The organism is Streptomyces sp. NPDC024632, assembly GCF_055559175.1.
Genome location: NZ_JBVHLD010000019.1, coordinates 75705 through 190051, shown reverse-complemented (window position 1 = coordinate 190051; position 114347 = coordinate 75705). Strand labels below are relative to the sequence as shown.

93 protein-coding genes and 5 pseudogenes (1 of these 98 only partly in view) are annotated in these 114347 nt (G+C 70.2%); 47 read left to right on the top strand and 51 right to left on the bottom strand.

Annotation, left to right across the window (positions count from 1 at the left end; genetic code table 11):
- From ACZ37P_RS32000 to ACZ37P_RS31985, 4 genes and pseudogenes are all read right to left on the bottom strand, one after another.
- Positions 1–803 (bottom strand): annotated as a pseudogene (locus ACZ37P_RS32000) (IS5 family transposase) (it extends 7 nt beyond the left edge of the window).
- Between the two features lie 663 nt (positions 804–1466).
- Positions 1467–1751 (bottom strand): annotated as a pseudogene (locus tag ACZ37P_RS31995) (transposase); the annotation flags it as partial.
- Between the two features lie 146 nt (positions 1752–1897).
- Positions 1898–2197, bottom strand: coding sequence for a transposase (locus ACZ37P_RS31990; RefSeq protein WP_467349860.1), 300 nt, complete (start codon positions 2195–2197; stop codon positions 1898–1900).
- A gap of 186 nt (positions 2198–2383) precedes the next feature.
- A complete protein-coding gene (locus ACZ37P_RS31985) occupies positions 2384–3274 on the bottom strand; it encodes a helix-turn-helix domain-containing protein (RefSeq protein WP_467349843.1) in 891 nt (296 codons plus the stop codon).
- A gap of 285 nt (positions 3275–3559) precedes the next feature.
- On the opposite strand from ACZ37P_RS31985, the gene ACZ37P_RS31980 reads away from it, so the two are divergent.
- From ACZ37P_RS31980 to ACZ37P_RS31955, 6 genes and pseudogenes are all read left to right on the top strand, one after another.
- Positions 3560–4210 (top strand): hypothetical protein, encoded by a 651-nt coding sequence (locus ACZ37P_RS31980; RefSeq protein WP_467349841.1) that lies wholly within the window; start codon positions 3560–3562, stop codon positions 4208–4210.
- 500 nt (positions 4211–4710) lie between these two features.
- The gene (locus ACZ37P_RS31975; RefSeq protein ID WP_401720314.1) at positions 4711–5004 is read left to right on the top strand and encodes a VOC family protein; all 294 of its coding nucleotides are present in this window, start codon (positions 4711–4713) and stop codon (positions 5002–5004) included.
- Between the two features lie 1709 nt (positions 5005–6713).
- Positions 6714–8567, top strand: a complete 1854-nt coding sequence (locus ACZ37P_RS31970; protein WP_467349839.1) for an SGNH/GDSL hydrolase family protein — start codon at positions 6714–6716, stop codon at positions 8565–8567.
- Positions 8568–8600: 33 nt separating this feature from the next.
- Positions 8601–8857, top strand: a pseudogene (locus tag ACZ37P_RS31965) (winged helix-turn-helix domain-containing protein); the annotation flags it as partial.
- Between the two features lie 143 nt (positions 8858–9000).
- Positions 9001–9207 (top strand): annotated as a pseudogene (locus ACZ37P_RS31960) (transposase); the annotation flags it as partial.
- 146 nt (positions 9208–9353) lie between these two features.
- Positions 9354–9971: pseudogene (locus tag ACZ37P_RS31955) on the top strand (IS701 family transposase); the annotation flags it as partial.
- Positions 9972–10143: 172 nt separating this feature from the next.
- On the opposite strand, the gene ACZ37P_RS31950 reads toward ACZ37P_RS31955, so the two are convergent.
- The 4 genes from ACZ37P_RS31950 to ACZ37P_RS31935 form a co-directional block, all read right to left on the bottom strand.
- Positions 10144–10656 (bottom strand): DUF4760 domain-containing protein, encoded by a 513-nt coding sequence (locus tag ACZ37P_RS31950; RefSeq protein WP_467349837.1) that lies wholly within the window; start codon positions 10654–10656, stop codon positions 10144–10146.
- Positions 10657–10942: 286 nt separating this feature from the next.
- A complete protein-coding gene (locus ACZ37P_RS31945) occupies positions 10943–11215 on the bottom strand; it encodes a hypothetical protein (RefSeq protein WP_467349835.1) in 273 nt (90 codons plus the stop codon).
- 21 nt (positions 11216–11236) lie between these two features.
- Positions 11237–11677, bottom strand: a complete 441-nt coding sequence (locus ACZ37P_RS31940; protein WP_467349833.1) for a toxin glutamine deamidase domain-containing protein — start codon at positions 11675–11677, stop codon at positions 11237–11239.
- A gap of 642 nt (positions 11678–12319) precedes the next feature.
- Complete coding sequence (locus ACZ37P_RS31935; RefSeq protein WP_266608394.1) at positions 12320–12709, bottom strand: MerR family transcriptional regulator; 390 nt, start codon at positions 12707–12709, stop codon at positions 12320–12322.
- 80 nt (positions 12710–12789) lie between these two features.
- Between ACZ37P_RS31935 and ACZ37P_RS31930 the strand changes: the two genes are divergently transcribed.
- Both ACZ37P_RS31930 and ACZ37P_RS31925 read left to right on the top strand, forming a co-directional pair.
- Positions 12790–13980 carry an MFS transporter gene (locus tag ACZ37P_RS31930; RefSeq protein WP_467349832.1) on the top strand — a complete coding sequence of 397 codons (1191 nt, stop codon included), beginning with the start codon at positions 12790–12792 and terminating at the stop codon, positions 13978–13980.
- A gap of 108 nt (positions 13981–14088) precedes the next feature.
- Positions 14089–14289 (top strand): hypothetical protein, encoded by a 201-nt coding sequence (locus tag ACZ37P_RS31925; protein ID WP_467349831.1) that lies wholly within the window; start codon positions 14089–14091, stop codon positions 14287–14289.
- A gap of 89 nt (positions 14290–14378) precedes the next feature.
- On the opposite strand, the gene ACZ37P_RS31920 is transcribed toward ACZ37P_RS31925, so the two are convergent.
- From ACZ37P_RS31920 to ACZ37P_RS31905, 4 genes are all read right to left on the bottom strand, one after another.
- Positions 14379–14732 (bottom strand): STAS domain-containing protein, encoded by a 354-nt coding sequence (locus ACZ37P_RS31920; RefSeq protein ID WP_467349829.1) that lies wholly within the window; start codon positions 14730–14732, stop codon positions 14379–14381.
- Positions 14729–16033, bottom strand: coding sequence for a PP2C family protein-serine/threonine phosphatase (locus ACZ37P_RS31915; RefSeq protein WP_467349828.1), 1305 nt, complete (start codon positions 16031–16033; stop codon positions 14729–14731). The genes ACZ37P_RS31920 and ACZ37P_RS31915 overlap by 4 nt, the downstream gene beginning before the upstream one ends.
- Complete coding sequence (locus ACZ37P_RS31910) at positions 16033–16836, bottom strand: alpha/beta fold hydrolase (protein WP_467349826.1); 804 nt, start codon at positions 16834–16836, stop codon at positions 16033–16035. The genes ACZ37P_RS31915 and ACZ37P_RS31910 overlap by 1 nt, the downstream gene beginning before the upstream one ends.
- A gap of 277 nt (positions 16837–17113) precedes the next feature.
- Positions 17114–17806 (bottom strand): PRC-barrel domain-containing protein, encoded by a 693-nt coding sequence (locus tag ACZ37P_RS31905; RefSeq protein ID WP_467349824.1) that lies wholly within the window; start codon positions 17804–17806, stop codon positions 17114–17116.
- A 594-nt stretch (positions 17807–18400) separates the two neighbouring features.
- Between ACZ37P_RS31905 and ACZ37P_RS31900 the strand changes: the two genes are divergently transcribed.
- Positions 18401–18886 carry a hypothetical protein gene (locus tag ACZ37P_RS31900; protein WP_401720278.1) on the top strand — a complete coding sequence of 162 codons (486 nt, stop codon included), beginning with the start codon at positions 18401–18403 and terminating at the stop codon, positions 18884–18886.
- A 398-nt stretch (positions 18887–19284) separates the two neighbouring features.
- On the opposite strand, the gene ACZ37P_RS31895 is transcribed toward ACZ37P_RS31900, so the two are convergent.
- Complete coding sequence (locus ACZ37P_RS31895; RefSeq protein ID WP_467349822.1) at positions 19285–19818, bottom strand: universal stress protein; 534 nt, start codon at positions 19816–19818, stop codon at positions 19285–19287.
- 337 nt (positions 19819–20155) lie between these two features.
- On the opposite strand from ACZ37P_RS31895, the gene ACZ37P_RS31890 reads away from it, so the two are divergent.
- From ACZ37P_RS31890 to ACZ37P_RS31865, 6 genes are all read left to right on the top strand, one after another.
- Positions 20156–21013, top strand: coding sequence for a slipin family protein (locus ACZ37P_RS31890; protein WP_391047955.1), 858 nt, complete (start codon positions 20156–20158; stop codon positions 21011–21013).
- A gap of 94 nt (positions 21014–21107) precedes the next feature.
- Positions 21108–22595, top strand: a complete 1488-nt coding sequence (locus ACZ37P_RS31885) for an APC family permease (RefSeq protein WP_467349820.1) — start codon at positions 21108–21110, stop codon at positions 22593–22595.
- A complete protein-coding gene (locus ACZ37P_RS31880; RefSeq protein ID WP_467349818.1) occupies positions 22592–23911 on the top strand; it encodes an arginine deiminase in 1320 nt (439 codons plus the stop codon). The genes ACZ37P_RS31885 and ACZ37P_RS31880 overlap by 4 nt, the downstream gene beginning before the upstream one ends.
- A gap of 55 nt (positions 23912–23966) precedes the next feature.
- Positions 23967–24989 (top strand): ornithine carbamoyltransferase, encoded by a 1023-nt coding sequence (gene argF, locus ACZ37P_RS31875; RefSeq protein ID WP_467349816.1) that lies wholly within the window; start codon positions 23967–23969, stop codon positions 24987–24989.
- A 1-nt stretch (position 24990) separates the two neighbouring features.
- On the top strand, positions 24991–25959 hold the full coding sequence (locus ACZ37P_RS31870; protein ID WP_355335123.1) for a carbamate kinase: 969 nt from the start codon (positions 24991–24993) through the stop codon (positions 25957–25959).
- Between the two features lie 151 nt (positions 25960–26110).
- Positions 26111–26599 carry a universal stress protein gene (locus ACZ37P_RS31865; RefSeq protein ID WP_467349815.1) on the top strand — a complete coding sequence of 163 codons (489 nt, stop codon included), beginning with the start codon at positions 26111–26113 and terminating at the stop codon, positions 26597–26599.
- Between the two features lie 131 nt (positions 26600–26730).
- On the opposite strand, the gene ACZ37P_RS31860 is transcribed toward ACZ37P_RS31865, so the two are convergent.
- On the bottom strand, positions 26731–27237 hold the full coding sequence (locus tag ACZ37P_RS31860; RefSeq protein WP_467349813.1) for an RHS repeat-associated core domain-containing protein: 507 nt from the start codon (positions 27235–27237) through the stop codon (positions 26731–26733).
- 416 nt (positions 27238–27653) lie between these two features.
- Here ACZ37P_RS31860 and ACZ37P_RS31855 point away from each other — a divergent pair, with 416 nt between their 5' ends.
- The 4 genes from ACZ37P_RS31855 (at position 27654) to uvrA (ending at position 33728) form a co-directional block, all read left to right on the top strand.
- Positions 27654–28355, top strand: coding sequence for a hypothetical protein (locus tag ACZ37P_RS31855; RefSeq protein ID WP_467349811.1), 702 nt, complete (start codon positions 27654–27656; stop codon positions 28353–28355).
- Positions 28336–28860, top strand: coding sequence for a hypothetical protein (locus tag ACZ37P_RS31850; protein WP_467349810.1), 525 nt, complete (start codon positions 28336–28338; stop codon positions 28858–28860). The genes ACZ37P_RS31855 and ACZ37P_RS31850 overlap by 20 nt, the downstream gene beginning before the upstream one ends.
- A 675-nt stretch (positions 28861–29535) precedes the next feature.
- Positions 29536–31050, top strand: coding sequence for an endo-1,4-beta-xylanase (locus tag ACZ37P_RS31845; protein ID WP_401307627.1), 1515 nt, complete (start codon positions 29536–29538; stop codon positions 31048–31050).
- Between the two features lie 209 nt (positions 31051–31259).
- A complete protein-coding gene (uvrA, locus tag ACZ37P_RS31840; protein WP_467349809.1) occupies positions 31260–33728 on the top strand; it encodes an excinuclease ABC subunit UvrA in 2469 nt (822 codons plus the stop codon).
- A 30-nt stretch (positions 33729–33758) separates the two neighbouring features.
- Here the strand turns inward: uvrA and ACZ37P_RS31835 are convergent, their stop codons facing one another.
- Positions 33759–35057: an amidohydrolase gene (locus ACZ37P_RS31835; protein ID WP_467349807.1), complete on the bottom strand. Its 1299-nt coding sequence runs from the start codon at positions 35055–35057 to the stop codon at positions 33759–33761.
- 422 nt (positions 35058–35479) lie between these two features.
- Between ACZ37P_RS31835 and ACZ37P_RS31830 the strand changes: the two genes are divergently transcribed.
- Positions 35480–36433, top strand: coding sequence for a DUF5996 family protein (locus tag ACZ37P_RS31830; protein ID WP_467349806.1), 954 nt, complete (start codon positions 35480–35482; stop codon positions 36431–36433).
- 71 nt (positions 36434–36504) lie between these two features.
- Here ACZ37P_RS31830 and ACZ37P_RS31825 read toward each other — a convergent pair whose 3' ends face one another.
- Both ACZ37P_RS31825 and ACZ37P_RS31820 read right to left on the bottom strand, forming a co-directional pair.
- Positions 36505–37137 carry an NADPH-dependent F420 reductase gene (locus ACZ37P_RS31825; protein ID WP_402713213.1) on the bottom strand — a complete coding sequence of 211 codons (633 nt, stop codon included), beginning with the start codon at positions 37135–37137 and terminating at the stop codon, positions 36505–36507.
- A gap of 347 nt (positions 37138–37484) precedes the next feature.
- Positions 37485–37613 (bottom strand): LPFR motif small protein, encoded by a 129-nt coding sequence (locus ACZ37P_RS31820; protein WP_355335140.1) that lies wholly within the window; start codon positions 37611–37613, stop codon positions 37485–37487.
- A gap of 227 nt (positions 37614–37840) precedes the next feature.
- Here ACZ37P_RS31820 and ACZ37P_RS31815 point away from each other — a divergent pair, with 227 nt between their 5' ends.
- The 7 genes from ACZ37P_RS31815 to ACZ37P_RS31785 all read left to right on the top strand — a co-directional run bounded on the left by ACZ37P_RS31815 (position 37841) and on the right by ACZ37P_RS31785 (position 43122).
- The gene (locus ACZ37P_RS31815; RefSeq protein ID WP_467349803.1) at positions 37841–38908 is read left to right on the top strand and encodes an acyl-CoA dehydrogenase; all 1068 of its coding nucleotides are present in this window, start codon (positions 37841–37843) and stop codon (positions 38906–38908) included.
- Positions 38905–39675 (top strand): PIG-L deacetylase family protein, encoded by a 771-nt coding sequence (locus tag ACZ37P_RS31810; protein ID WP_467349802.1) that lies wholly within the window; start codon positions 38905–38907, stop codon positions 39673–39675. Before ACZ37P_RS31815 ends, ACZ37P_RS31810 begins: the two co-directional genes overlap by 4 nt.
- A 44-nt stretch (positions 39676–39719) precedes the next feature.
- Entirely contained in the window at positions 39720–40307 is a 588-nt protein-coding gene (locus ACZ37P_RS31805; protein ID WP_402713410.1) for a class I SAM-dependent methyltransferase, read from the top strand.
- Positions 40304–41026: a glycosyltransferase family 2 protein gene (locus ACZ37P_RS31800; protein WP_467349801.1), complete on the top strand. Its 723-nt coding sequence runs from the start codon at positions 40304–40306 to the stop codon at positions 41024–41026. The genes ACZ37P_RS31805 and ACZ37P_RS31800 overlap by 4 nt, the downstream gene beginning before the upstream one ends.
- Before the next feature lie 264 nt (positions 41027–41290).
- A complete protein-coding gene (locus ACZ37P_RS31795) occupies positions 41291–41815 on the top strand; it encodes a hypothetical protein (RefSeq protein WP_467349799.1) in 525 nt (174 codons plus the stop codon).
- A 238-nt stretch (positions 41816–42053) separates the two neighbouring features.
- Positions 42054–42788, top strand: coding sequence for an amino acid kinase family protein (locus ACZ37P_RS31790; protein WP_467349797.1), 735 nt, complete (start codon positions 42054–42056; stop codon positions 42786–42788).
- Positions 42789–42969: 181 nt separating this feature from the next.
- Positions 42970–43122: a hypothetical protein gene (locus ACZ37P_RS31785; RefSeq protein WP_402713218.1), complete on the top strand. Its 153-nt coding sequence runs from the start codon at positions 42970–42972 to the stop codon at positions 43120–43122.
- Positions 43123–43218: 96 nt separating this feature from the next.
- On the opposite strand, the gene ACZ37P_RS31780 is transcribed toward ACZ37P_RS31785, so the two are convergent.
- Positions 43219–43590 (bottom strand): winged helix-turn-helix transcriptional regulator, encoded by a 372-nt coding sequence (locus tag ACZ37P_RS31780; protein WP_355335155.1) that lies wholly within the window; start codon positions 43588–43590, stop codon positions 43219–43221.
- A gap of 83 nt (positions 43591–43673) precedes the next feature.
- On the opposite strand from ACZ37P_RS31780, the gene ACZ37P_RS31775 reads away from it, so the two are divergent.
- Positions 43674–44582 (top strand): NAD(P)-dependent oxidoreductase, encoded by a 909-nt coding sequence (locus tag ACZ37P_RS31775; RefSeq protein ID WP_391162743.1) that lies wholly within the window; start codon positions 43674–43676, stop codon positions 44580–44582.
- A 40-nt stretch (positions 44583–44622) separates the two neighbouring features.
- On the opposite strand, the gene ACZ37P_RS31770 is transcribed toward ACZ37P_RS31775, so the two are convergent.
- The 8 genes from ACZ37P_RS31770 to ACZ37P_RS31735 form a co-directional block, all read right to left on the bottom strand.
- The gene (locus tag ACZ37P_RS31770; RefSeq protein WP_467349794.1) at positions 44623–45216 is read right to left on the bottom strand and encodes a hypothetical protein; all 594 of its coding nucleotides are present in this window, start codon (positions 45214–45216) and stop codon (positions 44623–44625) included.
- A gap of 221 nt (positions 45217–45437) precedes the next feature.
- Entirely contained in the window at positions 45438–46337 is a 900-nt protein-coding gene (locus ACZ37P_RS31765; protein WP_355335160.1) for a dihydrodipicolinate synthase family protein, read from the bottom strand.
- Between the two features lie 28 nt (positions 46338–46365).
- Positions 46366–47985, bottom strand: coding sequence for an N-acyl-D-amino-acid deacylase family protein (locus ACZ37P_RS31760; RefSeq protein ID WP_467349792.1), 1620 nt, complete (start codon positions 47983–47985; stop codon positions 46366–46368).
- Positions 47978–49237 carry an NAD(P)/FAD-dependent oxidoreductase gene (locus ACZ37P_RS31755; RefSeq protein WP_467349790.1) on the bottom strand — a complete coding sequence of 420 codons (1260 nt, stop codon included), beginning with the start codon at positions 49235–49237 and terminating at the stop codon, positions 47978–47980. Before ACZ37P_RS31755 ends, ACZ37P_RS31760 begins: the two co-directional genes overlap by 8 nt.
- 209 nt (positions 49238–49446) lie before the next feature.
- Positions 49447–51297, bottom strand: coding sequence for an ABC transporter ATP-binding protein (locus ACZ37P_RS31750; protein WP_355335167.1), 1851 nt, complete (start codon positions 51295–51297; stop codon positions 49447–49449).
- 35 nt (positions 51298–51332) lie between these two features.
- Positions 51333–52199, bottom strand: a complete 867-nt coding sequence (locus ACZ37P_RS31745) for an ABC transporter permease (protein WP_355335169.1) — start codon at positions 52197–52199, stop codon at positions 51333–51335.
- The gene (locus ACZ37P_RS31740; protein WP_391048013.1) at positions 52196–53209 is read right to left on the bottom strand and encodes an ABC transporter permease; all 1014 of its coding nucleotides are present in this window, start codon (positions 53207–53209) and stop codon (positions 52196–52198) included. The genes ACZ37P_RS31745 and ACZ37P_RS31740 overlap by 4 nt, the downstream gene beginning before the upstream one ends.
- An 18-nt stretch (positions 53210–53227) precedes the next feature.
- The gene (locus tag ACZ37P_RS31735) at positions 53228–54775 is read right to left on the bottom strand and encodes an ABC transporter substrate-binding protein (RefSeq protein WP_467349787.1); all 1548 of its coding nucleotides are present in this window, start codon (positions 54773–54775) and stop codon (positions 53228–53230) included.
- 320 nt (positions 54776–55095) lie between these two features.
- On the opposite strand from ACZ37P_RS31735, the gene ACZ37P_RS31730 reads away from it, so the two are divergent.
- A complete protein-coding gene (locus ACZ37P_RS31730; RefSeq protein WP_467349785.1) occupies positions 55096–56736 on the top strand; it encodes a PucR family transcriptional regulator in 1641 nt (546 codons plus the stop codon).
- Positions 56737–56745: 9 nt separating this feature from the next.
- Here ACZ37P_RS31730 and ACZ37P_RS31725 read toward each other — a convergent pair whose 3' ends face one another.
- The 6 genes from ACZ37P_RS31725 to ACZ37P_RS31700 all read right to left on the bottom strand — a co-directional run bounded on the left by ACZ37P_RS31725 (position 56746) and on the right by ACZ37P_RS31700 (position 64352).
- On the bottom strand, positions 56746–57588 hold the full coding sequence (locus ACZ37P_RS31725) for a M55 family metallopeptidase (RefSeq protein ID WP_355335179.1): 843 nt from the start codon (positions 57586–57588) through the stop codon (positions 56746–56748).
- Between the two features lie 75 nt (positions 57589–57663).
- Positions 57664–58767, bottom strand: a complete 1104-nt coding sequence (locus tag ACZ37P_RS31720; RefSeq protein WP_355335181.1) for a P1 family peptidase — start codon at positions 58765–58767, stop codon at positions 57664–57666.
- On the bottom strand, positions 58751–60442 hold the full coding sequence (locus ACZ37P_RS31715) for a CocE/NonD family hydrolase (protein WP_467349783.1): 1692 nt from the start codon (positions 60440–60442) through the stop codon (positions 58751–58753). Before ACZ37P_RS31715 ends, ACZ37P_RS31720 begins: the two co-directional genes overlap by 17 nt.
- Positions 60439–62115, bottom strand: a complete 1677-nt coding sequence (locus ACZ37P_RS31710; RefSeq protein WP_467349781.1) for a CocE/NonD family hydrolase — start codon at positions 62113–62115, stop codon at positions 60439–60441. The genes ACZ37P_RS31715 and ACZ37P_RS31710 overlap by 4 nt, the downstream gene beginning before the upstream one ends.
- Positions 62115–63134, bottom strand: coding sequence for a 1-aminocyclopropane-1-carboxylate deaminase (locus ACZ37P_RS31705; RefSeq protein ID WP_467349780.1), 1020 nt, complete (start codon positions 63132–63134; stop codon positions 62115–62117). Before ACZ37P_RS31705 ends, ACZ37P_RS31710 begins: the two co-directional genes overlap by 1 nt.
- Positions 63135–63299: 165 nt before the next feature.
- Positions 63300–64352 (bottom strand): alanine racemase, encoded by a 1053-nt coding sequence (locus tag ACZ37P_RS31700; protein ID WP_467349778.1) that lies wholly within the window; start codon positions 64350–64352, stop codon positions 63300–63302.
- Between the two features lie 118 nt (positions 64353–64470).
- Between ACZ37P_RS31700 and ACZ37P_RS31695 the strand changes: the two genes are divergently transcribed.
- The 4 genes from ACZ37P_RS31695 (at position 64471) to ACZ37P_RS31680 (ending at position 69873) form a co-directional block, all read left to right on the top strand.
- Positions 64471–65862 (top strand): serine hydrolase domain-containing protein, encoded by a 1392-nt coding sequence (locus ACZ37P_RS31695; RefSeq protein WP_467349776.1) that lies wholly within the window; start codon positions 64471–64473, stop codon positions 65860–65862.
- A gap of 190 nt (positions 65863–66052) precedes the next feature.
- Positions 66053–68371: a transketolase-like TK C-terminal-containing protein gene (locus ACZ37P_RS31690; protein ID WP_467349774.1), complete on the top strand. Its 2319-nt coding sequence runs from the start codon at positions 66053–66055 to the stop codon at positions 68369–68371.
- Between the two features lie 155 nt (positions 68372–68526).
- Entirely contained in the window at positions 68527–69060 is a 534-nt protein-coding gene (locus ACZ37P_RS31685) for a DUF2231 domain-containing protein (RefSeq protein WP_391162770.1), read from the top strand.
- A gap of 225 nt (positions 69061–69285) precedes the next feature.
- Entirely contained in the window at positions 69286–69873 is a 588-nt protein-coding gene (locus tag ACZ37P_RS31680; protein ID WP_467349771.1) for a COG4315 family predicted lipoprotein, read from the top strand.
- A 25-nt stretch (positions 69874–69898) separates the two neighbouring features.
- On the opposite strand, the gene ACZ37P_RS31675 is transcribed toward ACZ37P_RS31680, so the two are convergent.
- From ACZ37P_RS31675 to ACZ37P_RS31665, 3 genes are all read right to left on the bottom strand, one after another.
- Positions 69899–70576 (bottom strand): HAD-IA family hydrolase, encoded by a 678-nt coding sequence (locus ACZ37P_RS31675; RefSeq protein WP_467349770.1) that lies wholly within the window; start codon positions 70574–70576, stop codon positions 69899–69901.
- Between the two features lie 10 nt (positions 70577–70586).
- Entirely contained in the window at positions 70587–71636 is a 1050-nt protein-coding gene (locus ACZ37P_RS31670) for an NAD(P)-dependent oxidoreductase (RefSeq protein ID WP_355335206.1), read from the bottom strand.
- A 93-nt stretch (positions 71637–71729) separates the two neighbouring features.
- Positions 71730–72533 carry a helix-turn-helix transcriptional regulator gene (locus ACZ37P_RS31665; protein ID WP_467349768.1) on the bottom strand — a complete coding sequence of 268 codons (804 nt, stop codon included), beginning with the start codon at positions 72531–72533 and terminating at the stop codon, positions 71730–71732.
- Positions 72534–72910: 377 nt separating this feature from the next.
- Between ACZ37P_RS31665 and ACZ37P_RS31660 the strand changes: the two genes are divergently transcribed.
- The 5 genes from ACZ37P_RS31660 to ACZ37P_RS31640 all read left to right on the top strand — a co-directional run bounded on the left by ACZ37P_RS31660 (position 72911) and on the right by ACZ37P_RS31640 (position 76832).
- On the top strand, positions 72911–73240 hold the full coding sequence (locus tag ACZ37P_RS31660) for a carboxymuconolactone decarboxylase family protein (protein ID WP_467349766.1): 330 nt from the start codon (positions 72911–72913) through the stop codon (positions 73238–73240).
- Positions 73241–73426: 186 nt separating this feature from the next.
- Positions 73427–73897: a (R)-mandelonitrile lyase gene (locus ACZ37P_RS31655; protein WP_467349765.1), complete on the top strand. Its 471-nt coding sequence runs from the start codon at positions 73427–73429 to the stop codon at positions 73895–73897.
- Positions 73894–74661, top strand: coding sequence for a glucose 1-dehydrogenase (locus tag ACZ37P_RS31650; protein WP_467349763.1), 768 nt, complete (start codon positions 73894–73896; stop codon positions 74659–74661). The genes ACZ37P_RS31655 and ACZ37P_RS31650 overlap by 4 nt, the downstream gene beginning before the upstream one ends.
- Before the next feature lie 67 nt (positions 74662–74728).
- Positions 74729–75820: an aldo/keto reductase gene (locus tag ACZ37P_RS31645; protein WP_467349761.1), complete on the top strand. Its 1092-nt coding sequence runs from the start codon at positions 74729–74731 to the stop codon at positions 75818–75820.
- A 40-nt stretch (positions 75821–75860) separates the two neighbouring features.
- Positions 75861–76832, top strand: coding sequence for an aldo/keto reductase (locus tag ACZ37P_RS31640; RefSeq protein WP_467349759.1), 972 nt, complete (start codon positions 75861–75863; stop codon positions 76830–76832).
- An 80-nt stretch (positions 76833–76912) separates the two neighbouring features.
- On the opposite strand, the gene ACZ37P_RS31635 is transcribed toward ACZ37P_RS31640, so the two are convergent.
- Both ACZ37P_RS31635 and ACZ37P_RS31630 read right to left on the bottom strand, forming a co-directional pair.
- Positions 76913–77275 carry a hypothetical protein gene (locus tag ACZ37P_RS31635; protein WP_391048055.1) on the bottom strand — a complete coding sequence of 121 codons (363 nt, stop codon included), beginning with the start codon at positions 77273–77275 and terminating at the stop codon, positions 76913–76915.
- 153 nt (positions 77276–77428) lie between these two features.
- Positions 77429–78085 carry a TetR/AcrR family transcriptional regulator gene (locus tag ACZ37P_RS31630; protein ID WP_467349757.1) on the bottom strand — a complete coding sequence of 219 codons (657 nt, stop codon included), beginning with the start codon at positions 78083–78085 and terminating at the stop codon, positions 77429–77431.
- Between the two features lie 97 nt (positions 78086–78182).
- Here ACZ37P_RS31630 and ACZ37P_RS31625 point away from each other — a divergent pair, with 97 nt between their 5' ends.
- Together ACZ37P_RS31625 and ACZ37P_RS31620 are read left to right on the top strand one after the other, a co-directional pair.
- On the top strand, positions 78183–78833 hold the full coding sequence (locus tag ACZ37P_RS31625; RefSeq protein ID WP_391048058.1) for a CatB-related O-acetyltransferase: 651 nt from the start codon (positions 78183–78185) through the stop codon (positions 78831–78833).
- A 281-nt stretch (positions 78834–79114) separates the two neighbouring features.
- Positions 79115–80248, top strand: a complete 1134-nt coding sequence (locus ACZ37P_RS31620; protein WP_467349755.1) for a phosphatase PAP2 family protein — start codon at positions 79115–79117, stop codon at positions 80246–80248.
- A gap of 96 nt (positions 80249–80344) precedes the next feature.
- On the opposite strand, the gene ACZ37P_RS31615 is transcribed toward ACZ37P_RS31620, so the two are convergent.
- The gene (locus ACZ37P_RS31615) at positions 80345–81589 is read right to left on the bottom strand and encodes an MFS transporter (RefSeq protein ID WP_467349753.1); all 1245 of its coding nucleotides are present in this window, start codon (positions 81587–81589) and stop codon (positions 80345–80347) included.
- A gap of 53 nt (positions 81590–81642) precedes the next feature.
- On the opposite strand from ACZ37P_RS31615, the gene ACZ37P_RS31610 reads away from it, so the two are divergent.
- Entirely contained in the window at positions 81643–82467 is an 825-nt protein-coding gene (locus tag ACZ37P_RS31610; protein ID WP_467349751.1) for an AraC family transcriptional regulator, read from the top strand.
- Here ACZ37P_RS31610 and ACZ37P_RS31605 read toward each other — a convergent pair.
- The 3 genes from ACZ37P_RS31605 to ACZ37P_RS31595 all read right to left on the bottom strand — a co-directional run bounded on the left by ACZ37P_RS31605 (position 82420) and on the right by ACZ37P_RS31595 (position 85802).
- On the bottom strand, positions 82420–83949 hold the full coding sequence (locus ACZ37P_RS31605; RefSeq protein ID WP_355335236.1) for a GDSL-type esterase/lipase family protein: 1530 nt from the start codon (positions 83947–83949) through the stop codon (positions 82420–82422). The genes ACZ37P_RS31610 and ACZ37P_RS31605 overlap by 48 nt on opposite strands.
- Positions 83950–84088: 139 nt before the next feature.
- Positions 84089–85234, bottom strand: a complete 1146-nt coding sequence (locus ACZ37P_RS31600) for a permease (protein ID WP_467349749.1) — start codon at positions 85232–85234, stop codon at positions 84089–84091.
- Positions 85134–85802: an STAS domain-containing protein gene (locus tag ACZ37P_RS31595; RefSeq protein WP_467349748.1), complete on the bottom strand. Its 669-nt coding sequence runs from the start codon at positions 85800–85802 to the stop codon at positions 85134–85136. Before ACZ37P_RS31595 ends, ACZ37P_RS31600 begins: the two co-directional genes overlap by 101 nt.
- A 130-nt stretch (positions 85803–85932) precedes the next feature.
- Between ACZ37P_RS31595 and ACZ37P_RS31590 the strand changes: the two genes are divergently transcribed.
- Together ACZ37P_RS31590 and htpX are read left to right on the top strand one after the other, a co-directional pair.
- The gene (locus ACZ37P_RS31590; RefSeq protein WP_467349746.1) at positions 85933–86325 is read left to right on the top strand and encodes a helix-turn-helix transcriptional regulator; all 393 of its coding nucleotides are present in this window, start codon (positions 85933–85935) and stop codon (positions 86323–86325) included.
- Positions 86326–86492: 167 nt separating this feature from the next.
- On the top strand, positions 86493–87395 hold the full coding sequence (gene htpX, locus ACZ37P_RS31585) for a zinc metalloprotease HtpX (protein WP_391048225.1): 903 nt from the start codon (positions 86493–86495) through the stop codon (positions 87393–87395).
- Positions 87396–87572: 177 nt separating this feature from the next.
- On the opposite strand, the gene ACZ37P_RS31580 is transcribed toward htpX, so the two are convergent.
- The 6 genes from ACZ37P_RS31580 to ACZ37P_RS31555 all read right to left on the bottom strand — a co-directional run bounded on the left by ACZ37P_RS31580 (position 87573) and on the right by ACZ37P_RS31555 (position 99719).
- The gene (locus ACZ37P_RS31580) at positions 87573–93383 is read right to left on the bottom strand and encodes a family 78 glycoside hydrolase catalytic domain (protein WP_467349744.1); all 5811 of its coding nucleotides are present in this window, start codon (positions 93381–93383) and stop codon (positions 87573–87575) included.
- 262 nt (positions 93384–93645) lie between these two features.
- A complete protein-coding gene (locus ACZ37P_RS31575; protein WP_467349742.1) occupies positions 93646–95013 on the bottom strand; it encodes a sulfatase family protein in 1368 nt (455 codons plus the stop codon).
- On the bottom strand, positions 95010–96500 hold the full coding sequence (locus ACZ37P_RS31570) for a sulfatase family protein (RefSeq protein WP_401720143.1): 1491 nt from the start codon (positions 96498–96500) through the stop codon (positions 95010–95012). The genes ACZ37P_RS31575 and ACZ37P_RS31570 overlap by 4 nt, the downstream gene beginning before the upstream one ends.
- Positions 96497–97384: a carbohydrate ABC transporter permease gene (locus tag ACZ37P_RS31565; protein WP_401854606.1), complete on the bottom strand. Its 888-nt coding sequence runs from the start codon at positions 97382–97384 to the stop codon at positions 96497–96499. The genes ACZ37P_RS31570 and ACZ37P_RS31565 overlap by 4 nt, the downstream gene beginning before the upstream one ends.
- Positions 97385–97398: 14 nt before the next feature.
- A complete protein-coding gene (locus ACZ37P_RS31560; protein ID WP_401307757.1) occupies positions 97399–98406 on the bottom strand; it encodes a carbohydrate ABC transporter permease in 1008 nt (335 codons plus the stop codon).
- Entirely contained in the window at positions 98403–99719 is a 1317-nt protein-coding gene (locus ACZ37P_RS31555; RefSeq protein ID WP_401720134.1) for an ABC transporter substrate-binding protein, read from the bottom strand. Before ACZ37P_RS31555 ends, ACZ37P_RS31560 begins: the two co-directional genes overlap by 4 nt.
- 246 nt (positions 99720–99965) lie before the next feature.
- On the opposite strand from ACZ37P_RS31555, the gene ACZ37P_RS31550 reads away from it, so the two are divergent.
- The gene (locus ACZ37P_RS31550; RefSeq protein ID WP_391162798.1) at positions 99966–101141 is read left to right on the top strand and encodes a GntR family transcriptional regulator; all 1176 of its coding nucleotides are present in this window, start codon (positions 99966–99968) and stop codon (positions 101139–101141) included.
- Positions 101142–101162: 21 nt separating this feature from the next.
- Positions 101163–102152 carry a Gfo/Idh/MocA family protein gene (locus tag ACZ37P_RS31545; protein ID WP_355335262.1) on the top strand — a complete coding sequence of 330 codons (990 nt, stop codon included), beginning with the start codon at positions 101163–101165 and terminating at the stop codon, positions 102150–102152.
- Positions 102153–102238: 86 nt separating this feature from the next.
- Here ACZ37P_RS31545 and ACZ37P_RS31540 read toward each other — a convergent pair whose 3' ends face one another.
- From ACZ37P_RS31540 to ACZ37P_RS31530, 3 genes are all read right to left on the bottom strand, one after another.
- Positions 102239–105457, bottom strand: a complete 3219-nt coding sequence (locus ACZ37P_RS31540; protein WP_467349737.1) for a chondroitinase family polysaccharide lyase — start codon at positions 105455–105457, stop codon at positions 102239–102241.
- An 82-nt stretch (positions 105458–105539) separates the two neighbouring features.
- On the bottom strand, positions 105540–107021 hold the full coding sequence (locus ACZ37P_RS31535) for a sulfatase-like hydrolase/transferase (RefSeq protein ID WP_467349735.1): 1482 nt from the start codon (positions 107019–107021) through the stop codon (positions 105540–105542).
- Positions 107022–107134: 113 nt separating this feature from the next.
- Entirely contained in the window at positions 107135–108607 is a 1473-nt protein-coding gene (locus tag ACZ37P_RS31530) for a sulfatase-like hydrolase/transferase (protein WP_467349733.1), read from the bottom strand.
- Between the two features lie 248 nt (positions 108608–108855).
- Between ACZ37P_RS31530 and ACZ37P_RS31525 the strand changes: the two genes are divergently transcribed.
- Together ACZ37P_RS31525 and ACZ37P_RS31520 are read left to right on the top strand one after the other, a co-directional pair.
- On the top strand, positions 108856–110235 hold the full coding sequence (locus ACZ37P_RS31525) for an ROK family transcriptional regulator (protein WP_467349731.1): 1380 nt from the start codon (positions 108856–108858) through the stop codon (positions 110233–110235).
- Positions 110232–111221, top strand: a complete 990-nt coding sequence (locus tag ACZ37P_RS31520) for a formylglycine-generating enzyme family protein (protein WP_467349729.1) — start codon at positions 110232–110234, stop codon at positions 111219–111221. Before ACZ37P_RS31525 ends, ACZ37P_RS31520 begins: the two co-directional genes overlap by 4 nt.
- A gap of 180 nt (positions 111222–111401) precedes the next feature.
- Here ACZ37P_RS31520 and ACZ37P_RS31515 read toward each other — a convergent pair whose 3' ends face one another.
- The gene (locus tag ACZ37P_RS31515) at positions 111402–113948 is read right to left on the bottom strand and encodes a collagenase (RefSeq protein WP_467349858.1); all 2547 of its coding nucleotides are present in this window, start codon (positions 113946–113948) and stop codon (positions 111402–111404) included.
- Positions 113949–114347: the final 399 nt, after the last annotated feature.

Genomic DNA, 114347 nt, shown 5'->3' with positions numbered 1-114347 from the left:
GATGCGTTGTTGAGGCGTCGCCAGCAGATGAGTGCGCAGGCGAGTGAGACGAAGGCGTTGTGGAGGTCGAGGCGTCGTTCCCGGCGGACGGCAGGTCGCTTGAACTGGTGGAGTTGGGCGAAGGTCTGCTCGACTACGTGGCGGAGCCTGCCGAGGCCGATGATGTCCCGTGATCCCTTGCGGGAGATGACCGGCAGGATCCGGCGCTGGCGCAGTTGTCGCCGGTTGGGGTTACTGTCGTAGCCCTTGTCCCCGAGCAGGGGCGTCGCGGCGTTTGCGGGGGTGCCCGACTCGGCCGGCGACGGGCGGGATCCCGTCGACCAGGTCGAGGGTCTGGGTGACGTCGTTGACGTTGGCGGCGGTGGTGATCACGTGGAACGGAATGCCGCCGCCGTCACTGATCAGGTGGTGTTTGCTGCCGGTCGTGCGGCGGTCGACCGGCGAGGGGCCTGTCGCCTCGCCCCCATTTCCGCGCGTACGTGGGAGGCGTCCACACAGGCGCGTGTCAAGTCGATCAGGCCGACCGTGTTCAACTCGGCCAGGAGTGTGCGGTGCAGGTCCTCGAAGACTCCGGCCGCCTGCCAGCGACCCAGGCGCCGCCAGGAGGTCTGCCCGGAGCCGAAGCCGAGCTCCAGCGGCAACTGCTGCCAGGTGATGCCGGTGTACAGCACGAATAGGATGCCCTGCAGGCAGCGCCGATTATCCACAGGCCGCGGGCCCGGCGACAGGTTCGGCCATGCCGGAAGCAGCGGCTCGATCCGAGCCCACAACCCGTCATCCACGATCCACGGCTTCTTGCTCACGCCATCACGAACGGACGAATCCGTCGACAAGGCTGGCGAGGTGACGAAGTACCTCAACGAACCCACTGAGGCTGATAGGAATATTCGCGGTGAAATTAACCGGGTTGCGAATTCGCCAGCGCTTGAATCGGTCACAGGTTCGCAGTTCCAGGAGAGGCCATACAAGCCCGTGCTCCGGACTAGCGGCCCGAGCCTGAGAACATCGGGCATGCTGAGTACGCTAGGTGGCATTACCGATAGCCTCCTCATAGTCGACGTCGTTGTACAGTACCTGAGGGACGGGATGATCTATTGTGAGATTTCTGGTGGGGACTGCGGGCCTCCCCCTGTGGCGTAGCCCCCAAAACATCGATGATGCAGCGAGGTGACTGTGCCCGTGTCTAAAAAAGTATCTTCCGATGCGGAGTACGTGCGCGCAGCTCTGCTCCACTGGCTGCCCGAGTGCCTTCCCTTGGTTGAGGAGCTGGAGGCCGCTGAGGTCGAGTCGGCGCGCGACCTAGGTCTAGTTCCGCACGAAATAGGGATTTATTCGCTGCTGTCCGAGGCGTTTGTCTGGCCTGTGCTCGTCCCTGCGCTAGAGAGGCAGCTACCAGGTGACCCCGTGGTGGTGAGATGTGCTCGCCTCCTTGAAGAGCTCGTTACTTCCCCCAGTTCGGAGGTTCGTCAAGCAGTGAAGATTCGAGTAATCGAAATCCTTGCCGGATCAGGCCTTCCAATGGAAGAAATCAAGAAGAGTATCGGACCTGTAACCGCCGGTCTGGTAGCCGCTAGTAGGAATTGAGTGACGTTCGCGATTCCTGCTGAAAAGCCTGGCCGAGGGATCTTCCGCATCACGCGCGCAATGCGCTTGTGGTTGACGTACTCGCCCGCCTTCGGGAACTCGGCGGTGATCCTGGGGACGCCGTGGGTGCCGTCCGATTCGCGGTGCACTTCCCGTATCCGGGCGGCGAGGTGAGCGTCTGCCGCTTGCCGGGCTGCCCGGGCACTGGCTGTTGCGTGCTAGCAGTAGAAGTTGGAGCGGGCGATGCCGAGGATGGCGCACAGCCGCTTGACGCCGTAGCGGCGCTGGTGGTCGGCGACGAACTGGAAGCGGCTCACCAGCGCGTCTCCCCGGCGAAATACTTGGCCGCCTTCCGCAGGATCTCCCATTCCTCTTCCAGTTCGTGGACCTTCTTACGCAGGGCGGTGTTCTCCGTTTCCAACGGCGTCGGCGGTTCCGCGGGTGCCGCTGCCCGGCGTCCCCGTGGCCGGCTGACTCCGGCCGCCCGGGCCCAGTTCCGCAACGTCGCCGGGTTGATCCCCGAATCAGCGGCAAGCTGCCTGATCGCTGCCTCGGGCCGCGACTCGTACAGCGTGGCCGCGTCCGCCTTGAACTGCGGCGGATAGCTCTTCATGACCACGAGATGTCCGTCCTCAGGTCCTCAGGATCCGGTGTCTCGTGTGTCCAAGATCAGGGGTCACGGCCCGTACGCGCTTGCCCCGTCACCCCGGCGCAGACCAGCGACCTCTGCCTGCGCGGGGGCACCTGGGCGTCCGCGGGGCCGGTCGGCCACGCCGCGATCCGTTGGCCTACCGGCGTCTCAGCGACGGGGGGTGAGGCATACCGTGCCGCTCAGGTGGATCCTGGCCTGGTCGACGTAGCCCGAGAGTTCGCGTCCGACGACGGAGCCGTAGTAGCGGTGGGCGTAGTGGCTGTGCGGCTGTTCCGGGGCCAGGTCGAAGTAGTCGCCGCGGTGGATGCCGTCGCCCACCGGGGCGCCGTGGGCGTCGAGGACGTCGCCGTCGCTGGTGACGACGTACTGCCGGGTGGCGCGGCAGGGGAAGTCGCCCGGCTGGGACCGCCCCGGCGTGCGGCCGGGACCGGACGGGACGGCGCCGTTCCGGTGTCCGGCGGGGTGGAACGCGACGGCCGCGTAGCCGAGCGCCGCGATCACGACCGCGGTCACTGAGGCGGTGAGCAGGACCCGCCGCTGCCGTGACCGCGGCGCAGGGGTGGCTCCGGGCGGCGCCGGCTGTGCGGTCGGCCCGGCGGCAGGGGTCGCGGGCCCGTTGGCTGACGCCGGGCGCGGGTCAGGTGTGGCGGGCACCCCCGGGGGAGCCTCGGCCGGGGGCGTCGGCGGGACTTCGGCCGGCCCGCGGGGCGCGGCTGCTCCCGGCACTCCCGGCGGGGTGGCGGCCGGGGGGACGAGCGGGCCGGCGTCGGCGTTCTCGCCGGTGTCCGCGGACATCCCCAGGGCCTGGCGAGCGGCACGCCAGGCGGGTAATCGGGCCTCGGCACCGTCCCCGAGGGCGGTGATGATCGCCTCGGCCACCGGCCACGGCGGGACGCGCGTGCCGTTAGTCGCCTCGTTGCAGTAGGTGCTGCTGTAGCCCGCCCTGGCGGCGAGCTGGCGCACGCTCAGCCCGGATCGTCGCACGAGTGCCGCCATCAGGTCGTGCCATGCCGCGACCGGGTCCGGTGCCTGTGTCATCCCGTTCCTCGTCCCCTCGAAAGCTCTGCCCGCGTCAGGTGTCCGCCCGTGTCCGCCGGTGTCCGCGGACGTCCGCGGACACGGAGAGCTGGGCGGACACCCCCCTGGACACCTAGACCTGTCAGTGGCGCCGCTGTCCGGCGGACGCCCGGCCGCCCCGGCCCCCGGGCTCGTAGCCTGTCCGGCCCGGAACCCCGGCCGGACGCCCCGGCTCGCACCGGCGCGACGACATGACGACACCTCGACGACACGACGACACGACGACACGACATCAGGAGATCCCCCATGCGTCTGTGGAAGCCTTTCGCACTCGCCGCCGCCACAGTAGCGGCGTCCGCCTCCGTCCTGGCGGCCCCCGCCTTCGCCGCCAACGGGCAGGGCGACAAGTACACCCACTCCACCACTCTTTCGCAGCCGAGTTGCTTCATCCATGCCAACTACCCCAAGGCCGGCGTCGCTGACTGGGGATGGACGAAGCCGCAGCGCTCACCGAAGGGCGGCTCCTACCACGTGGGAGTCCGGTACACCTACCGCGGCTACGCGCTGGTGAAGGACTACGGAGCTGCCGGGGAGCCCAGTTGGGGCTTCGTCGCCACATCCTGCCTGACGGATCCGCACGCCTACGACACGCACCACCGCCAGCTCCCCGACCGTCGTGCCGTGGGCGGCAGCGGGGCGGTCAAGTCGGTGGCGATGAGCGCCCCGCACGCCGGCAAGTCCAAGCGGGGGCTCGTCCACGTGGGCACCGGGCAGGTCGGCACCCTGCGCGACGCCGGGAAGTCCTTCGCCATCGGCAACGTCCGGGCGGGCGATGCCTTCTACCTCACCACCGAGCACTGCGGTAAGCACGACACCCGTGTCTGGATCCTGGGTTACGCCCCCGCGTCCGGTCGCTGGGGCTTCGTCCAGGCCGCCCACCTGCCGGCCTGCCACTGACCTGGAGCGCGGGCCGAGGGCTCGTCCTGAGCGCCTGTCCCGGGGCCGGTCACGGCTTCAGGACGACCTTCGTCCATCCCCGGTCGCGGTCGTCGAAGTGCCGCAGGTTTCGCGGCGGTCATTCTTATCGTTCTGGGTGTCAGCGCGGCGATAAAAGGCAACGGGGCGCTGGCCGTCATCCCCCTCGTCTTCGGTATAGGCATGATCGGGGCTATAGCGTGGATCAGCCACCGCGCCTCCGCCGCTGGCAATAAATGAGTCATCGCATCCCTGATCCCACACAGGCATTCGGTCAGCTCAGCCTCGTTTCAACGCCGGAGCCCGGTGCCGGACAGGCGGTTGCCGTAGTGTTCCTCGCCTCGTTGGCAGTCGTCGTCGGGTACTACATCATCATCCGACGTCGGAAATAGCCCGTACCGTGCGGGCCGCCACCAACACCCGGAACGCTCACGCTTCCCCGATTACCGGGCGTTCCGTCGCCCGGGCCACATGATGGGTGGATGCAGATCACTCCGCGCGCCTTCGCCCATATCCGCCTCACGGTCACCGGCGTCGACCGCTCCCGCGCCTTCTACGAGGACCTCTTCGGACTGCCCGTGGCCTTCGAGCTGCCCGCGGACGCGGACGACAAGACGCGCGAGGAACTGTCGTTCCTCTACGGCGGCGTCAGCTGCCGACTCGGTGACTCCCTGCTCGGGCTGCGCCCGGTCGCCTCGGACCGCTTCAGCGAGGACCGGGTGGGCCTGGACCACGCGGCAGCGAAACAGGCCCACAGAGCCCCGCCGCGCTGCTGACGCAACTGGGCGAGGCCGTCGTGGCCAAGGACGCCGTGAACCTCAGTGAATGGGTCACCGAGCAACTGCCCACAACGCTGCGGCCCGCGTCCTGGGCTGCATCCTCCACCTCGCCGACGCCGCCTACGACGCCCGCCGGTGGTGGCAGTACGCCGCCGGTGAGGACCGCGCAGCCTCCCACTGCCTGTACCTGTCACCTGCCACGCGGCGAACCCACAGCCGCGTCATGGCTCGGCCAGTACAAGCCGCATCCCGGCCCGGCACCCCGAATCGAGCGGGCGGTATCCCGCACGGCGGGCAAACTGCTCGCCGAAGACGCCGGCCTGCCCGTGCCCAGCCTCTACTTCGCCGACCAGTTCATCTCACTGCTCGCCGCAGTCGGCGAAACCCGCCCCGGGACCCCGACCGCCTCTATGCCCTCCGCGCGCCGGCACCCAGGCGCCCACCTGGATTCCACACTGGAATCGGAGGGAATCGAGACCCGGGCGTTACCCGGTGGCGTGGACGGCCGGGGCTGCGAGACGGTACGCCGTCAGCTTCACAGTTGGTCGTCGCGCTCTGCTCGTTCGGCGGGCAGACTCGTGCGGCCACCGCCGCACGGTCGGGGTGTCACACGTAGACGAGTTCTTACAACGGCTAACACAATGAGGTGGATCGGTTTTGGTGGCCGGGTCCGGCTTATGAGTTGAGCGTTGGGCTGGTCGTTGGTGCCTCGCCGTGGATTGTGTCGGATGAGCTGTAGGAGCGGATCGAGCCGCTGCTGCCGAGGAGGGAGCGGCGGTTCTGGTTTCCGGGACGTCGGCCGGTATCTGACCGGGAGGCGCTGTCATCCGGCTCCAGTCCCTGCCAACACGAAGGAGCACCGACGAAATGGCGTGTGCGGGGTGACGGAATGAGGCCGCGTTCTCAGAGTGGGGTTGCTGCGCCGAGGTGGGTCCTTCGCTTGGCCAGCGGCCGGGGGGAGTCGGCGGATAGCGTGTTCAGTCCGCGCGAGGGGTGAGGGGGGCGTGTGCTGGTGGGGAACGAACAGTTAGGTGTTGTACTGGTCCACGGAATCGCAACACGCAGCCGTCTCACTCAATCAAGTCCACACAGGTCAACTCCATGCGATCAACTTAGTTCGGTTAGACGGGTCATCCACGGTGACAGCGGGCCCGGGGAATTTCGAAGCGGGATCCGTCCGGGCCCGGGGCCTGTGACGGCGCAGAGGGCACCGGAGAGTCGGTGGGGCGGACGCGCCTGCTGACAGGCAGGTGCTTGTCGGTGCGTATCGGAGGAGATGCCAAATGAGCGTCTGACAGGCAATAGCGGCGAACAGGGCTCATAAGGACACATCGGCCGCTAACATCGCCTGATTCCGCTTGGCCCGGGTGATCCGCCCGGCGGTCCGCGGAGTGAGCTGAGGGGTGGGACTTATGCCGGGGACACGACGTGCGCTGGTCGCAGCGGTGACAGGAATGCTATTAGCGGCGGGGCTCATGGCACCCGCGGCACGTGCCGAACTCCCGCAGGACATGCCGCAGCCGTCGGCTGCGGCATGGCAGCAGCCCGTTGAGAGTTCAGGGCTGCTCCATACGGACTTGCAGGGGAACTCCAGCGTCCAGGGATGCACGGGCAACGACAGCACAGGGCCGATAGTGCAGCGGTTCACTGCCGGTGGGTCTCCGCTTCCCGGCGCGCCCGCAGGAGCGCTGGCGTCTTGTGTCAGCATGGTGAGCGCCGGTGGTCTGACGGTAGGCATCCGCCCACGCCCGCACGGCAACGGCACCGATCCTTCGGTCGTGGCGGCGTACCAGGGCGCGGCGTTGAAGTGGACCCGCCCCATCAGCGTGACGTGCGGCCAGTCTCCTGTCGCTATCGGATACGGACAGCTCGTCCCGGGCGCGGACGGCAACATCTACGGCGCCGGCACCGCGTACACCAACTGCGGCCGGCAGGCCGTGATCTTCGGCATATCCGCGACGACCGGGGCATTGCTGTTCGCCAACCGGTCCGCGGACGCTTCCGGCATCGTCGGGGCCTACCGGCGGGGCCTGGTAGTGGAGAACTACGCCGGAGACGGCGTGCGGTACATCGACTACCACGGCAACGACATCGGCCGCGTTCGCGTGGTGTCCGCCGCTGCCGAGATGCCGCAGCGGCTCGCTGTGAACCCCGACGGCTACGTGTTCGCGTACCTCACCAACCGCAGCGGGCCCACCTCCAAACCCGACTGCTGGCGGTACGACCCGGTCAACCGCCTCGATGTGTTCAACATCAGTGGCCGCACCGGCCGTTACACCCTGCCATACTGCGCCGACCCACTCATCAACGCTTGGACCGCTGCCTCGTGGGGGGTGCCGGTCCTGCTGACTGTCACTCAGGCTGGAAGCAGCACCGACCGCCTGATCGCTGTCGATCCCAGGGGCCATCTGCTGTTCACCCGTACCGTCCCCGAAAGAGACGACGCCCGCGACCGCGCCTACGCACCGGTCGCCGTCCAAGCCGACAGCCGCGGCCACATCGTGCTGCTGCGCAATGTCACCTATAACGCGTACACCTCCACCAGCTTTCAGGTAGACACCTACAGCCACACCACCGGCGCGCCGGTGGACTCCTTCGACACCTCCGCGCTCGACTCCGGCGCAGGCGGAAACAGCAGCCAGTACGCCCTAGCCGAAGGCCGTCTCTACGTCGAACAAGTCCAGTGCACCGCCCCGGACGGGCTATGTGGCACTTGGCAGACCGTGCTGGTGTCCATGCCGCGCCCGGGGCTGGGGATGGACGAACCTCGCGCCACGCTCCTGAAATCCAGTGCGGCGCTTCCGGCGCCGGTCTCGACTGTCGCGCTGGGCGACTCCTACTCCTCTGGCGAGGGCAATCCGCCGTTCGACGCCGCTTCCCACGCCTGCGATCGTAGCCCGCAGGCGTGGCCCCGGCTGCTGGCGGTAGACGACGCGGCCGTGCATCTCGTAGCGCACCTGGCGTGTTCAGGGGCGGAAATCTCGGCGCTCAGCTCGACGTTCAAGGGGGAACCCGCACAGGTGACCACCCGTCTGCGTTCCCTTCGGCCCGCACCGAGCCTGGTCACGCTCACTATCGGTGGAAACGATGTCGGCTTCTCCCGCATCCTGACCCACTGCTTCCTCAGCGACTGCGTCCTGGATCGCACCCTCGCCCACGCGAGGGGCTACATCAGCCAGACGCTCCCGGGGAAGCTGCTGAGCGCCTATCAGCTGGTCAAAACGACAGCTCCGCATGCCCGGGTAGTCGTGGTCGGCTATCCGCGGTTGTTCCCCGCGCAGCAGTCGGCCACCATGCGGTGCGGCTGGCTCACACCTTCTGAGCGCTCCAATCTCAACGACCTGGCCGCGCAGATGGATGCCGCCACCCGGGCCGCGGCCGCCCGCGCTCACGTTACCTACGTCTCGGTCCTGAACAGCTTCGACGGTCACGAACTGTGCAGCGCCTCACCATGGGTCTACGACATCGGCCGGAACGGCGGCGACAACCGCGGCCACCCCCTACCCGCCGGACAACGCGCCATCGAATCCGCAGTACGGCGGGTGATCGACGCCGTCTGACCACCGCCAGGCCACACCGCCGGTGAGTGTCGCGAGGCTGGAGTGGCCTTGAAGGGTTCGCCCGGCCGTCCTCGCCTCAGTGACGCGCAGATCGCCCGGCTGGAGCAAGAGTTGCAGCGCGGTCCGCTAGTCCACGGATGGGCGGACCAGCGGTGGACGCCGACGCGGGTGAAGACGCTGATCGGGCCGCTGTGCCACGTCTCCTACACCGTTGAAGGCACCTGGTGGTTACTGAGACGGCACAGCTGGTCCTGGCGCAGCCAGCCCGGTGGGTGTTCGAGCGGAACGATGCGCCGAACGTCGGAGACGCCGACCTTGGCCTCATTACGCGTCTCGTAGTCCTCGGCCGCCGCCAGCCCGTAGGCCACGCCGGGCTCCCGGCGCCGCGGGAAGCTTCGTGCGTCACCGCTGCGGCGCTCGTGCTGTCGGTCGCCGTGGCACTCGGCACGGCACCGGACTGGGCACCTACCGCTGGGTCGTCGAGCGAACCTTCGCCTGGCTCCACGGTTTCAAACGACTCCGCATCCACTGGGAACGACGAGCTGACATCCTCGAGGCCATCCTCAAACTCGCCTGCTGCTTGATCACCCTGCGACAGGTCAACTCATTGTGTTGGCCGTTGTTAGTACTCCAGTCGTAGATCGTGACCTTGCTGGTCGGGGCTGGTGCGGAGATGGCTGCGGCCCCCGTTGATCACCGTGAGTTGTGTGGACAAACGAAAATCAGGCGGTGGCCGCGGGGCACAGCGGAGTGCCTGCCCGGTGGCGGGCGATGTTCGACCAGCTGATGAGTCGCGTGACGGGCCGGTTCGCTCGGGTCGAACCCCGACGTCGCGCAACCGCGTTGGTGCTCGGCCTACTCTCGGACCTGCCGAGGAAGAACTGCTGGACGCTGGCCGAGCACGCCGGCGACGCAGCCCCAGACGGCATGCAGCACCTGCTCCACCGTGCGAAATGGGACGCCGACGCAGCCCCTGACGACGTGCGCGCCTACGTGATCGAGCACCTCGCCGACGACCAGGCGGTGCTCGTGGTCGACGAGACGGGCGACCTGAAGAAGGGCACGGCGACCGTCGGCGTCCAGCGCCTGTACACCGGCACGGCCGGCCACATCGAGAACGTCCAGGTCACCGTCTATCTCGCTTACTACGCCGCCCGCGGACACGCCGCCATCGACCGAGCCCTGTACGTGCCATGCTCGTGGACTGAGAACCCGGATCGCTGCCGGAGCGCGGGCATCCCTGACGATCTGGCCTTCGCCTCCAAGCCCCAACTCGCTGCCCCCATGGTTGAGCGGGCCCTGGACGCGGGAGCTTCCGCTCGCTGGGTCGCGGGCGACGAAGTCTACGGCGATAACCCGCACCTGCAGACAGTCCTTGAACACCGTCGGACCGGCTACGTTCTCCTGCCGAACCCTTCGCTCACCCACGCCGTGCTGTCCGCGCTCACCCGACTCGATCCTGGCACGGGCGTCGACCAACTGGCGTTCGCTGCCCGGCTCGCGGCCGCCGATCCGGAGGCCGCCCCAGTTCCGTGACGGATGCTGTGCTGGGTGGGGCGGGCGATGACGCTGGGTGTCACCGGCTCCGAGGTGGGCGTGAACGCAGGCCCAAGGCGGCGTAGACCAGGGTGTTCGGTGTAGCAGCGGTGCGGGATGCGAGGTCCTCGAAGTAGATCCAGAAGTGGTTGTCGTGGACGTGTCTCTGTTGGTAGACGTATGGAGCCAGGGCGTCCCACATGCGGACGATTCCCGTACCGAAGGAGCCGACAACCATTTCCTGATCGATTATGCCGTGGGCGACGAGCCTGCCGAGGTCGTCGAAGAACATCCCTATCTTCAATGCATGGGGGCGAGCTTCGTCGGGAAGTTCGGTAACGCCGCAGTCGACGGAGTGCCGGGCTAGATCGTTCAAGACATACTTCTCATCTTCGAGGTAGGTGGACTCCGGGCCGTGGACCAACTTGAAGGCTTCGAGGATCACCGGCAGGTGGTTCCCTCCGTTGCTGAGGCGGTTCTGCCGCAGGGCCAGCAGCAATGCCAGAGAGGCGATCACTATGGTGGCGAGGTTCAGGACTATGGTCACGTCCACGGACTCTATGGAAAAGTGGCCTCGGGGCCCAGGGGCAGGGTCGCTTCGTGCCAGGGTGACCGTGGTGCCCTTGAGAACGATCAGTCGCGTTCGGCTTCGCGGGAGGCCGGTTGCCCGCTGCGGCGGGAGGACCGGCGGGTGATGCGCGGGACAAGTCTCAGCCATCAACTTGTGGGCAACCGCCAACGGCGCGAGCGCCTCGACAGCCACAGCCGTGGCGCAGTACCGCTACGACTCCGTCGGGCGGCAGGGCCGTCCGGCCAAGCAAGGCGAACTCATCGCCGTATCATTCGCTGTCCTGAGCCTCTGGGCGTGCCAGTACTTCCTGGATGGTCATGTATCGGCACACTCCAGTAGAGAGATCTACCAGGACCGGTAGATTTCCCAGCAGCCGCTCCCTTTTGCGGCCTTCGTCCAAAAAGGCTCGGGAGTTGTAGGGAATGACTGCGTGCCCGTCTTCGACGTAGGCGTGCTCCGGCTCAAGCCTCATCGTCTCCGGGTCCCGGCCTGCACCGGCCTGCACCAACAAAGCAGAGGCCGCGCCCAGCACTTCAATCATTGACAGCTCGTCAGTTCATCCTCATGAGTTAGCACTCCCCCAGCCTACCGGCTGGGCCTTTCCTAACTGGTAGTCGAGGAAGACGATATTACCGTCCACGTTGACCACATTGAAGACGTGACCAATTCTGGATCCCGTGCCTCTGGTAACAGCAATGAGAACGCGACCACCTGGGCCCCAGAGGAGTACGTCCTTCATGACGCCACTCAAGCGCGCCCCCAAATCCAAGAGGCCGACGGTCGTCAGCAGGGCCGATCCTCTCCTACCGCCCTTGGCCCCGCCAAGAACAGTTACGGCGATCTGCTGAACCAGTTGGTCTGCGGCGGCGTACTCGTCGGCGAGTTGGTCACAGCTTTGCTGACAGAGCATTTGGGGCAGTGCGGTAGAGGCCAGGTCATATTCCCCCTGAGCCACAGCGGAGAAGTCCACAATCTCGCCGCGGAGTTCGCCAGGCTCAGCCACAGCCGATCGCCTGGGACGCTCACTTCTACGGCACTCCCGGAGACCCGAAGTCCGGCGAGGCCACTGCGTCATCGAGCGGACCCGCGGAGGCGCAAAGCGCCGTTTACGAACCGATACGGCCGGTACCAAGAATATCGGGCCTGCCCGCGGTTGGCCGCGCTGCACAGGCACAAAGCCCCTTCGTAGCCGACGCGCTGGTCTGCGCCTATTGGGCGGTATGGCGTATCAGCCCATACGACCACCCCGGCCCCCGCGGACGGACGGCGTTCTCCGCTATCAGAATGGGGTTGCTGGGCCGGCATGGAGCATGGGCCCGCAGCCGAGACAGACGTCCGCGTGGACCCCGACGACCCGGCGGCTCCTGGACAGTTCGCACGGCCTCGGCTGTTCGACGGTGACCGCGACGCCACACGGCCATTTCTGCCTCGCACCTGTCCGACGGTGCGCTTCCACGGGCAGGACCGCGGTGGCAACCGGGCGCCGCGAGGACAAGTAGAGGTGCGGGCACTGCTCGGCATCTGGCGGGAGTCCGTCACCAAGATCCGGGCCATATGCGGGCCAACTCCGTAACCCTTTCGACAGGCCGGGCGCCACCTTGGGGACCTCAGCGCCGTCGGGGTACGGCGGTGAGAGGCGATTCGTTCACACGTCGAGTGAAGCAAGTGCCCTGCGAGTGACGTCGGCCGGGGCCGCAGCGATGACGTTGTTGAGCGCGTCCATGGAAGCCTGAAGGTCGCTGATGGCCTGAGCGATGCGGTCGCGTTCCTGGTGGAGGTCGGCGAGCAGGTCCGAGCAGGTGGGGACGAGACGGTCGCCGGTATCCCGCAGGCACGGCAGGACCGCGGTGATCGTGGAGGTGCCCAAGCCGGCGGCCAGCAGGCTGCGGATGCGGCGGACCACGGCGACGTCCTCCTCGACGTATTCCCGGTAGCCGCTGGGGCGACGCTGCGGATGGAGCAGACCCTGCTCCTCGTAGTAGCGCAACAAGTACACGGCCACGTCGGTACGCCGGGACAACTCACCGATACGCACAGGGACCTCCTGACAGTCGCGCGGACATTGTCCGTTCAGGCTTGACTCTCATACCCATGTGAGACTTTAGCGTCTGCGGCATGAAGGTGAACAAGGGTTTCGCGACGCTCGCCGCACTGTGCGTAAGCGTCTTCGTCGTGGGTACCTCGGAGTACCTGATCGCCGGGTTGCTGCCCCAGGTCGGCGAGGATCTGGACGTCTCCGTGGGAACCGCCGGACAGGCAGTGACCGCATACGCGCTCGGAGTCGTGGTCGGAGGGCCGCTCATGGCCCTGCTGACCTCGCGTCTGCCGCGCAAGGGCCTCGCCATCGGGCTGATGCTGCTGTTCGCGGCGGGCAGTGCGATGAGCGCGGTGGCGCCGTCGTTCGGCCTGCTCCTGGTGGGCCGCGTGGTGTCCTCGCTGAGTCACGCCGCTTTCCTGGCGCTGGCGCTGGTGACGGCGGTTCGGGTGGTCCCGGCCGAGAAGACGGGCTCGGCCATCGCCACCGTGGCCTCCGGCTTCACCGTGGCCACGCTCCTCGGAGTGCCCCTGGGGGCACTGCTCGGGCAAAGCGCCGGATGGCGGGCTCCATTCGCCGCGCTGACCGTTCTGTCCCTGGTGGGCACCGTGCTCCTGGCCGCCGTACTGCCCCGTCAGGAAGCACCGTCCACGCGGTTGCGTGACGAGATGCGCGTGGTGACCCGTCGGCCGGTCATGCTCGCCATCGCCACCACCGCGGTGGGCTTTTCCGGGGTCGCCACACTGTTCACCTACATCGCGCCGCTGCTGACCCGGGTCTCCGGTTTCTCCGCCGACGCGGTCTCCGGTCTGCTGCTCGCCTACGGCGCGGGTAGTTTTCTCGGCAACCTCACCGCCGGAAAGCTGACCGACAAGTCGATGAGCGCCACCGTACGCGGGGTCTTCGGCGGGCTCGCGGCGACGCTCTCGCTCATCCCGTTCGCCGTGGTGTGGCAGCCCACCGCCGTGGCGGCAGTCCTGGTACTCGGTCTGTTCGCCACCGCGACCATCGCCCCGCTGCAGGGACTGATCCTGCACCACGCGGGCGCCGCGCCGAGCCTGGCGGTCTCCGTCAACGTGGGCGCCTTCAACCTCGGTGCGGCAGCCGGCTCGGTCATCGGCGGCGCGATCGTCGCCGCCGGTGCTCTGCGGTGGACCGGCCTGGCGGGCGCGGTCCTGAGCCTGATCGGACTGGCCCTGACCTATCTCGTCCTGCCGCGGACACGGACATCGGCGAAGGACGCCGGACACGAAGCCTCGATCAACGCCTGATTCCCCGTCCCAGCTGCGGTACCCGGGCCGAGCGGGTCTCCCTGCCCGCCCGGCCGCTGGCGGCCGCACCCACCAGTCAACGTTCTGATCACCGGCGCGGCTGGTGGCGTGGGCGGCGTCGCCGTCCAACTCCGCCGCCGCATCGTCGCCATCGCCCCCGCCTACACCGCACCGATCGGCGCATGGCTCTCCGGCAGTGCCTCTGCCCGGGAACGCGTCATGCGCGGTCTCGACCCCGCCGGCCGCGCCACGGTCATCGCCGCGCTGTACGCCTACGAGGCCGCCCTGGAGCAGGCAGGCGGCAAGTAACGGAACGCGCAGCAGCGGGGTTGGCGGAGGGCGGCAGAGCGCGGCCACCCGGACGCTGACCCCCTTGGCTGACGCTGTCCGGAGCAGGATCAACTGGCGGCGGAGTCGCGGGCGGTGGCCGTCGTGGCGTCCGGGTGGATGGTGAAAACCTGGTCCAGGCCGATGATGCCCAGGATGCGGGCGGTGTTCGCGGGAACCGCGGCGAGGGTCATGGCGCCGCCGTGTTCGATAGCCAGACTCCGAACCGACAGCAGAGCGCTGATCCCGCTGGAGTCGCAGAAGTCCAGGCCGGCCAGGTCAAGGACCAGCAGTTGCCCCGCGGCGACCGCCAGGCCGTCTACGGCCCTGCGCAGTTCGGGTGCCGTCGCGTAGTCGAGGTCACCGGTGATCTCCAGGACGGGACCGGTGGCCGTGGCTCGGGCGGTGATCGTCAGAGGGTTCATGTCAGCTCGTCACTCGCGGTGGTGGGAAGCGGGGCGGGCATGCCGAGGGCGAGCAGGGCGGTGTCGTCGTCGAGCCCGTCGCCGAAGGAGGCGAGCAGCCCGCTCAGGGCGGTGATGAGAGCCTGCGGGCCCGTCGGCGGCTGGGCGGCGATGAAAGCACACAGAGCGTCCTCGCCGTACAGTTCACGGTCCGGCCCGGGGCGGGCCTCGGTCAGGCCGTCGGTGTACAGGAGCAGGGTGTCGCCGGGCAGCAGATCGGCGCGGGCGGCCGTGAACGGGGCCTGCGGCAGGACGCCGACGAGCAGGCCGCCCGGAGTGGGAACCCAGTCGGTGCTGCCGTCCGCGCGCTGGATCACCGCGGAGGGGTGTCCGCCGGAAGCCAGGTGCACGCCGACGTGGCCCTCATCGGTTTCCAGGACTCCGAAGACGGCGGTGCAGTAGCGGCCCTCGCCGCTGGCGTACCGCTCGTGCAGCACCGTGTTCAGGGTGGTGAGGACGGTGACCGGGTCGGCATCGTGCAGAGCGGCGGCGCGCAGGGTGTAGCGGGCCAGTGAGGTGACCGCGGCGGCTTGGGGCCCCTTGCCGCACACGTCCCCGAGGAAGAACGCCCACCGGCCGCAGTCCAGGGGGAACAGGTCGTAGAAGTCTCCGCCCAGCAGATCCGGGGATGCCGTGTGGTAGTAGGAACCGGCCTCCAGGCCCGGGATCGCGGGCAGCTGCGAGGGCAGCAGGCTCTGCTGGAGAACGGCGAGCGCCTCCTGGAGCCGGACGCGATCAGCCTCCGCCCGCCGACGCGCCGCTTCGGCCTGCCGGTGGGCTTCCTCAGCCGCCTCGCGGCCGCGCAGCAACTCCGCCTCGTAGGCGCGGCGGTCGCGGGCGTCGAAAACGGTGGTGCGGATCAGCAGGGGCTCACCGTCCCCGCTGGTCTTCACCTTCGAGGTGACCAGCACCGGCATCCGCGCCTTTCCGGCGGCCCTGATGTCCAGGGCGATGCCGCTGACCTCGCCCTTCATCTGCAACAGCGGCGCGAAGTGCGTCTCGTGATAGAGCTTGCCCCCCACAGTGAGCAGATCGGTGAACCGCATCCGCCCCACCACCTGCGCACGGTCCATGCCCAGCCAGTCCAGCAGGGTGGTGTTGATCCTCGCGATGGTGCCGTCCATCAGCGTCGACAGATATCCGCACGGGGCCTGCTCGTACAGCTCCTCCGCGCTGTCCTCCAGCAGTGAGGTGAACACCGCGTCCGTGGTGTCCACGTCCTGCTCCTCGCCCGGCTCGGGCGCCTGGTCGGTCCTGCACATCACCGGCTCGTCCCGACGAACTCGATGATCGCGCCCGCGGTGGCCTGCGGCGCGCTCAGCTGCGGGCAGTGACCCGTCGCCTCCAGCGTGACCAGGCGGCTGCCGGGGATCGCCGCGTGGACGTAGGCGCCGACCTCCCGGGGCGCGATCACGTCCTGCCTGCATTCAAGGACCAGCGTCGGCGCCGTGACCGTTTTCAGGTCCTCGCGGCTGTCGGACAGGAACGTCGTGCGGGCGAAGACGCGAGCCATGTCCGGGTCGGTCGCGCAGAACGAGGCGGTCAGCTCCTGGCCGAGTTCCGGGCGGTCCGCGTTGCCCATGATGACCGGGGCCATCGCCGCCGACCAGCCCAGATAGTTCGACTCCAGCGACTCCAGCAGCTCGTCGATGTCCTCGGCGCTGAACCCGCCCCGGTAACCGTCGTCGTCGATGTAACAGGGCGACGGCGCGACCATCACCAGCCGGGACACACGCCGCGGGGCCTTCGCCGCGGCGAGCACCCCGACCATCGCGCTGACCGAGTGCCCCACGAACGTCACGTCCCGCAGGTCCAGCTCCTCGCAGACCTCCAGTACGTCCTGCGCGTAGCCCTCCAGGGAGCTGTAACGCCGCTCGTCCCAGGCCGACGGGTCCGCCCGGCCGGAACCCACGTAGTCGAAGAGCACCACCCGGTAGCTCTCAGCCAATGCGGGAACCACCGTGCGCCACATGTTCTGATCACAGCCGAACCCGTGCGCCAGCAGGAGCACCGGCCCGTCTGCACAGCCGGTAACGGTGACGTTGTTCCTGCGACGGATATCCATACCCGCCAGTTTCCCATCCCGCCGCCCCACCCCGGGCAGCGGCCCGAGGCCGTGGCGGACTGCGGCCCGGCCGCCATCACCGCCGTCCGGCGGAGCGCCGTGCGAAGGGGGCTCCGATCCCGTTCCGCCCGGATCGGCCGCTCTGCTGTTCCCTGGCCGTCAGGGGCGAGAGCAGCCATTGGCCCGCGCAACGCCTGAGGGCACCGCAGGAGCCGAGACGTCGACACAGGGTCGCGGCTCGTGCCGTGCCGGTCAGCGGAGGCTTGCCCCCTGCGGCTCAGACAGGATCTCCGTCGGCGACGCTCGGTGTGGCGTCATGGGCGAGGTCGACCGGCGGCAGGTCGCGTACCTCGTCCTTGGTCAAGCTGAGCCGGACGTCGCCGGTGACGCTGACGACCGCGTCGATGGGGATCGCGACGCGTCGCTTTCCCCACAAGTGGCCCTCGTCCAGCAGCACATGGCTGACGTGGTAGTCACCGGTGTCCACGGCCAGGCCCTGGACCCGGCCGATCTCACCGTCGGTCGCGTGCACGGCGTCACCCCGGCGGATCTCCACCTCGCCGGTGGGAATACGGTCCCGCGTGATGAGGCGCGGCCCAGGAACCGGGAGAACGGGCCTCATGGCGACCGCGCCTGTCCCCATACCGAGTCCGTAGTAGGGGAGAGCGAAAATCTCGCCGCCCGCATAGCCCCACTCATTGTCCGGTGCGGGCACGAAATGCTTCTCGTCGGCGCTCGACAGAGCCTCGAACTCGGCCGTGGTGCAGTGCAGTGCGATCCGTGCGGCGGACTGGTCGATCAGACCGACAGGTACGAGGCGGCCGGCCGCGTGGTGGTACTTGGGCTCGATCACCAGGTGAGTGAGGGTTCTGGCGACCGGGTCGACGACCACCCGGCGCAGGACCCCGAAGGCGCCGTCCTCGTCGGAGACTTCTGCGCCGATGGTGAAGGGCCTCGTCGTGAGTGTCATGGCTTTTCCTCGTTCCGCATCGTGTGCGGACGCCCAGTGAGATCAGTGCGGGCGCCGGGGCGGTCGGTTGCGTACGTCGTACGTCCGGCCCCGCTGCGCAGTCTGTCCCGCGCACCCGCGGTCCGCGCAGATGCCGAACGGCCCTTCCAGGGGCCGAAGGGCCCTGCTCGGCAGTTCCCGTCGATCCACCGTCGCGGATGGATGCGTCCGATGGGATTATCACCTCGGATCATGGTCGACGTGGTCGAACGCCGCTACAGTTGCCGTGACGTCCGTGACCCCGGCGGCATACCGCACAGTCGATACGGACGTACCTGAGGCGAGTGAGACGATGATCCATCGCCCGACCATCCGAGTGCTTCCGAGCGAGCTTCCGGACCGGCCCTGTCGCCTCCGGACTGCGCTGTTGGCGTGGTTGCCTCCACTCGCGTAACCGGGCCGCATGCCTCGCCACAGGCTCCGCACCAGTGCCCGGGCACCGCGTGACCGGAGCGCGGCACCGCGCGGCATTCCTTCCGCAGGTTCGCTCAACTCGTGCTCAATTCAGCGCCCGCGCCCGGTGATCGGGACCCGCGCCTCGAAAAGAGGTCCGCAGTGACTCTGCGCAGAACGAAGCCGGCCGCCGCTTCCACCCGGAACCGCGAAACCGAGCGACTCCTCGCCCGCCGACGCTCGATCATCATCTGGTGCGACCGCCACCTGATCGCCATCCACGCCCTGTCAGCCCTGATGACGGACGATCCGGTCGTGGTCGAAGCCGCCATGGCCGAAGTGCTCGCCGCACCGGACTCCGTCATCACAACGCATCGGACGCGCTCTTCACCTGTCCCACCTCACGTCCCCCACATAAGGGACCGGTGCCCCGAGACGGCGTCAGTCGCGCTCGACCGGGTGGAGCTGGCGCTGATGCTGATCGGTGACCAGAGCTGCGCCGACGCCTCGCAGCGGCTCGGAGTCTCCGAACGGTCCGTCAGCGTCCGCCTGAACGCGGGGTTGTCGGCCCTGTTCGCCCCGTGCGACGGCGATTCGGTCCGCTCCGTACTCCATGGTCTCCCGACCGTCCCCGTCCGCCGCGATTGACCCTGTCCGGCGGTGAGGTCGCAAGCGGACGAACCGGTCCCCCGACGGCGCGTCTCACCGCGGTTTTCCTGACGGCCCCGCCGCGGCGGGATTCTGCCGCACGGCGATCCTGCGACCGGTGACCCGCCGGGGCACGATGGTGATCCGCCTCGAATGCGGTATCCGTGCCCGCCGCCTGTGCGGGCAGCGCGTCCGGTGCGGTTCTGAACGACACATTGCCCTGCGCAACCAGCTCCGCGACCGTCGTCTCCAGCGCGTTCGCCAACCACAGCAGGAACGTGACGCCGGGCACAGCGGCCTCCTCCTCCACAAGCTGGAGGTAGCCACCCGCGGAACCAGCCCGTCCGGCGACCTCCTCGCGACTCAGCCCCAACTGCTCGCGCCGCGGCCGCAGGAGGTCAGCCGGCCAAGGCCGTCGCCACGGGGGCCACGGGCGGGAGTTCGCTGTGCCGGGCTGTGGTGCGGAGCTCCGGAACCGTAACGACGGGGCAATGGGATTCCCTGACGCACGCGCGGGTCACCGGACCGAGTTCGGTCGGCGAGCCGTCCCTGTACAGGCTCTGCCCGAGCGTCAGAAGCAGAGCGTGGTCGCTGTAGCGCAGGAGTACCGCGACCGGCGGCCCCTCGGCCAGCACCGCCCGCACGTCAGCGCCCGGATGGGCCATCCGGACTGCGGCCACCGCGACTTGGACCAGCCTCTGCCCGGACTCCCGGTCCTCGGCCGGTGTACGGCGCTCCGCCACGGTGGCATACGGCGCACGCCGACGGACCGACGGCTCCCAGGCGTGCACCGTCACCAGGGGCACCTTGCGTGCCTCCGCTTCCCCCACGGCCCATCGCAAGGCGGCAAGGGACGCACGGGAACCGTTCACCCCGACGACGATCGGCCGCGCTCCGGAAAGTTCCCTCAGGTTGGTCTCTTGGATTTTCATAACTCCACGATGGTGCGGCGCCAGTACGGCGGCCAAGGGCCGACCGGCTCTCCGAAATGGATTTGCGGCCAGTCCTCAGGAGAATCCGGTGGACGCAGGGGGCCGCTGAGCCGGAGAGGAGGGACCACCCGGCCCTACCGACGACGATCTGGCGCGGCGACGATGCGGATATGAACTACAGGACGGCACAGACGAGTTGGACGAACGGGAGCGTCTGAGCGCTGCTGATACGACCTCCACCGGTCACATCCTCTCCGCCCGTCACGCACTGCCCGCGGTCCTGCCGGTCGGTATGTCCTGGACCAGGAATCCGCCATCCTTTCTGAGGAGCAACGCAATGGCACTTCTGATTTTCCTTCTCGTCATCGTGGTCATCCTGGCCATCGTGGCCATCGCCATGGCGGTCAAGGTGATCAAGCAGTACGAGCAGGGAGTTCTGTTCCGGTTCGGGCGGCTGGTCGGTGCTCGTCCGCCGGGGCTGCGGTTCATCGTTCCGTTCGTCGATGTCCTGCACCGGGTGTCGCTGCGGACGGTCACCATGCCCATCCAGTCCCAGGGCATCATCACCCGGGACAATGTGAGCGTCGATGTGTCGGCCGTCGCCTATTTCCGAGTGGCGGACGCCGTGAAATCGGTGATCGCGATAGAGAACGTGAACACGGCGATCAATCAGATAGCGCAGACGACCCTGCGCAAGGTCGTCGGCCAGAACACCCTCGACCAGACGCTGTCGGAAACGGACCGGATCAATCTGGACATCCGCGAAATCCTCGATGTGACGACCACCGAATGGGGCGTCGAGGTCACCCTGGTCGAACTCAAGGACATCCAACTGCCCGACAGCATGAAGCGCGCGATGGCCCGCCAGGCGGAAGCCGAGCGGGAGAAGCGAGCGAAGATCATCAACGCCGAAGGCGAGTCGATGGCCGCCGCCGCGCTCGGCGACGCCTCGGACATCATGATGGACCACCCGCTGGCGCTCCAGCTCCGCAACTTGCAGAGCCTGGTCGAGATAGGCGTCGACAAGAACACGACCGTGGTCTTCCCCGCCCCCCTCATGAGCACCATCGGCGAGCTCGGATCCTTCCTCGCCCGTGAGAAGGCAGCCGCCGCGGCCCCCGTACCGCCGACCGGCATGGTGAAGACCGTCCCCGTCCCCGTACTGAACGGCTCCAACGCCAACGCATCGGTGTGATCGACCGGTAGCGGCAGCCCGACGTGGACCGCCGGACTGCCGCTGCCGAGCCCCCAGCGTGGGCCGTCGTGAACAGAGGCGAGGAGGAACTCAGTTGAGTACGCAGGTGCACGATGAGGCGTCCGGAGAAACCTCGCACCCGACGAGTACGCAGAAGACGGCGAAGAAGCGGCAGTTCGGACTGCCGACGGCCACCGCACTGGTCATCGGATCGGTGATCGGCACGGGAGTCTTCGCGTTGCCGAGTGCCTTGGCGCCGTACGGCCCGATCAGTCTGGTCGCGTTCGTCCTGGTCACCGTAGGCGCTCTGGCGCTGGCGTTCACCTTCGGGTCGCTGTCGAAGAGAGTGCCGGGTTCCGGCGGCCCGTACGTCTACGCCAGAGACGCCTTCGGGGACTTCGGCGGCTTCCTCAACGCGTGGTCCTACTGGATCACCGCCTGGGCCGGCAACGCCGCGATCGTCGTCGCGTGGGTCGGATACGTCGAGGTCTTCTGGAACACCGGGCACGCCAAGCTCTGGTCCGTCGTGATCGCCATGGTGGGTCTGTGGATACCCGCGGTCATCAATCTCTCCGGGGTGCGGAACATCGCCATCACGCAGAACGTCACGACCGTGCTCAAATTCATTCCCCTGCTGTTCATGGCCACCGTCGGGCTGCTGTTCATCAAGGCCCACAACTTCGGGCCGCTCAATCCCACCGGCACCTCGGCGACCGCGGCGATCTCGGCCGCCGCGGCCATCGCGCTGTTCAGCTACATCGGCATCGAGACCGCCTCGGTGGTGGCCGGCCGCGTACGTGACCCTCGGCGCAATGTCGGACGGGCCACGGTGCTGGGCACCATCGGCTGCGCCGTGGTGTACATCCTGGGCACGGTCACCGTGTTCGGCACGGTCTCCAACGCCGCCCTGCAGAAGTCCACAGCGCCGTTCACCGACTCGGCCGACGCCATCTTCGGCGGCCGTTGGGCCGGCCAGACCGTCGCCGTCGCGGCGATCGTCTCCGGCCTGGGTGCTCTGATCGGCTGGACCCTGGTCGTCGGCGAAATGCCCATGGCAGCCGCGAAGGACCGCCTGTTCCCGGCGGTGTTCGCCCGCGGCCGACGCGGCATACCCGCGTTCGGCATCATCAGCTCGACCTTCCTCGCCTCGGTCCTGACCGTGGTCAGCTACACGCGCTTCGAGAAGGTCTTCACCACGCTCGTCCTGCTCTCCGTGGTCACCGCCGTCATCCCCTATCTGTTCAGCGCGGCCGCGCAGTTGTACTGGCTCCTCACGCGCGGCCGGCAGACCCACTGGCAGCACCTGGTCCGCGACTGCGGAGTGTCCGCGGTCGCCCTCGTCTTCTCCTTCTGGTCGCTGGCCGGCAGCGGGTACCAGGCCGTCTACTACGGCCTGTTCTGCGTCCTGCTGGGTCTGCCCGTCTACATCTGGCTGAAGTCGGGGCGGGGCGAGTACGGCGAGAGCCTCGTCGTGCCCTTCGACAGCGCCGCCCTTCCCGAGGTCCCTGAGACCCCGGTGGGCAGTCGGCTCACCCCGGCGCCCGCCACCCGCACCACCGACACCGGAGAGATCCCGTCATGACGCGACCGACACAAGCTGTTCCCGCCGCCGAGCGCCCCGCCGACCGAGCCGCCGGGCAGACCAGGTCGACCCGCACGCCGGGAGTCCACTCCGAAGTCGGCCAACTGCGTGAAGCCGTTGTCCACCGTCCCGGGCTGGAACTCAGCCGCCTGACTCCCGGCAACTGCGACCAACTGCTCTTCGACGACGTGCTGTGGGCTGCCAGAGCCCGCGAAGAACACGACGCGTTCACCCAGGCCCTCCGCGACCGCTTCGTCACCGTGCACCATTTCGACGTACTGCTCGCCGAAACACTGGCCCTCCCCGAAGCCCGGGCGTTCGTGCTGGACCGCGTCTGCACGGCCGAACAGGTCGGACCCACCCTGGCAACCCCGTTGCGGGCGCTCGCCGACGACACCGACTCCGCGACACTGGCCGAGCTGCTCATCGGGGGCGTCACTCGCACGGACCTGTCACCGCTGCGGGTACGCAGCCTGCGCTGGCAGACCCTGGACCCCGACGACTTCGTACTGGCGCCCTTGCCCAACACGCTCTTCCAACGCGACAACTCCGCCTGGATATACGGCGGCGTCACCATCAACCCGATGGCCAAGTCCGCCCGGCAGCGCGAATCGCTGCACAGCAGGGCTGTGTACGACTTCCATCCGCTCTTCGCCGACCGCACGTTTCCCCGCTACTACGGAGACGACGACAGCAATCACCAGCCGGCCACCTTGGAAGGCGGTGACATCCACGTCCTGGGGCGAGGCGCCGTCCTGATCGGAATGGGAGAGCGCTCCACCCCCATGGGCGTGGAAATCCTGGCCCGAGAGCTCTTCCGGACCGGTCAGGCCACCACCGTCATCGCCGTGCAGCTCCCGAAGTCCCACGCGTTCATGCACCTGGACACCGTCCTGACCATGATCGACACGGACACCTTCGTCCGCTACCCCAACCTCGACCCGAAGGACATGCGCACCTGGGTGATCGAGCCTGCCGACCCGCACGAGGTCGTCGAGCACGACACCGCGGCGCTGCACGTGGAGCAGCGCGACGACCTCTTCGCCACCATCGCCGACGCCTTGGGCATCGAGAAACTACGCGTCCTGTCCGCCGAGGAGGACGCGCGAGCCGCCGAGCGCGAGCAGTGGGACGACGCCAACAATTTCCTCACCATCGCCCCCGGCATCGTCGTCGGCTACGAACGCAACACCGTCACCAACAGCATGCTGCGCGACAACGGCATCGAGGTCATCAGCATCCCCGGCAGCGAGCTGGGCCGAGGCCGCGGCGGAGCCCGGTGCATGACCTGTCCCACTCAGCGCGACGGCATCTGAACCGCCTCCGCCCCGCCCGCACGCCGCCGTACCGCTCAGAAACGAGGTCCGCCCCATGACGACGACCACCGCCCCGACCACCGCCTTTCGGCATCCCGGTTCGCTCCTGAAGGAGACCGACCTCGACAAGCAGCAGTTCCTCGCGCTGATCACGCGCGCGGCGCAGCTCAAGCGCGACAGGGCCGGCGGCACCGAACGGCCCGCGCTGACAGGCCGGAACATCGCGCTGGTCTTCGAAAAGAGCTCCACCCGCACCCGCTGCGCATTCGAGGTCGCCGCACACCAGCAAGGCGCCCATGTCACCTACCTCGGGCCCGAGGGCTCCCACATCGGTCGTGAGGAGTCGGTACGCGACACGGCGCGGGTGCTGGGCCGGATGTTCGACGGCATAGAGTTCCGCGGTTTCGCCCAGGACACCGTGGAGCAGCTCGCCGACCATGCCGGCGTCCCCGTATGGAACGGGCTCACCGACTCCTGGCACCCGACCCAGACGCTGGCCGACGTGCTCACCATGACCGAGCACCACCCCGGCCCCATGTGGCAGATCGCGTACTGCTTCCTCGGGGACGGCCGCAACAACGTCGCCCGTTCGCTTCTCGTCACCGGCGCCCTGCTGGGCATGGATGTGCGGATCGCGGCGCCGCGCGAACTGTGGCCCCCCGACGACGTCATCGCCACCGCCCGGAACCTCGCCACGAACAGTGGCGCGCGCGTCCTGGTGACCGAGGACGTCGAGCAGGCCACAGCGCGCGCCGACTTCGTCTACACCGATGTGTGGGTCAGCATGGGCGAGTCCGACGAGCAGTGGAAGACGCGCATTCCGCTGCTCCTGCCGTACCGCGTCACCGAGAAGGTCCTGCTCGGCTCCGGCAAGCCCGACACCAAATTCCTGCACTGCCTGCCCTCGGTCCACGACAGCAGCACACCACTCGGTCAGCGCCTCAACGACCAGTACGGGCTCACCGGCGCCGAGGTCACCGACGAGGTCTTCGAATCCGCTCGATCGATCGTCTTCGACCAGGCGGAGAACCGCCTGCACACCATCAAGGCCGTCCTCGTCGCCGCGCTGGGTGACTGAGGTGCGCATCGTCGTCGCACTCGGCGGCAACGCGCTCCTGCGTCGTGGCGAGAAGCCCGATGCCGCGCTCCAGATCGGTCACATCCGCGCCGCGGCTGAGGCCCTCGCCCCGCTCGCCGCCGAGAACGAACTGGTCATCTGCCACGGAAACGGACCGCAGGTCGGCATGCTCGCGCTCGAAAGCGAGAGCGACACCTCGTTGACGCGCCCCTACCCGCTGGACGTACTCGTCGCCCAGACCCAGGGAATGATCGGCTACTGGCTGGTCCAGGAACTGCGCAACGCCGGAGTGACCAAGCCGATCCTCAGCATCGTGACCCAAACGGTCGTGGACGCGGAGGACCCGGCCTTCGCCAGACCGACGAAGTTCGTCGGACCGGTCTACGACCAGCCGCAGGCCCGCCTGCTCGCCGAACTCCACGGCTGGGACATCGCCCCCGACGGCGGACGCTGGCGACGCGTCGTGTCCTCGCCCCACCCGCAGCGCGTCCTCGAACAGGGCACCATCACCCACTTGCTCAGGCAGCAGTCCGTGATCATCTGCGGTGGCGGCGGCGGAGTACCGGTCGCCGAAGACGACGCCGGACGGATCCACGGCGTGGAGGCCGTCGTCGACAAGGACTTCACCGCGGCGCTGATCGCCATCAAGGTGAACGCCGACCGGCTGCTCGTCCTCACGGACGTGCCGGGAGTGATGGAACACTTCGGCACACCCCAGGCGATGCTGCGCAGGCGGATCAATGTGGACGACATGAGCCGGATATCCGTCCCTGACGGCTCCATGGGCCCCAAACTCACCGCCTGCGCCCGATTCGTCACCGCGACCGGCCGGAAAGCGGCCATCGGCTCGCTGTCCCAGGCCGCCGCGGTCCTGAACGGCAGCGCCGGGACCACCATCGCCGAACACCGGCTCGGACAAGTGGACGCGCGCTCCCGAAACGGTGGCCGACGCGCCTCGGTGGACGGGTGACTCGAAGGAAGAGCGGACGGTCGGCTGAGACCGAACAAAGGGCATGGCCCGCACAATTCGAGCTTGAGGTCCGAGCTTGAGATCCGAGCTTGAGATCCGAGCTTGAGATCCGAGCTTGAGATCCGAACGCAAACGATCAGCAGGAGTTCCGATGAGAGATCTGCCCGTGGACCAGACCGACCGGATCGTCGTGGGAGTGGACGGCTCCGCCGGGTCCGAGGCCGCGCTGCACTGGGCGATGGAGTACGCCCGACAGGTGGGGGCGTCGCTCTCGGCGGTCGCCGCATGGCAATACCCCAGTATGTACGGATACTCCTGGGGCTACCTGCCGTCCATGCCCGACGGCGGAAACTTCGCCATTTCGGCCGAGAAATGCCTGGAAGAAACCGTCGCGCGCGTCGTGAAGAACCAGAACGGCAGCATGGTCCAGGTGGCAACCCACTCGGTGGAGGGGCACCCGGCACAAGTCCTCACTGACGCCGCACGCGACGCCCGGCTGCTGGTGGTGGGAACCCGGGGACACGGCACCTTCGCCGGCGTCCTGCTCGGTTCCGTCAGCCAGCACTGCGTCCAGCACGCGTCCTGCCCCGTCGTAGTCGTTCCGCAGCCGGTCGCGACCAGCGACCCGGCCGACGAATAACCTCGCAGGAAGCAGGTGATCCCGCCTCGATCAATCACACACCCGTCGGATTCCCCGACATACCCTCGCGGTAAGGCTTCGCCCTAGCGCGACCCCCGCCCGGTTCTCGCATTGACATCGCGTGTCACGGCTCAGCCGACCGCCGCGCCGCAACCTCGCGCCGGGTGACAGTTGTCGCGATCGGTCGCAGGCGCCGGAGCGCGGCGACGCCGGTGAGCCGACTGCGGAGTTCGAACGCTCGCGCAAATCCCGGGAGCACGGGTGCAGCACGGGCGGCGGATGAGCGGGGTGAGCCCGCCGGGGCCCGGTGGGCGGCCGGACGGTTCGGTCTGGGTGAAGCGGCTGACGGTGGGGTCGTCGTACCGGGCGCCCATCTCGTACAGGCCGGTGAGGTCGAGGTAGGTGCCTTGGAAGCGGTAGGGCTGGGGGACGGTCTCGGTGGTGGTGGGTCCCTGCTCGGGGCTTCCGGCGGAGTCGTAGCGGTAGTTGTCGACCCGGTTGCCTGCACTGTCGGCGAGGGCGACGTCGGAGCCTTCTGCGTCGGTGAGGAGTCCCCCGACTGCCTTGCGATGTGGTCTCCGCTCCCGCTGCCAAACCGATTCCGCTACCTCGGCGTCGACGGTTGGCCCGTTGATCATGCATATGCCAGCAAGGTACGTTCCGGGCCCGGCTCCGCACTGGCAGGGCCAGGGGGCTTCCGAGGGGGGATATACGCATGCTCAAAAGTCATAGACCTGCGGTGGCGGCCGTGCTTGCCACGGTGGTTGCGGGCTCGCTGGTGTGGGTGTCCGGGGTAGGAACCGCACCGGCCGCATACGCGGCGTGCACCAACACATCGCCGGGAGGCGGCGGGTGTGGCAGCACGCCCACACCCAACCCGAGCGACACAGTCAACAAGCCGACCGGCACGGTGCCAGCACCGTCGGGCGGCCCGACGGTGACGCCGTCACCCGATCCCACGACGCAGGTCCTGTCAGGACCTGCGACTGCGCGGGGAAGCTTCACCACCGGTTCGGGTGCGCCACTGGGCGGTGCGCCGGTACGGCTGACGGCGGTGGACTCCGTGCCTGCGGACGGCACCTCCGCGGCCCCGACGGTGGTAGGCACCGCGACCACGGCATCGGACGGCACCTGGTCCTTCACCCTTTACACCACTGTCGGCGAAGCACACGCGTACTACGACGCCACCGCCGCATTCGAGTACAGCACCACCTTGTCCAGCACCTGGGGCGTGGCCACCAGCATCGACGGCAAGTACTGGTCGGTGAAGGGCAAGATCTCCCGCAAGAGCACCATGGGGCGGGCAACCGGTTTCGCCGGCAAGGGCCCGTACTGGGCCCAGCAGTTCCGTGTCCCGATCCAGTACCAGGAGCGCGACCACGAGCTGCTGTGCCCCAACGGCCGGACCGTCCACAACTACTCGATCGTCCCGATCAAGTACATGGTGCCCTCTGGCGGGGCGGTCAGCGCCTTCGGCAGTGACGTGCGCAGCCACGACGGCTACAACGCCTACTCCAAGTCCAAGGCGGCCAACAGGGCGAGGTTGAGCCCGGGGGCGTATTACACCGTCACCGCCGGCACATCGGTCACCTACAGTTTCGCGGTGAAGGTCTTCAACGTCGAACTCAGCCTCGACACCGACTTCAACAAGAATCACTTCCAGAAGATCACGGCAGGAAACGGCCCCCAGGAACACGACATCTGGGGCGCCAAAGGACCGGTCTGGAGCAACCCCGGTGTCCTCTACTCCTTCTAAAGCGCTTACCGCCGCGGCAGCAGTGCTGCTGGCGGCGGCCTGCGCCACCGGCAGCAGCGGACCACGCACAGGCACGGCGCTGCAGGGCGGCGGTCCCGCCATGTTCGGCACCTCCGGCTACCCCCACGCCAAGACCGGCGTCACCTACTACTTTGCTTTCCCGCTGCTGAGGAACACCAGCAAGAAGCCCGTAACACTCGTGGCCTTCACCGCTGAATCGGTTCCGCCGCAGGTCAAAGTCCTCGGCTACCCGGTCTACTCGGTCAACGACACCGACGGATACCTGCTGGAGGGCAAGGACTCAGACTTCGCAAAAAAGCCTGACTACGCAAAGAAGCCACTGACCATCAAGGCCGGTGCGACCAGCCCCTACTACGCGACAATCCGCGTCCAGGCCAGCGGGAAGCTCGCCCACCACATCAAGGGCTGCGACATCACGTACCAGCAGAATGACCACACCTACCACCAGCGCTTTCCCTGCGACTACGCACTCGACATGCCCTGACACCGCACGACAGCCGGGCCCGGCACGCGACACGACCCCGCGCGCCGGGCCCGACCACGAGCCGGATCCAGTGGCGGCGTACCCGCCGGGGTGGCTCGACCACGACCGGTACGAGTCCCAGACCCAAGCACGGGAGCGCCAAGAGAACGCGGAGCACCGCGCCCAGGTGCTCGTCCAGATCGGCCCCACATTGGCGGACGCCGCGCCGCACGTCAGAAGGTTGTGGTCCGAACGGGCGCTTGTCGAACATCCCCATGTACGTGGCCAGGTTGGACCGGGGAGTCCGGCCGATGGGCGTACTCCCCCAAGAAGCTCGGCTCCTTCTCGACCGGCAGCAAACGGTGCCCGGCCACCATTTTGGGGAAGAGCTGTGAGCGCTAACAAGCTGGTGCAACGCACCGGACTCTGCCGGGATTGACATCACCACTGCCCCATGGAATCGAAACTTTCGGTGCCTCGGACGTGCTCAGAAGCCGTCCAGCTATCACCCTGACCAGCAATAGTTTCCGAAACTTCTCCGAAAGTGTTGACACGTTTCGCGGGCGTTTCCACACTGAGTCCCCGAGGCGACGGCCCTGCCGACTCGGTGGAGCCGGAACGGTCGACGCCTACGAATCCGCGGGCGTGTCCCGCGTGTCCCCCCACGTTCTGTGAATCGGTTACGGAGGCTCTGCGATGAGCACAAAGGCCATACCCCCACCCCCGCCCGGGACCCGACGACGGCTCAGCCGTGTCCACCGGGCCGTCGTCGCCGTCGCGACCGGCTCGGTCGTGGCGGCCACGGCGGTCCTGGTGGCGGCGGCTCCCTCGGGCGCCGCCGCGACGTCCCTCGGCGCGGCAGCCGCGCAGAGCGGGCGGTACTTCGGCACCGCCATCTCCTCGGGCAAGCTCGGCGACTCGGCCTACACGACGATCGCCGACCGCGAGTTCAACATGGTGACGGCCGAGAACGAGATGAAGATCGACGCCACCGAGCCCCAGCAGGGCCAGTTCAACTTCAACGGCGGCGATCAGGTCTACAACTGGGCCGTACAACACGGCAAGCAGGTACGCGGCCACACCTTGGCCTGGCACAGCCAGCAGCCGGGCTGGATGCAGTCCCTCAGCGGCAGCGCGCTGCGCCAGGCGATGATCAACCACATCAACGGCGTGGTTGGTCACTACAAGGGCAAGCTCGCCCAGTGGGACGTGGTGAACGAGGCGTTCGCCGACGGCGGTTCCGGTGGACGACGCGACTCCAACCTCCAGCGCACCGGCAACGACTGGATCGAGGTCGCCTTTCGGACGGCGCGGGCGGCCGATCCGAACGTGAAGCTCTGTTACAACGACTACAACATCGAGAACTGGAACGACGCCAAGACACAGGGCGTCTACAACATGGTCAAGGACTTCAAGGCCCGCGGCGTTCCGATCGACTGCGTCGGCTTCCAGTCCCACTTCAACAGCGGCAGCCCGTACAACAGCAACTTCCGTACCACGCTCCAGAGCTTCGCCGCCCTCGGCGTCGACGTGGCCATCACCGAGCTGGACGTCCAGGGCGCGTCGCCGACCACGTACGCCAACATCACCAACGACTGCCTGGCGGTCTCGCGATGCCTCGGCATGACGGTATGGGGCGTCCGGGACAGCGACTCGTGGCGCAGCCAGGACACGCCGTTGCTGTTCGACAACAGCGGCAACAAGAAGGCCGCGTACACAGCCGTCCTGAACGCTCTCAACGCGGCCGGAGGTGGCACGACCACGCCTCCCACCACACCTCCGACCACGCCCCCGACCACTCCTCCCACGACCCCGCCGGGCGGCGGAAGCAACGGTCAGATCAAGGGGACGGGTTCGGGGCGGTGCCTGGACGTGCCCAACTCCACGACGACCGACGGCACGCAGGTCCAGTTGTGGGACTGCTCCGGCGGCAGCAACCAGAAGTGGACCTTGACGTCGGACGGCGAACTCAAATCCCTCGGCAAGTGCCTGGACGCGGCCGGCACCAGCAACGGCGTCAAGGCGCAGATCTACTCCTGCTGGGGCGGCGCCAACCAGAAGTGGCGCCTGAACTCCGACGGCTCCATCGCCAGCACCCAGTCGGGACTCTGCCTGGACGCGGTCGGCACCGGGACCGCCAACGGCACCCAGATCCAGATGTACTCCTGCTCCGGCGGCAGCAACCAGAAATGGACATGGGCCGGCAACTGATCGCGCCCCACTTCATCCGATGAGGTGAGGGACGTCTTCCGGCGCCATGGGGCCGCGCCGGAAGACGTCCCGTCGCGTGGAGAGACGGGGCCCGCGCGGCGCCCGGAGCACGGTCGCCGAAGGGGCCATTCGTGATCCGCCGGACAGAACCTAGGCCCGGTGGCGGCGCCTGTCGCGCGAATGCGGGCGCGATCGGGTAGTCAGGAACAGTGGACAAGGACGCGACCGACCCCTTCGTGCATGTCCGGGGCGCCAGTGAGAACAATCTGCGGAACATCGATGTCGACGTTCCGCGGGACGCGATGGTCGCCTTCACCGGCGTCTCCGGTTCGGGCAAGTCCTCGCTCGCGTTCGGCACCCTCTACGCGGAGGCCCAGCGGCGCTACTTCGAGTCCGTGGCACCGTACGCCCGAAGGCTGTTGCAACAGGTCGGCGCTCCGCATGTGCGGGAAATCACCGGACTGCCACCGGCCGTCGCCCTGCAGCAGCGACGCGGCTCCCCCAGCTCGCGCTCGACGGTCGGCACCATCACGACGCTGTCCAATCTGCTGCGCATGCTGTACTCCCGCGCCGGCACCTACCCCCCGGGGGCCGCGCGGCTGGAGGCCGAGTCGTTCTCACCCAACACCGCGGCAGGCGCCTGCCCGCAGTGCCACGGACTGGGCGTCGTGCACGACGTCGCCGAGGACCTGCTGGTCCCGGACCCCTCGCTGAGCATCCGCGAGGGGGCGATCGCCGCCTGGCCGGGCGCCTGGCAGGGCGCCAACCTGCGCAGTGTCGTGAGCGGCCTGGGGATCGACATCGACCGGCCGTGGCGCAGGCTCAGGAAGAAGGACCGGGACTGGCTGCTGTACACGGACGAGCAGCCCTCCGTGTACATCCAGCCGCAGGAGGACCGCGTCGACTACGGCTACCAGGGCACGTTCTGGAGCGCGCGCAAGCACGTCATGCACGTCCTCGCCGACTCCAAGAGCGACAAGATGCGCGAACGGGCGCTCCGGTTCGTCAGGAGTGTGCCCTGCCCCGAGTGCCACGGCAGCGGACTGCGGCCCGAGGCAATCGCGGTGACCTTCGCCGGACGTTCCATCGCCGAGATCAACGCGATGCCGCTCACCGAGGTCGTGGCGCTGCTGCGGCCCGTCGTGGGGCGGTCCGAGGCCGACGCCACCACGTCGACCGCCCGGTCCGGGGAGACGACCGAGGCCGCGGTCCGGATCTGCGGCGATCTCGTCGCGCGGATCGACGTACTGCTCGACCTGGGCCTGGGATATCTCAGCCTCGGGCGCCGCTCGACGACCCTGTCGCCCGGCGAGGCGCAGCGCCTGCGGATCGCCACCCAACTGCGCTCGGGGCTGTTCGGCGTCGTCTACGTCCTCGACGAACCCTCCGCCGGGCTGCACCCGGCCGACGCGGAACCGCTGCTGGACGTGCTGGACCGCCTCAAGGCGGCGGGCAATTCGCTGTTCGTCGTGGAACACGACATGGACGTCGTGCGGCGGGCGGACTGGGTGGTGGACATCGGCCCCGGCGCGGGTGAGGGCGGCGGACGCGTGCTGTACAGCGGCCCGGTCGCCGGTCTTGAGCGGGTCGCGGAGTCGGCCACGAGCCAGTACCTGTTCGGGCGCGCTCAGCCGCTCGAACACCGCCCGCGCACACCGCACGGCTGGCTGCGTCTGAGCGGCGTCTCACGCCACAATCTGCGCGATGTGTCGGTCGACGTGCCGCTGTGCGTGCTGACGGCGGTGACGGGTGTGTCCGGTTCCGGGAAGTCGACGCTGGTGACGCAGGTGCTCGCCGAGGTCGTGCGCGGCCACCTCGGGCTCGTACCCGAGGAGCCCGACGAGGCGGAGCTGGAGGTCGACGTCCAGGACGCGTCGGGGGTCGAGTCGTTCGACCGGCTGGTCCGGGTCGACCAGCGGCCCATCGGCCGGACTCCCCGGTCCAACCTGGCCACGTACACGGGGATGTTCGACGCGGTGCGCAGGCTGTACGCGGGGACGGAGGAGGCCAGGGCGCGCGGCTACTCGGCCGGGCGGTTCTCCTTCAACGTGCCCGAAGGGCGGTGCGAGACCTGCCAGGGCGAGGGATTCGTCGCGGTGGAGCTGCTGTTCCTGCCCGGCACCTACGCGCCGTGCCCGACCTGCCGGGGCGCCCGCTACAACGCCGAGACGCTGGAAGTCACCTACCGCGGCAAGAACATCGCGCAAGTGCTGGGAATGTCCGTCGACGACGCCGCCGGGTTCCTGTCCGCCGTCCCGGCCGCCTCCCGCAGTCTGGAGACGTTGCGCCAGGTGGGACTCGGGTACCTGCGGCTGGGGCAGCCCGCGACGGAACTCAGCGGTGGCGAGGCGCAACGCATCAAACTGGCCACCGAATTGCAGCGGGCCCGCCGCGGGCACGCGCTCTACCTGCTCGACGAGCCGACGGCGGGGCTGCACCCCTCGGACATCGCGCTGCTGCTACGACAGCTGCACCGGCTCGTGGACGCCGGCAACACGGTCGTCCTCGTCGAGCACGACCTCGACACGATCGCCACCGCCGACTGGGTCATCGACCTCGGACCGGGCGGCGGCGACGCGGGCGGGCGGGTGGTCGCGGCGGGGCCGCCGGACAAGGTGGCGAAGGCCCGCCGCAGCGCCACCGCGCCCTACCTCGCGGCCCGGCTCGCACGCTCCTGACGACGGAGCGAAGCGCTGACCACCGGCGCTTCAGCCGCGTCGGTGCTCGGGGCGGGCGAGCCGGGTCAGGGAGGCGACGACCAGGGCTTGCACGCCGGTGTCCAAGGTGGGCTGGAGGACCGGGGCGAAGCGGGCGCTGTGGTTGACGGGGATGTCCTGGGCGACGGTGCCGCGCCGCTCGGCCGCACGGTAGGCGTCGGGGTCGGTGCAGCCGATGCCCCAGTAGGTGTACGGGGTGCCGAAGGCGTCCGGGATGCGGCTGAAGTCCTCGCTGGCGCTCTGCAACGCGCTGGTACGGGCCCGCTCGCCGAAGTAGGCGGTGAACGCGGCGGAGACATCGGCGGTGACGGCCTCGTCGTTGACGGTCGGCGGGAAACGGCCGCCCTCTTCGTACTGCGGGTCCCGGGTCGCGCGGGAGGCGTCGCACTCGGCTGTGACGATGCGCCGCACGGCGGCCAGGACGGCTTCACGGGTGCCTTCGTCGTAGGTGCGCACATTGAGCTGGATCTCGGCCGTGTCCGGGATCACGTTGCCGGTCGTACCGGCGTGGACGGAACCCACGGTCAGCACGGCGGGCTCGGTCGCGGCCAGCTCTCGGGAGACGATCGTCTGAAGGCGGACCACGATCATCGACGCCATGACCACCGGGTCGATCGCGGCCTGGGGAGCGGAGCCGTGGGCACCCCGGCCGTGGACGGTGATCTTCAGATTGTCCGCCGCCGAGAGGAACGACCCGGAGCGGGTGCCCAGGGTCCCGGCGGGATAGGGCAGTACGTGCTGGGCGAACGCCACGTCCGGGCGGGGGACGCGGTCGGCGAGACCGTCGGCGAGCATGCGGTCGGCGCCGTCCCCGGGTTCTTCCGCGGGCTGGAACAGGGCGACGAGCGTGCCCTGCCACGACGTCGGGGAGGCCGCCATCAGCCTGGCCGCGCCCAGCAGACAGGTGACGTGCATGTCGTGGCCGCAGGCGTGGGCCACGGGGACGTCCCGGCCGGACGCGTCCGTGGCGGTGGCCGTGCTGGCGTACGGGAGACCGGTGTCCTCCCGGACCGGCAGCGCGTCCATGTCGGCCCGCAGCAGGACGACCGGCCCGTCGCCGTTGGCGAGTACGCCGACCACGCCGGTGCCGCCGACACCCGCGTGCACCCTGTAGCCCCACTCCGTCAGGCGCTCGGCCACCCGGGTCGCGGTCCTGTGCTCCTGGTGGCCCAGCTCGGGATGGGCGTGCAGGTCCCGGTAGACGTCCTCCAGCTCGGAACGGATTTCCGGCAGTCCGGCCAGGACGACGTCCGCGGGAGCCGCCGTACCGGTGGAATCGTCGATCGCCACAGCCGCCAGCTCCTCGCCGATGGGGGTTGCCCGGATGGTTGACCTGCTGGTTGACCAGCTCGATGACCCGACGGTAACCCGGCCCCTGCCGTGCTGCCTGACCTGGCATTCGTGATCACCGCTGCCGGGCGACCCGGGGCCGCCCGCCGCCCGCGTACCCGCACCGGCCGCCTTCCGCCTTCCGCCTTCCACGGGCACGCCACGACGTGCGGACGGCCGTGTACGCACGCGTCGGCTCGGCGTCGATCAGACCGTGATCGGGCGGGAAGCGCCGTGACCGAGCGGGCAGGGCCTTGACCGAGCGGGCAGCGCCGTGACCCGCGTGCGAAAATGGCCCTACGATCGCGCCACGGTCCGCAAGGCCCACGCGATCCACGACGCATCCCTTCTGCCGACCCGATCGACGCACTGGGAGGCTCTCGGTGAGCGAACGACGCAATGGATGGCCGACGCTGGTCCACGAGGACATGGCGGCCATGGTCGGATACGTCAACCGGGTGGTGCAGGTCGCGGGCAAGTACACCCTCGACGAGCCCTTCGAAGTCGGCTGGGGAAACGTCGTCCTCGACGTCACTCCCCGCGGGCTCAGGACGCCGACGTTCCGGCGGCGAGGGGTGACCTTCGCTGTGCACTACCGCCTGCTCGACGGTGACGTGGTCGTCGAGGCCGACGCGGGCTCGCGGACGGTGCCCTTGTCGAACGGATCAGTCGCCGCGTTCTACGCGGCGTTCCGCGACGCGGCGGCCGAGCTGGGCATAACCCGGCCGCGTACTTCGCTGATCTGCGAGATTCCGGATTGCGAGCCGACCTTCGAGGACGATCACGTCGAACGCGCCTGGGATCCCGGCGTCGCCCGGCTGATGTGGCAAGCGCTGAACCTCGCCGCCGGCGGACTCGAAACGTGGCAGGCGCCCTTCCTCGGGCACCGCCCCCGGGTCGGGGTGATGTGGGGCGGCTTCGACCTGTCCGCGACGCGGCACCGGGCGCGGCCCACCGAGCCGCCGCCCGATCGTCCGGCGTTCATGCAGAACGCCCAGCTCCGGGAGTACGTGGCGGTGGGATTCTCCTTCGGGGACGCCACAACGCCCGGCGCCGGTATGTACGCCTACATCTGGCCTCAGCCGGACGGCCTCGACGGCTGGTCCTGGGGTGTCGACGGGGCGGTCTGGAATCCCGACGCCGGTCTGGTTCTCCTGCCGTGGGACAGCCTCAGGGAGACGGCCGACCCGCACCAGGCCATCGTGACGTTCGGTGACGCCGTCTACGATGCCGCGGTCGGGCTGTCGGGCTGGCCGTCCGACCTCATCGGGCCCCGCGTCGACGGCTGGTACATGAGCCGGACGCGGCCGGACGCCGTCCGGGGCCTGCGCCCCTGAAACGAGCTGGTTCGGCCGACCACGACGCGGGCGCCCGGGCAGCCCTTCGCGGCGGACATGACGGGGACACCTCAGGATTCGGGAATGATCTTGATCGCGCTGGACCACTTCAGTCCGAGCCGGTCCTGGAGCGTCATGTGCAGGAACTGGAACGCCTCCAGTTCCAGGGCGCGGCGCAGCGGTCCGGCGTCGAGGGGGCGCAGGCCGCCGCTCGTGACGAATTCGGTGACGGTCGCCCGTGCGTCGTCGTCATCCGTGGCGATGAACACGTCCAGAGGCTGACCGGCCACTTCGCCGGCCACGAGCGTGGTCGCGAACGTCGTGTTGAACGCCTTGACGAAGCGGGCCTGCGGAGCCTCGGCCGCGACGAGGCTGACTGCGGTCACGCCGGGCGGGGTGACGAGCGAGTCGAAGGTGGAGAAGTCGACGGGGTTGCAGATGTCCACGACGACCTTGCCCGCGAGGGCCCGGGCGTGTTCACGGGCCACCGTCTTCGCCGCTTCGAACGGCAGGGCGAGCACGGTGATGTCCGCGCCGTCCAGCGCGTCGAAGTCCGCGCCGCTCGCGTCCGCGCCGAGGTCGGCGGCGAGGGCGTCCGCCTTGGCCCGGTTGCTGTCCACGAGACGGACCCGGTGGCCGCCCGCGAGGGCGCGGGTGGCGATGCCGCGGGCCATGTTGCCCGCACCGACGATCGTGATCTGCATGGCTGACTCCTTCTTCCGTCAAGGCCGACGAGGGCCGCGACCGAGCGCCCGGAGACGGGTATACGGCTGGCACCGTCCGGCTCCGTGCTCGGGGCGCGCGGCGACCGGCTCATCACGGTCGAGTGCGGCCAGAGCACACCGGGCCGTACGCACCCCGCGGCACCGGTCGCGGCCGAGGCGACGCTGCTCCGGTCCCGCCATGGTGCGGCGCCCTCTGAAAAGCCCAGCTCAGGACGGTCCCGAGAACGTCGGCGACTCTGTCATCCTGCGGGAAGCGGCGGACGCCCGCATCCGGAGCGGTGACCCGAGACAAGCCCCCGCGGCGTGACGCCAGGGTGCCCGATGTGTCAGTGGTGACCGTGGGCGGTGTCGGACGCTCCGCCGAACAGGCGGCCCACGGCCCGGAACGGCAGGGACACCACCGTGGCGACAGCGCTGCCGATCTTTCCGAGTACATCTGCGATGGCCTTGAACATGGCTCACCCTCCTTCGGTACGCGGTGCGGTTGTCCGGCACCGCGTGTGGAGCCTCACCTGGTCCCCTACCCGGATAGTGGCCGCCCATGGGCTCTCCCGCTCATTCTCATGGGAACTGTCCGCGCGACCGTGTAGGACGGCCCCCGCGGGGCATCCGGATGCGTACGCCACTGTCCCGGGTGAGGCTGTGAATGCGTACGAGTCGTCACCGAGGGAGGCCACCACACATGCGGAGCACCACGCGGCAGGACGGGCCCGCCACCGCTCCACCGGCGACCGCTCCTGATCCGGCGGGCCACGACGCGGCGACGGGTCTTCCCGTCGCGGCGGCGGCCCGGGAGTCGGCGGAGCGTTTCGCGGAGCTGGTGGCCGCTCTGGCGTCGGGAGCGCTGGACTGCCCGTTGCCGGGCTCGGGTCGTACGGCGGAGCGCTTCGCCGTCCTCACCTCGGTGGCCGAGCGGGACCTGTGCGCGGCCCGGCTCTTCGAAGGACACGTGGACGCGGCGGCGATCCTGGCGGAACTGGACGCGCCGCCGCCCCGGCCGGGAGAGCGGTGGGGCGTGTGGGCGGCCGAACCGCCGGGCGAAGGACTGCACGCCGCCCGTGACCGCGACGGCTGGGTGCTGACCGGCCTCAAGCAGTACTGCTCGGGAGCCCACAGCTGCACCCACGCGCTGGTCACCGCGGCGACGGAGCGGGGAAAGCGGCTGTTCGCGGTACGGACGGGGGTGGCCGACGGCTGCCGCCCGGTGCCGGGCACCTGGCAGGCCGTCGGGATGGCCGGGAGCGACACCCCTGACGTGCGCTTCGACCATGTGCCCGGTGTGCCGGTCGGCGACGTCGGCGCCTATCTGAAGCGGCCGGGGTTCCAGCACGGCGGTATCGGCGTGGCCGCCTGCTGGTACGGCGGGGCCCGCGCCGTCGCCGACGTTCTGCTGCGCGCCGCCGCCGATCGCGGCCCCGACCCGCACACCGACGCGCACATGGGCGCGGTCGACATGCTGCTCCATGCCGCGGCGGCCGTACTGAAGCAGGCCGCAGCGGAGATCGACGGCGATCCGTCCGACACCGGCGGCACCGCGCGGATGCGCAGCCTGCGCACCCGCGCGTTCGTCGAGTCCGTGTGCGCCGACGTCCTCACGCACGTGGGACGGGCCACCGGCGCCGGTCCGCTGTGCCACGACGAACGCCACGCCCGGAACACCGCTGACCTGACCGTGTACATCCGCCAACACCACGCCGAGCGCAACCTCGCCGAACTGGGCGGCCTCGCCGCCCGCAAGGAGCCGTCGTGAGCGAGCAACCAGGCCCGCCGCCCGCATACGCCAACCCCATCCAGGCGCCGGGCACCGACGAGGCGCTCTGGCGGGACTGGGACGGCTGGCGCGGGCTTCCCGAGCTGCGGCTGCCCGAGGCGGGAAGGGTGGTCGTGGTGGCCGCGCATCCCGATGACGAAGTGCTGGGCGCCGGCGGGACGATGGCGATGCTGGCGGACGCGGGGACCGCCCTCACCGTGGTCTCCGTCACCGACGGGGAGCAGTCGCACGCCGACAGCAAAGCCGTCACGCCCCGGCGGCTGACACAGCTGCGGGCCGAAGAACTCCGCCAGGCCCTCGCGGCGTTGGGCACGGGCGCGGCCCACGTCGTCCGGCTGCAAGTGCCGGACACCCGGGTGGCCTTCCACGAGGACGAGATCGTCAAGGCACTCGTCCCGGTGCTGGAGGGCGCCGCGTTGTGCCTCGCGCCGTGGATCGGCGACGTCCACGGTGACCATGAGGCCGCAGGACGGGCCGCGCTCGCCGCCGCCGCGCAGGCGTCCGTGCCCTGCCTGATGTATCCCGTGTGGATGTGGCACTGGGCACGCCCCGGCGACCCGCGTGTCCCGTGGCCTTCCGCGCACCGGGTCACCCTGCCCGCGGACGTCCAGGCCCGCAAGCGCGCCGCGGTCGCCCGTTTCGCCACCCAGGTCGAGCCCATCGGCCCCGCGCCGGAGGACGCCGCGGTCCTGCCGCCCGACGAGGTGGCCCACCACCTCCGCGCGCACGAGGTGATGTTCCAGTGAGCCGGACGAACGCGGCGAGTACGCCCGCCGCCTACTTCGAGACGATGTACGGCGGGGGCGAGGACCCCTGGCACCTCGCCGAACGCTGGTACGAGCGGCGCAAGTACGACATCACCGTGGCCGCGCTCCCCCTGCCGCGCTACCGCCGGGCCTTCGAACCCGCGTGCTCGGTCGGTGAGTTGACTCGCCGACTGGCGACCCGTTGCGACGAGGTACTCGCCTGCGACCGGGTCGCGTCCGCCGTGGCGACCACTCGGCAACGTACCGCCGCAGCAGAGAATGTGACGGTACGTCAGCTCACACTGCCCGACGAGTGGCCGGACGGCTCCTTCGATCTGATCGTGCTGTCCGAAGTGCTCTATTATTTCGCCGCTCCCGATCTCGACAGGCTTCTGGACCGGGCCCGGACGGCGTTGGAGCCCGGCGGGCATCTCGTCACCGTGCATTGGAACCATCCGGTGCCCGAACACCTGTGGACGGGCACCGAGATCGCGGACCGCGTGACCGGCCTGCCCGGGCTGTCACTGCTCGCCGATCACCGCGAGGCCGACTTCGTCCTCCAGGTCCACGGCCGTGACCTGGCCGACGGGAGCAGCCCGCCCGGTCCCGCCGAGCGCGAGGGTCTGGTGTGAGGGTCGAGGCCATCGCCGTCGTCATCCCGGCGCACAACGAGGAGGCGCTCCTGCCCGCCGCGCTGGAGGCGGTCGCGGCTGCCGCGCGCCACCCCGCACTCGCCGCCGTGCGGATTCGCACGGTCGTCGTCGCGGACTCCTGCCATGACGGCACGGCCCGGATCGCGCACCGGGCCGGAGCCCTCGTGGTGCCGGTCGGCTTCCGCAGTCCGGGCCGGGCGCGCGCCACGGGCGCCGAGCACGCGCTGGCGGAGATCGCCGTCCCGCACGAGCGGGTGTGGCTCGCCACCACCGACGCCGACAGCGCCGTACCCCCGCACTGGCTGGCACACCACAGCGCTCTCGCCCGTGACGGGTGGGACGCGGTGGTCGGCACCGTGACCGTGCCGACGGCGACCGCCCTTACCGTCCGGCACCAGCTCAGTTACGAAGCCACCCGCCCGGCCGACGGCGCCCACTGGCACCACCCCCATGTCCACGGCGCCAACCTGGGCCTGAGTGCCAGCGCCTACCGCGATGTGGGCGGGTTCCCGCCGCTCGACGTCGGCGAGGACCACGCACTGGTCGCCGCGCTGGTCGGCCGCGGTCATCGCGTCCTGCGCACCTCGGCCGCCCCTGTCATGACCTCGCCCCGTCTGCACGGCCGCGCCCGCGGCGGCTTCGCGGACTTCCTCGCCGCGCAGGCCGAACACACCGCCCGCAGCGAACCGGCGAGCTGACCGGCACGGCGTATCGGCCAAGGGGTACGCGGAACCACCGACGACCGACACCGCTGGCACCCGCGACAGCGCGGGGACCTCTCACCGCCACGCCATCGGGTGACGCGGCTCAGCCAGCCGGGTGACAGCGGCCACCGCGGGCTGCCGCCGAGCGGGCCGGTGCTCCAGGATCGGTGCCGCCGCCGTCTCCGGCGGGCCGCGCGTCGACCGCGCGCCCGTGACGCGCGATCAGATCGACCACGGCTGTTCGAGGAGTCCCACCCCATGCGTTCACGCGTCATCGCCATCATGGCCGCCGCTGCCGCCGCCACGGCGGCACTCGCGCAACCCGCCCACGCCGCCCCGCTCGTCGACGGGGTCTACCGTTTCGCGGCCCTCAAGGACGGCATGTGCCTGACCTGGCCCAAAACGAAGGCGCGCATCGGCATGGTGGCGCTGGGCGCCTGCACGGACACCGCCTCCACCTCGGCGAACTGGCAGGTACGGCAACGCCCCAACGGAACCATGGAAGTCTCCACGCCGGACTCCGACCCGCGCACCTGCCTGGGCCTGACGACGGACTACCACGTGAAGGTCACCGACGCCTGCTCCGACAAGTACGCCGAGTGGACCGTGTCCTACGGCTCCGCAGGTCCTGGCACCGTCGTCTGGGCCGACATCGAGCACACCCCCAGCGACCACTCCAACTCGTGGGGGAAACTCGTCGACAGCCCCGACGTCACCGGCCGCATCGTGGTGCGGCAAGCCCCCATCGACCCGCACTACTGGGCTTTGCAGCCGGCCGGCTGAGACCTGTCCCGCACCGGCTGTCCACCGGGGCCCGGCCGGCAAGGCGCTGCCGCCTTCCTCCGACGGACGCTGCTACGGCCGCAGGGCCGTCAGGCGCCGACCGGGCGGGGCCGACCGGCACCCGTCTCGGGCCCTTGGGCCCCACGACACCCAGCCGTGCGCGCGGGAGCGTGGACAGGGCGGGACGCCACGGCGATACGCGCCCTCGGGAGTTCCGCCCCTCCCGAGGAGCGTCCGTATGCGCATCATCGTCAGCATCGACACCGACACCTTCGTCGGCGACGACGGTCTCGATCCGGCCGCCGCGTCGCTGGCCGAACTCCTCCGGGCCGGTCACGAGGTCGTCATCGTCCACGGCGCTCCCGCCGAGACCCAGGCCGTCACCGGATCGCGCTTGGTACGCGCGCTGGACTCCGTGCTCGTCGGCCGTACCGTGGTCGCGCTCCTGACCCACGCCCAGGTCGGCGCCCACGACCCGCAGGTGAGCGTGCCGGACCGGCCCCGCGTACGCCCGCAGGCCGTTCCCGAGGCTCAGGTCGTCCGCGAACTGCTGGCCGACGGCACCGTGGTGGTCTGCGGCGGCGGCATCCCCGTCATGCGGGAACGCGGCACCGCGCGCCTGCGGACCGTACCGGTGACGGTGGACCCGGATCGGACGGCCGCGCTGCTGGCCGTCGAACTGGACGCGGACATCCTGCTGTTCCTCACCGGCGCCACGCACCTGTTCGCCGCGGGAGGACACGGCCGCCCCAGGCCGCTGCTGCGGCTGACCCCCGACGAACTGTCCGGCGTACGTCTGCCCGAGGCCGTGATCACCCGCGCCGCGATCGCCGCCGACTTCGTCACCCGCACCGGCGGCGTCGCGGCGATCGGCCCGGTCGACAACGCCCTGGGCATCCTCCTCGGCACCACCGGAACCCAGATCCGCCCCGCACCCGCTTCGGTCAGGGAAACCGCGCCGTCATCCGACTGATCACCGGCACTATCGGCCGTTTCGACTCCCCCGCCGAAAACCGTCCGCTCCCCCATCCTCCGCCGGTCCGGCTCCGGCACGAACGGGTGGTGTACGCCAGGATGCGGGGCACGCAGGACCGCATGGCCGACGCCATCACCTCGTTCGCGGGCACGATGGGCTTCGTCTCTCTGCACGCGGCATGTTCGAGACGAATCTGCACTCGGAGGTGTGGTCGGCGCACATGGGCAAAGCCCTCGGCCTGGACCCCGAGCAGATCGAGGGCGAGGTCCGGGCGGCCCTTGCCGACAGCCGCACCCGAATGAGCACGGGAGGACGCGCCGCGGGCCCATAGGCCCCGCCGAAGCGCACCGGGCCGAAGAACCACCGGTACGGCCGCACGGCGGCTCACCGTGCCCGAGACGAGGTCAGGATCTGTACCGGACAGCCCTCAGCCGTGGGAGATCTCGGCTACCTCGACCACTTCGGAGCCTTCGCGACGCATCCGTTCGCTCCCCCAGACGCCGAGCGGCCCGAGCGCCTGATTGAGCGTGCGCCCGTGCTCGGTCAGGGAGTACTCCACCCGCGGCGGCACCTCGGCGAAGACCTTCCGGTGCACCAGTCCGTCCTCCTCCATCTCGCGCAGGTGCTGCGTCAGCATCTTCTCGCTCACTCCGGGCAGGCCGCGACGGAGCTCGGCGAAGCGGCGCACACGATGGGCGTCAAGTTCCCAGAGGATGAGTCCCTTCCACTTGCCGCTCACCACGTCGAGCGCGGCGTCGATGCCGCAGATGTAAGGCCCGCACCTCGGCGCCCTCGCCATCGCTGATCCCCTTACTAAAAGGTAAGTACCGCAGAAAATAGTGGGTACTTCCCAGATTAGTGGCCCTCTCCGAGCATGAAGAGGTGAACGAACAACAGCACGGCACCACCAGGCAACACAGCAATGTCACCGTGATCGGACTCGGCCCGATGGGCCAGGCGATGACCCGTACCCTCCTCGCCGCCGGCCACCCGGTCACCGTCTGGAACCGCACCGCCGGCCGGGCCGACGGCGTCGTCGCCGACGGAGCGGTCCTCGTACCGACACCCCGCGAGGCGGTCGAGGCAAGTGACCTCGTGATCCTCAGCCTCACCGACTACCAGGCGATGTACGACATCCTCGACAGCGCCACCGCGTCGCTCGCCGGCCGGACACTGGTCAACCTGAGCTCCGACACCCCTGACCGCTCACGCGAAGCGGCATCCTGGGCATCGGCCCACGGCGCCACCTTCCTCACCGGTGGTGTCATGGTCCCGGCACCGATGGTCGGCACGGACGCGGCCCACGTCTACTACAGCGGCCCCACCGAGGCGATGGAGAGCCACCGGCCGACACTGGCGCTGCTCGGCGCGCCGAAGTATCTGGGCGTGGATCCGGGTCTCGCCCAGATGATGTACCAAGCCCAGCTCACGGTATTCCTCACCACCTTGTCCGCACTGATGCACGCCACCGCGATGCTGGGCACCGCGGGAATGACGGCGAAGGAAGCACTGCCGGAGTTGCTCTCCTCCGCCGACTCGATCGGCGCCATCCTCAGGGCCGGCGAAGCGACCCCCGGCACCGCGCTGGACGCCGGAGAACACCCCGGCGGCCTCAGCACGGTCACCATGATGGGCGCGACATCCGACCACATCGTCGAAACCAGCACGTCACTCGGCCTCGACCCCGCGCTCCCCCTGGCCGTCCAGGCCCACTACCGCCGCGCCATCGACAACGGCCACGGCAGCGACAACTGGACCCGCATCATCGACAGCATCCGAAAGCCGCACTGACCCCACACGGCACCGTCGTAGAGGGGTATTTGAGGGAGCATCAGTTCGTCAGCACGACCACCAGCATCGCCAGCCAGCCCAGTGAGACGAAGACGGGAAGCAGCACCATCACGAGACCGGTCGGGGACGCCTGGAGCCACCCTGATCCCGGCTCTGTCAGCCGGCGTCCCACTATCCGCTGCCCGCCGTGCCACGCCATGTGCTCTTCCAGCTCCACGACCGTGCTCTTGCGGGTCTGCAAATAGCGGCGTCCATAGCGCAGCATGACGGCGAACGCCAGCCCGGAAACGAACCCGATCACCGTGATGACCGCTCCGACGCCTCGGGCCACTTCCCGTGACTGAGCGCCCTCTTTACCGAGGGTAAACGCCAAGGTGGCCGCGAGGCCCGCGGCGATCACCGGGTTGGCCGTCCAGCGCTCCAGCACATGGTGGTACAGGCGTGACGCGACGCCCTGCCGCGACGCGTCACGGGCCACGCACACCTGCTTGATCACCAGGAAGCTGCCAAGCGTGGTCTTGATCTGGTGGTTCAACCACTCGTCAGGTTCGATCTGGGCGTCGCTGTAGGCCAGGAGGAATCCCAGGACGTCGGTTCCCTTGACGGCCTCACCTCCCACTGAACAGGCGTTCACAGCGCTCCGCGGAAAGCGTGTCCTGACAGCCCGTCGGATGCAAGAGCGCATGAAGTGGCGTCATGGCGAAGCGAATTCGGCCGGTCCCGGCTCAGGACCCGGCGCAGTCGCATCCGAGGCGTCGGCTGCTTCTCCGCCGGGCACCTGTGACCGGCCCGAGGCGTTTGCGGTGCGAGACGAACACGCCGGTGGTGATGTGCGAGGTCGATGTGAAGAACCCCTCAGCGGGCCAGGTCGATCCCGGCTTCGCGCAGGAGCCGGGCGAAGGTGGTCGCGTGCTCGGGGGTGAGGGGGAGGGCCGGGAGTCGGGGGGGTCCGCTGGGGACGCCGACCAGGTCGAGGCCCGTCTTGATCGCGCTTGCGTACGGGTGCGCCTCGAGGAATTCGCAGATCGGAAAGATCTTCGTCCACTGCTCCCGTGCCTCGGCGATGTCGCCGCGGACCGCGAGGGTCTCGTAGAAATCCGCGCACAGTTGAGGGATGACGCTCGCCGCTCCCCAGACTCCCGCCCGCGCGCCGGCGGCGATGCCGGAGAACGTGAGGGTGTCGTAGCCGTTGAGCGGCTGGATGACGTCCGCGTAGTGGTGAAGGACCGTGGCGAACTTCACCGCGTCACCCCCGGTGTCCTTGAACGACGTCACGCGGGTGCTCCGAGCGAGCTCGGCCAACCGCCCGGCCGAGATGTCCAGTCCCGTGGCGTCCGGCAGGTTGTAGAACATGATGTCGATGTCCACCGCGTCGGAGACGGCCCCGTAGTGCGCCACGACCTCCTCCCAGCCGAGAGCGCCGTAGTAGGGGGGCACGATCATGACCGCCGTCGCACCGGCGTCAGCCGCGTGCCGGGTGAGGTCGATCGTCTCGCCGGTGGTCAACGCTCCGGTGCCCACGACGACGGGCACCCGACCGTCCACAGCCTTCAGGTAGAGGTCGGCGACCTCCTTCCGCTCCGCGTTGCTGAGCGTCGTGAATTCGCCGGTGCTGCCCAAGGGCACCACGCCGTGCACGCCCGCACCGACGATGTGCTCGACCTGGCGACGGACTCCCCCGGCGTCGACGGTCGAACCGTCAGCGCGAAAAGGGGTCACCACTGCCGCGAGTATGCCGCTGAACGGCGTTGTCATCGCTCTCCTTCGTCGTTCGTCGACGGGTTCACCGGGCTCGGAAGCCGCTCGTCGTCGGCCGGGTCCCGCGTCGTAGCGCGCGCCCGCCGAGCTCGTCGGTCGGCTTTCCCCCGCGGAACGCGACGACGCCGTTGATGATCACGTGCCGCATCCCGTCGGCGTACTGGTGTGGGTGGGAGTAGGTGGCGAGGTCCCGGACCCTGTCGGGCTCGAAGATCGCGAGATCCGCGAAGGCGCCCTCGCGGATGACGCCGCGGTCGGTGAGACGCAGCGTCCGCGCGGGCAGGCTCGTCATCCGTCGGACGGCGTCCTCGATCCGCAGGACGCCGTCCCTGACGTACGGACCGAGAACGCGGGCGAAGGACCCGTAGGCCCGCGGATGCGTCGGGGCGTCGGTGTACGGCGGAGATGCCGTCCACGCTTCGGCGTCGGAACAGACCGAGACCCATGGGCTCCGCAGCGCGAGACGGACGTTCTCCTCCGTCATCTCGAACAGCGCGATGATCATCTGCGAGTCCGCCACGACGATGTCCAGAAGCGTGTCGAGCGGATCCGCGTCACCGCGCCGCGTCGCTACCTGCGCGAGTGTCATGCCGTTCCACTCGGAGGTGTTGCCGCCCAGGAGCAGGATTCCGTCAGCGCCGCCCGCGCTCTTGTAGCAGTTGTCCCAGTCGGCGCCCGGGGCCCGGATGGCCTCCTTGACCGTTTCGCGGAAGTCCTCATGCGCGAGCTTGCCGCGCAAAGCGTCCGGGCCGCCGTCGTGGAATCGTGGGGGGATGCACGCGTCCAGGCCGGTAGCGCCCGCCTCGTACGGATAGACGTTGGCCGTGACGGCGAGGCCGCCGGCCCTGGCTTCCTCGATGCGCTGGATCGCGGAGGCCATCAGGGGCCAGTTGTCCCGGCCTGCCGCCTTCAGGTGGTAGACCTCGGCCCGCGCTCCCGACCTCTCGGCGATCCCGATGAGCTCGTCCAGGCTTTCGAGCAGGGAGTCGGACTCGTTGCGGATGTGCGAGATGTAGAGCGCGTCGTGCTCGGCGAGCACTTCCGCGAAGGCGGTCAGCTCGTCGGTCGAGGCGTACATGCCCGGGGCGTAGATGAGAGCAGAGCCCAGACCCAGCGCGCCGTCCGCCAGTTCTTCGTCGAGGAGCCGGCGGGCGGCGGCCAGCTCGTCAGGCGTCAGCGGACGGTCTTGCTGACCGGCGAAGGCCATGCGGAGGTTGTCCGCCCCGACGAAGCTCGCGACATTCGGTCCGACGCCCGCGTCGGCCATGTGGTTCAGGAAGTCGTTGATCCGCGGCCATTCATGCCGGACGTGGGTCCGCTCGGCGTAGTCCTTGGCGATGGCGCGCATCCGGCCCTCCACGGGGCCGAGCGAGTAGCCTTCGCCGAACACCTCGGTCGTGACGCCCTGGTAGAGGTCGGAGAGACCTCGGGGGTCACGCTGGAGCGACTCGTAGGCCTGGCTGAGCACGTTGATGAAGCCGGGCGCGACCAACGCGCCGGCGGCGTCCACCTCGGGCACGTCGGTGTCGGGGACCTCGCCGACGAGAACGATCCGGTCACCCCGGACCAGTACGTCCGCGCGTCTGAGCGGTGCGCCGGTGCCGTCGGCGACAAGGCCGCCGCGCACCACCAGATCACTACGCATCCCGACTCCCCTCCTGGGCCCTCATCGTCTTGCGCGTCTTCCCGCGGGCGAACCGCTGCGCCGAGAACGGCCCGGTACGACCGTCGTCCCCCGAGGCGATCGCCTCTGCGAGGTGCACTCCGGCGGCCGGTGAGATCGTCATGCCGAGCATCTGGTACCCGGTGGCGACGAACACGTTCGAGTCCGGCGCGAGCCTGCCGATCATGGGGAGGCCGTCAGGAGCCACGGGGCGCAGGCCCGACCAGGCGGCCGACTCGTCGGTCCACGGCCCGAGGAGGGCCTGAGCCGAGCGCCGCATCGCCCTGACGCGCCGTGGGGGGATGCGGGTCGGTGAGTTGGTGAAGTCCATCGCCCCGGCGACGCGCAGGGTGCCGCCCATCGGCGAGATCGCCAGGTGCGTGTCGAGGGTCTGGATCGCCTGCCTCGGCATCCGCCCCGGCCGGACGTCGAAGCTGTAGCCCTTGCCGCCGATCACCGGAAGGGGATGGCCGATCGAGCGTGCCAGCGCGGTGGTGTTCACTCCCGCCGCGAGAACCACGTGGTCGGCCTCGTACGTACCGCGGTTCGTGCGCACCGCTCGCGCCCGTCCGCCTTGCGCGTGGAGGTGCTCGACGGGCTCGTGCTCGCGGATCTCGACACCTGCGGCGACCACCTTCTCGATCAGCGCCGCCATGTAGGCGTGGGGAACGATCTGCCAGTGGTTGCCGATCAACGCTGCCGCCTGGCCTCGTGGCACCGTGGGGTCCAGGTCCTGGACCGCGCTGCCCGTCAGGACCTCTGTCGTGGCTCCCTGCCCGAACTTGGCCAGCGGCGCGATCTTCTCGATGAAGTGCTCGATGTCCGCGGGGTTCTTGGAGACGGTCAGGAGACCGGTCTTGTCGAAGTGCTCGTCGAGGCCGAGCCGTTCGATGAGCTTGAAGGACGGGTACCCGAGCGTGGACAACGCCGCCAGCCCGTCGGAGTACGACCGGTCGTTGCAGTAGCGCGCGAACGTCGCGATCCAGGGTCCGAGGCGCAGGAGGGCCGCGGGCGAGAAGTGGAGCGCGGAATCACGCCGGGTCAGGTCCTTGAGGCCGTGCATGATGATGCCGGGCTCGGGCACCGGCCCGGCTTGGGCGGGGCATATCCAGCCCGCGTTGCCCCAGGACGCGCCGGCCGCCGCGGCACCGGCGTCGAGCACCGTCACGCGCATTCCGACCTCGGTCAGCGCCCAAGCCGTCCACAAGCCGGCGGCGCCGGCGCCAACGACCACGCAATGCTCGCCATTCACCACTATCGGCAGCCCTTCCACTCGTGTGCGTCAGTTGCTCAAGGAGGGACTTTGCCAAGGCTTCCGGACGCGTTGTTCGTTCATTCGGACCAGAAAGCCGGATGATCATGTCGGCCCGGACAGACGGGCCGGGCGCGGCGCGCCGCGGCGAACCGGCGGATTTCGCCGCGGATCGCGCGCGTATCGGTCGGTCAGACCTCGGTCGACACGGGTGCGTCGATCCAGTCGGCGTCCGACCGAGGGATCGACCGCAGCAGTTTGATCGTGTACGGATCGGTCGGATGGTCCAGGATCTGGTCCACCGGACCGGATTCGACGAGCCGTCCGCGGTACATGATGCAGACGCGCTCGGTGATCTGCCGCAGCATCGAGAGGTCGTGCGTGATGAAGACGAAACCGACTCCGCGTTCGCGCTGGAGCGTCGCGAAGAGGTTGATGATCTGGGCTCGCACCGAGACGTCCAGGGCGGAGACGGGTTCGTCGCAGACCAGGAGCCGTGGGTTGACGGCTAGGGCCCTGGCGATCGCGACGCGCTGACGCTCTCCGCCGGAGAGGGCCGACGGCCTGCGTTGCGCGTACGAGGCCGGAAGACCGACCGTCTTCAACAGGTCGGCCACCGCGCCCGAAGCGTGCTTGGTGGCGCTCTCGTGCGACCTGATCGCCTCGGACAGTGCCGAGCCGATGCTCCGCATCGGGTTGAGGCTCGCGTAGGGGTCCTGGAAGACCATCTGCACGGTTCCGCGAAGGCGACGGAGATCCGCCGCGCTCAGCCGCGACCAGTCGTGCGCGGGAATGCCGTCGATCATGATGTCGCCGCTGGTGCACCGCTCGAGTCCCAGCAGCGTGCGAGCGAGGGTGGTCTTGCCGGAACCGGACTCCCCGACGACGGCGACGCTCTCCCCCTGGTTCACCTGTAGCGACACCCCGGCGAGCGCGTGGACGGTGCGCTGCCCGACGCGGAACTCCTTGCGCAGGTCCCGGATGTCGATCAGCGGCCGCTCCGCCCGTACGTCTCGCACCGGAGCCTCCACGACGTCGATCCTGGCCCGCTTCGCCGCCATGTCGGAACTGATCTCCGGCAGGCGGACACAGGCCGAATACCGCAGGTCGGCGACCTCGATCAGTGGCGGCGGTCCCTGGCGGCACTGGTCCGTGACCCACTCGCACCGGGTGGCGAAGGCACAGCAGCCCGTGGTCTCCCGGGCCTTGGGGACCGACCCCGGGATGGAGGGGAGTTCGGCGACCCGACGGTCGACCGACGGTTCGGCCAGCAACAGGCCCTGGGTATAGGGGTGCAGCGGCTTGGCCTCCAGGTCGGAGCCGGGCGCGACCTCGATGAGCGATCCGCCGTACATCACGTAGACGCGGTCGCACATCGCGAAGGCCACCCGCAGATCGTGCGTGATCAGTACGACGCTCATTCCGCGCGACTTCTGGACACCGCGCAGGAGGGTGAGCATCTCCTTCTGGGTCGTGACGTCCAGAGCCGTCGTCGGTTCGTCCGCGATCAGGATCTTCGGGTCGCGGGCGAGCGACGCGGCCACAGCGACGCGCTGACGCATGCCTCCGGAGAGCTGGAACGGGTACCGATCCGCTACCGAGGGGTCGGTGAGTCCGACCTCGGCGAGCCGGCGGTTGACCTCCGCCCTGCGTTCGGATCGCGGCGGGCGCCGACGGCCCTCCCAGATCAACGACTCCTCGATGATGCGCCCGCAGCGGAACACGGGGTTGAGCATCGTGAACGGGTCCTGGAGTACGAGCCCGATTTCCCGTCCTCTGACGTGACTCCACTCGCGTTCCGACAGCTCCAGCAGATTGCGGCCGTCGTACTCGACCTCGCCGCGCGCGACGAGCGATCCGGGCAGGAGACCCATGATGGCGCGGGCGGTCATGGTCTTGCCGCTTCCTGACTCGCCCACGATCCCGATCGTCTCTCCCGCGGACAGGTCGAGTCCGAACGACGTCACGATCGGGTGGGTGCCGTCGGGACCGACCGCGTCAACGCCGAGGGCGCGCACTTTCAGGACCGTGTCCGAGGTCATCCCTCGCGTCATGCGGTCCGACTGTTCGGGGGCCATCACTTGCTTCCTCCACGACTCGAGAGCGCCTCGTACATCCAGTCGCCGATGATGTTCATCGAGATCGCCGTCGCCACGATCATGACGCCGGGCCCGAGCGCCGCCGCGGGGTTCTCGAAGAGCAGGCTGGTTCCGTCCTTGAGCATGAGACCCCAGTCCGGCGAACCGGCGTCGACCCCGAATCCGAGGAACGACAGTCCTGAGAGCGTCACGATGGCGCCGGCGAAGGTCAGGAACGCGTTGGCGACGGCGGTCGCGGAGACGTTGGGCCAGATGTGGAAGAGCATGATCCGTCGGTTCGACAGGCCCAGCGCACGCGCGGCTTCGACGTAGGGCAGGAGCGCCTGTTCCAGTGTCGCGCCTCGGATGACGCGTGTGTCGAAGGGGATCGTCAGCACGAGAAGGAGCGCCACCGCCATCCAATAGCCGCCGCCGAACGCACCGGCGACAACCACGATGACGAGAAGTCCGGGGAGCGCCCACATGAAGTCGACCCAGCGCATGACGACCGCGTCGACGGCACCTCTCTTGTACCCGCTCCACAGACCCAGCAGGTTGCCGATCAGCATGGAGCCGACGGTGATGACCAGCGGGCCGATGAACGCGGTGCGTGTTCCGGCGATCAGTCTGGAGAAGACGTCCCGGCCGAGTTCGTCCGTGCCGAGCCAGTGCCCGGCGCTGGGCGAGGCGAGGACGTCCGAGACGTTCTGGGCGCCGGGGTCCTGGGGGGCCAGGACCGATCCGAGGACGGTCATGACGACGACCCCGACCACGATCACCAGGCAGGCCAGTACGGTCCAGGACGGGCGCGCCGAGCGACGCGTGGGCCTGGCGGGATCTTCGAGCTGCGGGACTGCGGCACTCATGCGGTCGGCCTTCCGTGCCTGATGCGTGGATCCGCGGCCAGGTAGAGCATGTCTGCCGCCAGGTTCGCGAACATGATCAGCGCGGCCACCAGCAGCGCGATGGCCTGGAGTGTGGGGAGGTCCTGGCTCGACGCGGACCGCACGAGCAGGTCGCCGATCCCCGGGATCGAGAAGGTGACCTCGACGAGGACCGCTCCGGTGGCCAAGGACGCGAGCAGGGGCACGCTGACCGTGATCACGGGGATCATGCCGTTGCGCAGCGCGTAGAACAGGAACACCCGGCGGGACGACATCCCGCGTGCCCGGGCGAAGGTCACGTAGTCCTGGTCGAGCACCTTGATCATCACGGCCCGCGTGTGTTTGACGATGAGCGCGACGCCGGAGATCGCGAGCGCGAGCGCCGGAAGGGTCAGGTGCCACAGTTTGTCGACGAAGCCGCTTCCGGCCCCGAAGACCGGGAACCATCCGAAAAGGACCCCGAACACGTAGAGCAGGGCCACGGCGCCCACGAAGACCGGTGTGCTGAATCCGACGATCACCGACGCCACGATCCCGCGGTCGACGAACGTCGACTTCTTCACCGCCGCGGCCAGCCCCAGGGGGATTCCGATGAGCATGGTCAGCAGATAGGCCACGCCCGCGAGGAGCAGGGAATTCGGCAGCCGCGCCTTGATCTCGTCCGTGACCGGAAGCGTCGAGACCGACGAGTTTCCGAAATCGAACCGGACGGCGTCCTTCAACCAGATCCAGTACTGGGTGAGGAACGGGTCGTTCAGGTGGTACTGCTGCCGGAGCAGTTCCTCTGTCTCAGGAGTCCGCCTGCGGGTGCCGAGCAGATTGCTCACGGCGTCGCCGGGCGTGATGTACAGCAGAGAGAAGATGACGAACGAGATCAGGACCAGCATCGCGGCGCACACCAGGACCCGACTCAGCACTAGGAAGAAAATTGCTCGTGTTTGCATCGTTGCCTTTTTCTCGTTGGGGCTCGCGGCCCACGCGGCCGGCGTCACCGCGGCCGCGTGGCACCGTCACGACGCGGGCTTGACCTGCGCCACCCACGCGGCCGGACCGTAGGCCGAGGAGAACGGGTTCAGCTCGGGCCACGTGAAGGTGTCCGACAGCGCCAGGACGTTCTCACCGAGGTAGAGCGGGATGTAGGGAACGTCCTGCGCGGCGAGCTTGTCCAGGGCGGAGTACGCCTGGAACCGTCCCGCCCGGTCGGCCGTGGAGATCCCCGCGTTGACCAGCTTGTCGGCCTCCGGATTGCTGTACGCGGCGTAGTTCGCGTAGGCGATGTCCGCCTGCGAGCTGTCGAGGAGGTAGCTGGCCGTGGTGTTCGGCTCCTCCGAGCAGTCCAGTCGCTGGATCGTGAGCTGGATCTTCTTCTTGGCCGCTCCCTCGCCGACGCGCTGGGTGTACTGGGCCTCGGAGAGGACCTTGACGTCCAGCTCGATGCCGGCCTTCGCCACCATTCCGGCGATGGCCTGAGCGATCTTGGGGCGGATTCCGTCGTCGGGAACCTCGAAGGTTCCCTTGACGCTGCCCGGGTGGCTCGACTTCGCGATCTCTTCCTTCGCCTTGGACACATCGAACGCGTAGGGCGGGAGCGAGCCGATCATGGTGTCGATGTCCGCCTTGTCGGCCACCTTGGCCAGGACCTGGGCCGGGAACAGGCTGTCGTAGGTGACGGCGCCGTCGCCTTCGGCGGCGGCGAGGCCCTTGCGGTCCAACGCGTAGGCGAAGGCGCGCCGGACGTGCACGTCGTCCCACGGGGCGACCTGGGTGTTCAGTGACATGAACGTCTGCTTGCACCCGGGGACCTTCACCAGTTTCGCCTTGGAGCTGGCGGCGAAGGCCCGCGGGTCCGCGAGCGGGTACGCGGCGTCGAGCTGGCCGGACCGGTAGGCGAGCGCGGCGCTCGTCACGGTCTTGAAGGGCTTGACCGACACCCTCTGGATCGCCGGCTTGCCTCCCCACCAGTCCGGGTTGGCGGTGAGGTCCGCGCCTTCGGTCGGGTTCAGCCGGTCGAGCCGGTACGGCCCGGTCGCCATGGTCAGCGTGCCCGGCTTGCCGAAGTCGGCCTTGTGCTCGTCGTAGAACTTCTTCTGGAAGATGCTCGCTCCCACGCTGGCGAGGAGCGACAGGACGCTGGAATCAGCCTGCTTGAGCGTGACGACGACGGTGTTCGCGTCCCTGGCGGTCACGTCCTTCACGTTCGCGAACAGCGACTCGTACGGGGACGGCGCCAGGCGCTCGTAGTCCAGCGAGGCGACCACGTCAGCGGACGTCATCTCGGTGCCGTCCCAGAACGTGACGCCCTTGCGCAGGTGGAAGATGTACGTGCGCGGGTCCGGGGTGTCCCACGACTCCGCGAGCCCCGGGGCCAGCTGGCCCTTCGGGTCGGCGGTGAGCAGGGCGTCGTAGACCGTGGCGAGAAGGTTGTTGCCCGAGGTCAGCGTGAGCGGGTCGATGCTGTCGAGGCTGTCCGCGACGATGCCCCACCGCAGGAGGTCCGCCCTGCCGCCGGTCGCTCCCGGCTTCTCGGCGCCGTTGCAGGCAGCCAGTAGCGCTGCCAAGCAGACAACGGTGGCGCTGACCGCCACGAGTCTGATGGACCGTTTACGCTTCATGACCCGTCCTCCTCGGGCCAGAGGTCCAGCCCCCAGCCGGTTGTGTGCCGCCCGTGTGATCAGGCTCACGGGTTTGGATGAGGCTATGGCCGTCGAACGGCGCGGACCTGGTGACGATCCGCCCAATTTTCCGCCTGGAATCGTTCAATGTAACGAAGGCGCACAACGGCCCGGCCACGCCTCGGTTTCGGTCAACGAACGGAGGCCGCGCGTTCGTTCGTTCTTCCCAAGACGCGTGGCGGAGCGTCCCGTAGACTCCGGCGGATATGAGCGAGACGTCCAAACCGCAGCGTGCGAGCTTGTCGAGGATCCTCAACGACCTCGGCGGTACGTTCCTCGACGTGGTCGTCGCCGACGTGAGTGCCCACGAGCAGGTCGGGGCCGTCGTCGTCCACGACCACGGACAGAACCACACGCTCCTGCCCAAGGCGCTGGTCCTCGGCATCGGGGTGTACGGCGCGTCCGACATCGCGGAGCTGCTGCGCGTTCTCGGGACACAGAGCGCCGCGGCCCTGATCGTGCGGGCGCCCGTGGACCGCGAGCCAGAGGTGCTCAACGCCGCCCGCGACGCGGGCGTCGCCCTGCTCGCGCTGGCGGAGAACGCGGACTGGCTTCAGCTCGCGGACATGCTCCGGACCATCGTGGCCCAGGACGATGTCGGGGACGAGGTGACGAGCACCCTGGGCGGTGTCGCCGCGGGCGACCTCTTCGCCCTCGCCAACGCCGTGGCGGCACTGATCGACGCGCCGGTCACCATCGAGGACCGCCGGTACCGCGTGCTGGCGTTCTCGGGACGGCAGGACGAGGCCGACGCCGCTCGCATCCGGACCATCCTCGACCGCCAGGTGCCCGAGGTCTACCTCCGCGAGGACGAGGACCGGGGGGTGTTCAAGGCCCTCTACCAAACGGAGGAGCCGCTGTACATCGAGGCCTCCAAGATCAGCGAGAACGAGATCCCGCGCCTGGCCATCGCGGTGCGTGCCGGTGACGAGATCCTGGGATCGATCTGGGCGGCGGTCACCGGACCGCCGTCCACCGAGCGGTCGCAGGCCCTGGCCGACGCCGCGAAGCTCGTCGCCCTCCACCTGCTGCGCCGACGAGCCGGAGCCGACGTCGACCACCGCCTGCGCTCCGACCTGGTGGCCACCGCCCTCGAAGGCGGGCCCAAAGCCGCGCACGCGCTCGGCCGCCTCGGGCTGCTCGGGAAGACCGTCAATGTCGTCGCCATGGACATCGTCAACCACGGCGACGGACAGACCGATCCTTCCCGGCAGGCGAGGGAGCGTCAGCAGTTGGCGGACGCGTTCGCGATGCACCTCACCTCGGTCGCGCCGCGGTCGGCGACGGCCCTGCTCGGCGACGTGTCGTACGGGCTGGTATCGCTCACCGGGGACGCCGACCAGAACGAGCAGCGCGCCAAGCGGCTCGCGGCCGACTTCCTGAAGCGGACGGGGACGCGGGTGCCGGCCGTCATCGGCATCGGCACCGCGATCAGCGACCCGATCCGCTTGAACGAGTCGCGGACGCGGGCCGACCGTGCGCTGCGCGTACTGCGTACGCGAGGGACGGCGGGCACCGCGGCCACGATGTCAGAGGTGCACATAGACGCGCTGGTGCTGGAGCTCCAGGACTTGTCCTTGGCACGCCATGACCCGGTGACCGGCCCGTTGAGCCTGATCCTCGAGTACGACGAGCGGCGCAACGGCAGCCTCCTGGCAACTCTCAAGTGCTGGCTGAACGCCTTCGGCGACATCCACGCCGCCGCGGCCTCGGCCGGTGTGCACCACAACACGTTCCGCTACCGGCTCAAGCGGCTCAGCGAGGTCGGGAAGATCGACCTGGAGAACCCGGACGAGAGATTCGCGTTGATGCTCCAGATGCGTCTGATGAACCCCGCCGTTGAGTGATTCGCCGCGTCACGGCGAAGCGGTCGCCTGAGTGGCGACCACGTGCGCGGCCAGTGCTCCGGCGACGCTGACGAAGTCGTAGATCTCGTCGACGGTGGCGCACCGGATCCGCACGGTGTACTCCGACGAGCGCTCGGCCGTCGGAATCATGGCGACGAGATCAGCGCTCGTCGACAGCTTCAGGTCGATCTCCACCACCAGGTCGTGAGGGACGACCGGCGGCCGGATCGACGAATCCGCCACGGCTCGCGCCGCGCCTTCCCGGATGTGCGCCCTGGCGGTGGCCGGGGAGAGGGCGTCGGCCGAGTTGTAGGAGAGGTAGCGCTTGACCTCGACGCGGTGGACCGCCTCGACTCCGGCGAGACCGGCCGAACAGGTCCGGTCGTCTCCGGTGATGAGCTTCACCGGGACTCCGAACCGGCCGGCGTAGAGGGCGTTGACGTCTGCCTCGGACGCGGCCCGACCGTTGAGCCGGAGTTCCGACCAGAATCCGGTGAACGTGTGTGAGAGCACTCCGGGCGCTCCCGCCGCCGCGTGGTAGCCGATGAAGAGGGCCGCGTCGAAGTCGCCGTGCAGGCCGTGCACCATGCCGCAGGTACGGGGGCTGCCGTTGACGAGACGTGCACGCGGGTCCAGCAGGGCGGGCAGGATGTTGTCCATCGGCCCGTGGCTGTCCGCCACCACCACGTGGGTGGCTCCCGCGTCGAACGCCCCCGCCACAGCGGCGTTGGCCTCCTCGGTCATGAGCTCCTGGCCGCGTGCGTAGGTCCGGTGCCCGGGGACGGTGTTGTGCAGCCGCGAAACACCCGCGACTCCCTCCATGTCCACGCTGATGTAGACAGAACCGGCCATGGGACCGTCCCTTCTTCCTTGGTCTGACCCGGCCGTTCACCGGGTGGTTGCCAGCCGGACCGGGGGCGGCTTGCCTCAGGTCGCCGATGAGAAGGCCGCGAGGAGTGCGTCCGGCTCGAGCCCGTACGCCGTGAAACCGCGCGCACCGGTCATCGTGGGAGCGGCGAGCATCGCGTTGATGATCGACTCCTCGGTGGCCTCGACGACGGCGCGGAACAGGTCGTCCAAGGCTTGGTGCGGAACCGCGGAATGGGGCGCCACCAGCGGGTGACCGCCCGCGTAGCCCTCGGTGGGCACGTTCTGCGGCGCCGTGGAGAAGGCGAGCATGATGTCACCGCTCGAGTCCTGGATGCCGCCGCCGACCCGGCCGATGCCGATGCTCGCCCTGGTCGCCAGCCGACGGCACTGGCCGGGCAGCAGCGGAGCGTCCGTCGCCACGATCACGATGATCGAACCCGAGCCGGGCGGCATGGGCGGGTCTCCGCCCGGCTGGGTCCGGGCCGGCAGCGGGACGTGTGCCAGGCGCGCGTCACGGCCCACGGGCCGGCCGTCGACCCTGAAATCGGGGCGGGTCCCGTGGTTCGCCTGGACGAGCACGCCCACGGTCCAGCCGCCCGCGGACGCGTCGAGACGACGCGACGCCGTTCCGATCCCGCCCTTGAACCCGTGGCAGACCATGCCGGTTCCCCCTCCGACACTCCCCTCCTCGACGTCGGCGGACGCCGACTCGTAGGCCGCTCGGACGTGTTCGCCGGTGACGAACTGGGCGTTCCCGCTGTTGAAGGCGAGGTCCGCGGTCTCGCCCACCACCGGCAGGGAGAAGGCGTTGCGGAAGGTGTCGTGCGCCGTTTCGATCGCGACCAGGCTGTCCCTGACGACGCCGACGCTGTGGGTGCCCGTGAGGGCCAGGTCGGTCGTGAGCAGACCGCTCTCGCGAACCCACTCGAGACCTGTCATCTCACCGTTGCCGTTGAGCGTGGCGCAGCCCGCGAACAACGGATGTGTTCTGACGTGTCCCGGCCGTGGACGGATCACGGTCACGCCGGTACGGGCGATGACGTGGTCGTCGCGGATGACGGTGGCGTGACCGACGGTGACGCCGGAGACGTCGCTGATGGCGTTGCGGGGTCCTGAGGGAAGAATCCCGATCTCGATGCCGAGGTCACGGAGCCTGGTCATGGTTCTCCATTCGGTGGAGGGGGAGCTCGATCCTGCTGGGCAGGCGGGGCCCGTGGAAGACGGAGTGCGTACCGCGTTCGGCCTCCGTCGCACCGAGGTAGTCGGCGGAGCCGAGGTTGATCGCGTAGAGCGGGAAGAGACTGGAGGTCACCACGAGGCGCAGGGCGTGCCCCGGCTGGAGCTCGTGCGCCACGTCCGTCATCGCGATCCTGTAGCCGACCGGCACACCTGTCCGGAACGCGGGCACCGATCCCGCGCGCACGACCCCGTGCGCCAGGTGAACCGTTCTCGTCTCGCCCGGGAAGACGTCCTCGAGGGACACCATCCAGTCCGCGTCATCGCGATCGGTCCCGGCGAACAGATGGACCACCGGCGTGCCCCGGACGAGTGTGGGAACGTCGACGGTCGCCGCCGTGTACGTGAGCGTGTCGTCGCGGCTGGTCGCGAACGATGTCTCAAGGGTGAATCCCGCTGGGCCGGTCCGTGAGAAGGACCCGTGATCCGGCTGCCACGGAACGGGATTCCCGGGATCGTGGACGAAGTGATCGGCCGCCTCGCGGGGTGTCGCGTCGCGCGTCAGTCGTCCGTCCCCGATCCGGGTGTTCGCCCGCCCTTCGGAGGTCAGCCACAAGGTCTCGACCTCGTCGGCCACCGGCCAATGGTCGAGGTCTTCCCAGGCGTTGCGGCCCGTGACGAAGACGCGCACGGGGGCGGGAGCCCAGGACGACGGGTCGTCCCGCAGGTGGTGGTCGAACCACTCGAGGAGCAATTCGTCGGGGTCGACGACGGAACGGGGCCCCCATTCGACCCCGCCGACGACGCTCACCGGTCTCCGGGTTCCGGCTGAGTCCCACGGGCCGATGACCAGCGAGTGCTCCCCTCCGGCGGAGGAGACGGTCTCCCAGTGCGCCATCGTGGCGCCCAGCCCGCTGTCCCACCGGCCGGAGACCAGGAGGGTCGGCGCGCTCGCATTCGTCCCGCCGCCCACAGCCAGGCTGCTCCAGTACGGGTCCTGGGGGTCGAGGTGGGCGAGCCAGTCGGGCCACGGCGCGTCCGGTCTGCCCAGCGCTTCGTGCATGCCGGCCAGCGGCCTGCTGCTGAAGACCGACTTCCAGGGCGGCGCGTCGACGGGCCCTCGTACCCGGCCACCGACGAGGTGCATCCAGAACAACCAGTCCAGTCGCACGGCACCGCCCCGCGACGGCAGGCCCTCGGCCGCGGCGAACGGGGACCACACGGCGAGCGCGTCCACCGGAGCGGCCGACGCGGCGGCGAGCGCCGCGAACCCGGCGTAGCCCGCGCCGAAGCAGCCGAGGCGGCCGTTGGACCCGGGAAGGTCACGGGCCCACGTGACGATGTCGGCGCCGTCTGCGGCCTCGTGGAGGAACGGCTCGAAATCCCCGTCCGAGTCACCCCGGCCCCGTACGTCACCCGCGACCACGATGTATCCGCGCGCGGCAAGGAGCTTGAAGCGGTCCGAGGGGACCTGCGGCGCCGTGCTCGCAGGAGGCTTCTGGTCCGCGCGGTTGTTGTCGTAGGGCGTGCGGGTGACGAGGACCGGGTGATCACCGGGGGTGGGCGGCATGTAGACGTCGACGGACAGGTCGACCCCGTCGCTCGCCTCGACCCGTACGTCGAAGCGGGAGCGCACACGGGAGACATCGGTGAACCTCATACCGCTCCCCCGCTGTTCTCGACGGGCAGGACGAGCCGCGAGGGGTGCTCCGGGCCGTGGTGAACGGTCACGCTTACCACGCGTGATTCCACGGCGTCGGCCCAGGGCTCCCCGGTGCCGAGGTTGCGTGAGAAGGCGGGGAACGCGCCCGCGGTCACCGCGAGCGCGATGCGGTGCCCCGGCAGGAAGGTGTGGTGGAGCCAGACCAGCGGGATACGCAGCCCGACGATCTCCCCGGGGCTGACGGGCGGTGAGCCGGGCCCGGACCGCATCGAGATCCGCTGTAGCCCGCACGACCCGAGCTCGCTGCCGACGAGCATCATCCGGCCGTCGGGATGGACGTCGAGCAGCAGGACGCTCAGGTCCGCGTCGGGCGCGTCCAGCGAGACGAAGACGTCCAGCTCGGCCTGGCCGCTCACGTGGACGGGCTCGTCCAGGGCCGGACCCGGGTAGACGAGGACATCGGGGCGGCGCAGCAGGTAGCGATGGTCGTGGGGCGGGTCGCTCCAGGCGAACAGGTCGAGGTTGGTGAAGTCCCTGGCCGGGTTCTCCGGGTCGAAGACGTACGTGTCGCGGGCGGCTTTCTCCGGAGTCCGCGTGAGCCGGCCGTTTCCGCTCAGTGTGCGGGCGTCGCCGCCGCTGGCCAGGTACCAACTCGTCGGCTCGACCGCGGCGGACGGCCACTCGTCCAGGTCTTCCCACCGCATCGTCCCGGTCCGGAAGACCCGGCACGGGTGGGCATCAGCGGGTTCGTCGTCGTCCCTGAGGTGCCGTGCGAGGAAGCGCTCGACGTGTCCGACGGTGTCCATGACCGACGAGGAGACATCCAGTCCTCCCAGCACCGGGCTCGGCGACCGGTTCCCTCCGTGGTCCCAGGCTCCGATCAGGAGCTGGGCCCTGGCGCCCGCGGGCGACCGCGCCAGCCGGGCCCACGTCGCCATCGTGGTCTGGTCGTCCCACCAGCCGACCGTGACGAGCACGGGCAGGTCGAGGTTCGCCCAGTCGTCGTCGCTGAGCACGAACGCCTCGCCGAGGTAGTCGATCTCCCCGTCCACGTACTTCGGCCACCACCGTCCACCGGTGCCGACCTGCTCGTGGAGGGTGCGCAGTGGCAGGTGCCTGATGTTGTGCCCCCACGAGGGAGCGCCGTAGTGCTGTTGGGTACGTCCGGTCACCTGGTGGAACCACCAGCTCCAGTAGAGGTGCGGGACACCGGTGTTGAAGCTCGGCCGCGGGCCGAGGCCGGCGACTCCAATGGCCATCGGCGCGATGCACCGCAGGTGCGGCGGCCGGGCCCGAGCGGTCCACCACTGGGTGAGACCTTCGTAGCTGAGCCCGACCATGCCGACCCGGCCCGTGCACCAGGTCTGCTCGGCGACCCACTCGATGCTGTCGTAGCCGTCGTCGCTGTCCTGGACGAAGGGCTGGAAGTCACCGCCGGAGTCGCCGCGTCCGCGCATGTCGATCATGACGTAGGCGTAACCGGCGGCGACGAGCCGCCGCATCCAGATTCCCGGCTTGCGGTTGTACGGGGTTCGTGTCACCACGGCCGGGAACGGGCCGTCACCGGCCGGGACCATGATGTCGGCGGCCAGCTCGACGCCGTCGCGCATCGGGATCCGGCAGTTCCACAGGGCTCGGACCTCTCTCGTGCTCCCCCTCAGCGCGGGCATCAGAACGCCTTGGCGTACGCGTTCAGTGCCTGCTGGCCGCCGAGATGCGCGTACAGCACGTTCGAGTCCTTCGGGATGTCGCCGTCGCGGATCAGGTCGATGAGGCCCGCCATCGACTTGCCTTCGTAGACGGGGTCGATGATGATCCCCTCCGTCTTGCCGGTGAGGCGGATCGCGTCGAGGGTCGACCGCACCGGGACCCCGTACTCGTCTCCGGCCCAGCCCGGGAGCACGGTGATCTCGTCGTCCCGCAGGTCACGCCTCAGCCCGATGAGATCCGCGGTGTTCCGGGCGATCCGACCGACCTGGTCGACCGTCTTGTCGAGGGTGGCCGAGGCGTCGATGCCGATGACCCGGCGGGGTCGGCCGCCCGCGTCTTCGAGTGCCGCGAATCCCGCGATCATGCCCGCGTGCGTCGAACCGGTGACGGTGCAGACCACGACGGTGTCGAAGAAGGTGTCGAGCTCCTGCTCCTGCCGGGCCACCTCGTACGCCCAGTTGGCGAAGCCGAGACCGCCGAGGCGGTGGTCGGACGCGCCGGCGGGGATGCCGTAGGGCTTGCCGCCGCGCTTCTCCACGTCGTCGAGGGCCTGCCGCCACGAGTCACGGAAGCCGATGTCGAAACCGGCGGGGCCGAGCCGTACCTCTGCTCCCATCACCCGGCTGAGCAGGATGTTGCCGACTTCGGTGCTCAGCGGATCGGTCCAGGAAGGCACCCAGTTCTCCTGGACCAGGACGCACTCCAGCCCGAGGTGGGCGGCGACCGCGGCGACCTGCCGGGTGTGGTTGGACTGGTGGCCCCCGATCGACACCAGCGTGTCGGCCCCTTGGGCCAGCACGTCGGGGATGAGGTACTCCAGTTTGCGGGTCTTGTTACCGCCGTAGGCCAGCCCGGAGTTGCAGTCCTCCCGCTTCATCCAGATCGAGGCACCGCCGAGGTGGGCGCTCAGACGTGGGAGCGGGTGCACCGGACTGGGGCCGAAGGTGAGCGGGTGGCGGGCGAAGTCCTCGATGGACACAGCGCGTTCTCCTTCGCGGATTGGCGATCGACGACGAGGCCGTCAAGGTGCCTCGGGCGATCAAACTGTCACTCCCCCGGCGGCCTCGTTTCGTGAATGAGACCGAACCTCGGGCGGGGATTGGTGCGGGTTCACCACACAAGGACCCGCGGCGCGGGAAGTCTGCTAGCTGTTGCGCCCTCGCGCGGCGACGGCCCAGGGGCGCAGGCCGCCTCCCTCGTCGATCCATAGCCGCTCGGCCAGGTTGACGGCCGCGCAGCAGTGGTTGGGCACCACCGCGACCTGGCTCCCCAGCGGAGGCAACGGGGCGCCGCCCAGGTCCACGACGGCGTGGTGCTCGGAGACGAGGACGATCCGGGCGTCCGGGTGGTCGAGCAGACGTCCTCCTCCGGTGTTGAAGGCAGCCTTGTCGGCGGCGAGCACCTTGCTGCCGGAGTCCAGGACCGCACGGCCTCCGGCGTGGCTGACGACCGTCGCACGACAGGTCAGCGCGACGTCATCGGGATGCGTCGTCCCCAGCTCCCACTGCTGCGCGTCCCCGAAGACGTAGACCCCGGGGCGCACCTCGGTGACCGCCTCGGGCCGGGTGTCGGCCAGGCTCGGCGTCGATCCGCCGCTGACCACCGCGACCTCGATCCCGGCGTCCTCCACGGCCGCGCGCGCGACCGAGAGCGCTCGTGCCTCGTCTGCGGCGGCCGTCGCCCCGGCGTTCGTGGCGTAGCTGTGTCCCGGAAACGTGAAGACCCCCGCGACCTTCGCGCCAGAGAGCGCGGCGGCGGTCGCGACCAGGCCCGCGTCCGAGGGGCGGCAACCACTGCGGTGGTGACCGCAGTCCACTTCGATGACCACCTCCACGCCGAGGCGGCCGACCAGGTGACCCGCCCGGGCGGCGCCCTCGGCCGAGTCCACGCCGATCGCGATGCGGGCCCTGTCCGCCAGAGCGCCGAGCCGGCCGGCCGCCTGGCCGTCGATGTGCAGGGGGTAGGCGATGAAGAAGTCGGTCACGCCGCTGTCCGCGAAGACTTCCGCCTCACCGATCGTCGCCACCGTCAGTCCGACGGCGCCGGCCGCGATCTGGCGCCGGGCGATCCGGGGCGACTTGTGGGACTTGGCGTGCGGGCGGAGCGCGAGGTCGTTCGTCGCGGCCCACTGTGCGACTCGCCGGATGTTCCGGTCGAGCCGATCCAGGTCGACGTGCAGGTAGGGGGTGTTGGGCATGGCCGAAATCCTCCTCGCCGCTCCGACGGCGTGATTGGTGAGTGGCTCCGAAGACAAGCGGCGCTCTTCGTACGGCCGGACAACGAATCCAGGGCAGCGGCCCGGCACACTGTCCGATATGACGACACCAAGGGTGGACCGACGGGAGTTCCAAGAGCGCCTGGACGATCTCGCGAATCGGTACGGCGTCCCGGGGGCGGCGGCCGGCGTGCTGGTCGACGGGAGGACCACGGTCGTCGCCACCGGGATCGCGAAGCTGGGTACGACCGTTCCGGTGACGACGGACTCGGTGTTCCTGCTCGCCTCCATCACCAAGGTGTGGACCGCGACGCTCGTCCTCCAGCTCGTGGACGAGGGGCTGGTCGACCTGTCCTCGCCGGTGAATCACTACCTGACGCCGCCGCTGCGGTTGGAGGACGAGGAGGTGGCGCGCACCGTCACCGTCGGACAACTGCTCACGCACTCCGGCGGGTTCTTCGGCGATGCCGCCGAGCCGGACGTCCGGAGCGACGACGCCGTCGAGAAGATCGTTGAGAGCTACAGCGGCCTGGCTCAGCTGCACCGGCCGGGAGCGGTGTTCTCCTACTCCAACTCCGGGTACAACGTGCTGGGCCGGCTCATCGAGTGCGTGACCGGATCGACCTGGGACGAGGTGTTGCGGACGCGCCTCATCGAACCGTTGGGGCTCGGCAGCACCTCGACGCTTCCCGAGGAGACCATGACGAGACCGCTCGTGGTCGGCCACGTACCGGCGGCGCCGGGGTCGTACGATCTCACGCCGGTCTCGACCTGGCTCGACCCACGGACGTCGGGGCCGTGCGGGGGGACGCTGGCGGCAACCCCGGCCGACCTCCTGGCGTTCGCCAGGCACCACCTCGAGGACGGTCTGGCGCCTTCGGGCGCGCGACTCATGAGTCCGCGGACCGCGCGGACCATGCGGGAGCCCCACATCGCGCAGCCGGATCCGAGCCGGGGTCCCGCGTGGGGCTGGGGATGGTCGATCGAGCGTCTCGAGCCGCGGATCGTCGGCCACATCGGGAGCACCTGCGGTCAGCAGTCCCGGCTGGTCCTGGCGCCCGACCACGGCGTCGCCGTCTGCGTCATGGCGAGCGGTGACATCCAGGGCATGGGTGACGAGCTGGTGTCCGAGCTGTTGCGGGAGCTGGTCGGCGTCGGCCTGCCGACCACGCCGGGCCCGGTCGACGCGGACATCGACGTCACGCCGTACGTCGGGCGGTTCCGGATGAGCGACGAGGCGACGATCGACGTACGGGCGGAGGCATCGGGTCTCATCGCGTCCTTCACGACGAGCGGCCGGTGGGCAGACTTCCACGGGGACTTCTCGACGCCGATGACCTACGCGGGCGGAACGACGTTCCTCATGTCGATGCCGCCCGTGACCGAGCCGGTGGCGGCCACCTTCCTCTGGGCGGACGGGCCCGGCGGACCCGCGACCCACCTCGCGTCGCAGATGCGGGTCGCTCCCCGGTCGGAAGCCTCTCCGCGGTGACGGCCCCGGTCGGAAGCCTCTCCGCGGTGACCGCCCCGGTCGGAGTCCTCTGCGCCGTGACGGCCGGCAGTACGTGGGCCGCACCGCGGCCGGGCGGTCCGGCGCGCCCCGGACGTCGTCGTCCGTGTCATCCCACCCCGTCGCGGCGCGTACACCGCGCGCGTCCACCGCATGTCTGCGAGGCAATCCGATGACCGTGACCTCCTCTTCCGTGGCATCGACGGCTCCCGCGGAGGAGGTGCTGCGAGAGATCGCCCGCAAGGTGCTCTGGATCGCCACGTCGATCGTCGACGCGGCGAACCGCGGCCGTCCCAACGCCAGTGGCGTCAAGGTCGGGGGCCATCAATCGTCCAGCGCCTCGATGGTCGACATCATGGTCTCGCTCTGGTTCGCCGAGCTGACCCGGAACGACCGGGTGTCGGTCAAACCGCACGCGTCCCCCGTACTCCACGCGATCAATTACCTCATCGGCGACCTTGACGCCAAGTACCTCACGACACTTCGCTCCAAGGGCGGGTTGCAGTCCTACCCCAGTCGGCTCAAGGATCCCGACACCGTGGATTTCTCCACCGGCTCGGTCGGCATCGGGGCGACTGCCGCGCTCTGGGCGGCCATGTCCCACCGCTATCTGACCTCGCACTTCGACTCCACGCCCGAGGCAGGCCGCTTCATCAGCCTTCTCGGGGACGCCGAGCTCGACGAGGGCGCGGTCTGGGAGGCCGTCGCGGACCCCTCCACCGCGAAGATGGGCGAATTGCTGTGGGTCGTCGACCTGAACCGCCAGTCGCTCGACCGCATCGTGCCCGACGTCCAGATCCACCGCCTCATGGGCATGTTCGAGGCAGCCGGGTGGCAGGTGATCACGCTCAAGTGGGGGCGGAAGGTCAGCGCGCTCTTCGACCGTCCCGGAGGGGACGACCTGCGTACGCGGCTGGAGACGATGCCCAACGAGGAGTACCAGCGCCTCCTGCGTGTCGACGCCGAGCAGATCGCCGACCGGATCGTCGGCGACGACGGGTCCGAAGCGCTGCGCGAGCTGCTGCGGTCGGTACCCTCCGACCATCTCGCGGTGGCCCTGCGGGACCTGGGCGGGCACGACATCGGCCTGTTGCTCGACACCTTCGCCCACGTGGATCCGGATCGGCCGACGGTCGTCTTCGCCTACACGGTGAAGGGGCGCGGCCTGCCTACGGAAGGGCATCCGAACAACCACTCTGCCTTGCTCACCGACGTCCAGATGGAGGCGCTCGCCGAGTCGGTCGGCGCGAACCCGGCCGACCCGTGGCGACGGTTCCAGGACGGGTCCTTCGCGGCGACGCTGTGCGCGGAGCGCGGGCACGCCCTGCGGCGGCGCGCCGCTGTCACGAATCCTCGGCCCGATGCCGTTCCCGCCACCTTGTCCCGGAAGCACCGCGCTCCGATCTCGACCCAGGCGGCTCTGGGTCGTTTTCTCACCGATCTGACCCGCGAGGCACCGGAAGTGGCGCGCCGCGTGGTGACCTGTAGTCCGGACGTCGCGTCCTCGACCAACCTCGGCGGCTGGATCAACAAGACGGGGGTCTGGTCGGTCGCGGACCGACCGGACTGGTTCGCCGATGACCCCGAACGGGTTCTCAAATGGTCCGAGGGCGCCGGTGGTCAGCACATCGAGCTCGGTATCGCCGAGGTCAACCTGGTGAGCCTGCTCAGCGAGCTCGGTTCGACCTGGTCGCGGTGGGCCGAGCGGCTGGTCCCGATCGCCACCATCTACGACCCCTTTCTCTCACGAGCCCTGGAACCCTGGTCCTACGGCATCTACGCCGGTGGTCAGTCGATCATCGTCGGCACGCCGTCGGGCGTCACCCTCGCTCCCGAGGGAGGAGCGCACCAGTCGATCACGACTCCGTCGATCGGCTTGCAGCAGCCGGGATGCGTCGCGTGGGAGCCGGCGTTCGCCCAGGACCTCGAGTGGTGCTTCCTGGACGCGATCGACCACGTGGGTGTCCCCGGCGGGACGTCGGCGTACTTCCGGCTCTCGACCCGCCCGGTGGACCAAGCGCTTGCCCGCTTGCCCGAGGACCCTCTCCTGCTGGAGCGCCGCCGACGCCATGCCGTTGCCGGCGGCTACCGCCTGACCGATCATCCCCTCGCCGACGAGCGGGTCACCCTGGTCGGGGTGGGAGCGATCATGCCTGAGGTCGTGGCGGCGGCCGGTGCCCTGACCGGGCTCGGTGTGACCGCCGGAATCGTGTGCCTGACGAGCCCGGACCTCATCTTCCGGTCCGCGCAAGGCAAGGGGAGCGATACCGCCTCGGCTCTCTTTCCCTCGGAGAGCCCTGCCCCCGTGCTCACCGTCATGGACGGCCACCCCCACACGCTTGCCTTCCTGGCGGGGCTGCGCGGTGACCGGACCAAAAACCTCGGCGTCACCGAGTTCGGCCAGTCGTCCGCCCTCCAAGACGCCTACAGGATTCACGGGATCGACACAGCGACGATCGTCGATGTCGCGCTCAGCCTGACCGGCCGCTGAGCCGGGGACTCCTCTGGGCGGACGGCCGCCGGCGGGCCGTATTTCAGAAGGACTTGAGAAGTTGGCGTGGAAGGCTGCGATCTCCTTCCGAGCAGCGGCGGCCGGGTTGCCCGGTGGGCCCGCTGCGCACGTCCTCGTCCGTGGAGAAGCCCCCCATGAGTCTTACGCATATCAACGGCCTTCCGGCGCACGTCCTGTTCGTGCACTTCGTGGTGGTGCTGGTGCCGCTGACGGCCCTGGCCGCGGTGGTCTGCGCGGTCCAGCCCCGGTATGCCCGCCGCATGGGGCTGTCGCTTCCGCTGCTGGGGCTGGTGACCCTGGCGCTGGTGCCGGTCACGACGCATGCCGGGGAGTGGCTCAAGGCCCGTGTGGGCGACGATCCTCTGGTGCGTAAGCACGCGGAACTGGGCGACGGTCTGCTGCCGTGGGCGATAGGGCTCTTTCTCGTGACGCTCGGGGTCTGGTGGCTGGGGCGCAGGACCGCACGGTCCGGGGACCCGGCCGCCGAGAGCCTTCCGTCCGCCGGCGCGCGGCGGAGCCTGCCGACGACTCTGCGCGCGACCGCCGCCGTACTCGCGGTGGTCGTGTCCGCCGGCGCGGTCGTCGACGTGTACCGCATCGGTGATTCCGGCGCGAAGGCGTCCTGGAACGACAACTACGACAAGCACCCGTCGGGACACAACGGCTGACGGGCACTCCGCACCTCGGCGCCGAAGGACTCCGATCGGCTTCCACGGACCTGCCTATGAGGTCAATGGGACGCCGTCGCGGCCCTTCGGTCACCCGCGCGGGTGAGGTTCGGCGTGGGGCGGTTCGACCGGGCAAGGGGGCGGGGCGCCGGTGCGTAACTTGGTGCCGCGGCCCGCCGTCGGCGCGTCGGTGTCACCACATCCCCCCAGGTCAAGGGGTCTGTCATGAAGCGCGTCACCTCCCTCGCCGTTGGCATGGCCGCCGTTGCGGCCACTGCCTCAGGATGCGGCAGCTCCAGTTCCACGACATCCCTCACCCCCCATTCCAGCACCGGCGCCACCACCGCGAGCGCCGGTGCCTCCGCCTCGACCGGCGGCGCCTCCGCGTCGACCGGCGGCGCCGCCACGGTGAAGACAGCGAACTCGCCGCTCGGTCAGATCCTGGTCGACGCCTCCGGCAGGACCCTGTACCTGTTCAAGGCCGACACCGGGAAGACATCGACCTGCAACGGATCCTGCACGCGGGCCTGGCCCCCGCAGACCACGACCGGAAAGCCCCACAACAGCGGCGTGACCGCCTCAATGGTCGGAACGAGCACCCGGTCGGACCACTCGACCCAAGTGACCTACCACGGCCACCCGCTGTACTACTTCGCCAAGGACACCAAGCCCGGAGAGACCAACGGCCAGGGCCTCAACGAATTCGGCGCGCTGTGGTACGTGGTCAGCCCCAGCGGCAACGCGGTCACCACCGCGGCCTCCACGTCGGCCTCACCGTCGACCGGCTCCGCCAGCGGCGGAGGCGGGTACTGAGGCGCGGTCCCGTCCATCACTGCGCTCACCGGCGCAGCAGGTCCGCGGCGGCGAGACTGAGTACGCCGTCGTGCCAGGCGAGGCCGCGCAGGTCGCGGACGACGACGGGGGCGTGGGTGGCCAGGGCGCGCCGCCCGACCCCGACGACGACCGCGCCTGCCGCGGCTCCGGCCGCCGCCCCCGCGGCGCTGTCCTCGAAGACGACCGTCCGGGCCGGGGCGAAGCCCAGCTTCCGGGCCGCGGCGCGGTAGCCGTCAGGGGCTGGTTTGCCGTGGCTGACATCGTCCGCGGTGATGAGCACGGGCGGAGTGGGCAGTCCCGCCGCCGCGAGGCGGGCCCGTGCCAGGAGGGTGACTCCGGAGGTGACCACCGCCCACCGCTCGCGCGGCAGGCTCGTGAGGAGGTCGAGGGCGCCGGGGAGCGCTGTGGTGGTGGCCGCGGCCTCGACCTCCATACGGTCGATCGCGGCGAGTGCCGCCGGCCGTTCGTCCGGGTCGGTCACCAGGAGGGCGACGGTGTCGGCCGACCGGCGGCCGTGCACCATGGCGGTCACCTGTTCCGGCCGCAGGCCGCGGTCACGGGCCCATTGGCTCCATGCCCGGTCGACGCCGTGATCGGAGTCGACCAGGACCCCGTCGTTGTCGAAGAGCAGGCCGTCGCAGGGGATGTCGAGCGCGGAGGCCGGGTGGGGTTGTGCGGTCATGGACGGTCCCTCAGGTCACGGGGCGGTTGCGGTAGCGGCCGACCAGTTCACGGGCGGCGGTCTGCATCCGGGCGGGCGGAAGTCCCTGGGCGATGAGGGTGAGGTCGTCGAGAACCATGTCGCCGATGGTCTCGAAGGCCGCCGGGATGCCGCCCGCGCGGTGTGCGGACAGGACGAGACCGTCGAGGGAGCGGGCCGGGTCGTCGGGGGCGACCGGTTCGTCCGGCCAGACGTCGATACCGGCCATGACGCGCCCGCGCGCGACGTGGGAGAGGAGCGCCGGGTAGTCGACGACCGGGGCGCGGCTGACCAGGACGAGCCGGGCGCCGTCCGGGAGCAGGTGGAGCTCGCGCTCGCCGATGAGGTGGCGGCTTTCGTCGGTGACGGTGGCCAGCACGAACACGAAGCGGCTGCGGGACAAGGTCTCGTCCAACGAGGCGGGCAGTACACCGTGTTCGCGCAGGACGCCGGGCGGCAGCCAGGGATCGTACACACGGATGGTGGGCCGGAAGGGGGCGAGGAGGCGGTTGAGGCCGCGGCCGAGGTTGCCGAAACCGACCAGGCCCACGTCGGAGCCTTGCAGCAGTACGGCGTCGGCGTTGCCGTCGGAGACGTACCGCTCCCGTCCCGCGCGGAAGGCGCGGTCCTCCCGGCTGATGCCCCGGGCGAGGTCGAGCGCGAGGGCGAGCGCGTACTCGGCGACGGCCGGGGCGTAGGCGGGGCCGCAGCCCAGGACGTGGATGCCGCGCTCGAAGCAGGTCGCGTAGTCGACGTTGGGGAAGAAGTTGCCTTCGACATTGAGCAGAGCCCGCAACCTGCCCGCCCGGGAGAGCCGTTGGGCCGGAAGGTCGGGCTGTCCGACGATCGCGAAGGCGTCGGGCAGAACCTCCTCCAGCGCTTCCTCGGAGGGGTCCCTCTCCAGGTCCACCACGGTGAAGCGGTCGCGGAGCGACCCCAGGGCCGCGGGGGTGAAGATGCGGTCCGTGCGCTGCGGGGCGGGGCGCAGAACCACAACTGGCCTGGCGGGTGCGGGGGTTGGATCGGGGGCGGGCGTGCTCATAGGGCTCCTCGCGTACGTACGTCGGGACTTCGGACGACCAGGTCACGGCCCGCCGCCCTTGGCTTGGCGCCAGTGGCCAGGTGGCGCCGGGGCTCACTGGTGCAGGTGGCCGCCATGCTCCGCGCCGCCGGGGGAATGGTGCTCGGCGCCGACGGAGGGCCGAGGGCCGGGTCCGGTGGGTTCGAGGGTGGCGAACCAGGTGGCGAGCAGTTTCAGCGCGTCGTGGGCGGGGCTGCCGGGCTCGGCGCTGAGCGCGGTGAGGGTGAGGCCGGGGTCCGTGGGTACGGGCAGGGCCTCGAAGGCGAGGTCGAGGTCGCCGACGACGGGGTGGTGGAAGCGTTTGACGCCGGTGTGGTGCAGGCGGACGTTGTGCGCGGCCCACAGCGTACGGAATGCCTCGCTACGGGTGGACAACTCGCCGATCAGGTCGCTCAGTTCGCGGTTGTAGGGGTCCCTTCCCGCTTCGGTGCGGAGCAGGGCCGCGGCGGAGGCGCGCTGCGTGTCGAGTTCGGTCATGTATTGGTCGGCGCCCGGATTGAGGAACTGGTAGCGGGCCATGTTGACCGGGCGGGCGGGGTCCTGGAAGAGGGGCCAGTACAGGGCTTTGCCGAGGCGGTTGGTGGCGAGCATGTCGAGGCGGCCGTTGCGGATGAACGCGGGTGCGTCGGTCATCGCGTCCAGCAGTTGCCGCAGACCGGGCCGGACGGGCTGTGCCGTCCGGCGGCGTGCGGGGCGCCGGGTGGAGCTGGCGGTGCGGGCCAGGTCCATGAGGTGGGCACGCTCGGACTCGTCCAGTTGGAGGGCGCGGGCGAGGGCGTCCAGGACGGCTTCCGAGGTGCCGGAGAGGTTGCCGCGTTCCATGCGGGCGTAGTACTCGGCGCTGACCCCGGCGAGCAACGCGACCTCCTCGCGGCGCAGCCCGGTGACCCGGCGGTGGCCTGCGGCGGGCAGACCGGCCTGCTGGGGGGGTGATCCTGGCGCGGCGGCTGGTGAGGAACTCGCGGACCTCGCTGCGGTTGTCCATGCCTTCGAGGCTACGACGATCCCGAGCGGTGAGGGGTGTACTGCCAGTACACGTATCAACGGGTCCTTCCGCACGCCTGCGACCTGCCGTTTCATCGTTGACAGGCCGGTTGACGGCCGTCCGCCGCTGCGCTGGCACCCCCGGTGAGGGCAGGGCGGAATGGAAGGGGACAGACGCCCGCGCCGTCGTTCGAGAAGGCACCCGCGCCGTCGCGTGAGAAGGCGCCGGGCCCCCGTGGAAGGAGACCGTGATGCCGGAGGACCAGCAGCCCGGAGGACCGCGTCAGCAGTTCGGGGACATCGCCCCGGCACTGGCCGGATACACCGAGGACGTGCTGTTCGGGCAGGTGTGGGAAGACCCGGACCTGTCCTCGCGCGACCGCAGCCTGGTGACCGTGGCCAGTCTGATCAGCAGCGGCAGCACCGAGCAGCTCACGTTCCACCTCGGCAGGGCGAGGGAGAACGGGCTGAGCGACAAGGAGCTGATCGCGACGGTCACGCACCTGGCGTTCTACGCCGGATGGCCCAAGGCCATGTCCGCGCTCACGGTCGCCCGCCAGGTATTCGCCGACGGCACCTGACGCAGGGCCCGCCAGGCACACGCGACACCGCGTGACCCGCCGCCCGGCAGGCACTCACCGACACCGCCTGACGCAGGGCCCGCCAGGCGCTCGCCGACACCGCCCGGCCCGGCTTCGCTCCGCGCGCGGACGTCACCCGCCGCGCGTGAGTCGGCCGCCGCTTCACGGACACAAGGAGAGACGACCATGGAGATCATCCAGCCTCCCGCGACGGCGAAGCTGCCGCCGGAGATGTTCACCGGAGACGCGTGGGCGGACGTGATCCACCGCGGCGAGGACCCCTCCCGCGTGCGGATGAACATGGTGCGCTTCGCGCCCGGCGCCCGTACCGCCTGGCACTCGCACGACCTGGGCCAGACCCTCTGGATCGTGGAGGGCATCGCCCTGGTCCAGTCCCGCGGCGGCGACATCGTCGAGGCCCGCCCCGGGGACGTCATCGTCACCCCCGCCGGCGAGGAGCACTGGCACGGCGCCGCGCCGGACCGCTTCATGGCGCACATCGCGCTGTGGGAGGGCGACGACGTCGACTGGCTGGAGCACGTCGGCGACGCCGAGTACACCGGCCCCCGGACCGCCCTGCTCCGAATACCGCCCTCCTCCCCCGCGCCATACGGGCCGCGAATGACACCGGCCCGGAGATTGGAAACCCTCCCGTGAACCCCCAGTACAGCTTCGAGGGGCAGGTCGCCCTGGTCACCGGCGCCGCCTCCGGCATGGGCCTGGCCACCGCCCGCGCCTTCGCCCGGTCGGGCGCCGCGGTCGTCCTGGCCGACGTCGACAAGGACGCCGTGGACAAGGCGGCCAAGGAACTCACCGACGCCGGTCACCAAGCCCTCGGCGTGGTCTGCGACGTCACCGACGAGGCCCAGGCCGCCGCCGCTGTCGACCGCGCGGTGGACGCCTACGGCCGCCTGGACATGGCCTTCAACAACGCCGGCATCCAGGCCCCGCCCACGGACGCCGCCGACGAGAGCGCCGAGAACTTCGACCGCGTCAACGCCGTCAATCTGCGCGGCGTCTGGGCCGCCCAGAAGCACGAACTGCGCCACATGCGCACCCAGGGCTCCGGCGCGATCGTCAACTGCTCCTCGCTCGGCGGCCTGGTGGGCCTGCCCGAGCGCGCCGCGTACCACGCCTCCAAGCACGGCGTCATCGGCCTCACCAAGAGCGCCGCCGTCGAATACGCGCCCCGCGGCATCCGTATCAACGCCGTCTGCCCCGGCACCATCGACACCCCGATGGTCTCCGGCATGCTCGAAAGCCAGGCGGACGCCATGGCCGAGATCCTCAAGCAGCAGCCCATCGGACGGCTCGGCCGCGCCGAGGAGATCGCGCAAGCCGTTCTGTGGCTGTGCAGCCCCGGCGCCAGCTTCGTCATCGGCGCCGCTCTGCCCGTCGACGGCGGCTTCACCACTCACTGACAACCGCCGTCCGAAGCGGCGGCGCCGCGCAGCCGCCCGCCCCCGCGCCACGTAAGGAGCCCACGTCATGGAGTACCGCCGTCTCGGCACCAGCGGAACGCTGGTGTCCAACCTGTCCCTCGGCACGATGAACTTCGGCACCCCGCAGACGCCGGAGGACGAGGCGTTCGCGCAGATGGACGCCTTCCTCGACGCCGGGGGCAATCTGCTCGACACCGCCGACGTCTACAACGGCGGAGTGGCCGAGGAGACCGTCGGCCGGTGGCTCGCCGCCCGCCCGGACGAGGTCACCGACCGCGTCGTCCTCGCCACCAAGGGCCGCACGCGCACCGGCGCCGACCCCAACAAGGCCGGAACCTCGCGCCGCCACCTGGACCGGGCGCTCACCACGTCCCTGCGCAGGCTGGGAGTCGACACCGTCGACCTCTACCAGCTCCACGCCTGGGACCCCCTGACACCGATCGAGGAGACGCTGGCCTTCCTCGACTCCGCCGTCCGGGCGGGGAAGATCCGCTACGTCGGCCTGTCCAACTTCACCGGATGGCAGCTCCAGCTCGCGGTCTCCACCGCGCGGGCGTACGGCCTCCCGGTGCCGGTGACCCTCCAGGCCCAGTACAACCTCGCCACCCGCCAGACCGAGTGGGAGATGACCGCCGCGGCCCGGTACAACGGACTCGGCATCCTGGCCTGGTCCCCTCTCGCGAGCGGCTTCCTCACCGGAAAGTACGAGCGCGGCGCGCGGCGGGCCGCCGACACCAGGGCCGGTCAGGACCACGCCCTCTACCAGTACACCTCCTCCAACTACGAGCACTCCGACCGCACATGGGACGCCGTGGACGCGCTGCGCGAGGTCGCCCGGGACAACGGCGTCACGCCCGCCCAGGCCGCCCTGAGCTGGGTCGTCAACCGCCCCGGCGTCACCTCCGCCATCGTCGGCGCCCGCACCGTGCGGCAGCTCACCGGCAACCTCGCCGCCGCGGACCTGCGCCTGGACCCGGACTCCGTCACCGCGCTGGACACCGCGAGCGACCCGGACCCGGCCCCGTACCCCTACGGCCCTTTCGGCTCCGCCCAGCGCGACCGCACCGCCAACGACCCCGAAGCCCTCGGCGCCCTCATCGACCAGCACGCCGAATCCGGCGGCGCCGGGCAGCACTGATCCGTTCACGGACGTCCAGCACACGAAAGGGAGTTCCACCATGGAGTACGTCCGCCTCGGCGCCACCGGCCTGAAGGTCAGCCGGCTCGCGCTGGGCTGCATGAGCTACGGCGACCCGGCCGTGCCCGGCGCCCACCCGTGGGCCCTGACCGAGGACAAGGCGGGACCGTTCTTCCGGCAGGCCGTCGACCTGGGCATCACCTTCTGGGACACCGCCAACGTCTACCAGGCGGGCACGTCCGAGGAGATCACCGGCCGCGCGATCCGTGAGTACGCGCGGCGCGAGGACATCGTGCTCGCCACCAAGGTCCGCGGCAGGATGCACGACGGTCCCGGCGGCGAGGGCCTGTCCCGCAAGGCCGTCCTCGAACAGGTCGACGCCTCCCTGACCCGGCTGGGCACCGACTACATCGACCTGTACCAGATCCACCGCTTCGACGACGACACCCCGGTCGAGGAGACGATGGAGGCGCTGCACGACCTCGTGAAGGCCGGGAAGGTCCGCTACCTCGGCGCGTCGTCGATGTACGCCTGGCAGTTCGCCAAGCTCCAGCACGCCGCCGACCTCGGCGGATGGACCCGTTTCGGGTCCATGCAGAACCAGTACAACCTGCTGCGGCGCCAGGACGAACCCGAACTCATGGCCATGTGCGGCGACATGGGCGTGGGGCTCGTTCCCTACTCCCCGAACGGCAAGGGCCGCCTCGCCCGCCCCGCCGGTGAACAGAGCACCCGTTCCCGTACCGACCACGTCGTGCGGTCCTTCGACAGCCCCCACGACGGACCCGTCATCGACGCCGTCCAGCAGGTCGCCGCATCCCGCGGCGTGCCCATGGCCCACATCGCACTCGCCTGGGTCCTCCGCAACCCGCTCGTCTCCGCGCCCATCGTCGGCGCGACGCAGCCCCACCACCTTCAACAGGCCGTGGACGCGCTCGACTTGAGCCTGTCGGACGAGGAAGCCGCCGCGCTGGAGGCCCCCTACGTCAACGCCGGACCTTCCTGGTTCTGATCACGGATCCGCGTGACGGGGCGTGCGGTTCTGCCGCGTCGGACCCTTCCGCGCCCGCGCGCACCGGACATGACGCTGCGTCAGCCGGCGGCGTAGGCGCAGCCGCCCGCGGTGATCGTGGTGCCGGACACCGCTGCCAGCGAGCAGGTCGCGATGACGTTGGAGGCGTTGAAGGGCACCCAGCGCCCGGAAATGAGCACCTCCTCCACGAATTTGGCCAGGTGGAAGACGTACGTGGGACCGGAGTCCGCCCAGCCGGGGCAGGCTGTGGTCGTGGTCGTCAGCGGCGAGGTGATGTTGTTGGGGTTGCCCGCGGCCCTCACCGAACCGCCCGAACAGTTGACGGCGGTCGCGGCATCGGCCGACGGTACGGCGGCCAGGGCGAGGACGGCGGCGGATCCCACGGCCACCGCGAGGGCGGTGGCACGCTGCATGTGCTTCATGGCTTCCCCCTGCTGCGGCCGAACGCGCGTCGGCCGTCACCGACATTGTGGGAAGGCCCACCCGCCCGGTTCCAGACGCCCCCGATGGCAACTTCCTGCGCGCGTCGGCCGGAAGGCCGGACGGAAGGGTCCCCGCCGCCGGTGGCGCGCGGTTCATGGCGTGGCGGCGGGGGGCGGGTGGGGTGGCGCGGTCGGGGCTCGGCGGGTGGAGAAGGCACCCGCGGCGGCGGCCAGGGCCGCGGTGTGCGCGGCGCGTTCGGGGAGTCGGGGGTCCGGGTCGGCGCGCAGGAGTACCAGCTCGTGGTAGACGGGCGCCGTGGCGGCGATCAGCAGGCTCCGCGCGTCTGTCTGCGGGGTGGGGAGTTCGCCGCGCTCGACGGCGCGCTCGACGAGGATCTCGCACTGGGCGTACCGGCCGGCCCACAGTTGCCGCTGGGCCAGCGCGGCCTGTTCGGAGTGGAACGAGGCGGCCATCAGGGCGACGGCGAACGACGGCTGTACGACCAGGGACTCCTGGATCTCCTGGTTGAGGGCGGTCAGATCGCCGAGCAGCGAGCCGGTGTCCGGCGGTATCCAGTCGATCTCGCCGGCGGCGCCGATGACGTCGACGAGCAGGCCGCCGACATCGCGCCACCGCCGGTAGACCGTGGCGCGGTGCACTCCGGCCCGCGTCGCGACGCCCTCGATCGTGAGTCCTTCGTGGCCGCTCTCGGCCAGTTCGGCTCGCACCGCGTCGAGAACCTGGGCGCGGACGCGGGCGGTGCGACCGCCGGGACGGCGGTCCGATGTCGTGTTCAGCGGGTCTGTCATCGGCAGTCATTATCCGGTTGATCCAGGCGGCAGGGCCGTGCCAGCATCTTAACGCGACGCTTGTCGCTCTAACCGCCGGAGAGGAACCGCCTCCACGATGCCGCCCGTTCCCGCCGACCCCACCGTGCTCCACCCGATGCCCGAGCACCCCCGCGTGGTGCTGCTCAAGCCGTTGGTGAAGTCGCCGCTGATCGAGGTCGGCGACTTCTCCTACTACGACGATCCGGACGACCCGACCGCGTTCGAGACGCGCAACGTTCTCTACCACTACGGTCCCGAGCGGCTCGTCATCGGCAAGTACTGCGCGCTGGGGACGGGCACCCGGTTCATCATGAACGGCGCCAACCACCGTATGGACGGCCCTTCCACCTTCCCGTTCCCCACCATGGGAGGCTCCTGGGCGGAGCACTTCGACCTGATCACCGACCTGCCCGGCCGGGGCGACACGGTCGTCGGCAACGACGTGTGGTTCGGGCACGGCGCCACGGTGATGCCCGGCGTACGCATCGGTCACGGCGCGATCGTCGCCGCGGGCTCCCTGGTCACCCGCGACGTCCCCGACTACGGCATCGTCGGCGGCAACCCCGCCCGGCTCATCCGCACCCGCTACGACGCCGCCGACATCGCCCGGCTCCTCGCCGTGGCGTGGTGGGACTGGCCGGTGCGGCACATCACCGGGCAGGTACGGACGATCATGTCGGGGACCGTCGCCGACCTGGAGGCCGCCGCGCCGACCGACCAGCCCTGACACCGCGCACACAGGTCACCTACGACGACGATCCGGCCGACCGCCCAGCAGCGGCAGGCCGATCCGGTCGGTGAGGGCGTGCGAGGGCGTGCGAGGGCGCCATCAGGTACTCCCCGTGCTCGTCGAGGTCATCGATCTGGTAGATCACCGGCCCGGCGGCGGCCCGGCCGCGATACGTAGCCGCGCCGCGGCCTCACCCGGTGCCACTGAACCCGCCGACCGAGGGCAGACGAACTCGTACGCGTCACGTACGACGTCGCCACCGGGAGACAGGGGAGAACGTGTTCGGGAACGTCGCTCTGCCGATCGCGACCGTCAACCGACCAGGGCCCGGCCGACTGGCCCGCGCGCTGCCCGAGGCGGCCCTGCTGGCGGCGGTGTACGCGGGCTACAAATACGGCCGCAAAATCGCCAACGGCCATACGGACGACGCGTTTCCCCACGCGCACTCGGTGTGGGGCCTGGAACGCGCCCTGCACCTGCCGAGCGAACGGCTCGTCCAACGCGCCGCCATGCACTGGGAAACGGTGATCCACGCCGCGAACTACCTCTACGCGACGGTGCACTTCCCGGCGATGGCGCTCTTCCTCGGCTACATGTTCCTGCGCCGCCCGACGCATTACGTGTGGATCCGCCGCGCGATCGTCGTCCAGACCGCGCTGGCGCTCGCGGGCCACCTGCTCTACCCGCTCGCCCCGCCCCGGATGCTCACCAGCTCGGGCATGGTCGACACCGCGGCCCGCTACGGTCCCGCCGTCTACCACGGCACCCCGCAGAACCACTCCATGTCCAACCAGTTCGCGGCGATGCCGTCCCTGCACGTCGGCTGGGCCCTGGCCATCGCGGTCGGCATGATCGCCGCCCACCGCTCCCGGGCGCGCTGGCTGTGGTTGCTCCACCCCCTGATCACTCTCCTGGTGGTGGTCAGCACGGCCAACCACTACTGGCTCGACTGCGCCGTGGGCTGCGCTCTGCTGGGTCTGGCGATCCTGATCATCCCCTCGGCCGCCCCGCGCCCGCGCGGAGTCGCGCTCCCCGCACCGGGTAGACGCCCCCGTATGACGCAGCCTGCCGACCACACGAGCCCTTCCCCGCTCTCCCCCACCCCCTTCACGCCCGCCGCCGAGCCCGACCGCGGCACCCGCAGATGGGGCCAGCGCCTGTACGTGCTGGGCGCCCTCGTCTACGTCGCGGGAATCACCATCGCCCTCCTGACGGCCCACCCCACGGCGCGCGCCGCCGTGTGGACGGTCGCCTGGGCCGCCCTCGTCCTGGGCGCCGGGGGCGCGGGACTCCTCTGGATCCGCCGCCACAAGGCGACGAAAGCCCGGGCCGAAGCGCTCAGCGAACCGCCGATGGAAGCACCGGCGGAGGCACGGACCGAACCGCGCACGGAAGTCCGCCACTTCGACTGAGCCCCGCGCGTCGCGCCGCTGACCCGCTTCCCCAGCGGTGCGGTGCGACGCGGCTCCCCGCGGGGCAGAACAGCCGGACCCCGCTCCTGCGCACGCCTACGCACGCTTGCGCAGGACCAGCCAGGAAGAGGCGAGGACCCCGGTCCCGGCCGCCGCGCCGAGGACGAGCAGCGTGGTCCGAGGGGTGAGGTACTGGAGCGCGATGCCGCCCGCCACCGCCGGTAGCGAGAGCCCGACGTAGCCGGCGAGGAAGAACCCGGAAAGGCTCTCGCCGAGCTTGTCGGGAGGCGAGAGGGCGACGACGCTGCCGAGGGTCCCCTTGTACAGGATCGCGGCCCCGGCGCCGATCACGCCGCCGCCGGCCAGGAACAGACCGAGGCTGGGAGTGGGCAGCCAGGCCGCCACGACGACCATCGCCAGGCCGGCGAGGTCGATCGGGAGGCCGACGACGAGCAGTCGCCTGACCGGCCACGTGCCGGTGGCGACCAGGGCCACGATGCCGACGGCGCACGCGATGAAGATCGCCAGCCCGGCCATCGCCAGCGACGTGTCGCCGATCACCGTGGCCAGGAACGTTCCGGCCAGGCCCAGGAAAATCGCGACTCCGGCGTAGGCCACGAACACCTCGACCAACAGCCCGAAGTACCGGGGCCTGGCATGGTTCGGAACCGAGACCCGCTGGGGGCGGTACGGCGGCAGGGGGCGCGGCCGGTGGCGGGTCTCGGGTGACGCGATCAGGGCGATCGCCCCGACGACCAGAGCGGCGAGCAGTACCAGGTAGGGCAGGACGAGCGGGTGCGGCGCGTACTGGGCCAGCAGGCCCGCGCACAGTCCGCCGAGGCCGAGCCCGCCGAAGTTGGCGCCCGCGGCGGCCAGTTGGGGTCGCCGGACGGTCTCGGTCCCGGGGCGGTGTCCCGTGTGCAATTCGTTGAGGTAGGCGGTGGCGGTGGAGACGGTGAGACCCACGGCCACCCCGGTCAGGACGCGCGCGACAAACAGCCCGGCCAGGCCGGGCCAGAAGATGAACACCACCGCGCTGACGCTCGACAGGCACACGGCGGCGAGCAGGTGGACGCGGCGGCCGTGGACGTCGGAGAGGTGACTGGCGAGGGACAGGCTCGCGACCACGCCCACCGCGTAGGCGGCGAACACGATCGTCACCATCAGCGACGAGAAGTGATCCCGGTCGGCGTAGAGCACGTAGAGCGGGCTCGGCGCGGTGGAGAAGGCGAGCACCGCCAGGAAGACCCAGGTCGCGGCCCAGAAGCCGAAATGGTGATGGCGCGGAGAGGGCACCGGTCGTAGTGAGGCGACGGGTTGCCCGGTGGTGGAAACGGTCATGAGTCCAAGATCGTCATTCCCCGCCCGACCTACCACCGGTATAGTGCCAGGTGATGCCGGAAAGTAGCCACATCGTCGACAACGCGCTGGAGATGGGCAGCCTGCCGCTCCTGCACGGCGACCGTGTCCCGTCGCACCGCCACGGGCAGGGCCATCTCGTGTACCCCGCCACCGGAGTGCTGTCGGTCACGACCAGGGAAGGCACCTGGATCGCACCCGCGACCCGGCTGGCCTGGACGCCCGGCGGCTTCGAGCACCATCACCGGGCCTACGGGTTCACCGACATGCGCGTCATCTTCCTCCCGGCCGCCCTCGCCGCCCGCCTCCCGGACCGCCCCGCGGTGTTCGCCGTCTCGGCCCTGGTCCGCGAGGTCCTGCTCGCCCTGACCGACGACACCGACACGCCCCGGTCACCGGCGGCCCTCGACCGGCTGCGCGCCGTCGTCATCGACGAACTCGTGCCCGCCTCCGAGGAACCGTTGCACCTGCCCGAGCCACGCGACGACCGACTCCGCGCGCTCAGCCGCCTCCTGCACGACGACCCCGCCGACAACGCCACCTTGACCGAACTCGGCACGCGGGTCGGCGCCGGCCAACGGACCCTGACCCGGCTCTTCCACGACGAGCTCGGCATGAGCTTCCGGCAGTGGCGTACCCAACTGCGCCTCCACCACGCCCTCACCCTCCTCGCCGCCGGACACACGGTCACCCACACCGCGGCGGCCTGCGGATGGGCCAACCCGACCAGCTTCATCGAGGCCTTCACCGCCGCCCTCGGAGCGACCCCCGCCCGCTACCGCCACGATCCCGACGCCCGGCGGCCGATCGCCTCACCGCACCGGAGCCGAGGGCGACGAACTGTCCGTGGTACCGGGTGACGTGCCGTCCGTGGGCGCGTCGCTCGGTGTATTGCGGAGCTCGGCGAGTGCCTGCTGGTCGGCGAGGGCGATGGCCAGTTCACCGGCGGCGGTGGGGTGCAGCGGAGCCTGATCGGCGGCGTTCTGGACGAAGGGCTGCTCGCTGCACAGCCGGTGGCCTTCGAAGTCCGGCTGGGCGGTGGCGAAGTGGAAGGCGTCCGCGCCCTGCTGGAGCACGGCGTTGAGGTTGGCCAGGCGGGATTTGAGGACCTTCACCTTCGCCTCGGTGAGGCCGTCCTTTTCGAGGCACCTGATGTCGGGGCCGAAGGGCTCGTAGTACTGGTTGATGAGCACGTCGGGGTGGTGAGGGAGGTCGGAGAGCTGCTGGAGCAGATCGAGGTAGTTCTGCGAGAACGTCGAGAGCTGCTCCTTGAAGTACGCCGTGGACGCCTTGTCGTCGCAGACGGGCGCTTTGGCGCACAGGCCCGTCAGCACGGCCCAGTTCATGTCGTTGGCCCCGACGCTGACGATGATCACCGACGCGCTCGACGCGCGCTGCGCCACCGCGAGCTGCGGCGGTACGGCCTGGTCGCCGCGGAGCTGTACGCCGAGGAGGCCGTCGGTCACGGTCGCGCCCTGGCAGGCGAGGTTCAGCACGTTCCAGTCGTTGACCCGGCCGAGAACGGCGGCGAACGCGTCGGAACTGCGCCCGCAGGTCTTGTCCAGCGCGCTGGGGTCCTTGACCGGCTGGTTGCCGATTCCCGCGGCGGTGGAGTCGCCCAGCACCACGGCGTGCACGCCGGTCAGCTGCGGTCCCTTGGCCGGGGCGACCGGCTCCGTCGGCGCGCGCCCCACCAGGTCGTCGAGCGTACGCACCTGCCGGAGCGCCTGAGGAGTGCCGGACGCCATGAGGTACACGCCGAGCGCGTTGACGGCGCTCACGGTCAGGACGCACACACCGACCATCGTCAGCGTGGTACGGCGCGGGGCGCGCCGGATTCCGGCCACGGCCACCGCGACGACGGCCGCGCAGCCGGCCGCGATGAGGAGCTCCCAGACGCAGTAGCGGATCCACCCGGCGGCCAGCTGCCGGCTGAGGGTCAGCTGGAGTGTGTCGTGGTCGTCGGACCGGACGATCTGGTTGACCTGCGAGTTGATGCTGATGTCCGCGAGCTTCAGGCGCGGCCGGATCGGTCCCTGGAAGTGCGGCTCGGTCGCCAGCGCTTCTCCGAACAGGTCGAGTTCGCCGGGTCCTGACAGGCTGAGGTCGGGCGCGACGGCGCCCACTTCGACGGTCTGGCCCGCCGCGGTGACGGACTGCATCGGGGTGAGACGTACCGCCAGCCAGATGGACGCGACGCAGACCGCGAGCAGCGCGACGACGGCCAGGAGGCTGTTCCGGCCGCGCCGGAGCCAGCGGCCTTTCGCGCTGCCGCGCCGGGGGCGGGCCACCGCCTCGTCGTCCCGGCGTTCTTGGAGGATCGGCAGTTCTGCTTTCGGCATGTCCCTCGCTCTCCGGCGGCGCCGGCCACTGATCGCACATCATCCGTTATATGGACGATACGACGTCCACCGCGCGGGATGTCGCGTCGGTGGGTCTGCGGAGGGTGATCCGTTCCGCCGTCAGCGGGCCGATTCGGCGTCAGCGGGCCGGTCCGCCGTCGTGTCCCCGGACGCCGCCCTGACCGTCCGGGCCCTCGGGCGCCCCTCCCATCATGCGGAGCATGGGGATTCCGCCGGTCCGCCAGAAGCGGATCACCAGCGCGGCGCCGACCAGGAGGAAGACGATGTTGAGCCAGGTCGTGTAGTCCCAGGAGATCCCGGCGGTGGGAATCCTCGCGTCGGCCTGATCGGGAATCAGGCCGAGCCCGCCGAAGACGAACTCGACGGCGTATCCGGCGACGACCATGGCCGCGTAGAAGGCGCCGAGCAGGTACAGCGCCATGCGGGCGCCGTAGTACCGCCGGTAGATGTTCAGGACGGGCAGGATCAGCAGGTCGGCGAAGAGGAAGGCCACGACCCCGCCGAAGCTGATGCCGCCCTTCCACAGCACCACCGCCAGCGGCACGTTCCCGATCGAGCAGACGAAGGACAGCAACGCCACCACGGGACCGATCAGCGGGCCCCACAGCTTGGACGCCAGCGGGTGGCCGTCGAAGAAGAACGCGCCCCAGAAGTCGTCGGGTACCCAGGCCGCGACGGCCCCCGCGACGAACAGACCGATCGCCAGGTCGCGCGCGATCGCCGCCCATTCCATGACGAAGACGTGCGCCACGGAGGTGAGGCCCTCGCCCGACAGCAGCCGCCGGGCGAAGGAGCCCTGCCGCCGCACGGACATGTCCATCGCCGCGTGCCCCTCCATCGAACCCGCCAGCCCGCGCCCGGCCTGTTCACGGGCCTGCCGCACCAGCGGCTCGCGCAGGGTGAGCCGGAAGACGACCGCGAGTACCAGGATCATGACCGGGCCGCCGGTGAATTCGGCGGCGGTGAACTGCCATCCCATCAAGAGGGCGAGGATCACGCCGAGCTCGACCACCAGATTCGTGGAGGCGATCTCGAAGGCCATGGCCGCGGTGAAGTCCGCGCCCTTGCGGAAGAGCGAGCGTGCCAGCGCGACGGCCGCGTACGAACACGACGACGACGCCGCCCCGAGCGCCGAGGCCCGCAGGAGCGTACGCGGCCGGTCGTCACCGAGCAGTCGTACGACCGTGGACTTGCGCACGACCGCCTGGACCACCGCGGACAACGCGAATCCCAGGATCAGCGCCCACGTGATCTCCCACGTCATCGACCCGGTGATGGACAACGCGTGCAGGAGTGGGTGCATGGCCCCCATCCTCGTGGGTGGGGGCCTGCCATCCGGGCAATGACGTCTCCGCCCGCGTCATACGGAGCGGCCTTTCGCCGGCGGAACGGACCGCTTCCGGCGGGCGGCCCGGATCCGGCGGCGGCCCCTCGCCCTCGGCGTAGTCGAAGAGCCCGTCGGCGCCGGTCAGGCCCAGCACCCGCTGGACGGCCGGGCTGACGGCGGTCAGCCGGAGTACCGCTCCGGTGCACTGGGCCACGCGCCGGGCTCGGAGCAGCGCGTTGAGCCCGCCGCAGTCGAAGAAGGCGACGCCGCTCAGTTCCAGGCTCAGGCTGTCGCTCTCGCACAGCAGATGGTCGATGAGGACGCGGGCGAAGGTGTCCGCGCCGGTGAAGTCGATCTCGCCGCTGACCGTGACGACCGTGTGGCCGGCGCGCTGGCTCACCCGTACGGCCAGGGCGTCGGTCGGATGGGTGATCATCCGGGAGGTGTGGACCGCCGCGCCTGCGTCGTCGTCGTGCGCGGAGAGTCCGCGATCCCATTCGGACATGTCGAGGGCCCTCGCCTTCCCGATCCGGTGGCCACACCAAGTGTGTGGGCGGGCAGCAGAGGCGTCAAGCAAAACGTGAATCTGTGTTCATGCTTTGCGGATCGTGAATCGGAGATCCTACGATAGGGCGATGGACGATTCTGAGCCGCGCCCCGCCACCGGATGGACGTTCCTGACCAATCACGCACGTGTCCTGGCCGTCATCGCCCGCGACCCCGGGAGCCGGGTGCGGGACATAGCGGCGCGCTGCCTGCTCACCGAGCGCGCCGTACAGAAGATCATCGCCGACCTGGAGAGCGAGGGGTATCTCACGCACACCCGGGTCGGACGCTCCAACCTCTACGAGATCCCGGCCGGCACGGTGTTGCGCCACCCCGCCGACATGGGCCCGACCGTCGCGGACCTGCTGTCGATCCTCACCGTCCACCGGAACGGTTCCGAGCCCGAGTCCGAGCCCGCAGCCAAGCCCGAGCCCGCAGCCGGGTCCGAGTCCGCAGCCGGGTCCGGGTCCGGAGCGCGCTGACCTGCGCCGACGGGCACCCCCCGGGGCCGGGGCCCGGCTGCCCGGCACCGTCTCGCGGGCGACCTCGCGGAGCATACTGGGAGGTAGTGGACCACGGCGGCCGACCGCCGCACACGGCGGGTCGGCGGGCCGGGTCCGGCCCGCTTGAGATGAGGTGGTGAGCGGTGGTGCGCTCCCGGTTCGCGCCCGACTGGCGGCTCACGGTCCGCATGGTGACGGTGATGTTCCTGCTGGGCCTGGTGTTCGTGGCCTTCATCGCCGTGCTGGTCGCGCTGCTGAAGTCCGTGGTGGTCGTGGTGGTCATCGCGGCCGGCGTGCTGGCGGCGCAGTACTGGTTCTCCGACCGGATCGCGCTGTTCGCGATGCGGGCCCATGAGGTCACCCCGCAGCAGCAGCCCGAACTGCACGGCGCGGTCGACCGGCTGTGCGCCCTGGCCGACATGCCGAAGCCGCTGGTGGCCGTCTCCGAGATGGACCTGCCGAACGCCTTCGCCACCGGCCGCAACGCCGACCACGCCGTGATCTGCGTGACGACCGGTCTGCTGCGGCGCCTGGAACCGGGCGAGCTGGACGGCGTGCTCGCCCACGAGCTGTCCCACGTCGCCCACCGGGACGTCGCGGTGATCACCATCGCCTCCTTCCTGGGCGTGCTCGCGGGGCTGCTGGTGCGCTTCGTCTTCTACTCGGAACTGTTCGGCCGGGGCCGCCGCGACCAGAACACCGCGGCGCTGCTCGCGATGATCATGGCGGTGTCCGTGGTCGTGTACGGGCTGAGCTTCCTGCTGATCCGGGCGCTGTCCCGGTACCGCGAGCTGGCGGCCGACCGCAGCGCGGCCGAACTGACCGGACGTCCCTCCGAACTGGCGTCCGCGCTGGTCAAGGTGAGCGGCACCATCGCCCGTATCCCCACCGAGGACCTGCGCACCGTCCGGGCCTTCAACGCCTTCTTCTTCACCCCGGCCCTGAAGGAGGGATCGGCCCTCGCCTCGGTCTTCTCCACCCACCCCAGCCTGGAACGCCGCCTGGACGCCCTGGCGAAGCTCTCCACCGAGATGGGTCTGCGCGCCTGAGCGGTCGGCGCCGCCCGTCGAGGTCGTCGGGATGAGCGGGCGCCCGGACGCCTGACCTGGGGTCGGACCGGCGCACAAGAGTGCCCCGCGCCGACGGCCGGTGCCAGAGCAGAGGTGGCGGGCCGTGGGCGCGGGGCGGTCTTCATGGGGGTTGGTCGGCCGGTGGCCGACGGCGGGTCAGCGCACGCGGATGTGCGTCTGGGTGGAGGAGCCCTCGATCGACGAGTTGCCGACGTAGACCACCTTCAGGGTGCGCAGGCCCCGGGTGCTCATCTTCAGCGAAGCCGAGGCGGTGCCTCGGGCCGTGAGTTTGAGGGTCTTGACCCGGCGCCCGTTCTCGTAGACCACTACGTTCCCCCCGGGCGTGCCCGCCGTGGACGAGACCGTGACCTTGAGCGTCACCGACTGGTTCTTCTTCAGCGATGTCGCGGAGAGCCCGACGGCGACCCGCGACTTCGCCGCGGTGACCTTGGCGGTCTGCGGCGACGTCGACGACGCGGATGCCTTGCCCGACTTGGACGCGGTCACCGTCACCGACAGCCGGTGCCCGATGTCGGCCTTGACCGGCCGGTAGGCCGACGCGGTCGCGCCGCCGATCAGCCGGCCGTCGCGCCGCCACTGGTAGCGGAAGGACAGGCCCGTGGTGTTCCACGAACCGGTGGTCGCGGTCAGCGCCGAACCGTACTTCGGCGTCCCGCCGATCTGGGGCGCGACCAGGGCCTTGATGGTGTCCACGTCCGCCAGGTCGACCACCACCGAGTGCACCGGCTCAGGGTTGCCGGCCACATCGGTGGAGAAGAAGTCGACCGTGTGCCGGCCGAATCCCTTGACCGAGGGGGTCTCCCCGGCCAGCACCTTCCAGGCGCTCCCGTCGATCCGGTAGGTCGTCGACGCGACGCCGCTGAGCGCGTCCTGGGCGGTGAGGCCGACCGTGGCCCGGTCCGCCTCCGCCGTCCCGGACTTGCGGGTCACCGCGACCTTGGTGACGGGAGCGGTCCCGTCAATCCACACCGACGCCGTCCGCTGACCGGTGGAGTTGCCGGCCGCGTCCTTCGCCCGGTAGGAGACCGCGTGCTTGCCGTCCCCGCTGACCAGGACGGGAGCGACGTACGCCTGCCAGCCGGCGGACCCGCCGACCTCGACCGTGGGAGCGGTGTCCCGGTTGTCGACGGCGGTGACGGCCACCGAGGCGTCGCCCCGGTACCAGCCGTTGTCGCCGGGCGCGGCGGCACTGGTCACCGTCGCGGAGGCCAGCGGAGCCAGGCTGTCGGCGGGCACCGGCAGCACCCAGCTGTCGGCGATCGACGGGTCGAAGTAGCCCGAGGCGTCGAGCGGGAACTCGTACTTGATGCGTACGGTGCCGTCGTTGGCGAGCGCGGCGGGGGTGTCGATGACCGTCTGGTAGGTCTTCGTGCCCATACCGGTCTCGGTGCGCTTGAGCGTGTACGTCTTCACCAGGGTGTCGTTGACGTAGATGTTGTACTTCTTCGTCCTGGCGCCGTCGAACGTCTCCCGGTTGCGGAGCATGAACGGCTTGCCCGGCGTCACGCGGGCCACGGCCGAGTACCAGGAGCCCGGGTTGGCCGAGTTCGCGTAGCGTCGGTCGAAACCGGCTTCGGTGTTCGTCCCGCTGGCCGGTGCGGCCATGATCGCGTGGGCCTTCTCCGAGGCCGCGTTGCCGAAGTCGATGTAGTCGAGGACTTCCTGGGTCGGCGGCGCCGGGAGGTTGACCGTGATCTTCGCGGCCTTGTCGGCGAGCGTCACACCCTGGTCGACGAAGTCGACCTCGGCGGCCTGGTCACCCGCGACGGTCTCCAGTCCGGGGAACAGCGGCAGGACGACGGTCTTGGTCGCCCCGGGCTCGATCGTGACCCGGTCGGAGGCGGGCGGGGTCTTCCACCCGTCCGGCACGGCCGCCGTGAGCTGGCCCGACACCGCCGAGCCGCCGTTGTTCCTGACCGTCGCGGTCAGGGTCGCCTTCTCGTCCGAGCCGTCGACCGGACCGGCCGACGTCACGGTGGTGATCTCGACGCCCGACGTCACCGAGACCCACGGCGTCGAGTCGTTCAGGGTGAAGGTGCCGTACTGGCTGGTGAAGGTCAGCTTGACCGACGCGTTGTACGTGCCGGGCTTCTGGTGCTTCGGCACGCGGACCGTGAACGGCAGTTGGACGCGGTCGCCCGCTCCCAGCGTGTCCTTGGCCGAAGCGGTGGGGTCGACATTCCAGTCGTCGACCGTCACGACGGCCTTCAGGTCGCGGATCGCGGCCGTACCGGCGTTCGCGATCTCGACCGTTCCGGGGATGTTCGCGCCGGGGCCGCCGGGCTCGGCGACGGGCGGGACGACCACCGAGATTCCGAGATTCGCGGCGACCGCCTTGCCGAACAGCGCCTCGATCGCGTCCAGGCGCGCCGTCAGGTCGTTCTTCACCGGTCCGTCGACCGACGAGCCGGCCAGCCAGGTCCTGAGGGTACGGATCGGCGCGACGCCCTCGCTCAGACGCTGCGTCGCCTGACCGGAGTCGCCCGCGACGTCCGCCGCGACGGCGTCCTCGACCTTGCCGCTCGCGGTGTCGAGCGCGGCGCCGACACGGGCGCGGTCGTCCGCGCCGAGGTCGCCCGCCGCCGCCAGGTCACCGGCGTGCGCGTCGGTCTTGTGGATCTCGGTGACGATGTCGCCGAACAGGGCGCGCTTGGCGTCGGAGTGGATCGCGTACGTACCCGAGCCGACGGTGAATGTGACGACGCCGTCGGCCACCGAGACGTCGCTGACGCCCTCGGCCTTCGTGATCGGCGTGCCGCCCTCGGTCACGGCCTCGATGTTGCGGGCCGGGACGCTGACGCGCGAGGTCGTGTTGACCGGGACCGTGATGTCCAGGGACATTCCCTGGTCGGTCTTCTTCCAGCTCGACCCGATCGTGCCGTACACGGACTCGTAGGTGCCCTGACCGCTGGTCAGGTCGCCGCCCACGGCCGGGGCGATCCTCGACTCCTTGTAACCGGCCTTGAGCGCCGAGATGCCGCCGATGTTCTGGTACATCCAGTCACCGACCGCGCCGTAGGCGTAGTGGTTGAAGGAGTTCATGCTGACATCGCCGAAGCTGCCGTCGGGGTTGATGGAGTTCCAGCGCTCCCACATCGTGGTGGCGCCGTGCTCGATCTCGTAGCCCCACGACGGGTAGTCCTTCTTCAGGATCATCGTGTAGGCCAGGTCGGAGCGCCCGATGCTGGTGAGCGCGGGGAGCAGCCACGGCGTTCCGAGGAAGCCGGTCGTGAGGTGGTAGTCGGTGGTCTTGAGCTTGGCGACGAACTTCTCGGCGACCTTCGCGCGCAGCGCTGGATCGGTCACGAGGTTCATGCCGAGCGCCATGGCGTACGCCGTCTGGCTGCCGCCCTGGACGGTGCCGTCGGCCGCCACGAGCTTCGCGGTGAACGCGGCGCGCACATCGGCGGACAGCTTGGCGTAGGTCGCCGCGTCGGCGTCCTCACCGATCGCCTTGGCCATCTCCGAGAGCATGCGCGCGTCTTCGGCGTAGTACGCGGTGCCGAGGACGTCCGTGCCGGTGTTGTCGTCGAGGTTGAGCCAGTCGTTCCAGTTGCCGCGCGCCGAGTCGATGAGGTCGTCGCCCGCGCCCTTCTTCACAAAGCCCAGGAACTTCGTCATCGAGGCGTAGTTGGCCCGCACGATGGCGTTGTCGCCCTGCGCGTGCCACACCGCGTACGGCACCGTGACGGCCGAGTCGGACCAGCCGAGGCCGCTGCCGAGGTCGATCGTCGGCACCGACGGCGCGATGCCCGGGTAGTTGCCGTCGCTGTAGGCGGAGTCCCGCAGGTCGGTCGTCCACTTGTTGAGGAAGGCGCGGGTGTCGCGCAGATAACTCGCGGTCGGCGCGAAGACGTTGATGTCTCCGGTCCAGCCCAGGCGCTCGTCACGGGCCGGGGTGTCGGTCGGGATCGACAGGAAGTTGCCGCGCTGTCCCCACGAGATGTTGCTCTGGAGCTGGTTGAGCATCGCGTTGGAGGTCGTCAGCGTTCCGGTCGCCTCGAGGTCGGAACCCCAGACGACGCCGGTGACGTCGCCGAGCGCGGGTGCGCTCTTGATGTGGGAGATCTCGAGGTAGCGGTAGCCGTGCTGGGTGAACTTCGGTTCGTAGACGACCGTGCCGGTCGCGCTGAACGTGTAGTAGTCGGTGACCTTCGCCGCGCGGAGGTTGGCGGTGTAGAGGCTCCCGTCCTTGTTCAGGACCTCGCCGTAGCGGATCTTGACGGTCTGTCCCGCGACACCCTGGAGGCGCATCCGGGCGACGCCGACCATGTTCTGGCCGAGGTCGTAGATGTACGTGTCGGCGGCGGGACTGGTCCGCGTCAGCGCCGGAAGCTCGCCGGTCACGCGCACGGGCTCATCGGGCTGGGCCACGAGCTTGGCGGTGTCGGAGGCGCCGATCGTGACGGGGTTCCACGCCGCGTCGTCGTAGTCGGGGCGGTCCCAGCCGGGCTGTTCGGCCCGCGCGTCGTACGTCTCGCCGTCGATGTTGTCGGCGGCCGCGTAGGGACCCGAGTGGCTCTTCCACGTGCTGTCGGTCTTGACGATCTGGTGCGTTCCGTCGGTGTAGTCGATGCGCACCTGCGCGATCAGGCCGACGGAGTTGCCGAACATGCCGGGGCCCCACATGCCGACCTTGCCGGCCCACCAGCCGTCACCGAGCTCCGCGCCGATCGCGTTCCGGCCGTTGCCGACCTGGTCGGTGATGTCATAGGTCTGGTACTGGACGCGCTTGCGGTAGTCGGTGTCGCCGGGGGCCAGGAACTGGTCGCCGACCTTCTTGCCGTTGAGCTCCAGCTCGTAGGTGCCGTGCGCCGAGGCGTACACCCGGGCCCGCGCGACCGTCTTGCCGGGTTCGGTGGTGAACTCCTTGCGCAGCAGCGGCAGATTGCTGTCGCTGGTCCGCAGGATCACGTCGAGCTTCTTCTCCACGAGCAGCCCGTCCGGCGTCAGGGCGCCGCCGGTGAACGGGTTCTCGGTCCCGGAGAAGTCGGTCCGGAACAGTACGTCACCGGCTTTCGAGGTGACCTTGACGGCGTGGATGTGCGCGGCCTCCGGTCCCTCGTTGGCGAGGTCCTGGCGGAAGCCGATGAAGCCCTTGGCGAAGGTGGTGTCGGTCCGGCTGTCGATCTGGGCGCCGTCGAGCTTCGTGGTGATCGTCGGGCCGTCCACGGTGAGCGACAGGCGGTGCGTGCCGGTGAGCAGTTGGGCGGACGTCATCGTCGTGATCGGGATGTTCCCGAGCAGGGAGAAGCCGCCGTTGACCTTCTTGTGCGGCCGGAACTTCGGGACTCCGGTCCCGTCCGCGGTGCTGATCTGCCACATGTACGCGTTGCCGGTGTCCGACGCGCGCAGGTAGACGCCCAGCGCCAGGTTGTCGAGGGTGAAGTCGATGTCCGTGGTGTAGTCGTTCCACTTGTCGATCTCACCGCCGGCGGACTTGCCGATCCAGTCGCCGGTCCACTCGGCCGCGTCGAGGATGCCGGTCTCGAACCAGCCGGGAGCGCTCCAGTCGCTGGCCCGGCCGTCTCCGTCCCAGACCCTGGCCTGCCAGTAGTAGCGGGTCTGCGAGGTCAACTTCGGCCCGCCGTACCGCACATCGAGCTGGTCGCTCGACGCGACCTTCCCCGAGGACCACACGTCGTCGGCGGCAGCGCTGGTGCCGACCCGGACCTCGTACGCCGTCTGCACCACGCCACGGGCGCTCGACGTCGACTTCCAACTGAACGTCGGGGCGTCGCCCGCGATGCCGAGCGGGTTGGTCCGGGCATTCGTCTGAAGAGCGCCGACCGTGAGGCCGTTCCCCTGCGCCGCGGCGGCCGCCGGGTCGGCGGCCAGGAAGGCGACGGCAAGCATGACGAGCGCCGCGAGCAGAGCGATCAGGCGTCGCCCTCCGGGCGCGGCGGGTGGAGCGGGAAGTCCGGCAACTGGTCTGGCAGGCGTCATGTCGACGGGCCTTTCGTGGCAAGTTCGTGGCAAGAGAAAGCCCTCGCGGCTCTCGCCACGAGGTGAAACGTTCCAAAAATGATGTGACGGCCGTCTCATGTCAAGAGTTTGGACAAGATCAGCACGCGCTTGACCGTGCCAAGGTGCGCGACCGCACCACCTGACACACGTTCATCGGCGATTGAAACGACACACAATTGAGCTGGACCAGCGGCGCGAAGCGTTTCCCGGAGGGCCGGGCGACGGATCGGGGCGCGAGGTCTCAGTAGGGAATCGCGAAGACGCGGTCGCGGGTCCGGCTCGCGACACCGTCGGGGAGGACGAGGCGTTTGAGGAAGTCCGTGTCCCCGGTGTCCAGGCACCATTGGAGCAGCGTCGCGCGCAGCCGTTCGCGCAGGGCGTCGTGGCTCTCCTCCACCGCCAGGTTCCGGGTCTCGCCCGGATCGGCGCGCAGATCGTGGAGTTGTTCGCGCCAGCGGCCCCAGCTGTAGACCGTGTATTTGTGGCGTGCGGTGATCAGTGAGCGCCCGCGCGTCAGGGGCGGGTCCGGACGTTCGAAGAGCGTCTCGACCACGATGTGGTCGTGGCCGCAGGGTACTTCGGGGGCGGCCAGGAGGTTCCTGCCGCGCAGTCCGGGCGGGGCCGGGACGCCCGCGGCGGCGCACAGGGTGGGGAGCAGGTCCAGGCCGACGGAGACCAGCGCGTCGCTCACGCCGCCGCTGCCGCGACCGCCCGGCGGCCGGATGACGAGCGGGACCCTGACGGCTTCCTCGAAGAGCGCGGTCTTCTGGTTCCACGCGTGGGCCGCGTCGCCGTCGCCGTGGTCGCTGGTGAACACCACCAGGGTGTCGTCGGCCGCGCCCGTGGAGTGCAGCGCGTCGAGCACGGTGCCCAGTGCCGCGTCGGCCCGCTCGACCAGGCGGGCGTAGGTGTGACGGTACCGCCGCCAGTCGTCGGGGGTGTAGCCGGCGGTCCCGTACACCGCGGCCTGGACGGCCTGTTCGTGCCGGACGGCCTCGGGTTCGTAGGGATGGCGGCCGAAGTTCGACGGGAGCGGCGGGGCTCGGCGTACCGGAACCGCGGGCACGTCCCCGTACGGCATGGGCTGGTCCCTGGCGTACTCGCAGACGGTGTGCGGATCGTCGAAGGAGGCGACCAGGGCGAAGGGCCGGTCCCCGGGCACGCGGGAGGTGAGCCAGCGCGCGCACGCGTCGGCCAGACCGGCGTCGCCGAAGGGGCGCAGCACGGTGAAGCCGTCCTCGGGCGTCGCGCTCGCAGACCGCGCGTGCCACTTGCCCGCGTAGAGGGTGTCGTAGCCGGCGGCCCTGAGCAGGTGGCCGAGGCTGTCGGGACGACGGCCCGGATCGCTGCCGGGGACGGAGGATGCCGGGGCGTTGCCATTGACGCCCAGTTCGTGCGGGTACCGCCCGGTCAGCAGGCTGCCGCGCGCCGGGACGCACAGCGGGAAGGTGGTGTAGGCACGGTCGAAACGGGTGCCCTGCGCGGCGAGGCGGTCCACGTGCGGTGTCGAGACATGACCGGCGCCTGCGCAGCCGAGCATGTGCGCCGCGTGCTGGTCGGTCAGCAGCACGAGGATGTTGGGGCGTTCGGCCCCGGCGGGGGCCTTCATCGCGCGGCGCCACGGGGCGCCTGGCCGTGGTCCTCCGTCTGCTCCCGCGCTCGCGCCGTCCACGCCGCCAGGGCCGACCGGCCCGGCCACGGATCGCCGGTGCGGTCCAGTTCGCCGGTCAGCGCCGCCGCGAGGGCGACCGCCTGGGCGGACCGGTCCGCGACGACGTCCGTGCGCTCGTAGGGGTCCGCCGCGAGGTCGAACAGCCGTACCGTGACCGTGCCTTCGGGTGCGTACGCGGCCACCAGCTTGTGCGTGCGGGTGCGCAGGCCGCGGATGTCGGGGTCGCCGGGCCCGGCCGCGGGTCCCAGATACAGCGCGGCCCCTGGCCGTACGGCGCCCCGGTCGCCGGGCGGTGCGAGCAGCGCCCCGGACAGGTCGCGCCCCTGCGTGCCCTCGACGATCGCGTCCGCCACGCCGAGCAGGCCCAGAACGGTGGGCGCGACATCGGGCGAACTCAGCAGCAGGTCGTCCCGGCCGGGCGGGACGTGGCCGGGCCGGGAGACCAGGAACGGCACGCGCATCGACTCCTCGTAGGGCACGTTCTTGTACATCAGACCGTGGCTGCCCAGTTGCATGCCGTGGTCCGAGGTGAACACCACGAATGTGTCGCCGGTCAGCCGGTGCTCGTCCAGGGCGGCGAGCACCCGGCCGATCTGGTGGTCCACGCCGGTGACCGCGGCGTAGTAGGAGGGCGCGGCGCGTGCGGCCTCGGCGGCCTCCGGACGGTCCCAGTCGACGTTCGGCCGGGTCAGCAGTTCCCGCGCTGACCGTGTCGAGTAGCCGTCCAGGTACCGCTGCGGCACCTGGTCGAAGGGCTGGTGCGGCGGGTTGTAGGACAGCACGAGGGCGAACGGCGTGCCGCCGCGGTGGTAGTCGCGTGCCGCGCCGTCGAGGAAGGACAGGGCGACATCGGTCTCGTGCTCGGCCGACCACTGGTCGACCCTGACCGGGGCCTCGCGGGGCGCGTCGCCGGTCCAGTAATGGGGCCGGGCGTGGTCGTCGCAGCAGCCGTGGGAGTACCAGAAGCCGAAGCCGTGCCTGCGGTCGGGCGCGGTGTACGCGTCCCAGACCCGGCCGTCCTCGCGGACGCCTTCCCCGGCCGCCGCGTCCGCCGGCACCGGGGCCTCCAGATGCCACTTGCCGATGTAGCCGAGCGCGTACCCCTCGTCGGCGAGGACGTCCGACCAGCACCGTGTTTCCGGCCGCAGCCCCACGCCGAGTTCGGCGGTCGCGGAGTTGACGTTGAGGTGGACGCCGTTGCCGTACGGGTAGCGTCCGGTCATCAGCATCGCCCGACAGGGGCTGCACACCGGGTAGTTGCTCACCGCCTGCGTCAGCACCCTGGATTTTTCGGCCAGTTCGTCGAGGGCCGGGGTGCGGACCGGGTCCTCGCCCAGGAAGCCGAGGCAGCCGGCCCGCCACTGGTCGGCGATCACCAGGACGAGATTGGGGCGCCGTACGGAACCGTCCTCCCCCGGTGTCATTTGCCCATCCCCAGGGTGAGACCCTCGGTGAGCCGCCGTCCCAGCCAGATGTAGACGACCAGCATGGGCAGGACGACGATGCACAGCCCGGCGAACAGGCCGCCCCAGTCGGCGCCGCTGTACGTCTGCTGCTGCACGAAGGAGATCAGCGCGATCGGCAGCGTGTAGTTGTCGGTGGACTGGAGCAGGGTCAGGGCGAGCAGCGTCTCGTTCCAGTGCGCGATGACCTGGAGAACGAACGCGGTGACGATGCCGCCGCGGGCGACGGGCAGCATGATCCGCCAGAAGGTGGCGGCCGGGGAGACCCCGTCCAGGGCCGCGGCCTCCTCCAACTCCTTCGGCAGCGAACGGAAGAAGCCGGTCAGCAGGAAGACGGTGAAGGGCAGCGAGACGCCGATGTAGACCAGATTGAGGCCGAGCAGGCTGTCGGTGAGGTAGACGCGGTTGAGCATGACGAACAGCGGGATGAGGATCACCTGCACCGGCACACCGAGGCCGAGCACGAAGAACAGCGTGAGTCCGCGGCTCAGTCGGGTGTCCTGCCGGGACAGGTAGTACCCGGCGGGCGCGGCGACGGCGACGGTCAGCACCGAGGAGATCCCGGTGACCACCACCGAGTTGAACGCCGCCCGCCCGAATCCGCTGACCGTCCAGGCGTGCACGAGATTGTGCGCGGACAGCGAGTGCGGCAGACCCCACGGCGAGGAGAGGATGGACCGGGTGTCGCGGAACGACTGGAGCACCAACCAGACCAGTCCGGCGACGTTGGCGGCGACGAACAGCCAGGTCACCGCCACGCCCGCGGTGCGCAGCGGACTGCGTCCGCCGAGCGGTGTCCGGCCGCGCGGCCCGGCCGGCCGTCTGACCTGCAAGAGGGAACTCATGGGGTACGCGCCTTTCAGAACTCGACGGCTTCCCTGCGCATCAGGCGCCGCAACAGCACGACGAGCACGGTGACCAGCAGGAGGGAGAGGATCGCCGACGCCGTGGCCGCCCCGTAGGAGGGCACCGAGTCGCCGGAGAAGGCGGTGGCGTAGGTGTAGACGGCGGAGGTCCAGGTCTTGGTGGGCGGGATGCCGTTGCCGCTGCTGCCGCCGAAGATCCAGACGATCTCGAAGATCTTCACCGAGGAGATCGTCCACAGGACCGCGCAGACTCCGAAGACGTCCCAGGTCAGCGGGAGGACGACGTAGCGGAGCCGCTGGAGGGCGCCGGCGCCGGCCAGCGCGCAGTCCTCGTAGTAACTGACCGGGATGCGGTCGACACCGGCCATCAGGATGGTGGTGAAGTAACCGGTCGTCATCCAGGTCATCGTGACCATGATGAGCGGGAACATGTTGTCCTGGGACAGCCACTGCGGCGGGGAGTGGATGCCGAGGTGGGCGAGCAGGGAGTTGGCCAGGCCGTCGGGGTTGAAGATGAATCCGACCAGGACTCCGTAGACCAGGGCGTTGACCAGGTGCGGGAAGAAGATGATCGACCGGACGACCTTGCGGCCCGCCATGTCCCGCAGGATCAGGGTCAGGGCGAAGCTGATCGCGAAGACCGCGATGCCGACGAGGAAGAGCAGCTTGAGGGTGTTGCCGAGCGACTCCATGAACAGGTCGTCGTGGAAGAGCCGGGTGTAGTTGCGCAGTCCCGCCCAGGTCATGGGCCCGGAGCCGGCCCAGTTGTGCAGGCTGATCCAGACCGCGCCGCCGATCGGCGCCACGAAGACCACGGTGTAGAGCAGCAGGGCCGGGCCGACGAACGGCACGAAGAGCCGGCGTCGCTGCCGGGCGAGCGTTCCGCCCGCCGCGGTGCCGCCCGGACGCGCCCGCTCGGGCCGCACCGGTCCTGGCTCCTGGCCGGTCGCGGAGTCGGCGGCCGGGCCGGTGTCGGGACCGGCCGGTGCGGTCCTGATCACTGCGGCTGGTCCTTCCAGTACGTGGCCTGGGCCCCCTGCATCTGGTGCACGAACTCCTCGGCGGAGATCTTGCCGAAGAAGAGTTCGTCGTCCTTGGCCCAGAACAGCTTCTCGTTGTAGCCGGGGAAGGCCACGCCGTCGTTCTGCTGGTGGAAGGAGTCCGCCTGGTCCAGTGCCTTCTTCACGTCGGCCATCTCGGGCGAGGTGGCCGCGTCCGCGCGGACCGGGATGACCTTGGCCTGCCGGCCCATCGCGTCCTGGTACTTCTTGCCGAGCAGGAAGGCGGCGAACCGCTGCGCGTCCTTGGCGTCGTCGGCCTTCTTCGGTACGGCGAAGCCCACGAAGTCGGCGCGCATGCTGGAGTGACCGGCGGCGGTGACCGGGAAGGGGAAGGCCGCGTACGCGAAGCCCTTGGCCGCGTAGGTGGCGGACTCGGTGGGCAGCCACGAGCCGTTGAACATCAGCTCGGCCTTGCCGTTCGCCCACTTCTGCTGCTCGGCGGGCCACTTGCTCGCCTTGTAGCCGTCGATCAGGTAGCCGCCGCGGACGAGTTGCTCGACCTTCTTGGCGGCGTCCAGCACGGCCGGGTCGAGCCACGCCTTGCCGGTCCGGTCGGAGGCGACCTTCTTGAGCCCGCCGGGTCCGAGGTTGCGGACGATCAGGGTGGACAGGAACGCGGCGTTGTAGCCGGTCACGTCGCCGTCCGCGGCGAGCGGGGTCCGGCCGTCCTTCTTGATCCGGTCGAGCAGGGCGATGAACTCGTCCCAGGTACGGGGCGGGTCGCGTCTCAGCTCGGGGTGGGCCGCGGCGTCGTACCAGACGGCGTCGGAGGTGATGCTGTACGGCACCATCCAGGGCCGGCCCGCCGCGTCGTCGATGTCGATGGTCTTGAGGTACTTGGCCGGGATCAGCTTGCCCGCGGTGGAGCCGTCGACCTCGGTGTCGAAGGCCGAGGTCAGGCCGAGCGACTGCTGGGTGGCCACCAGCGCGGGGACGAGCTTCACGTAGGGACCGTCGACCAGGTCGGGCACATTGTTGGTGTTCAGCGCGGGCACCAGCTTCTGCAGGTTGTTCCGCCCCTGCCACTGGACCTTGACCTTGATGCCGGTCTGCTTCTCGAAGTCGGTGACGGCCAGGGCGAGCACCTTCTGCTGCGGCTCGCCCTCCTTCCACATCGACCAGTAGGTGAACTGCCGGGACGAGCCCGACGAGGAGGTGGCGCCCGAGCACGCCGTCGCGGCGCACAGGAGGACGCCCACGGCGCCCAGCGCGACCGGGAGCTGCCAGCGATGACCTGAGATATGCGTGCCCATACTTCCCGCCTCTGGATGAGGGCAGTGGATGACTGCTCTGTGCGGCCCACTGTCACGAGCGCGGAAGAGAGCATTCAAGACGTATTGCGTCCCGAATCCGCTTGGTAGTCGGCGGATGCTCCGCCGTCACCGGAGAAGTCCGCCGGTCCGTCATGAAGCCGTCCCTGATTAGTCCTTTATTGCTCTCCTGCCGGGCGCGACAATCGGAGCGGACCACGCTCGGCGACACTCCAGCAGAGGGACGACATGGCCGATTCATCCCGTTCCGGTGGCAGCCGCCGCAGGACCGGCTCGGTGCGGGACACCGCCGCGCGCAACCTCAAGTTCCAGTCGCTCGCGGCGGAACTGCGCCGCGGCATCCTGGCCGGCGACTGGCCCACCGGCGCGAAGCTGCCGACCGAGAGCGGGCTGTCCCAGGAGACCGGCCTGTCGCTGACCACGGTGCGGCGCGCCTTCGACCTGCTGGTCGAAGAGGGTCTGGTGGTACGGCGGCAGGGCTCGGGCAGCTTCGTGGCGAGCCCCCGGCAGCAGGCGCCGCGCACCCGGCGGACCGTGGGCGTCCTCGTCCCCGACACCAAGCTGTACTACCCCCGGGTGCTCCAGGGCATCGAGGAGGCGCTGTCCGCGGCCGGTGTCGGCCTGCAACTCGCCACGTACCACTACGACCGCGCCGAGGAGGACCGCGACCTGGGCTTCCTGCTGGAATCCGGCGTCGACGGGCTGCTGCTGGTACCCACCTTGACCGGAATCGAGGACCCCGGGGTCCGGGCCGGTGAGCTGATGTCGCTGCCGGTGCCCGCGGTCCTGCTGGAGCGCCGCCTCATCGACGCGGGTCCCGGTGACCGTACCGAGCACGTCTGCTCCGACCATCTGGGCGGCGCGTACGACGCGGTGCTGCATCTGCACCGGCTGGGGCACGAGCGGATCGCGCTGATCACCCGCAGCCGCAATCCGACCGGGGTCGCCGTCGCGCTGGGTTTCCGGCGGGCGATGGACGACCTCGGGCTGTCGGGGAGCTTCCGCCACGAAGCCGAGAAGGCGCAGTGGACCGCCGCGCTGGCGGACCGGATGATCGCCGACCTGATGGAGTCCAGGACGACCGCGGCCCTGGTCTTCGGCGACCGGGAGGCGATTTTGCTGGAGGCCGCCGCCCGACGTCACGGCACGCAGATCCCGGGGCAGTTGGCCCTGGTCTCGTACGACGACGAGACCGCGGACATAGCGGAGGTGCCGCTCACCGCGGTCTCCCCTCCGAAGTACCGGGTCGGCCGGATGGCGGCCGAGGTGCTGCTGCGCCGGCTCTCCGAGGGCGACGCCTGTCCCCTGCACCAAGTGCTGCTCCGCCCGCGGATCGTCGTGCGCGCCTCCTGCGGGGCCGCCGCGCTCCACGCGGAGCCGCGACCGCTCCCCGAGATGTCCTGAATCCCACCGACAAGGAGTTCCATGCGTATCGGACTGATCGGCGCGGGCGCGGTCGCGGACCTGCACGCCCTGGCCGCGGACCGGATCGCGGACACCCGCCTGACGGCGGTCTGTGACCTGGAGGAATCGGCGGCCCGCCGGGTCGCCGCCCCGCACGGGGCCGCGACCTTCACCGACTACCGCGACCTGCTCGCCTGCCGCTCGGTCGACGCGGTCATCGTCAACACCCCGCACGCGCTCCACAGCCGGATGGTCCTGGACGCCGCCGCGCACGGCCTGCATGTGCTGGTGGAGAAGCCAATGGCCACCACCCTCGACGACTGCGACGCGATGGCCGCGGCCTGCGCTCAGGCCGGGGTCACCCTGGCCGTCGGGCACATCCAGCACTTCCTGCCCGACAAGTGCGCCGCCGAGCGGGCGATCGCCGACGGTGTGCTGGGCGCGCCGCTGGCCGTGCACGACTACCGCAGCACGGACTACCGGCCCGGCACCCGCTCCCCCTGGTTCTTCTCCCGTGAACTGGCGGGCGGCGGCGCGCTGATGAACATCGGCGCCCACTGCCTGGACCGGTCGGTCTGGCTGGGCGGCGCGCCCGCGGTCTCGCTGACCGCCGCCGTCACCGAGCGGTTCGGCGCGCCCGTCGAGACCGACGGCACCGTCGCGCTGCGGCTCGCCAACGGCGGGCTGGCCGGTGTCTCGGTGATCTCCGACCCGCCCCACAAGGTCGACGAGCTGACCGTGGTGTGCGAACGCGGCTCGGTGGTCGCCGACCCGCGGGCGGGAACGTTTCTGCGCATCGACGGCCGCACCCGGCAGATCCACACCCCAAGTGGTACCGACATCCCGGACGCCTTCCGGGAGCAGCTCGCCGACTTCGTCGCGGCCGTCGGCGGCGCCGCCCCCCGGGTCACCCCGGAACACGGCCGCCACATCGTGGAACTCGTCCTGGCGTCGTACGCCTCGGCCGCGACCGGAGAGCCGGTCGGGGTGGGCGCCGCGCAGAGCGTCTGACGCCGACGCCCGGAAGGGCCGGTGCCCGGGGGGAAACCCCGGGCACCGGCCCTTCCCGTCTCCCGCTCATCCGCCGCCCGGCGCCTTCACGCGGACCGCAGCCGGATCTGTACCCCCAGGCCGAGGTGGCACCGGACGTCCACCGAGGTCAGGCCGCCGTGCACGGCGGTGCGGACCTCGGTGTGGGGCTCGGCGGTCCGCCAGGCGCCACGCAGGACCAGCCGCAGCCGGTGGGTGCTTCCCCGGCTGTCCCGCCAGGGCCTGGTGAACGGGCTGAGCACGCCGACGAACGCGCCGTTCCGGTCGTACTGGTCCCGGTCCCGGCCCTCGTACAGGCGCAGGTCCGGATCGGTGACGGACAGCACGAGGCCGTCCGAGTCCGGGCGCGCGAGCAGCAGCGAGGGCGTGTCCACCGCCGCGATCGGGCCGCCCGCCGCCAGGGTGCGCTGCGGCTCGAAGACGGCGTACGCGGTGATCCCGGTGGCCCGGTCGTGCACGACGTGCGCGCCGTCGTCATGGCGCAGCACCGAGTACGGCGCGATCGTCGGGTCGGCCATCCGCGCCGCGAAGTCCCTCATGTCCTCCGGTGTGGCGTCCACGATCAGGGCGTACGCGTAACGGCCGCCGCGCGGCGCGCTCCCGTGGTCGAGCCACGCGGTGGCGAAGTCGGCGGTACCGGGTGTGCCCGTGCTCTGGTCGGGAGCGGTCTGGGAGGCGCGGGTCAGGGCGAGCCGCTGGCCCGGCGGTATCCAGTAGCCGTTGCCGACCGGGTCGATCAGCCACGTCGGGTCGGACGGCGTGCGGTCGACGGCGTAGGGGAAGTCGGCGACCGCGCCCAGGGCGCTGTGGATCACCGGTTCCGAGGGCTCGGCCAGGTGGCACTGGAAGAGCGTGGTCCGCGTCGGGTGGACGGAGTCGTCGTTGCGGATGCCGGAGCCGAGGGCGATGACCCGCTCGTCGAAGAGGAACACCGATTTGCGTGCCCGGTGCGAGGGGTTGAAGACGGGGTGTTCGCGCAGGTCGATCGCGAAGACGGCGTGCCGGTCGTCGATGGTGCCCGCGCCGCCGAACCGCGACTCGGTGAGCGGCATCTGCTCGATCGCGCCCGCGAGGTTGGACCGCAGCTCTTCGTAGGGCAGGCGGATGGCCGTGGTGCCCGGCCACTGGTTCCAGTCCCAGCCGGGCTGCCGGAATCCGCTGGCCAGGTTGTCGACCGGGTCGCCGCGGCCGAGGACCTGGATCTGGCCGTAGGTCGTGTACCGCCCGTAGAGGTTGTCGGTGGCGTAGATCTCGGTGCTCCACAGGTAGCGGCTGTGGCCGCGGACCGCGACCAGCCAGTTATCGCGTCGGTGGAGGGCCAGCGCGCTGTGGTTCATCGCCCAACTGCCCGTCGGCGCGGCTTCCGCCGTGACGCCCGCGGCGGCCAACCGCTGGGCCAGCGCCTTCTGCACGGAACTCGGCTTGGCGGGCAGCAGGCGCAGGAACGCCGCGCCCACCTCGGGGTCCAGCTCCCGCGAGCCGTCCGGGGACCCTGCGGTGGTGAGCGACTGGTAGGGCGGCAGGGCGAGCGCGGTCAGACCGGTGGGGTGGCGGGCGGCCAGCGACAGCGGCCAGTCCGAGGCGTTGGCGTAGACGCGCATCCGCAGCAACGCGTCCTTGTAGCGGCCGTGTGCCGCCTCCCCCACCCGGAAGGCGGTGCCGCTGAGGATGTCGACAGTCGGGGCCGACCCCTTGTAGCCGTCGCGGGCGTAGTCCGGGTACATGCCCAGGTGGTGGAAGACGGAGCCGTCGGCCTTGAAACCGTCCATGATGCCGGGCGAGACGGTCAGGGCGGCGTCCAGCCAGCGCCGCAGCGCGTGCAGGTGCGCCACTTGCCCGGCCGGGGTCGGCATGAGCAGGGCGGTGCCGAGCATGCCCTGGAGGTTGGTGTTGAGGATGTCGAAGATGCCGGCGTAGGACTCGGCGTCGCCGAAGTCCTGGAGCAGTCGGCCGAGTCCGGTGAACCAGGCCAGGTCCTCCCGGACACCGTCCAGCAGCCCCCGCTCGGCCAGGGCGTCACGGATCAGGTGGACGGAGTCGTAGAAACCGCGGAACTGGTAGCCGAGGTGGTGGATCGTGCCCTGGCAGCTTCCCGCCGCCCAGCCCTGTTCGCGGAGGTGGTCCAGGATCCGTACGTACAGATCGGTGAGCCGGGTCCGGTGCGCGTCGTGCGACGCGGCGTCGTACGCGCAGGCGATCTGGTACATCAGGTCGGTGACCTGGCGCAGCGGGCTGCCGGCGACGAACGCGTTGAGCGCGGCGGCGATCCGCGGCGGGTAGATCTCCGTCTGGTAGGAGTCGACGGCCCGGCCCGGCACCCGCTCACCGGGGTACGGCACACCGAGGCCGTCGGTCGCGGCGGCCAGCGCCGCGACCGCCGCGTCGTCCACCGTGAGGGACTTGCGCAGGACCGCGTGATAGCGCCGGGTCACCTCGGCGAGCGAGGCGCTCTCCCCCGCTGTGGGCTCGGGTTCCGGCAGCGGGTGCGCGGCGAGCCGGTCGGCGTACGAGAGCAGGGCCAGCCAATGGGCGTTGGCGGCCCGGTCGCCCTCGCGGTTGACGAACGGCACCTGCCGGTCACGGGTGGGGTGGTCGGGGCGCAGCTCGGTGTTGACGATGAGCTGGTCGAGGTGGAAGGTGCCCGCGCCGGAGCGCCGGGGCGCGACGAACCGCAGGGTGTCCATGCCCGCGCGCGGCTTTCCCGACAGGTCGTACCCGTAGCGGATCCACACGGTCCGCCAGCCGGTGAAGCCGAGGTGGATCTCGCACCACGCGTCGGCGCGCCGGCCGCGCCCGAACTCCACCCGGAGCACGTCGTCGAGGGCCCGGTCGTTGTGGATCCACACGGCGAAGGTGTCGACCGTCCCCATGGTCGCCTGGTCGTCGCCGTCGCGATACGCGTCGGGTGCGTAGCGCAGCGGGGTACGGATCTCCAGTTCGGCGCCCGGCCGGTAGTCCCAGCGCAGGGAGTGCGGGCCGATCCGGGCGGTGGCGGCGCTGATGCTCACCCGCGAGCCGGGCCCGGTGCGCAGGTGCTCGGGTATCCGGGTCTCGAAGAGGAACACCGGCGGGTCGAGGGAGAGTGCCTGGTCCTCGACGCTCGGCGCGTCCGCGGCCTGCCCCGGGGGGCCGGCCGCGGCGCCGTTCGCCGCCGGGCTGTCGGCCGCCGCCGGTGCGGCCGCGACGGGCAGCGCGGCGGCGGCCGATCCGAGTGCGGCGCCGATCAGCGCCTTGCGTCGCGTGAATCCTTGGGCCTGCTCTGGCATGGTCTGTCCTCCGGTACTCCCTCGCCGGGTTCCCGTGAGGGGAGGGGTTCGCCTGCATCACAGCGGCCGGGGACAGAACGATTCAAGAAGGACTGAACGGCGGATGCGGCGGTTGCCACTCGGGGTCGTCGAAGGCGCCGAGCGGGTCCGCGTCCGGAGCGTCGGCGCCGCCCCGTCCGGCGTCCAGCGGCGCGCGCTGCCCGGCTCCGGTGACCGGCAGGCGGCTGCCGTCCCGCGCCGGGTCCCCGTGTTCCGTGAACCACGCGTCGAGCCGGCGCCGCAGGTCGCCGACGCGTTCGCGGTGCGCCGGGTCGGCGACGAGGTTGACGCGCTCGCCCGGATCGGCGGCCAGGTCGTACAGCTCGTGCGGACCGTGCGGGTACCGGTGGACGTACTTCCACTCGGCGGTCCTGATCATCCGGACGGGACCGTACTCGTCGTAGACGACCACGGGCCGGGGCGGCGGCGGCTGGCTCGGCCGGCCGGTCAGCAGCAGTGGCGCGAAGGATCTGCCGGGTCCGGTCTCGAACGGTTCCGCGTCCAGCCCGGCGCACTCCAGGAGCGTGGCGGCGAAGTCGTACGCCGACAGCAGTTCGTGGCGCACCGAGCCCGCGCTGATCCGGCCGGGTTGCGCGATGATCGCCGGGACCTTGACCGAGCTGTCGTACATGTTCTGCGGAAAGGTGCCGTTGCCCTTGCCCCAGATGCCGTGGTGGCCGCAGTTGAAGCCGTTGTCGCTGGAGAACACCACCAGCGTGCTGTCGGTGAGGCCCAGGTCCGCGAGGGTCCGCAGGACCTGTCCGACGGCGGTGTCCATGGCGGTGACGGAGGCGAAGTAGCCGACGAGTGCGGCCCGGACGTCGGCCTCGCCGCCGACCGGTACGCCGTCGACCAGCGGCTGCCACGGGTGCGGTTCCTCCTGCGGGCAGGTGTCGAACGCGCAGTCCGCGTAGAGGCGTTCGACCTGCGGCGGGTGCTGGCCCTTCCAGGGCTTGTGCGGGGCGGTGAAGTGCAGCGAGAGGTAGAAGGGCTCCTCCCGTCCGGCCTCGGCGTTCAGGAAGTCCACCGCGTCGTCGGCCAGGACGTCGGTGAGGTATCCGGCGGCCGGTTCCCTCGTGCCGTGCCGGTACATCGGTGCGTCGTGGTAAGCGCTGCCGCCGCTCTCGTGCGCGTACCAGTGCGTGAAGCCGGGGCGCGGCCGGTCGTTGGCGCCGAGGTGCCATTTGCCGGACAGGCCCAGCCGGTAGCCGGCGTCGGCGAACTCGTCGGTGAACAGCCGCTGTCCGGCGAGGAAGTCCTGGCCGTCCGGGCCCGCGTGGCCGCCGGAGAGCCAGTCGTGCACGCCGTGGCGGGACGGGATCTGGCCGGTGAAGAGGCTGGCCCTGGCCGGTGAGCAGACCGGGGAGGTGCAGAAGAAGTTCTCCAGCCGGGTGCCGCTCTCGGCGAGCGCGTCGAGGGACGGGGTGAGGATCTCGTCGTTGCCCGCGCAGCCGAGGGCCCAGTGGCCCTGGTCGTCGCTGAGGATGAGCAGGACGTTCGGGCGCCGCGGGTCGTGGCTTGCCATGGTGGGTCTCCCTGGTGGGCTGATGGTGAGGTGGGTCGCGGGGCGCGGGCGGACGGGCCCGGCGGTCGGGGGCGGGCCGGTGCGGGACGGCCGGGCCCGGGTGAGCGGCCGGTTCAGCCGAGGTCGTCGGCCACGCCGTCGAGGTCCGGTGCGCGGTGGCCGCCGATGTCGGCCGTGTAACCCATCCAACTGTGGGCGGGGTCGCCGCGGCGCAGCAGTTCTCGGTACAGCCGCCCGGTCAGCTCCCGCCTGACGTCGGCGTACGCCGGGGACCCGTGGACATTGCGCAACTCGTGCGGATCGCGGTCCAGGTCGTACAGCTCGTGCACGCTCTCCGGGTTGTGGACGAGCTTGTACCGGCGGTCCCGGATCATGCGCTGGGAGTACGGGAAGTGGTGGCCGTGGAATTCGGCGACGACCTCGGTCCGGTCCAGGACCGCGCGCGCTCCCCCGGTGTCGCCGGTCAGCAGCGGCAACAGGCTTTCTCCGTCGCAGGGTTCGGGGGCGGGCAGGCCTGCGATGTCCAGCAGGGTGGGGTTGAGGTCGGTGAGCGTGGCGAAGGCGTCCGAGACCTGGGCGGGCCCGCCCGGCACCCGCGCGATGGCGGGGACGCGGTAGATGTCCTCGTACATCGCCGGGCCCTTGTCGTTCAGCCGGTGGCCGCCGGTGAACTCGCCGTGGTCCGCGGTGAAGAACACGGCGGTGTCGTCGCCCACGCCGTACTCCTCCAGGGCGCGCAGAATCCGGCCGATCTGGTGGTCGATCATAGTGACGTAGCCCCAGTAGACGGCGATCAGCTTGCGCCAGGCGTCCGCGTCGAAGGCGTCGGCCGACCAGTATTCGCTGTAGCGGCGTTGTACGTCGGGCTTGCCCGCGAAGGTCTCGGCCATCGACTCGGGCAGCACGACATCGTCCGGGTCGTAGAGGTCGTAGTAGTGGTCGGGCACGAGATAGGGCAGATGCGGTCCGAACCAGTGGCAGGACAGCATGAACGGCCGCCCTGACGTGCGCCGGCCGGCGGCGTACCGCTCCAGCAGCGCGAGGGTGCGGTCGGTGAGGAACGCCTCGGCGGTGGCCTCGACGGGCTGCCGCAGCCGACCCGCGATGAGGTGGCCCCGGCCGACGCCGTTGGCGGCGGTGCCGAAGACGGGGTCGGTCACCGCGAACGGCGGCAGGCCGCGGTCCGCCAGCCATCGCTGGTACGACGGGTGGCGTACGGGATTGAGCGCGCCGGGCAGGTGCTCGCCGTCCAGGCCGTGGTGCTCGGGGCCGTGCTCGCGGCCGATGTGCCACTTGCCGACGTGGCCGACCTGGTAACCGGCCGCCCGCAGTTGTGGCCAGAGCAGTGGCTGGCTCTCGTTCAGCTCGTCCTGGCCGCCGGCGGCGCGCTCAGGGTTGGCGAGCAGGCCGTGCCGGAACGGGTGCAGGCCGGTGGCCAGCGACGCGCGTGCCGGTGTGCAGATCGCCGTCGGGGTGTAGAACCGGTCGAACCGCGTCCCCCGCGCCGCGAGTCCGTCCAGGGCCGGGGTCTCGACGACGGTGTTGCCGTACGCGCCGAGGGTGTCCACCCGGTGCTGGTCGGTCATCAGAAAAAGGATGTTGTGCGGGCTCACCGGCCGCCGCCCCTCCGCTCCCACCGCTCGCGGCGCTGTCGTCGCTTGGTCGGCTCCCGTGCACCGTAAGGACGGCCCGGCATTTTGGTCAACCCTCGGGACTAATCACCGGCCGAGGTCCCCGAATCCGCCGAGCACCTCACCGCCGAAGGCACTGACCAGCGCGGATGGATTAGTCCCGAAACTTGACAGAATCCACGGCGCGGTCCGATCATGCGGACATGCCAGATCGACGCGGAGCCGCACTGCACCGACTGCGCGCCGCCCACGAGGCGGCGGTGCTCGGCGAATTGCGGCGCGCGGGAGCGCTGAGCCGCGCGGAGCTGATCGAGCGGCTGGGGCTCTCCCGCACCACCTTGTTCACGATCGTCTCGGACCTGCTCGCCCGTGAGGCCGTCGTCGAGCGGCCGATGACCGCGCCGGACGGCACCTGGGCGCCGGGCTCCGGCGGCGGTACGGGGACGGCCGCCGCGACCGCATCCGCGGCGGACGGCGCCCCGCACCCGACCGCCGACGCGGGCGCCCGCACCGGCACCCGGCCGCCGAGGGGCCCCGGCCGCCCCGCCATGGCGGTCTCCCTCAACCCGCGCGGCGCGCAGCTCATCGGCATCGGGCTGCTTCCGACCCGCTTGCAGATCGTGATCGCCAACCACGCCCACGAGGTCGTCGCCCGGTCCAGCACCGCGCTGCGGGCGGAGGCCGGACCCGACGAGCGGGTGGCCGCGGTCGTCGCCGCCGTCGGCGAACTGGTCGCGGAGCGCGGGGTGAGTCTCGCCCCGGTGACCGGCGTCGGCCTCGGCCTGCCGGGGCCGGTGCGGCGCCCGGACGACGAGCGTCCGCCGGACCCCGCGGACCGGGCGGCCTCCGCGGCCCGGATCGTCGCCGGGCTCGGCGACCACTTCGAGGCGCCGGTGGTCACGGACAACAACACGCGGCTGGCCGCGCTGGCCGAGATCACCTGGGGCGCGGCGCGCGGCCTGTCCGACATCGTGTACCTGCACTGGTCGCAGGGGGTCGGCGGCGGGCTCGTGGTGGACGGCCGACTGGTACGCGGCGCGCACGGCGCGGCGGGCGAGATCGGCCACACCAGTTGCGACCCGCGCGGAGCGGACTGCTACTGCGGGGGCCGCGGCTGCCTGGAGGGCGTGATCGGCGTCCCCGCGCTGCTGGCCGAGTGCCGCGCCAGGGGGGCGAGAGTCCGGGACGGGCGCGAACTGGTGGCGCGGGCCGCGTCCGGCGAGCGACCGGCGGCCGACGTCGTGGCCGGGGCCGCGACGGCGGCGGGCCGTGTGCTCGCCGCACTCGCCGCCCAGACGGACCCCGCGTGCGTGGTGATCGCCGGTGAACTCGCCGCCCTCGGCGCTCCGGTCCTCGACACGGTCCGCGCGCAGCTCACGGCGTTCTCCCTGCCGGCCGCCGCGCGGACCATCCCCGTCAGGGCCTCCACACTCGGCGACGACGCCGCGGCCCAGGGCGCCGTCGCGATGCTGCTGCACGCGGCGGGCGAGCGGGTCGACGTCCTCGTGGACGGCGGTGCGCCGCCGCCGGGACGCCGCGGCGATCCGGCCGGTGGCACGGGTGACGCCGGTGGTGCCCGGTGACGGCGTGCTGCGGCCCCGGCGGTCACGGCGGAACAGCCGAGGCCGGAGCCGGGACGGGGTCCGAACTCACGCCTCCGCCACGGGACTTCGCCGTTCCCGACCGCCCGCGCGCGGAGGTGCTGCGCGGCATGGTCGCCGTGCCCGCAGGCCCCTATCTGATGGGCGGCGACGAGGAGGACGCGTTCCCCGACGACGGCGAGGGGCCGGTGCGCGAGGTGTCGGTCAGCGCCTTCCGCATCGACGCGACATGCGTCACCAACTCCCGCTTCGCCGTGTTCGTCAAGGCCACCGGCTACCGCACCCAGGCCGAACTGAGCGGCTGGTCCTACGTCTTCGGCGGCTTCGTGCCTCCGCGGGCGCGGCACGCGGTGCTTCCCGGCCGCGTGCCGGGCGCGCCGTGGTGGCGAGCGGTCTCGGGCGCCTGCTGGCGCTCGCCCGAAGGCCCCGGCACCTCGATCGGGGAGCGCGGCAACCACCCCGTGGTGCACATCTCCTGGCACGACGCCGTCGCCTACGCGGCCTGGGCGGGCAAGCGGCTGCCCACCGAGGCGGAATGGGAGAAGGCCGCACGCGGCGGACTGGTACGGGCCCGCTTCCCCTGGGGGGACGAGCTGACCCCCAACGGGCGGCACCGCTGCAACATCTGGCGCGGCGACTTCCCGGTCCGCAACACCCGCGAGGACGGATATCTGGGCACCGCGCCCGCCAACGCCTTCACTCCCAACGGCTACGGGCTCCACAACGCCTCGGGCAATGTCTGGGAGTGGTGCGCGGACCGGTTCTCCCCCGACTGGCACGCCGCGCCCCGGCCCGAGACACGGGTCGACCCGGTGGGTCCTCCCGTCGGCGACAACCGGGTGCTGCGCGGCGGTTCGTATCTGTGCCACCACTCCTACTGCAACCGCTACCGGGTCGCCGCCCGTACCTCCAACACTCCGGACAGCACCACGGCGCACGGCGGCTTCCGGTGCGCCGTCGACGACTGACCAGCTGAGACCGCCTTATCGACCGACTTACCCACTGACCGACCGGCCGGAAGCGAGGGGTCGCCCCGCTTCCGGGGTACGGACGGGCCCGGAGGGCGGACAGCGGTGGTGACCGCTGTCCGCCCCTTCGGACCGTGGTGCCTCCTGTTCCGTGCGCCCGCTACCGGCAGGCGGCCGGGATCAGTAGGACGTGGTGACCGAGGCTCCGCTGAAGCCCTGGACGGCGTAGAGGCTGACGTAGACGTAACCGGCCGTCGGGTTGGTGACGGTCAGGGTGTGGGCGTTGCCGCTGCCGGTGGCCTTGCTGGTGTAGCTGGCGGTCGTGGCCCACCCGGTGTTGCTGTAGTAGAGGTCGGCGTTGCCGGTCCCGCCGGCCGAGGTGATCTTCAGGGTCGTGGTGCCCGCGGGCAGGTAGAGGTACAGGTAGGCGTAGTCGCCGGTGGGCGCCGACAGATTGCCGCGCTTGCAGTTCTTGCCGAGCTGGTTGACGTCGGCGCCGGTGCACTCGGGCGCCGTGCCGCCGCCGCTGCCGACCGTGACCGTCCGCGACGTGGTGTTGGTGGCGCCGCCGTTGTCGGTGACGGTCAGTGTCACGGTGTACGTGCCCGCGGCCGTGTACGTCCTGGACGGGTTGGCGGCGGTGGAGGTGGTGCCGTCACCGAAGTTCCAGGCGCGGGAGGCGATGGTGCCGTCGCTGTCCGTCGACCTGTCGGTGAAGGCGGCGGTCAGATTGCTGACGGTCGAGGTGAAGGCGGCCGTGGGCGCCTGGTTGCCGGGCGGGTTGCCGCCGCCGATGCTGCCGCAGTTCCCCACCGCGCACTTGGTCAGCCAGGCGTCCCAGTCACTGTTGTAGCGCGTGCCGATGGTGCTGGTGAGCAGGGTCTGCGCGGCGGCGTAGTTGCCACTGCGGTAGTCGGCGAGCAGCGCGGTGACGTCCGCCGGGTGCGACTGGAGCATGTAACGCACCGCGAGGTAGCCCCAGTTGTAGACCAGGGTCTGGCCCGAGTCGTAGGTGTTGCCGAAGATCGACCGCAGGGTGTAGCCGTGCGTCGCGGCCTGGTTCTGCGCGTCGGTGTAGACCACGTTGCGGTAGGAGTAGGAGACGTACTCGGCGAAGCCCTCGATCCACCAGATGGTGGTCGGCGTGGCGGTGCTCGCGGTGAAGTCGCCGTAGGTGTCGAACCGGCCGTCGAGGTAGTGCGTGTACTCGTGGTTCAGGTTCCAGATCTGGAAGTCCGGGCGCACCCACTCGGCCTCGTAGGCGATGAAGCGGGGCTGGTTTCCGGCCGCGGCGGGGTCGCCCTCCAGGTACATGCCGCCGTTGTTGGTGTCGATGCCGTACATGGCCCCGGCGTATGTCTGGTAGTCGGTGCTGGAGTTGAAGACCACCACCTCGATGGTGGAGTTGTTGTCGTTGGCGACGGGCCCGCTGTCGTGGACGAGGCCGTGGAAGTACGCGTCCTGGGCGCGCAGGCTGGCGCAGGAGGAGCTGAGCTGAGCGGCCGTCATGTCCTGCGCGAGGATGCGGATGCTGGAACTGCACGTGTAGTTGGACGTGAGCACCGAGCTCTTGAGCCGGTCGGCGAGGTTGCACGTGTCGTAGTACGAGCAGTTCGACGCGTCGTAGTAGCTGGTCATCTCGGCCAGGCCGACCCACAGGGCAGCGGTGGGTCCGGTGATGGCGGTCCGGCTCAGCAGCGCGGCCACCAGCGGGCTGGCCTTGGCGCGCAGGGCCGACTCCTGGAGGAACCGGCCCAGTTCACGCCCGGCGTTGGACGTCAGGTACGCCTGGTCGGTGCTCAGCAGCGCCAGGTGCGAGCCGGCGAAGTTGTACAGCGTGTCCAGCACGCTCGGGTCGGCCACGACGGCCGCGACGAAGTCCGGGAACTGGTGGCCGCGGAACAGCACGGTGTAGACGTTGTTGACGGCGTTGAGCATGTACCAGGACGCGTCGTACGAGCTGTTGTAGCCGTTCAGCAGCCGCTTGACGACGTACAGGTAGCGGGCGTCCTGCTCGGAGCTGTCGATCAGGGTGACGGCCTCGGCGAGGGCCTCGCCGTTGGCGTCGGTGACGTCGCCGGAGTGGGCGCTGGCGAAAAAGGCGTCCAGGGCGCTGCGGATGGCCGTGACCATGGCGGTGCCGTAACTGCCGACCGCCGAGGAGTTGTAGTACTGGACGTAGTAGCCCGCCCGCAGGTAGAGCACGAGCTGCGGCATGCCGGTGCTGCTGTCACCGGGGTAGGCGGCCGAGCCGTCGCGCATGGCGTAGGCGACGGTGGTCATCTGCGCCTCGCGGAAGGCGTTGTAGGCGTCGGTGCCGGTCAGGTTGAACAGCGTGTTGACGCAGTCCGTGGTGGACGCCCTGATCTGGGCGACGAGGGCGCTGCCGGTCCGGCCGGTGAAGTCCGAGGCGTTGCATGTCGCCGCCGCGGTCAGGCCGTTGGCCCTGGCCTTGGCCCGCGCCGCGGCCTTCATGGACGGCGCGGAGTGGCTGACCACCGGCGCCGTCGGCGTGTCGTAGTCCTGCTTGAGCGCGTCCTTGGACGCGGGCAGCGGCGCCCGGTCGGCCGCGCTGAGCGAACCGGCTCCGGTGTGGTCGGACTTCGCCGCGGCGACCGTGGCGGGCTGGGCCGCCGGGCCGGGGCGGGTGGCCGCGGTCCCGGCGGGCTTCGGCTGCGCTGCCGCGGCCCGTTCCGGGTGGATCAGCATGCCGATGCCCAGGCACATGGCCAGGGCGAGTATCAGGAACCCGGTGAGACTTCGTCGTACCGGTTGGGTGTTCACGTGCCGCCTCCCAGCGGTGTGTGCCGCGCTCCGTTGCGCGGCGAGGGGGGATTCGCGGTGCACCCGTCCGGGCCCGCCCGGCACTGTGGGGAGTGGGCGGTGCGGTCCCGGACGGACCGCGAGCCGTGCCTCAGCTTTTGGCATGAGCACGGCTTTCAGGTTGTGCGCCATGTACCATTGCACATGTCACATCGCTTGGGAACCCAGAGTGGGGAACTCGCGAAAACGGCCTGGGGGGGGGGGGGGGGGGTGGGGTTCGGGGGCTTTTTCCCCTCCCCCCCCCCCCCGAAGGCCCCCCCCCCCCACCCCACCCACAAAAAACACAAACCCACCCCCCCCCCC

What these genes read in the sequence shown, in the direction of transcription:
- ACZ37P_RS31990 (WP_467349860.1), bottom strand. Translation starts at nt 2,197, where the DNA reads ATGAAGAGCTATCCGCCGCAGTTCAAGGCGGACGCGGCCACGCTGTAC.
- ACZ37P_RS31985 (WP_467349843.1), bottom strand. Translation starts at nt 3,274, where the DNA reads ATGACACAGGCACCGGACCCGGTCGCGGCATGGCACGACCTGATGGCG.
- ACZ37P_RS31980 (WP_467349841.1), top strand. Translation starts at nt 3,560, where the DNA reads ATGCGTCTGTGGAAGCCTTTCGCACTCGCCGCCGCCACAGTAGCGGCG.
- ACZ37P_RS31975 (WP_401720314.1), top strand. Translation starts at nt 4,711, where the DNA reads ATGCAGATCACTCCGCGCGCCTTCGCCCATATCCGCCTCACGGTCACC.
- ACZ37P_RS31970 (WP_467349839.1), top strand. Translation starts at nt 6,714, where the DNA reads ATGGTGAGCGCCGGTGGTCTGACGGTAGGCATCCGCCCACGCCCGCAC.
- ACZ37P_RS31945 (WP_467349835.1), bottom strand. Translation starts at nt 11,215, where the DNA reads ATGATTGAAGTGCTGGGCGCGGCCTCTGCTTTGTTGGTGCAGGCCGGT.
- ACZ37P_RS31930 (WP_467349832.1), top strand. Translation starts at nt 12,790, where the DNA reads ATGAAGGTGAACAAGGGTTTCGCGACGCTCGCCGCACTGTGCGTAAGC.
- ACZ37P_RS31920 (WP_467349829.1), bottom strand. Translation starts at nt 14,732, where the DNA reads ATGAACCCTCTGACGATCACCGCCCGAGCCACGGCCACCGGTCCCGTC.
- ACZ37P_RS31915 (WP_467349828.1), bottom strand. Translation starts at nt 16,033, where the DNA reads ATGTGCAGGACCGACCAGGCGCCCGAGCCGGGCGAGGAGCAGGACGTG.
- ACZ37P_RS31910 (WP_467349826.1), bottom strand. Translation starts at nt 16,836, where the DNA reads ATGGATATCCGTCGCAGGAACAACGTCACCGTTACCGGCTGTGCAGAC.
- ACZ37P_RS31905 (WP_467349824.1), bottom strand. Translation starts at nt 17,806, where the DNA reads ATGACACTCACGACGAGGCCCTTCACCATCGGCGCAGAAGTCTCCGAC.
- ACZ37P_RS31895 (WP_467349822.1), bottom strand. Translation starts at nt 19,818, where the DNA reads ATGAAAATCCAAGAGACCAACCTGAGGGAACTTTCCGGAGCGCGGCCG.
- ACZ37P_RS31890 (WP_391047955.1), top strand. Translation starts at nt 20,156, where the DNA reads ATGGCACTTCTGATTTTCCTTCTCGTCATCGTGGTCATCCTGGCCATC.
- ACZ37P_RS31880 (WP_467349818.1), top strand. Translation starts at nt 22,592, where the DNA reads ATGACGCGACCGACACAAGCTGTTCCCGCCGCCGAGCGCCCCGCCGAC.
- argF (WP_467349816.1), top strand. Translation starts at nt 23,967, where the DNA reads ATGACGACGACCACCGCCCCGACCACCGCCTTTCGGCATCCCGGTTCG.
- ACZ37P_RS31865 (WP_467349815.1), top strand. Translation starts at nt 26,111, where the DNA reads ATGAGAGATCTGCCCGTGGACCAGACCGACCGGATCGTCGTGGGAGTG.
- ACZ37P_RS31860 (WP_467349813.1), bottom strand. Translation starts at nt 27,237, where the DNA reads ATGATCAACGGGCCAACCGTCGACGCCGAGGTAGCGGAATCGGTTTGG.
- ACZ37P_RS31845 (WP_401307627.1), top strand. Translation starts at nt 29,536, where the DNA reads ATGAGCACAAAGGCCATACCCCCACCCCCGCCCGGGACCCGACGACGG.
- ACZ37P_RS31825 (WP_402713213.1), bottom strand. Translation starts at nt 37,137, where the DNA reads ATGCAGATCACGATCGTCGGTGCGGGCAACATGGCCCGCGGCATCGCC.
- ACZ37P_RS31820 (WP_355335140.1), bottom strand. Translation starts at nt 37,613, where the DNA reads ATGTTCAAGGCCATCGCAGATGTACTCGGAAAGATCGGCAGCGCTGTC.
- ACZ37P_RS31815 (WP_467349803.1), top strand. Translation starts at nt 37,841, where the DNA reads ATGCGGAGCACCACGCGGCAGGACGGGCCCGCCACCGCTCCACCGGCG.
- ACZ37P_RS31805 (WP_402713410.1), top strand. Translation starts at nt 39,720, where the DNA reads ATGTACGGCGGGGGCGAGGACCCCTGGCACCTCGCCGAACGCTGGTAC.
- ACZ37P_RS31795 (WP_467349799.1), top strand. Translation starts at nt 41,291, where the DNA reads ATGCGTTCACGCGTCATCGCCATCATGGCCGCCGCTGCCGCCGCCACG.
- ACZ37P_RS31790 (WP_467349797.1), top strand. Translation starts at nt 42,054, where the DNA reads ATGCGCATCATCGTCAGCATCGACACCGACACCTTCGTCGGCGACGAC.
- ACZ37P_RS31785 (WP_402713218.1), top strand. Translation starts at nt 42,970, where the DNA reads ATGTTCGAGACGAATCTGCACTCGGAGGTGTGGTCGGCGCACATGGGC.
- ACZ37P_RS31780 (WP_355335155.1), bottom strand. Translation starts at nt 43,590, where the DNA reads ATGGCGAGGGCGCCGAGGTGCGGGCCTTACATCTGCGGCATCGACGCC.
- ACZ37P_RS31765 (WP_355335160.1), bottom strand. Translation starts at nt 46,337, where the DNA reads ATGACAACGCCGTTCAGCGGCATACTCGCGGCAGTGGTGACCCCTTTT.
- ACZ37P_RS31760 (WP_467349792.1), bottom strand. Translation starts at nt 47,985, where the DNA reads ATGCGTAGTGATCTGGTGGTGCGCGGCGGCCTTGTCGCCGACGGCACC.
- ACZ37P_RS31750 (WP_355335167.1), bottom strand. Translation starts at nt 51,297, where the DNA reads ATGACCTCGGACACGGTCCTGAAAGTGCGCGCCCTCGGCGTTGACGCG.
- ACZ37P_RS31745 (WP_355335169.1), bottom strand. Translation starts at nt 52,199, where the DNA reads ATGAGTGCCGCAGTCCCGCAGCTCGAAGATCCCGCCAGGCCCACGCGT.
- ACZ37P_RS31730 (WP_467349785.1), top strand. Translation starts at nt 55,096, where the DNA reads ATGAGCGAGACGTCCAAACCGCAGCGTGCGAGCTTGTCGAGGATCCTC.
- ACZ37P_RS31725 (WP_355335179.1), bottom strand. Translation starts at nt 57,588, where the DNA reads ATGGCCGGTTCTGTCTACATCAGCGTGGACATGGAGGGAGTCGCGGGT.
- ACZ37P_RS31720 (WP_355335181.1), bottom strand. Translation starts at nt 58,767, where the DNA reads ATGACCAGGCTCCGTGACCTCGGCATCGAGATCGGGATTCTTCCCTCA.
- ACZ37P_RS31715 (WP_467349783.1), bottom strand. Translation starts at nt 60,442, where the DNA reads ATGAGGTTCACCGATGTCTCCCGTGTGCGCTCCCGCTTCGACGTACGG.
- ACZ37P_RS31710 (WP_467349781.1), bottom strand. Translation starts at nt 62,115, where the DNA reads ATGCCCGCGCTGAGGGGGAGCACGAGAGAGGTCCGAGCCCTGTGGAAC.
- ACZ37P_RS31700 (WP_467349778.1), bottom strand. Translation starts at nt 64,352, where the DNA reads ATGCCCAACACCCCCTACCTGCACGTCGACCTGGATCGGCTCGACCGG.
- ACZ37P_RS31695 (WP_467349776.1), top strand. Translation starts at nt 64,471, where the DNA reads ATGACGACACCAAGGGTGGACCGACGGGAGTTCCAAGAGCGCCTGGAC.
- ACZ37P_RS31690 (WP_467349774.1), top strand. Translation starts at nt 66,053, where the DNA reads ATGACCGTGACCTCCTCTTCCGTGGCATCGACGGCTCCCGCGGAGGAG.
- ACZ37P_RS31685 (WP_391162770.1), top strand. Translation starts at nt 68,527, where the DNA reads ATGAGTCTTACGCATATCAACGGCCTTCCGGCGCACGTCCTGTTCGTG.
- ACZ37P_RS31680 (WP_467349771.1), top strand. Translation starts at nt 69,286, where the DNA reads ATGAAGCGCGTCACCTCCCTCGCCGTTGGCATGGCCGCCGTTGCGGCC.
- ACZ37P_RS31675 (WP_467349770.1), bottom strand. Translation starts at nt 70,576, where the DNA reads ATGACCGCACAACCCCACCCGGCCTCCGCGCTCGACATCCCCTGCGAC.
- ACZ37P_RS31670 (WP_355335206.1), bottom strand. Translation starts at nt 71,636, where the DNA reads ATGAGCACGCCCGCCCCCGATCCAACCCCCGCACCCGCCAGGCCAGTT.
- ACZ37P_RS31660 (WP_467349766.1), top strand. Translation starts at nt 72,911, where the DNA reads ATGCCGGAGGACCAGCAGCCCGGAGGACCGCGTCAGCAGTTCGGGGAC.
- ACZ37P_RS31655 (WP_467349765.1), top strand. Translation starts at nt 73,427, where the DNA reads ATGGAGATCATCCAGCCTCCCGCGACGGCGAAGCTGCCGCCGGAGATG.
- ACZ37P_RS31645 (WP_467349761.1), top strand. Translation starts at nt 74,729, where the DNA reads ATGGAGTACCGCCGTCTCGGCACCAGCGGAACGCTGGTGTCCAACCTG.
- ACZ37P_RS31640 (WP_467349759.1), top strand. Translation starts at nt 75,861, where the DNA reads ATGGAGTACGTCCGCCTCGGCGCCACCGGCCTGAAGGTCAGCCGGCTC.
- ACZ37P_RS31635 (WP_391048055.1), bottom strand. Translation starts at nt 77,275, where the DNA reads ATGAAGCACATGCAGCGTGCCACCGCCCTCGCGGTGGCCGTGGGATCC.
- ACZ37P_RS31630 (WP_467349757.1), bottom strand. Translation starts at nt 78,085, where the DNA reads ATGACAGACCCGCTGAACACGACATCGGACCGCCGTCCCGGCGGTCGC.
- ACZ37P_RS31625 (WP_391048058.1), top strand. Translation starts at nt 78,183, where the DNA reads ATGCCGCCCGTTCCCGCCGACCCCACCGTGCTCCACCCGATGCCCGAG.
- ACZ37P_RS31615 (WP_467349753.1), bottom strand. Translation starts at nt 81,589, where the DNA reads ATGACCGTTTCCACCACCGGGCAACCCGTCGCCTCACTACGACCGGTG.
- ACZ37P_RS31610 (WP_467349751.1), top strand. Translation starts at nt 81,643, where the DNA reads ATGCCGGAAAGTAGCCACATCGTCGACAACGCGCTGGAGATGGGCAGC.
- ACZ37P_RS31605 (WP_355335236.1), bottom strand. Translation starts at nt 83,949, where the DNA reads ATGCCGAAAGCAGAACTGCCGATCCTCCAAGAACGCCGGGACGACGAG.
- ACZ37P_RS31600 (WP_467349749.1), bottom strand. Translation starts at nt 85,234, where the DNA reads ATGACGTGGGAGATCACGTGGGCGCTGATCCTGGGATTCGCGTTGTCC.
- ACZ37P_RS31595 (WP_467349748.1), bottom strand. Translation starts at nt 85,802, where the DNA reads ATGTCCGAATGGGATCGCGGACTCTCCGCGCACGACGACGACGCAGGC.
- ACZ37P_RS31590 (WP_467349746.1), top strand. Translation starts at nt 85,933, where the DNA reads ATGGACGATTCTGAGCCGCGCCCCGCCACCGGATGGACGTTCCTGACC.
- ACZ37P_RS31580 (WP_467349744.1), bottom strand. Translation starts at nt 93,383, where the DNA reads ATGACGCCTGCCAGACCAGTTGCCGGACTTCCCGCTCCACCCGCCGCG.
- ACZ37P_RS31575 (WP_467349742.1), bottom strand. Translation starts at nt 95,013, where the DNA reads ATGAAGGCCCCCGCCGGGGCCGAACGCCCCAACATCCTCGTGCTGCTG.
- ACZ37P_RS31570 (WP_401720143.1), bottom strand. Translation starts at nt 96,500, where the DNA reads ATGACACCGGGGGAGGACGGTTCCGTACGGCGCCCCAATCTCGTCCTG.
- ACZ37P_RS31565 (WP_401854606.1), bottom strand. Translation starts at nt 97,384, where the DNA reads ATGAGTTCCCTCTTGCAGGTCAGACGGCCGGCCGGGCCGCGCGGCCGG.
- ACZ37P_RS31555 (WP_401720134.1), bottom strand. Translation starts at nt 99,719, where the DNA reads ATGGGCACGCATATCTCAGGTCATCGCTGGCAGCTCCCGGTCGCGCTG.
- ACZ37P_RS31550 (WP_391162798.1), top strand. Translation starts at nt 99,966, where the DNA reads ATGGCCGATTCATCCCGTTCCGGTGGCAGCCGCCGCAGGACCGGCTCG.
- ACZ37P_RS31545 (WP_355335262.1), top strand. Translation starts at nt 101,163, where the DNA reads ATGCGTATCGGACTGATCGGCGCGGGCGCGGTCGCGGACCTGCACGCC.
- ACZ37P_RS31540 (WP_467349737.1), bottom strand. Translation starts at nt 105,457, where the DNA reads ATGCCAGAGCAGGCCCAAGGATTCACGCGACGCAAGGCGCTGATCGGC.
- ACZ37P_RS31535 (WP_467349735.1), bottom strand. Translation starts at nt 107,021, where the DNA reads ATGGCAAGCCACGACCCGCGGCGCCCGAACGTCCTGCTCATCCTCAGC.
- ACZ37P_RS31530 (WP_467349733.1), bottom strand. Translation starts at nt 108,607, where the DNA reads ATGACCGACCAGCACCGGGTGGACACCCTCGGCGCGTACGGCAACACC.
- ACZ37P_RS31525 (WP_467349731.1), top strand. Translation starts at nt 108,856, where the DNA reads ATGCCAGATCGACGCGGAGCCGCACTGCACCGACTGCGCGCCGCCCAC.
- ACZ37P_RS31515 (WP_467349858.1), bottom strand. Translation starts at nt 113,948, where the DNA reads ATGTGCCTGGGCATCGGCATGCTGATCCACCCGGAACGGGCCGCGGCA.